Origin of the sequence: Pseudomonas sp. S30 (genome assembly GCF_016518545.1) — a bacterium.
Taxonomy (GTDB): Bacteria; Pseudomonadota; Gammaproteobacteria; order Pseudomonadales; family Pseudomonadaceae; genus Aquipseudomonas.
Map to the genome: position 1 here is coordinate 1 of NZ_JACVTO010000005.1, position 112744 is coordinate 112744.

A 112744-nucleotide genomic window follows, 5' to 3' on the forward strand; every position below is an offset into this window, starting at 1 on the left:
CCGCCGGATAGTGGCTTGAGCCGAGAGATTGAGCGCACTGGCAACCCACTCAACAGGGATGTTCTGGGTAAAAGTGCTGAGGTCGGAGAAGTTGAAGAGATCGCCGAGGTCGAGCAATTGCTGCTGAATAGGCATAAAAAATCCGATACCAGGGGGCTGGTATCGGATTTTCTAGAAACCCTGGCTCGGACTCAAATGCTTAAGTGAACAGCATTACGGCAACCTGCCGGGGTTTTTCTTTGCCAATCCCTGATGGACGAAGCACTTCCTGCTGCCTGGCCGACCCTGCCGGGCCGATGATGGACCTGCACTGATGAGTGCAATCCCATCTCTCGCTCCACAGGAAAATGCCATGAACATCGAACGTACGTTGGAGTTCCTCGACCAATTCGAGCCGCTGCTGCCACAACCCGCTGCACTGGTGGCCTCGGCCGGCCCGCCCGCCCCTGCCGACGATGCACCTCCAGCACCCAGTGGTAGCGACAAGCAAGAGGCCGGTGTGGTCAAATCCCAATTGATCGCCTTCACCTCTGGGCTCGATAGCCAGTACAAGGATGCGGTCAAGTACTCCACCCAGCTGGCACAGATGGCCGCCGACAAGAAGTTCGACCACATCAAGCAGCGCATGGAATGGTACGACGCCTACAGCGAGTCGCTGAAGATCCTGGGCTGGGTCGGTTCGACCATCAAGCTTACCGAATACAAGAACAGCAACCTGGAAATCACCATGGAGGAGGTGGCGATCGAGTTGCTGAAACTGGCAGCCGGTCCCAACGCAGCGCTTATCGCCGACCTGACCAGCGCGACCATCAACGCACTCAAGCAGGACGAGAACGTGCTTTCGAAGCTGCAGATGTCTTCGAGCTCGGGCTCGACAGGCGCGTTCGATATCCTTCCGGCACTCCAGCATGAAGATGACGTGGTGCTGTACACCCACGCGATGGTATTCGAGCAGCATAAATCCAGCGGAGGTTTCTGGTTCTGGAGCTGGAAACTGAGCGATATGAGCCTGTCCCACGCCGCCAACCAATGGACACTCAATTACGACTTCTACAAGTCAGTCGAGCCGCGCGCCAAGAAGATACTGGGGCAAAGCACCGACGCGTTCTTCGACTCGCTGAGCTTCTGAACCCTCTCGAGACACTCTTCATGGATGACTCAGCATATACCTTGTACCGAGTGGCAGGGGCGGTGGTGATCGCGCCAGTGCGCATCGCTTCACTGGCGCGTCAGGATGTACTCGACAGCCTCCTGCTGGCCCAGCTTTACGCCAACCAGCGACATGACCCCTTCATCGATGCCGAAGAATGGGCCAGAGCGTGCGTGACCAGCTTGCAGAAGATTCGCTGGTCGCTCACCTCGTCCGCAAGCAGTACGCAAACGCTGACCTCAACTTTCACCCTCGAATCTCGCTTCACAGCCGCAGCCTCAGGCAGGCCATCAGCATGGATGGATGCCCTGGACGCGCTGTCGGCCGGTGCCAGGAAGGCTCTTCTGCCATGGTGTACGCGGGTACACGACAGGCAGGTGATCGTGAAGTTGGCCGTGGTCAGAATCTGCAGCGAGGATCATTTCGAGATCAGGAGCTTGCTGGCGCATTGTCCGTCGCCACTACCGGCCCAATGGCTGGAGCATGTGCAGATGGCGTCGACGCGATCACCCGTGCCGACGCGCTCGAGTGACGTCAGCTTCAATCTGAGCAGTGATTACGCCGAAATGCGAAACAAGGTGATCCAGGCGCTGGGCACCCATCGAAGCTCGGAGATCGTCAGGCTGTAGCTAGGCTGTAAAGGCAGGTGCCTGCGCTGCACGAAAGGCGCGCAGGCCTTGCACACCCTAACCTACCGCGCTTCAGCCTTGGTCCGCAACGCCTTCAAGGTATTGAACGGCGCATCCACCACGAACTTGTTGGCCAGCCATGACGGCACGCTGCCGCCTGGCTCGGTGTGCACCTGGTAGGTCACTTCGGTGCTGTCGCCCTTGGGCACCAGCTTCCAGAAGCCTTCCACCTGGGCCACTCGCACGAAGCCTTTCTCCTCTGGCAAGTACTTGGGCTCGCCCTCGAGCTTACGCGTCAGGCTGCCGTCGGCGCCCTGCACGGTGGTCACGTGCAGGACCGAGTCGCGGGGCGTGACCGGCCAGGGCGTATTGAATTGGGTGTAGGTCCAGCTCTGATCGCCTTCATGCTTGAGCAGCTTCTGCGACTTGCACTCGTGCACCCAGGCACAGGCACCGGCCACGTCCTCCTGCAAGGCCCTGACCTTGGCCAGCGGCGCCTTGATGACCGTCACGCCACGGTAGGCCTTGTACTTGGAGCCGGCCACTTCGCTGAGCGACACCTGGATGCCCTCCTGGTCCTTGGCCACCTGCCAGTCCTCGGCCCAGGCTGCCGGCGCCAGCATAATCCCTACTCCACACACCAGCATCACGCGCTTGATCGATCTCATCATCTTGTTCCTTTTGTCGAAGATTCGAATGTCACGCCGCCGTCATGCGCTCCAGCCAGCCGATGATCCTGATGGCCTCGTCGCGATCGCCGCCGCAGACATCCGCCTCAGCCTTGAAGCCACCACAGACCTTCGGCCGTTCAGGGCTGCCGAACAGCTCGCAGAGATACTCCATGGACAGGTGCAGGCAGCGCTCGCCAGCCGGCTTGCCATTGGGCATGCCAGGAATGGGCGAGCTGATGGATGGCGCGATGCAGCATGCACCACAGCCCTCACGGCATTTCATGAACACGACACTCCTGGTGCTTGACGGGACGGACGCCCCTGAATACTAACGACCCAAACGCCTGTTTGAAATTACCGGAGCGATGAAATCGGCGATGACTCGGTAGTCAGTTGCGAAATTCGAAGTCGAGCGCGGCGCCTTCCACGTCGCGGCGGCTGTCGTTACGCAGTTGCAGTTGCATTTCGTTGCTGATGAGCCTGCCGTTAAGCTGAAACGGACTGTCGTCCACGGGCTTGTCGGGAAACATGGCCGGCAGCAGCGGTTTGCGGGCGGTGGGCGCCGCGTTCACCGAGGGCTTGAGGTTCTTCACCATGTCTGTAGGCAGGCTCAGGTCGAGCTTGGCATTCGGTGCGGCCTGAGCAGTCGGCTTGCTGGCAGACTTGCGGCCGGTGGTCTTGCGCTTGGCTTTGCTGGCGGGCTTCTTGGCAACTTTGCTGACCGCCTTCGTCGGCTTTTTCGCCGCCGACGTGCTGGCGCTTTTCGCCGGAGGCTGAGCCCCCTGGGGCTGAGCCGTCTCCGTGGCGGCCTGCGCCTGCGCAGCCTGCACCACTGTCCCGGTCCATCCAGACAGGACAATACACATCATCAGAGCGAAGCGACGAAAAGCAGTCATGGTGATCGCAAGCGTGGCATCAAAATGCCTATGCTCCCTGTAAAGCGCGGATCTGACAAGCTAGAAAAGCGTGTCTGGCGATTCGCGACACAATTGATGGGCCAGCAGACCCAGCGTCATGACGGCCCTTTGCGCCTCTTTGTTCCAGGGAATCCCGCAGTTGAGCCGAATGCAGTGGTTGAACTGCTCGGTGTTGCTGAAGATCAGGCCGGGCGCGATGCTGATGCCCTGCTCCAGTGCCCGCACGTGCAATTCCTGGGTATTGACGCGCCCGGGCAGGCTGACCCAGAGAATGAAGCCGCCCGTGGGCCGGGTCATCTGGGTACCGGTGGGGAAGTGTTGCTGCACAGCCAGTTGATAGGCGCTCAGGTTCTTGCGGTACTCCTGGCGAATGAACCGCAGGTGGCGATCGTAGCCGCCGTTTTCCAGATAGGCCGCCACGCCCATCTGGGTCACGCTGCACGCCGAGTGCGTGGTGAAGGTCTGCAAGCGCTTGATTTCGTCCTGGTAGCGCCCCGGGATCATCCAGCCGACTCGCACACCGGGCGACAGTGTCTTGGAAAAACTCGAGCAGTAGATCACCCGATCCAGTCGGTCGAACGCCTTGAGCGCCTTGGTGCGGCCCTGCTCGAACATGAGCTCGCCATAAATGTCGTCTTCGACGATCTGGATATCGAAATCCGAGGCCAGGCGCAGCAACTGTTTCTGCCGCTCTTCGGGCATGGTGCCGCCCAGGGGGTTGCTCAGGCGCGGCGTGAGCACCAGCGCCTTGATCGACCACTGGTTGGCCGCCAGTTGCAGCGCCTCCAGGCTGATACCCGTCGAGGGATCGCTGGGGATCTCGATGACCTTCAGGCCCAGCAGGTCGGCCAGTTGCAGCAGCCCATAGTAGGTCGGCGACTCCGCGGCGATCAGGTCGCCTGGCCGGGTGAGCACCCGCAGGGACATTTGCAGGGCGTCGACGCAGCCGTGGGTGACGATGACCTCGCGCGGATCGACCAGCACGCCAGCATCGCGCATGCGGATGGCGATCTGTCGACGCAGCGGTTCGAAGCCGGGGCTGAACATGTAGCTGAAGGCGCGCGGGCTGTGGAATCGGGTGACCTTGGCGATCTGCTGATGCAGGGCGCGCACCGGCAGGTAGTCGACATGCGGCACTGCCGCGCCAAAGGGGAACACCCCATCCCGACGCGCCTCGGTGAGCACCTGCTCGATGATGCTGGCGCGGGTGACCAGCCCCGGCCGCTCGACCCTGGCGATGTCCGGGGTGGGCGCAGTGAGTGCGGGCGTCTGGTGGACGTAATAGCCCGACTGCGGCCGGGCGCGGATCAGGCCCTGGTCTTCCAGGTTGGCATAAGCCTGCAGGACTGTGGCATGACTGACATTGAGCTGGGCGCTCATCTTGCGCACGGAGGGCACACGCTCGCCTGGCTGATAGACACCACGGCGGATGTCCTCGGCCAGCTGCTGGGCGATACGCTGGTACAACAGCAGGTTGGTCATGGCGATTCTCGGGGCGCGGACGAATTCATTGTTCTTGTGCCACTGCAGTGCCGCTAGCATACCGGAACAGTTGCAAAGTGTACGGGGACAGATGAGAAATTAGTCGCCGTTACAGTTGCGTGACATCAATGAAACTCCAGCGCCCGCGACGCTCAGCGCGCCGGTGACAAGCGACCCTTGTCATCGGAGAACACGATTTCGACGCGACGGTTCTGCGCCCTGCCCCGCTCCGAGGCGTTCACGTCGACCGGATACTGGTCGCCATAGCCCTGGACCTCGATGCGTTTTTCGTCCACGCCCAGGTCGACCAGCATGTCGGCCACCGACTGAGCACGGCTTTGCGACAGCGTGAGGTTGTCCTCGGGCGTGCCGGTACTGTCGGTATAGCCCTCGATGCGCACCACGCGACGCGGGTTGAGCTGCAGGAACTGCACCAGCTTGAGCACCGTGCGGCTGGCCGAGTTCTTCAACTGCGCCTCACCGGTGTCGAACAGCACATCCGACAAGGTCATCACCAGACCCCGCTCGCCCTGTTCGGATGCCAGGGCCGCGATCTGCGCCTCGACCCACTTGCCCTGCTGCTGCACGCTCGCCAGCTTGGCCTCGCGCAAGGCCAGTTGCAGACGCTGACGCTCCAGGTCGAGCTTGGTCAGGCGCTCCTGGTTCAAGGCCAGATCGGCATGCTCGCGGGCGATTTCACTGTAGCGCTGGCTGAGGTAGGCATAGTGGCGAACATCGCTGCCGGTGCCGATATACCCGGCCAGACGCTCGGCGCGAGCCAGGGACTCGCCGGCACGGATCACGTCACGTGGGGCGCTGCGCAGCACGTCGGAGTCGTCCTTGACCTTCTGCAGCGCCGCCGAGGCGTCGGACAAGGCCGATTCGCTGCGCTGGCTGGCGCAACCCTGCAGGCCCAGTGCAGCCAGCAGGGCAAGCGCGGCGAAGGCGTCGTAGGCACGCTTCATGGCTGCACCTCCAGCTGTTTGCGCAGGCGCTGAACCCGAGACTGAACCACCTTCAACTGTTCGTCGCTCTTGCGCGTCAGCACTTGGGCTTCGGCCAGACGGGCGTCCAGCTCGGCCTGCTCGGCGCGCATGCGCGCGTCACGAAAATCCTGGCTGGTCATGTCGACCCTGGCCCTGGACAGCTTGTCCTCGGCCAGCTTGAAGGTGTCCAGCTGATCGGTGGCACCGACTGCCCTGGCCTGTTCCAAGGCCTGTTCGGACAGGCGCATCTGCTCGTTCGGGGCGGGGTCGTTGGCGCATCCGGCCAGGCCGACGAGGGCCAGGAGCAGCATCAGGGGTTGGCTTTTCACGCAATCTTCCTACTGTTTGGGGGCGTCTGCGGTTGTCTGCATCTGCGCTTTCCAGCGCTCGACATTGCGTTGCAGCACCCCTTCCGAGGCGCCGGAGACCGGCAATTCTGTCAGTTTTTTTGCCAATTGCCCACGCAACCAGGTGTCGTTGCAGGCCGAATTGTGCGACACCGCCAGGTACAGGCCCGGCCGATCGACCACCAGATCACGGGCGACGAGGTCGGCGCCCAACCCCAGGCTCTGGATCATGGCCATGCCCGAGTAGCGCCCCGCCAGTACATAGTCGACCTGACCCAGCACCAGTTTCTGCAGCGCCTGGGTCAGGTTCTGCGACGGCACCAGCTTGAGCTGGGCCTTGGCGAACGCCTCGAACGCCGGGGTGAGCCGGGCCTTGGCCGACACCGTACCCCGGTGCCTGGCCAGATCGGCCGGCCCCTCCAGCGCCAGCGTGGCGTCGTGTCGCGTCCACACCAGGTACTCGTTGAGTTGCAGCGGCGGATGAATGTAGTCCAGCGCAGTCAGTTGCTCGACCTGCATCGGCGTATCCAGCAACAGGTCCATGCGTCCACTGCGCACTTCTTCCAGCGCTTGCTCACGGCGTCCGCTGTACAGCACCTCGATCTTGACGCCGAGCTCGTCCGCGACCTGGCGCAGCAGATCGACATTGGCGCCGATCAGGTGCCTGGGGTCACGCGGGTCCTGCCAGGAATAAGGGGGCGCATCGGGACTGCCGGTCACCACCAGCCGCTCGCACTTGCCAGCCGCCATCGCCTGCGTGGCCATCAACGCCAATCCGCAGAGCCACCAGCGACCCACTGCGCACGACACCATCGTCTACCCCCTCACCCTGCCGCCAAAAAAAAGCCCGACCCTCGAACGAGGACCGGGCTTCTTTATAAGTGAAGCGACTGGATCAGACCAGCTTTTCCAACTCCGGCACCGCCTCGAACAGGTCGGCGACCAGGCCGTAGTCGGCTACCTGGAAGATCGGCGCCTCTTCATCCTTGTTGATCGCCACGATCACCTTGGAGTCCTTCATACCCGCCAGGTGCTGGATCGCGCCGGAGATGCCGACGGCGATGTACAACTGCGGCGCGACGATCTTGCCGGTCTGACCGACCTGCATGTCGTTGGGCACGAAGCCTGCGTCCACCGCGGCACGCGAAGCGCCGACCGCTGCGCCGAGTTTGTCGGCCAGGGTGTACAGATGCTTGAAGTTGTCGCCATTGCCCATGCCGCGACCGCCGGAGACCACGATCTTGGCTGCGGTGAGTTCCGGACGGTCCGACTTGGCCAGCTCTTCGCCGACGAACGACGACTTGCCGGCGTCGTGGGCTGCGGCGACCGCTTCCACGGCAGCCGAGCCACCCTCGGCGGCGACGGCGTCGAAACCGGTGGTACGCACGGTGATGACCTTGACTGCGGCGCTCGATTGCACGGTCGCGATGGCGTTACCGGCGTAGATGGGTCGCTTGAAGGTGTCGGCGGACTCGACCGCGATGATCTCGGAGATCTGGTCGACGTCCAGCAGGGCGGCGACGCGTGGCAGGATGTTCTTGCCGTTGGTGGTGGCCGGGGCCAGCACGTGGGAGTAACCGCTGGCCAGTTCCTGGATCAGCGGTGCGACGTTTTCCGGCAAGGCGTGGGCATAGGCGGCATTGTCGGCCACCAGTACCTTGGCCACGCCAGCGATCTTGGCGGCTGCCTCGGCAATGCCGGCGACGTTCTGGCCAGCGACCAGGACGTGGATATCACCGCCGATCTTGGCAGCGGCGGCCACGGTATTAAGGGTGGCCGGAGCCAGGGCAGCGTTTTCGTGTTCAGCGACAACCAGGATAGTCATTTCAGATCACCTTCGCTTCGTTCTTCAGCTTCTCGACCAGTTCGGCCACCGACTTGACCTTGATGCCTGCGCTGCGCGCGGCCGGTGCCTCGACCTTGACGGTCTTGACCGAGGAGGCGGTGGACACGCCCAGCGCATCCGGCGTGACGGTCTCCAGAGGCTTCTTCTTGGCCTTCATGATGTTGGGCAGCGAGGCGTAGCGCGGCTCGTTCAGGCGCAGGTCGGTGGTGACGATCGCCGGCAGCGCCAGCGCGACGGTCTGCAGGCCGCCATCGATCTCGCGGGTGACGTTGAGCTTGTCGCCTGCCACTTCCACCTTGGAGGCGAAGGTGCCCTGGGCGTAGCCGGTGAGCGCAGCGAGCATCTGGCCGGTCTGGTTGTTGTCGCTGTCGATGGCCTGCTTGCCGAGGATGACCAGTTGCGGCTGCTCCTTGTCGACCAGGGCCTTGAGAGCCTTGGCCACGGCCAGGGAATTCAGCTCTTCAGCGGTCTCGACCAGAATGGCGCGATCGGCGCCCAGCGCCAGGGCGGTACGCAGTTGTTCCTGAGCGGCGGTCGGGCCGACGGCCACGGCCACGATCTCGGTCGCCACGCCCTTCTCTTTCAGGCGCACGGCTTCTTCCACGGCGATTTCGCAGAAGGGGTTCATGGACATCTTGACGTTTGCAAGGTCGACGCCGGAGTTGTCCGCCTTGACGCGAACCTTGACGTTGTAGTCGACCACTCGTTTGACAGCTACAAGAACCTTCATGGATTCCTCGTTACTCTCCGGTGAAAAGAATGTCGCCTGGGGCTTGCCCGGCGAGTGCGCGTGGGTACAAGGACACCTCTGAAAACGTTCGGGGAGCCGGGAAATTTGCCCCGACCTACGGGTGGGCTGTCGCCCCGCAAGGCAAAACCCTGGGGCCATTTCCTGTTGTGGCGTGTAGACTGCACTACACGACGCCCACTGGCCGCTAGACCCCACCGTACCGGGCCTTTAGAGGTGCACCTGCGTCCGACGATCAGCCTACGCCGAGCGCAAAACCGCTCGTATCTTGACCGTAACGCTTAATCGGGTCAATACGGCAGATCGGCCAGCTTCCGGCCCTGCTCCTTTGATTTTACTGGGCTGCGACGAATTCAAACAAACGTTTGTATTGGACCTGCCGAGTGGTGTAGATATAATGCGCGGCCAAGACAAAACGGTGTAGTCCGCCTGCGGCACGGCTACCACTGCCCCACCGTGAGGGGCACTCGATACCCATAAGACAAAGCACACGCGACGAGCCTTGAGTAGGAGATAACCTGTGGAACGCGAATACATGGAATTCGACGTGGTCATCGTCGGCGCCGGCCCGGCGGGCCTGTCCGCCGCCTGCCGCCTGAAGCAGAAGGCCGCCGAAGCCGGTAACGAGATCAGCGTCTGCGTGGTCGAGAAAGGCTCCGAAGTAGGCGCCCACATTCTCTCCGGTGCGGTGTTCGAGCCGCGTGCGCTGAACGAGCTGTTCCCCGACTGGAAAGCACTCGGCGCGCCGCTCGACACCGAGGTCAAGCGCGACGACATCTATGTACTCAAGGACCCGAGCAGTTCGGTCAAGGTACCAGACCTGTTCGTGCCCAAGACCATGCACAACCAGGGCAACTACATCATTTCGCTGGGCAACCTGTGCCGCTGGCTGGCGCAGCAGGCCGAGAACCTGGGCGTGGAAATCTATCCAGGTTTCGCCGCCCAGGAGGCGCTGTTCGATGACGACGGCGTGGTCCGCGGCATCGTCACGGGCGATCTGGGCGTGGACCGCGAGGGTAATCCCAAGGACGGCCTGTACACGCCGGGCATGGAGCTTCGCGCCAAGTACACCTTGTTCGCCGAAGGTTGCCGCGGTCACATCGGCAAGCAGCTGATCAAGCGCTTCGACCTGGACAGCGAGGCCGACGTGCAGCATTACGGCATCGGTATCAAGGAAATCTGGGAAATCGACCCGAGCAAGCACGAACAGGGCCTGGTCGTGCACACCGCTGGCTGGCCGCTGGACCTGGTCAGTGCCGAGAATACCGGCGGCTCGTTCCTCTACCACCTGGAGAACAACCAGGTGGTGGTCGGCCTGATCGTCGATCTGTCCTACGCCAACCCCTACCTGTCGCCCTTCGACGAGTTCCAGCGCCTGAAGCATCATCCGGTGATCAGCCAGTACCTCGAAGGTGGCAAGCGCATCAGCTACGGCGCGCGCGCCATCTGCAAAGGTGGCCTGAACTCGCTGCCGAAGATGGTCTTCAAGGGCGGCGCTCTGATCGGTTGCGACCTCGGCACGCTGAACTTCGCCAAGATCAAGGGCAGCCACACCGCGATGAAGTCCGGCATGCTGGCTGCAGAGGCAGTCGCCGAGGCGCTGCTCGCCGGTCGCGAAGGCGGCGATACCCTGGACCGCTACGTCGAGGCATTCAAGGCCAGTTGGTTGTATGAAGAGCTGTATGCCAGCCGCAACTTCGGCCCGGCCATGCACAAGTTCGGCCCGCTGTTCGGTGCAGCCTTCAACTATGTCGACCAGAACTGGTTCGGCGGCAAGCTGCCCTTCACCCTGCACGATACCAAGCCGGACTACGCCTGCATGAAGCTGGCGGCCGATTCCACCCGCATCGAGTATCCCAAGCCCGATGGCAAGCTCAGCTTCGACAAGCTCAGCTCGGTGTTTCTCTCCAGCACCAACCATGAAGAGGAACAGCCCTGCCACCTCAAGCTGACCGATCCCAGCGTGCCGATCGCCACCAACCTGCCACTCTACGATGAGCCGGCGCAACGTTACTGCCCGGCAGGCGTGTACGAGGTGGTCACACAGGAAGACGGCAGCAAGCGCTTCCAGATCAACGCGCAGAACTGCGTGCACTGCAAGACCTGCGACATCAAGGATCCGTCGCAGAACATCACTTGGGTGACGCCAGAAGGTGCAGGCGGCCCGAACTACCCCAACATGTGATCGACACGCGGGACGAAAAAGCCCCTCTGGCCGTTACGCCAGAGGGGCTTTTTCATGCCCGCGACAAAGTCGCCGGCAAGCTCAGGACAGCACCACGGCCGCTTGCTCGATCAGCGCCCAACCACCTTGGCCATCCACCTCCAGGCGATGACTGTGAAAGGCCGCCAGGGTGGCGCGATGACCGACACTGACCAGCAGCGTTTCGGGCATTTCCTGGCGCAACAGCGCATACAGCGCATGCTCCAGCCCCTCGTCCATCGCCGAGGTGGATTCGTCGAGGAATACCACATGGGGACGATTGAACAGCACCCGGGCGAACGCCAGGCGCTGCTGCTCGCCGATCGACAGGATGCGTGACCAATCGCGCTGTTCTTCCAGGCGCTCGGCCAGGTGCGGCAGGCTCACCTGACGCAGCACCTGCTGCAGCCGGGCATCCTGATCCAGACCCGGCTGCGCCGGGTAGGCAATCGCAGCGCGCAGGTCACCCAGCGGCAGATACGGCCGCTGCGACAGGAACAGTGCCTGCTCGCCCAGTGGCCGGCCCACCCTCCCGTCGGCATGGGGCCACAGGCCCGCCAGGGCGCGCAGCAAGGTGGTCTTGCCACTGCCGGACGGCCCCTTGATCAGCAGCGCCTGCCCGGCCTGCAGGTGCAGGTCGAGGTGGGCGATCAGGCTCTGGCCCTCGGGACGACGCACGCACAGGTCTTCGATGATCAGTGCCCGAGCCGCTGGGTAGGCCGTCACCTGCGCAAGTGCCGCCGCCTGCTGATTGGCGTCGACGAAGCCGGTGAGGCGATCCAGGGTCGCACGGTAGCTGGCGAAGGTGTCATAGGACTCGCGAAAGAACGACAGCGAGTCCTGCACCTGGCCAAAGGCCTGCGTCGTCTGCATCACATCGCCCAGCTTGATCGCCCCACTGAAGAAACGCGGCGCTTGCAGGATGAATGGAAACACCACCGCCACCTGCCCGACCCCCAGGTTGAAGCCGTTGAACTTCAGGGTTCGCCAGACCAGTGCCCAGACGTTGCCGATCAGCGCGAAGAAGCGTGTCAGCAGGGTGCCGCGCTCGACCTGTGCACCCTGGTAGAAGGCAATGTTTTCGGCATTCTCGCGCAGGCGCATCAGGGCGTAGCGGAAGTTCGCCGTGAGTTTCTCGTTGAGGAAATTCAGACGGATCAAGGGCCGGCCGAGCCGGAAAGCGATCCAGGTGGCCACCAGCACGTAGACGTAGACGGCGAACACCATGGCCCGCGGCACCTCCAGGCCGGCTACCGACAGCGGTGCCGAGAGCCCCCAGAGAATTCCTGTGAAGGCCACCAGGGAGACCAGTGCACTGATCGCGCCCAGGGCCAGCGACAGCGAGCCGGACACGAAGGCGCTGACGTCCAGCTCGATGCGCTGGTCCGGGTTGTCGACCGGTCGATCGAGGAACTGGCCACGGTAGTAGGCATCGCCCTGCATCCAGTCGGCCGTCAGCCGCTCGGTCAACCAGACCCGCCAGCGGATGTTGAAGGCCTGGGTCACGTAGTAGGCCAACAGCGCGCGCAGTACATGGATGCTCGCCAGCACCGCGAACACGCCCAGCATGTACCAGAACGCTGCCTGGTCGAGGTTCTGCAGGGCATCGTAGAAGCCGTTGTACCAGAATGAGAACAGCACGTTCATGCGCACGGCGAACAGGGTGAACAGCAACAGCACTGCAAACATCAGCAGCGGGCGCCAACTGCGGCGGATATCGAAGTAGGCGCCGGCCAGTTGCCAGAACTGCCGTCCCCAATGAGTGAAGCGCACCACCAGTGCAGCGGCGACGACGAAGGTCACGGCGGTGATCGAAAAGGCGATTGCCAGCCAGCTCAGGCTTTGTTGCAGGGCCTGGTGCCAGTTCATGTCCATGGTGCACGTCCGCGGCGAAAATTTCCCCGAGCCTAGCACCGGGCGCAGCGCCCCTGGATGACGGAGGTTTCATGTTGCAGACGGCGGGCCATGCCGTGGAAACGGGCGTCAGGGATCCTCGGCGCCTTACAGCGCTAGAACCCGTCGCCTGATGGCGCTTGCGCAGCAGGCGGCCGATGCAGGTCAGTCGAGCACTATGTGCGGCACGAAGCGCGCGCTGTCCTTGGTGATCAGCGAATCGTCCTCGCGGATGCCGATACCGCAGGCCTGGTCGCCGATGACCCAGGCGCCGACCAGCGTGTAGCTGTCGCCGAAGCGCGGCAAGGGTGCGAAGCGTTGGAGGATGTAGGGGGCGTCGTCATAAGGCCCGTCCTCGAACACCCGTTGACCGTCGTAGGTGAGGATATCGACATTGGCCCCTTCGCGGGAGAAATAGGGCTTGCGCACCCACCCCTTGGGTACTGCGGCCTCGGGATGCTCGTCGCGATGGGCCGGCAGCAGATTCGGATGGCCGGGGTGCCATTCCCAGAGCAGTGGCAACAGACCCTTGTTGGACACCAGCGCCTTCCATGCCGGCTCCACGAACTGCGTGCCGCTGGCCTGGATGGCGAGTCCGAAGGGCTCCTGGAAGATGTGTTCCCAGGCATGCAGCTTGAACAGCCGCACGATAGGTTCGCCGGCCAGGTCGACGAAGCGTCCCTGGCTGTCCAGCCCGATGTCCTGCAGGTCGATGTGGCCCGTGCGAAGGCCGGCATGCGCGGCCATGCGCCGCAGAAAATCCGTGGTGCCGCGGTCTTCCACGGAGCCGGCGATGGCCGAGAAGTGGAACCTGTCACGGCGATCGAACGCGCCGAAGGCCCGCACCAGCTCCTCGGCGATGCTGTTGAACTGAGTGGTGTGCGGCGCCAGGACGCCACGCTGGATCTGCTCTTCCAGCCAGATCAGCTGGAAGGCAGCCGCTTCGTACAGAGAGGTCGGCGTGTCGTAGTTGGCCTCGATCAGCTTGGCCGGACCTTCGCCGTCGTAGCTGAAGTCGAAGCGGCCATACAGGTGCGGCTCACGGGCGTGCCATGACTGGCGTATCAGGTCGAAGAACGTTGGCGGTATGGCCAGCCGGGTCATCAGCGCCTCGCTCTCGACGATCCGCGCGACCGCATCCAGACACAGGGCATGCAGCGCCTGGGCGGGCGCTTGCAGGTCGCGCAGCACCTGCGCTTCGCTGAACACATAGCAGCCGCGCTCGTCCCAGTAGCGCTCGCCCTCGAAGGTGTGGAAGGCAAAACCCTCGCGCTCGGCGGTAGCGCGCCAGTCCGGGCGTTCGGCCAGCTCGAGACGGCGCACGCTAGCCCCCGAAGAAGCTGGACGACTTGCCGCCCCAGCCGCCACGGGCCACGGCCGCACTGCCGAAGCCGCTGCGCATGATCGCCGAGGTGCCTACCTGGCGCCGCGGCGCTTCCCGATAGGCGCTGCTTGCGCTGGCACCGCCTCCACCTCCCGAGTATCCCGAGTAGCTGCTGGCAGGCTGCTGTTCGTCCTTGCGCCGGCCCAGCACATCGCGACGCAAATCGTTCGGTCCGGCGCCGTAGCGGTACAGCGGCTGGGCGCTATAGCGACGGCTGTCTGGAGCGATCACCCGGCTGAGCAGCATGCCGGCGACCACCCCGGTGGCGGCGCTGCCCAGGCCGCTACCATGGGCCTGAAGGTTGGCCTCGCGGTTGGCGGCGTCGAGCTGTGTCTGGGTGACTTCGCCGGTGGTCTGCAGGGCGAAGCCGTCCAGTTTGGGCTGGTAGTGAGTCGCGTCATACGCCTCGCATCCGCCCGGGCTGTACGCCGCCTCGCACGCCTGCTCGCTGTCGAAGCGCTGCGCGCTGTGCTGGTGGTCCAGGCGTGCCTGCTGGTAGGCCCGCTCGCAGTCGGCGCGCGGCACCTGGTCATTGACGCAGGCATCGACGTCGGCGTAGTCGACCCGTTGAGTGACTTCGTAGGTATCCTCGCTCGGCCCACAGGCGCCGAGCGCCAATGGTAGCGAACCGGCCAGCACCAGCTTCAGGGAACTGCGTTTCATGTCAGGCGCCTCCAGGCTCAGGTCGACGGCGTCATGCATGCCGAGTTGAGCAGACCGACGCTGATGGCCACCGCCGCCGCATAAATGGCTGCCGCCATCTCGCCCTTGGCGATGCGCGCGGCCAGGCCCTTGAGCACCAGGCTGGTCAAGGTGAACGCCAGCAGCTGTACCACCGCGCCGATCACCACCCAGATCACCACGTCGAGCAGGCCGATGCTGTAGGCGATGATGTTGCTGGCCGGCAGCGAAAAGCCGATCAGCGCGCCGCCCAGGGCGACTGCCGCCGCACTGTTGTTTTCACGGATCAGGGCGAACTCTCGGTGCGGCGTGAGGCGCGTGTAGACCAGCTGGAACAGCCAGAACAGCAGCAGGGCCAGACCGATGTACAAGGTGAAGGCGATGAACGCCTGGGCGTTGATCGAATGGCGCAGTGCGTCGAGCATGCAAGGTCCTTGTCAGGTGACGGTGAAGTCCGTGGGGTGGAGAGTGACGCCCAGTGAAGTGCTGAGGCAAGTGGTGCCCGCCTCGTCCTCCTCCACCGAGAACAGCAGAAATTCACGGCGATCGGCCAGGCCGATGTCGCGGGCGTAGAGCATCGACAGGTGGCGCACCGTGTAGCGCGCCTGGGTATTGACGACGCGCTCGATCAACGGCACCAGGCGGGCCTGGCCGGCCTGGACGCCCCACTGCCGAGAAAAGATCTCGCCGTCGTGCACCACCTGCGGCAGACCGAGGCTGGATCGGGCGCCCGCCAGGCGCTGGAAGTCGTCGTCCCCCTCGATAGGTTGCACGCGGTGGTAGCCGAACAGAACGATATCGCTGGCGGCGGCAGGGTGCGTGCCGGTCGTCAGGACCTGCAGCCAGTAGTCTTCGTCGTCGAAGTAGAAGCGGGCCAGGCGCACCGAGTCGCCGAGGTCCACCTCGCCGAGCGCCCAGACCGTCTGAGGCCCCTCAGGCAGCAGCAGCTGGGAATGACCAGACAGACGTTCGCCGAGGGCAGCCGCGAGCGCCGGCGAGCGCCCGCTGGCCAGGCCGAACGGCGGCGACTGCGGCTGCGCCTGGCTGGTGCTAGCGGGCGCCTGTGAACCCAGCAGACGTTTCAGCCAACCCATGGCAGGGTCAGGCAGGCAATGAATGGTGAACGCGGCATCGAGACTCCCTGGCGATGCGTGAGCCGCTGGCAGCGGCGATCGTGAGCGGGCGCCATCTGGCCGGGCGCACCTGGCCGAGCGCAGCTAGCCGGGCGCACCTAGCCGGCCGCCCCTAGCCGGGCGCCACGATACTGCGTTTCGACCGTGGCGCCAATGCTCCTGGCTCAGAAGGTGTAGGCCACCCCTGCCTGGACGGTACGCGGCGCGCCGGGGTACACGTAGTTGTTCCAGCCCGCCTCGTCGTAGCCCTTGTCGAACAGATTCTTCACATCCAGGTTCAGGCGCACGTGCTCGTTGACCTTGTAGTAGCTGAGCAGGTCGACGACGCTGTAGCGCTCCATGGTGTAGGTAGCGTTGTCGGTCTGGCCCTTGCGGTCATCCACGTACTTCAACCCCAGGCCCAGACCCAGGCCCTTGGCTAAGCCCTCCTGGAATTCGTAGGTATTGATCAGGCTGAAGCTGTTGCGGGGACTGTTCGCCAGGCGCGTGCCGGTGGCCAGACGATTGTCCTTGGTGACTTCGGCATCGACGTAGGCGTAGCCGCCAATGACCTTCCAGGCCGGTGTGATGTTGCCGGTCACGTTCAGGTCCAGACCCCGGCTGCGGACTTCACCGGCGGCCAGACTGTTGGCAGGGTTGGCCGGGTCGAGGGTCAACACGTTTTCCTTGACGATGTGGTACAGCGCCGCGTCCACGCTGAGCTGGCGATTCAGCGCTTCCCACTTCAGGCCCACCTCGTAAGACTTGCCTTTTTCCGGATCGAAGCCGCCGCCACCTGCCGGCGTTCCCGTGTTGGGTTTGAACGAGCGTGCGGTGTTGGCGTACACCGCCAGCGTGTCGGTAAGGTCGTACATCAGGCCCAGGCGTGGGGTGACGCTGTTTTCGGCCTTGGTGAAGTCGCCGGCGTTGCTGAGCTTGTTGACGTAGTCGTGCTCGAAGCGCTCGAAGCGCAGCGCCGCCACCGCCTTGAGGCGCTCTGTCAGAGTCACCTGGTCCTGGATGAACGCGGCCCAGGTCTGCAGGTTCTCCTTGTCCCAGGTGGTGACGCGGGTCAGCGCCGGACGAGGTTGGCCGAGCACGGGACGGTAGATGTCGATCGGGTAGGTGCCCGCTGCCGCGGAGGAGCGCTGGATGATCGAGTTGTAGTCGTAGTTCTCGTACTCCACGCCCGTGAGCAGGGTATGGCTCAGCCCGCCGGTGTCGAAGTGGCCGGTCAGATTGAGCTGCCAGTCGCGGTCGGTCCATTCCAGCTTGCGGTAGTTGAAGTTGCGTTGCAGGGTACGACCATCGACCGGCGCACCGTTGGCCTCCACGGCATTACCCTTGAGCGACCCGTCGAGGAACTGCAAGCCGCCGCCCAGGGTCCAGCTGTCGTTGAGCTGATGCTCGAAGCGCAACTGAGCCATGTCGTTGTCGTTGTGCAGCAGGTTGTCGCTGCCCTTCTCCCACAGGTAGGTGTCGCGCGACAGGCTGCCGACCTTGCCGGGATAGCGTGGCAGGCCACGGTCCAGTGGGCGGTTGTTGCGCATGAAATCACCCTCGAAGGTGATCCGGGTGGTGTCGTTGACCTGCCAGCTGAGCACCGGCGCCACGTCGTAGCGCTCGCCGCGGACATCGTCGCGGAAACTGTCGCCGCCCTCCCCGAGCAGGTTCAGGCGATAGGCCAGGGAGCCGTCCTGGTTCAACGGACCACTGGCGTCCAGGGTCGCGCGGTGCATGCCCTGGTCGTCGAACTGGCTGCCCACGGTCACCTTGCGCTCGGGCAATGGCTGCTTGCTGACCACATTGAAGGTGCCGCCAGGATCGCCACGGCCGTACAGTGCGGTGTTCGGGCCGCGGATCACTTCCAGGCGCTCGATGGTGTTGGCATCCGGGGCATTGGGATAGCCGCGGTTGACCGGGAAACCGTTGCGGTAGAACTCGCCCGTGGTGAATCCGCGCACGGTGAAGGTGGTCAGCCCCTGGCCGCCGAAGTTGTTGGCACGCCCCACGCCCCCGGCGTAGTCCAGCGCGTCCTGAAGGCGGGTGGCGCCGATGTCGTCCAGCACGTCTTTGGGCACTACGCTGATCGACTGCGGCGTTTCGTGGAGCGAGGTATCGGTGCGCGTGGCCGAAGCGGAGCGGCTGGCACGATAGCCCTGTACCGGACCGTCGGCGCGCTCGTAGTCAGCCGATTCGGCATTGATATTGACCGCGTCGAGTTCGAGATTGCCGGTGGCAGGGGTAGAAGCTTCAGCGGCCATCGCCAGTGGCGCTACGGTGTTGAGCAGGCACAGCGAAACGATCATGCGGCGCATCGACAGGGGGTTCCAGAGCAGACTTTGGGTGGGGGGAGTTGAAAGGCGCCGAGATGCTATATGTAAATAGTTCTTACTTGCAAATATTTGCCGCGCTACCCCTCCTGCTGATCGCTGGAGGCTGATACCGCTCAGAAACATGGTGAGAAGATTTGTACAGCGAACTTTTTCTGTACAGATTTCGTCGGAGCAATGATGCCGCTTGAATATCAAACAGCCATCATCTTCCCGCCCGTAGTCAGGCGTTCCGTCCGTGTTTCCGAGAGCCAACTCCGATGCTTGCCAATCTCAGTCTTCGCAAAAAACTGTATGCCGGTTTCGGCCTCATCCTGCTGATCATCCTGATTCTGGTCCTGGCTGCACTGCGCGGCTTCGATCAAGTGAGCAGCAGCGTCAAGCGCAACATCCACAGCTATGACGTGCTGAACCAGTCCGGCGTCGTGCTCAACAGCCTGGTCGATATCGAAACGGGCCTGCGCGGCTATGCCTTGACGGGCCAGGACAGCTTCCTGGCACCGATGCATCAGGGTGAAAAGACCTTCACCGACTATCACGGCCGTATCAAGGCAGCGACCGCCGACAATCCCGAACAGCAGGCGCGCCTGGCGCAATTGCAGGCGCTGTACCAGCAGTGGCTGCAAGACGATGTCCAGGGCGTTCTGAACCTGCGTGAGCAGGTCAACCGCGGCGCACAGCCGCTCTCGGCACTGGCCGCGCAGATCGGCGAAGGGCGTGGCCGGGTGAAGATGGACGGCATGCGCGGGCTCATCGGTGAATTGCAGGCGAGCGAGAAAGCCCTGCAGGAGCAGCGGACCGCCTCCATGAATGCGGCCAAGAGCGCCGCGGCGATCATCCTCATCGGCGGTGGCCTGGTCGCTGCGGTGCTGGCCTTGCTGATCGCCTGGTCGCTGTCGGCCAATCTCGGTCGCCGCTTGCGCCAGGCACTGGAGGTGGCCGAGCGCATCGCCCAGGGGCGTCTGGACAACAGCATCGACAGCCATGGCCGTGATGAGGTCGGCAGCTTGCTGCAGGCTTTCGCCGCGATGCAGGCGCGCCTGCGCGGGATGATCGGTGAGATCCGCCAGGGCGCCGAGCATCTGGTGAAAGCATCCGAAAGCATTTCCAGCGCCTCCGTGCAATTGTCCGCCTCGGCACACGAGCAATCGCAGTCGGCCTCCTCCATGGCCGCCACGGTCGAGCAATTGACGGTCAGCATCAATCACGTGGCGGACAACGCGGGCGATGCCCATGCCCTGTCCAGCGAGTCGGGACGCCAGTCCAGCGAAGGCGGTAGCGTGATCCAGGAGACGCTGCAGAGCATGCGCCTGATCGCCGATACGGTGCAGGCCTCGGCCAGCCAGATCGGCGAACTGGACCAGCATGCCGAGCAGATCTCCAGCATCGTCGGAGTGATCAAGGGCATCGCCGAACAGACCAACTTGCTGGCGCTCAATGCCGCGATCGAGGCCGCCCGCGCCGGTGAGCAAGGCCGTGGCTTCGCCGTGGTCGCCGACGAAGTGCGCCTGCTGGCGCAACGCACGGCCAACTCCACCCAGGAAATCACCGATATGGTGAAGAAGATCCAGGTGGGCACCCGTGAGGCGGTGAGCAGCATGGACGTGGGCGTGGACCAGGTCAAAGGTGGCGTGGCCCTCGCCCAGCAGGCGGGGGATGCCATCGTCACCATCCGCCAGTCCTCGGCCGATGTGGTCGGCGTGGTCGACCAGATCTCCCTGGCCTTGCGCGAGCAGACCGCTGCCAGCCAGGACGTGGCGCGCAACGTGGAGCGCATCGCGCAGATGTCGCAGCAGAACAGCCAGGCGGTGGAACAGACCAGCGCCACTGCAGGTGCTCTGCAGCGCCTGGCTCAGGACCTGGAACGGCAGGTGAACGTTTTCGTGCTGTAAGCACCGCGCGCAGCAACCGCCATGGACTGCGCGACCACCGCCTGGCGCGTTGTGAGCGACCGCCAGCCTGTTGTGCAGTGCGGCCAGCCTCATTGCCTTGGCTGTCTGGCTGGCATTCAATGCTGTCTATCGCACACCCGCGATCTATGCGCAGCCAGCCGAACGAGCGTACCAAGCACCATGAACTTCGAATTTCTCGGCAACGACAGCGAGCACAACCCTTCGTCAGCCACCTGCGACGCGTACTGGCTCGACGGATTGCAGCACATGGCCGATCTCACCGATGCGCAGCGCACCCTCGCTGCGCGTCATCCCGGCTGCTGCATCCTGTTCTCGCTGGACGACCTGCCCCAGGCGCTGTACACCAGCGGCCACGCGCGGATGCAATCGGGTATCGACGAGGTCCGTACAGAGGACCTGGCGACCCTGCCAGCGTCCCGTTTCGCCAACGGACATTTCCTGGGCTACACCGGCAAGGCTGAGTTCGCACCGTGCCTGCGCAATTACCTGGAGCAAGTCAGCGCGGTCCCGTTCGACGAGGTTTGCGCACACGGCCTGACGCTCGGCGACGATGGGCTGAGCGAATGGCTGACCTACCAGCAGGCGCCGTTCGATCTGATCGACCGGCTCGTTTTGGCACTGGTGGTGCCCGTGGAGCAGCCCTGGCAGGCCTTGGTGGCCTTCCCCAACGGCTATTTCGAAGGCGACCTGCAACCGACTCACAACGGCGCCCTGGCGCGCCATCTGCAACAGACCCACGGCTACGCATTGATGGGCGTAGGTGCCGCTTACCTGGGCTTCACTCGAACGCAGCCGCTGAACGCGAGCCAGGCCGCGGACGTGGCCGCCGACTTGTGCGCGCTGTACAACGTCGACCCCGATCAGCGGCCGGCGCTGCGACGCACCTTCAGTGCCGCTCTCGAAGACCGGTCGCACCTGTGGGTGCGCTATGTGGAGTGATGAACGTCGATGAATTCAAGCACCCAGCCCCTGATAGACGTGCTCGAGCGCCTGGCGCTGTTGCTCGAGAGCGACGGTGACCAGCACTGGAGCCAGTGGATGCGCCGAGCACGCAGCCGCCTGCTCGAGGGCGATCTATCTGGCGCGCGCTACCTGCTCTCGGCCTACGGCGGCATGGGCTCGTTCAATGACCTGATACTCGGCCAGCACTACGACAGCCAGGGCTTTTCCTGGAAGCCTGGTCATATCGCCCTGAACGACGAGCTCGACGCCTTGCGCGGTGAAGCCTACTGTCTGGCGCAGCAGCTGCGCCGCGGCGCGGACGGCGACACCTGAGCCCGCACCCGAGGCCGCACGCTCAAGGAGCGGCCGTGGACAACTGACGGATCATCGCCACGCTCAGGTAAAGCCTGGGGGCAATGCTCGACAGCTCGATGTATTCGTTCTCGGCATGCAACCCCGCCCCTACCACACCCAGGGTTTCCAGTACGGCTGGCCTGGCGCTGCCAGGCACGTAGGCATAACCGGCGTCGGTGCCGAAACGCATGGCGATGGCCTCGATACGTCGGTCGATCTGCCCGTAAAGCGCCTGGGCAGTGTCGGCCAGGGATTGTGATCCGGCGTTCTTCGCCAATGGCGGACGCCCCTTGTCCAGCCGCACCTGGGTTTCGGTGCCGTCGATGAGCGGCTGGCGTATCAGGCGCTGGGCGTCGGCCAGCACGCGTTCGCTTTCGCTAGGGTCCGAATAGCGCATGTCCGCCTCGGCCGTGGCGCTGTCCGGGATGATGTTGCGCTTGTCGCCTGCCCTGAGCATCGTCCAGTTGACCGTGGTGCCCTTGCCCGGGTCGCCGAGGTCCTTGAGCTGCAACAGCTGGTGCGCCAACTCCATCGCCGCATTGCGACCAGCCTCCGGCGCGGAACCGGCGTGGGAGGACTTGCCCTTGACCTGCAGCAGAAGGGCATTGATGCCGTTGGTAGCGACCGTCACGGCGTCAGTGTCCGGTGGCTCGTACGAAAACACGTAATCGTGCTCACGCGCCAGTTCCGCGATCAACGCCTTGGATCCACTGGAGCCGGTTTCTTCATCGGGATTGAACAGCACGGTGACTGTGCCGAAGCCGTCGAATCGTTCATCCTGCAGCAGCTTCAACGCGTGCAGGATCATCGCCACGCCGCCCTTGGCATCGGCCACGCCAGGCCCATAGGCGCGCTCGCCCTCGACCCTGAACGGCCGCTTGGCTGCGGTGCCCGGCAGGAACACCGTATCGTAGTGGACCATCAGCAGGAACGAGCGGCTTCCCGTGCCCTTGAAGGTACCGACGATGTTGTCCCCTGCCGAAGGGCTGGCCGACTGGGTTCGCACCTCGGCGCCGAGGGCCTCGAGCCGCTGCACCAGGAGTTGCGAGACGGTTTTCAGGCCAGGTGCCTGGCCAGTGCCGGTGTCGACATCGACCAGTTGCTTGAGGGTCTGCAGATAGGCCGCCTGCTCGGCGCGTGCGCTGTCGAGCCGCTGCGCGGGGGTGAGCTCGGCGGCGAACGAGATCAGTGGCAGACAGGCAAGGCCCATGACCGTGGCAAGTGTCGAGCAGCGAATCGGCATATTGGATCCTTTAATGCAGAAAGAATGAATAGGTAGTTTTGACCCTGTTTTGTTTTGACGCCAGTTTATTGGCTGAATATTTATTCCATACACAGACGGTTACAACATTCTGCGACGCTCGAAGTCTCTGCGCCCAGGGATAAACAATGTGTTAAGCACGCAAAAAAATTTGAAAAATCATGGAACGATCAATGAAGCGCTCCTATCGAAGCCTGCTGCCGACCGCCTCGGCAGCCCGGCATCAGCCCGGTGCTGCAGGTTCATCCGGTGATTCGAAGCACCCATGCTATGGTGTGCTGCCGCAACCAATGCCCGACCCATAAGATAACCACTGCCCACTCCGTTCAAGTATTGAGCCGACACTTAACTGCACGCGATCCGCCATGGATAAAGGTGGGACGCCCGTGCAACTTCGAAGCATGCGAAATGAATTATCCTCCCGTCGAACATCGCAGGTCGGATTTACTCACTGCCGAAATGGCCGAGATAGACAAGAACGAATCCATCACCGCGCTCCTGCAACTTGCTGCGCAATTGACGGGCGTGCGCTATGTGGCGCTGCGCAAGTCGAATCCTTCGCTCTGGCTCGGCTTCATGGAGAACCGTCAGGTCGAACTGAGTTTCCACGGACAGACCAACGCCGTTTCCCACCTCGAAGCTCTCGACAGACTGTTGTCCGGCAGCGATCTGTCTGCCGCGCTGGAAGACGGCCGACCGACGCCCTGCGCCTTTGGCGCCTGTGCCCTGGAAAGCGTGTTCGCGACCCCGATCCATACCATCGACGGCACCAAGCTGGGCCTGCTGGTGGCGGCCACCGATCAACCGCTGGGTCGCCTGGAAAGCGATACGATTCGACAGAACCTGAAGCTGGTCGCCCGGCTGACGGCCAGCATGCGCTCGGTGTTCTGATCGACCCACTGCTCGGTCGTCATGCCCGACGACCAGGCCCGATGCCTCGCCGTGCAGGTCGACCCTGATCGCTGGCGGAAACGGCCTCGGCTCCACTGGCGCCGTCGCCTGTACGGGTGTTTTTGCCCAAGCGGTGGCACTGCGCGATGGCGAGGCCGCCAGGCGCCTCGAACATGGGTGATGGTAACGCCTGCATGCGACTTGCTGCACCGATGCTGCCGAGCATGTATCGATTTACCTGAATAGCCGATTCGCACGATAATGGCCAATCGACATCTCTCGGCTTTCGGCGACGCTTCGCTTCGCATCGGTGCACTATGCTCTCCAGCAGCTACAACCCCGTCCTGGTCGCGTTTTCCTTCATCGTCGCCATACTCGCGTCCTACACCGCACTCAAGATGGCCGCCCGGGTCACCAGTTCAAGGGGCAAGGCGGCGGCGTTCTGGCTGGCAGGCGGCTCCTTCGCCATGGGCTTCGGGATCTGGGCGATGCACTTCATCGGCATGCTCGCGTTCGACCTGCCGATCCCCTTGGGCTACGACGTCCCGCTGACGCTGCTGTCACTGCTGATCGCGGTGTTCTCCTCGGCGTTCGCCCTGTGGCTGGTGTGCCAGCAGAACCTGCCACACGTACGCCTGGTGCTGGGCGGCTCGCTGATGGGCGCCGGTATCGCCGCCATGCACTACACCGGCATGGCTGCCCTGCGGATGCAGCCGAGCGTGATCTACCTGCCCTGGATGTTTGCGTTGTCCATCGTCATCGCAGTGCTGGCCAGCGTCAGCGCGCTATGGATCGTGTTCCGCCTGCGCAGAAACTCGCGCAGCGAGGCCTGGGCACGGGTGGGCGCGTCGCTGCTCATGGGCTGCGCCATCGTCGGCATGCACTACACCGGCATGGCCGCCGCCCAGTTTCCCCTGGGTAGCTACTGCGAAGCGTCCAACAGCGGCATCGACGTCAAATGGCTGGCAGTGGTGGTGATCACCGTCAGCCTGGCGGTGCTGGCCATCGCGCTGATCGTTTCGGTGCTCGATGTGCGCAGCAACCTGCTGTCGGTCTCGCTGGACCAGGCCAACAGCGAGCTGCTGCAACTGGCCCTGCACGACAACCTCACCCGCCTGCCCAATCGCCTGCTGCTCAGCGATCGCCTCAATCAGGCGATCCACAGGGGCACGCGCAACGAAGGGCGCTTTTCGGTGCTGCTCATGGACCTCGACGGTTTCAAGGCGGTCAACGACGCGTATGGGCATCACGTCGGCGACCTCCTGCTGATGGAGGTCTCCGAACGCATCCTGGCCAGCAAGCACCCGGCGGACACGGCTGCGCGACTGGGCGGCGACGAATTCGTGTTTCTCACCCAGTCCGCCACCCCCGTGCAGGCCGCGCAACTGGCACAGGCCCTGACCGAGGCGATCGGCCGCCCCTACAGCATCGAAGGCCACGCCCTGCACATTTCCGCCAGCATCGGCATCGCGCTGTTTCCCGATCACGGTCGCAGCGCACGGGAGTTGCTGGTCAATGCCGATGCAGCGATGTACCACGCCAAGGAAAGGGGTCGCGAGGGCTACTGTTTCTTCGAAAGCACCATGAACAAGAACGCCCACGAGCAGATGCAACTGCACCACGACCTGCGCCAGGCCGTGGAACACGGCGAGTTCGTCCTGCATTACCAACCCAAGTTCGTCGCCGCCGATGGCTCGATGATCGGCGTCGAGGCCCTGGTGCGCTGGCACAAGCCTGGTGTCGGCCTGGTTCCCCCGGACCGCTTCCTGCCCCACGCCGAGCGCACGGGCCTGATCGTACCGATCGGCAACTGGGTGATCGACGAAGCCTGCCGGCAGATACGCCATTGGCATGACCAGGGCCACGGCCACTGGAGCATGGCGGTCAATCTGTCGACCATCCAGCTGGCGCACGCGGACTTGCTCGACGTGATCCGCGGCGCACTGCAGAAATACGCGCTAGCGCCTCGCCACCTGGTATTGGAAATCACCGAGTCGACGGCCATGCGCAAGGCCGAAGTCAGCCTGGAAATCCTCGAACGCCTGGCCGAACTGGGCGTGAACATTTCCATCGACGACTTCGGCACGGGCTATTCCAGCCTGCTCTACCTCAAGCGCTTTCCGGCCAACGAACTGAAGATCGACCGCGGCTTCGTCAAGGAGCTGGTCGAGGGCAACGAGGATGAGGCGATCATCTCGGCGATCATCGCCCTGGGCCGCACCCTGGACATGAAGATCGTCGCCGAGGGTGTGGAAACACCGCAGCAGCAGGCCCTGCTCACCCGCCTGGGCTGCCACGCTCTGCAAGGTTATCTGCTGGGCAGACCGCTGGCCGCCGAACAGCTGCTCGAAAGCCTGGCCGCCACTGGCAGACTGCGCGGTAGTGATCCCTTCGCCACGAGCGACCCATTCACAGCTTCATGTTGAGCGAGACGAAGGCCGAGCGCCCCGGCGCGGGTGAGAACATGGCCTGATCGTCGCCGCCCCAGAAGAAGTTGTCGTACCACACGTACTCGTACTGGCGATCCAGCAGGTTCTTGACCTGCACATCGACACTGGTGGACGGGCTGATGCGATAGCTGACACTGGCGTCCACCACCACGAAGCCGCCGTACCGGCCCTGCTCGTTGAGCTCGTCGATGTAGTAGCTGCCCTGCGCCCGGCCTTGCATGCCGAACTTCCAGTCGTCGTCGTAACGGTAGTCCACACCGAGGTTGCTGATGTAGCGCGGCGTGGAAAAGACATCCTTCCCGGACAACGACTGGCCATTGGCGGCAAAGGCCTTGACCACCTTGGCCTCCTGTATGGCATGGGAGGCCCAGACCGTCCACTGCTCGTCCAACTGTGCGCTCACTTGCAGGTCGACGCCACGTCGGCGGGTTTCGCCCAGGCCGACCGTGGTGCCAGTACTGGGCATGTTGGCCACCTCATCGGTGGCATCCTGTTGCCACACCGCGACACGTGCCTGCGCCCCGGCGAACGGTTGGAACTTGATGCCCACCTCCTTGCCGGTGTTGATCGACGGATCATAGGACGCCTGCCCAGGTGTCATGTAGGCCGGCGCGGTAGAACCTGTGAGTATCTGGAAGGTGCGCCCCCAGTTGGCATACAGATCGATCTCTGGGGTAAGACTGTAGATGACGCTGAGCTTGGGCTGACGAATCCAGCCGTAATCCTGCAGGGAGGCCTTGGCGCCGCCGAGCAGCTCGGTGTTGCCGGAAAATTTGTCGACGCGCATGGCCGGGATGATCTTCAGCGCCTCGGTTGGCTGTATCACCGCCTGCACATAACCCCCGAGGTTGCGCAGGGTATAGCTGTCGTCGTTCTGCACGCGGGCGGGCGTGGCATGGAAATCGGTGGGCACACCGTAGCTGTAGCGCAGGCGGCGGTACGCGTTGTCCTGCTCCTCGAAATTGAGGCCGCCATCCAGCGTGAGCAGGTCGTTGGCGCGCCAGGTGAGATTGCCGAGCATGCCGCGCTGCTGCTCGTCCCACTGCCGACGCTGGCGCGGCGCATTGCCTGGCCGGTAGTCGGTGAAGGTCACGGTGCGATCGTCGTTGTAGCTGTTGTAGTAGAGCTTGCTGCTCAGGCTCAGGTCGTCGTCGATCTGCCAGTCGCTGTGCAGACTCAGCTGCTTCATGTCGCGATCATCGCCATCGTTGGCGTTCTTGTCCGGCGATTGGTTGCGGCTGGCGTGCAATTGATCGCGGGTGAGAAAGCCCGGCTCCTGCGCCTGGTGATGATAAAGCCGCGCGATCAGCCCGACCCGGAAGTTCTGATCGTCGTTGCTGACGAACCACTTGCCCCCGAGTGAATACTTGTTGGAGTTACCGTGATCCCGTTCGCCGTCGCTGTCCTGCTTGGCAAGCAGGTAGTTCTGGGCGAAGTTGCCTTCTTCGTGCCCGAGCGCCAGCTGCACCTCACGGGTATTGAAACTGCCGTAGGTGACGCGGCTGTCCGCATAGTTGCCGCCCTGGCGGGTGACGAAGTTGATGTTGCCGGCGATGTTGTGCAACCCGTAACGGGGGTCGTTGGTACCACGCACGACTTCGATGTACTCGATGTCCAGCGGAAAGACCATGTCGATGAACCGCTGGTTGCCGCTGTTGACGTTGCTCGGAACGCCATCGATCAGCGTCTTGATGCCGTTGATGTAGCCTTCGCCGTTGAACGCACGAAAGCTGACCTTGCCCGATTCCGCGCCCTGCCCGGTTTCGGTCAGCTGGATGCCGGGCATCTGCCCCAGCAGCTGCCAGCTGTTCATCACGTTCTTGTCCTGCACCTGGTCGGCGCCCAGCACGTCGACCGATGTCAGCACGTTCTCCGTGCTCAAGGCCGTGGCCGACGCGGTCGAGGCCTGAGTGATGTTCACATCGCCCAGGATGATGGTCGAATTGCCTGAGGCATCGGCGAACAGGTCGGGGGAGACCATGGCCGTGAAAATGGCAAGCGAGGCCGGGGTGAATCGCATGGAAGCTCCTGAAGCGCAGGGTAACGGGGGCGGGCTATACCCACGGAGGAAATGGGCAGGTCTGCGCCCGCCTCAACAAAAATACGTTATATCATAACTTCAAAGTATTGATACATTTTGCCTTATCCAGAAACATTTGCCTGAGACCCAGCAGAAGAGCATAAGCACACAACTAGTGCTCGCCCGACGATGCGTGTAGATTGCGCCATGTTTTAGCCATCTGCCTGTAAGCCTGGCAACACCGCGATGGCGACTATCGCCACCAGTTGACCGACCTATCTCATGCCGGACGTAACCTATGCCTCACTTGTCGCCTGACGAAATCGTACGTGCCGCGCTGCAGATTTCGCATACCCGGTTGCGCAGACAACATGAACTGGTCGTCGGCTTCGCCGTGGACTCGCTCGGCTTCACCCACCTCGATGAGCTGCTGACGCAAGCCTGCGCCATCGCCGCCGCAGGCATGCACACCCCCTACGCCAAGATTCTCCAGCCCAGTGACGACCCCGCGGTCTTGCGGCTGACCCACGGCGTGGGCTGGGCGCCCGCCGACATCGGTAGCGCCACGGTCGGAGGTGATGAGGCCAGCCCCGCAGGCTACGCCTTCACCACCAGCCGACCGGTGATTTCCAATCACCTGGGCCAGGAGCTGAGGTTCAGGACCCCTGCCCTGCTGCACCAGTACGGCATCGAGCGGGCCGTCAACGTACCGATACGCGGCACCGCTGGTACCTTCGGCGTACTGGAAGCGGACAGCCGCGACGGCGATGATTTCATCGAAAGCGACGTGGTGTTTCTCGAAGGCCTGGCGAACATCATCTCGCTGACCGTCGAGCGCCTGGCCGCCAAAGAAGAGGCCGACACGCCCCACACTTATTCCGAAAGTGTGCTCAACGCCAGCCCCGACTGCGTGAAGATCCTCTCGCGCAGCGGCGAGGTGGAGTTTTTCAACGAGGCCGGACTGTGCCGCATGCAGATCCCCAGCCTCACAGACATCGCTGGCAAGCACTGGGTCGAGCTGTGGCCCGAGAGCTCAAAGCCGGTGATCGAAGACGCCCTGGTGCGGGTCAACCGGGGTGAATCGGTGCGTTTCGAGTCCTTCTGCCCGACCGCCCAGAACGAGCCCAGGTGGTGGGACGTCACGGCAGCACCAGTGCTCGACCGGCAGGGCGAGATCGACAAGATCATCGCCGTCTCGCGGGACATCACCGATCGCCATGAGCAGGAAGTGCGCTTCGCCGAACTGATCGAAACTCAGAACACCAAACTCACCGAGAGCGGCCTGCACGTGGCCGAGACCCACCACCGGGTGAAGAACAGCCTGCACCTGGTCAACAGCCTGTTACTGCTGCAGGCCAACCTGGCCGTCGAGGAAGCCGTGCAGACCCAGTTGCAGATCGCCGCCAATCGGGTGATGACCATCGCCAACGTCCACGAGCATCTCTATCAGGACGCTCACTGCGAAGCCATGAGCGCGCCGGACTACCTGCGCTCGTTGCTCAGTGACATCAGGAAGGCATTCGGCGAGCCGGATATCGAATGGCTGGTCGACCCCTTCGTCCTGCCGCCGGAACGCATGGCACCATTGGGTCTGGTGGTCTCGGAGCTGGTCACCAACGCCCTGAAATACGGGCGCGGCAAGATCACCGTGAGGATCGAGCGCGACGGTGCCGATGCGCGGGTCACCGTCACCGATGAAGGCACCGGATTTCCCGAGTCCTACCCGAAGCCGAGCGGCACCGGCTTGGGCATGCGCCTGGTGAAAAGCTACTCGGGGTACGGAGACCAGGCGATCACCCTGGATCGCTCGCGCGGCCTGAGCAGCATCCAGGTACGTTTCAGGCTCTGACAGGTACGGGGTCGGCGCAGGCGCTCGAACGCTTCCCGCCAAGGTTCAAACGCTCGTGCCGAACCAGATCCCGTAGAACATCAGGACACTGCCCAGCGCTGCCAGGCAGCGGACGAACACCCACAGGCCGGCGCCATACCTGACGCCCAGGCCGCGAAGCCTGGCGGCGTTCTCGGGCGTGTTGTGTCGCTCATGAAAATTCATGATCGCGTCGAACACTACGCGCAGCGCCACTACGAACAACTTCGCCATCAATAACGCCATGAGCGAGGCCGGCACCAGCAGTGTCAACGCTCGCGCCGTCTGGCGGTCTATGAGGGACGACGACTTCGCCAGCAGCGCCACTCACAGCGCCAAGAGGAAGGCACCCGCCAGCACCGCCAGGCATTGCAGACCGAATCTTCGCCATTGGCGTTTTCCAAACCGGTCCGTACACGCAAAGAGATACATCAGTGTCGATACGACGCACAACATGAATCCCGCCCACTTCATTGACTTGAAGGTCCCAGGGAAGCAAATTTCATCAGCATCGCCCTTCTTCAGCCAATCGTATTCAAACAGTCGCGCTTTCATCAACTTACTTATTGACGAGGGTTCCGGACAATATCGACAGGCCGACGCCGCTCTCTGCGTGGACCGCGTTGAGTGCCAAACCATCGACACCCGATGGACATATGCCGCCAGTCATTTCGCCAAGCGCCGCACCTCGATCACGTTAAATAATACCCGCTCCAGCCACAACTAACCCACCCTATCTCCAACCCGCACGAGCCGCGCCTCGCCGCCATGGCGCAGATCAGCTCGACACCTGCAAAGCCCTGCCCATCAAGGCTTAAACTATTTTTCATGCCGACCTTAAGCATCCCTTAAGAAACCCCGCACTAAGATTCTCCCCGCACTCACACCCTACCTCGAATGGTAAACGTCCATGTTGAACGAACACTCAGAAATTCATTCGAACTCTGCGCTTGGAAAGCAACTGGTCATCGAACTTTACGACTGTAACGACGCGCGCTTCGACGATATCAAATGGATCGAAGACAGCATGTTGCAAGCCGCGCGTGAAGCCAGGGCTACCATCATAACTTCCACGTTCCACAAGTTCAGCCCGATCGGTATTTCCGGCGTGGTGGTGATCGCCGAGTCGCATCTGGCCATCCACACCTGGCCCGAGTTCAAATACGCCGCCATCGATGTGTTCACCTGCGGCGACGTCCTCGACGGTGCCCAGGCAGTACGCGTGCTGAGCGAGCGCCTGGGCAGCCAGCGGCACATCATCTCGAGCATGGACCGCGGCCTGGAAGGCCATCGGGTCGGCATGGTCAACCGCACCCTCAATGGCGCCGGCGCGATCAACGACGACAGCCCCACGCTGCGCTGGGCCATCGGCTCGGAGCTCGGGAGCGCACGATGAGCCAGTTCGCCGAACGCTCTGCGCCCCTCCAGGAGATCGACTCCACCCGCCAGGACGTCGACCTCAGGTACCTCGTGCCCGAACACGTGGCCTGCACCCTGCCCGCCCTGCCGCCAAATCACTTCTATTTCTATCCGCCCGATCCGGCCAAGGAAGGCGACAGCGCCATCACGGCGCTGGAAAACAGCGACCTGTTCGACAGCTACCTCTACGGCGTGCGCCGCGTGCTGCACCAGGGGCGCACGGCCTGGCAGAACGTGCTCATCGCCGACACCTACAACTATGGCCGCATTTTGATGATCGATGGTGCGATCCAGAGCGCGGCCAGCGACGAGTCGCTCTACCACGAATTGCTGGTGCAGCCGGCGATGCTCGCCCATGACGAACCGCGCGACGTGCTGATCATCGGCGGCGGCGAAGGCGCCACCCTGCGCGAAGTGCTGTCCCACGCCAGCGTGCGGCGCGCGGTGATGGTCGACCTGGACCAGGAACTGGTAGAGCTGTGTCGAACCCACCTGTTCCAGTGGCACCAGGGTGCCTTCGACGACCCTCGCTGCACATTGGTGGGCGCCGATGGCAGGGCCTATCTGGAGAACGACCCGTCGCTCTACGACGTGGTCATCATCGACGTGGTGGACATGCTCGACAACGGTCCGGCACAGGCCCTCTACACCCGTCAGTTCTACGAACTGCTGCACTCGCGCCTGCGTCCCGGTGGCGTGGTGGCCGTGCAAGGCCTGGAGTTCTCCCACAGCGACGACAAGCCTCATGCTGCACTGGCCCGTACGCTGCGCAGCGTGTTCAGCCAGGTCCACAGCTACCGCGCGGCAGTGCCTTCGTTCCTCGCCTCCTGGGGCTTCCTGCTCGCCTCGGACTGGGTCGATCCTGCCCAATGGCACGCGCACGAAGTGGACCGGCGCGTCGAGCGCAAGCTCGGCCCCCACTGGCTCGATCACCTCGATGGCGACTACCTCAAGGCCTGTTTCGTCATGGACAAGGAAACGCGTTTCCTGATGGCTCAGCCCGGTCCGCTGCTGGAAGATGGCGTGGCCTTCATCGCGCCGCCCGACATCGAGGAAATCGAGTTCGGCCCAACACAGTTGCCTGCATTGAAGGCCTACTGAAATGGTCGCTCCGCACGCCGAACAGGGGCGCGAGCCGACGCCCTCTGGCACCTGCATCCTGCATCGGGTGACCTTCACGCCCGGCGCAGCGCCGCGCGATCAGGCCGCACGTTGCCTGGTGCAGTTCGAGGACCCCCACCCGGCGTACGCAGTCCTGCTGGAGCGTTCCCCCCTGGCGCACATGCAGGCGCTCCCTGAAGACGTGGCCCGGGACGACCTGCTGATGGTATTCGCCAGCGCGGGGCTACAGACCAGCCACGCCTGGCGCCAGACCCTGGAAGCCTGGATCAGGGCCGACGACGATGTCGATCAGCCAACCCTGGAGACGATGTCGTTCGGCGAGCGCATACTGTGGCGACCAGGCCGGGCGCTGATCATCGGCAACCCCGAGCGCTGCGAGGAGCTGCTGGCCGGGATCGTCGCTTTCAGCTGGTACGAAGGCTGCCTGCGTGGCCTGGAAACGGACATCGCTGCATTCTGGTCCACGGCGGATGACGACATCGAGCTGACCCACATGCCCTGCAAGCGGCATCAGGCCCGGTCGAGCCACGTCGATGCCTGCGTGACGCGCACCACGCGCTGGCGCATGGCCTATACCCGTCTGGAAACCTGCCTGGAAAAAGCGCCCACGCGGCTCAGCAGTGCGGTGCGCAGGCTCTACAATGAACTGGCCATGCAGACCGACGTGCATGACCGGCTGGTCAGCCTCGACGACCGCATCGAAGTGCTGCAGGACCTGTACGAACTGGCCACGGACCGCCTCAGCGAGCACCGTCACGTCATCCAGGAGTTGCGGGTGGAATGGCTGATCGTGGCGCTGCTGCTGGTCGAAGCCGCCTTGAGTGTCTGGCAATGGTTAACGTAGCGAAGAAGGCTCGAGCATGCGCGTACTGCTAGTGGAAGATGACCTGCTGCTAGGTGATGGCATTCAATTGGGCCTGCGCCAGGAGGGTGACCAGGTCGAGTGGCTGACCGATGGGCTGCTGGCCAGGCAGGCGCTGGCCACCGATGAGTTCGACCTGGTGATTCTCGATATCGGCCTGCCGCGCTGCAGCGGCCTGGACGTGCTCCACGAGCTACGCAATCGCGGCTCCAAGGTGCCGGTCCTGTTGCTCACGGCCCGGGACGAAGTGGCCGATCGAGTGAGGGGCCTGGACTACGGTGCTGACGACTACCTGACCAAGCCATTCGACTTCGACGAGCTGCTGGCCAGAGTCCGTGCCCTGGCCCGCCGCTCACTGGGCCGCGCGATGCCACAGCTGGTGCATGGTGGCCTGCGCCTGGATCCGTCCACCCACACGGTGACCCTGGGCGACGACCTGATCAACCTCGCCCCACGCGAGTACGCCCTGCTGCGCCTGCTGCTGGAAAACAAGGGCAAGGTGCTGTCGCGCACCCAGCTGGAAAGCAGGCTCTATGGCTGGAGCGGCGATGTCGAAAGCAACGCCATCGAGGTTCATGTGCACCATGTCCGGCGCAAGATCGACAACAGGTTGATCCGCACCGTCAGGGGCCTGGGCTACACCATCGCGGACGAACCAGCAGGTCTCTAGGCATGCCCCTCACCCGACTTCGACACTCGCTCCTGGGCGAGCCCGCGCGCCCCTCGGTGCGCCGCCTGCTGCTGATGTGGCTGCTTGGCAGCTTCATCGTGACCTGGCTCATGGCCGTGGTGCTCACCTACTACCTGTCTCTCATGAAAGTCGAGAAATTCTTCGACGAAGACATGCTCGACTTCGGCGACGCCGCGCTCAACATCCTCAACATCGCCGTCGCCAGCCAGGACCTCGGCAGCCCTGGCGCGACCATGACGCAAAGCATCGAAAACAGCCGCGAGGCCATCAAGGGACTGCCTCTGGTGCACCGAGACGGCGTACTCGCCTACACCGTCTGGTTCCGGGGCGAGCCCGTCTTGTCGAGCGCCAAGACCCCATCGGGATTCACCGCCGCCGAAAATGGATTCAGCACCATCGAAAGCGCGGACGCCAACTGGCGAGTCCTGAAACTCGCCGAGGGCGACGTCCAGGTGTGGGTCGGGGAAAACATCAGCTATCGACGACGTGCCATCAACAGCCTGGTGAGTTACTCGCTGTTCCCGCTGCTGCCTGCCTTTCTCCTGCTCGCCACGATGATCTGGTTCAGCGTCTCGCGCGGGCTATCCCCGCTCCAGGCCTTGCAGGCCGAAGTACACAAGCGCTCGGGGCGCAATCTGGAGCCGATCGCGTTGACGAAGGTACCGTTGGAAGTGCACGGGCTGGTCAGCGAACTCAATTTCCTGCTCGAACGCCTGCGCAGTGCGCTGGAGGCAGAACGTCGGCTCACGGGCGACGCCGCCCACGAGATCCGCACCCCACTGGCCGCCCTGCGCACCCACGTACAGGTCATGCTGCGTTCTACCGACGCGCAATTCCAGGCCCACGGCATGCAGCAGGTCAACCGCAGCGTCACGCGCATCACCACGCTGATGGAACAGATTCTGCTGCTGGCACGGCTGGACAGCGATGCGCTGATCGAGGAGTGCTATCCAATCGACTTGTCGAGCGTGGCCGAGGCGGTGGTAGCGGAGTTGTCGCTGCCGGCCTTCGACAAAGGCATCAGCCTCTCGCTGGAGCAGGCGCCCACCAGAATCATCGGCATCGAGCTGTGGCTGAAAATACTGCTGAGGAATCTGATCGGCAATGCAATACGCTATACGCCCCAAGGCGGGCATATCAGGGTACGAATAGAGGATCACCCGCAGCACGCGGTGATCTCGGTGCAGGACGACGGACCGGGGATCACCGCGCAGGAAGAAGGCGTGATTTTCAAGCGCTTCTATCGCGGCAGCGCTGCCTCCAGCGATGGCCAGGGCAGCGGCCTGGGTCTACCCATCGTGAAGCGGATCGTCGAAGTGCACAGGGGCGCGATCAGGCTCGCGCAGGGTTTGCACGAACGCGGCCTCGGCGTGAGCGTTTCTCTACCGAAAAGACTTTGAAACCGCACAGGAATGCTTGCGCATGATTCACATCGACGAACACACCCAGGTGGCCTTGGCCGATACGCTTTTCGTCTTCGCCCTCGAGGCCGAGGCCGGCGATGGCTTCAGCCATGTCGACACGCTGTTCACCGGCATCGGCAAGATCAACGCCGCGATCGCCCTGGTCAGGGCGTTGCAGACGCGCAGACCCAAGCTCATCGTCAACCTGGGCTCGGCCGGCAGCCCTCGGCATGGCAGAGGCGCGCTGGTGTGCTGCACGCAGTTCCTGCAACGGGACATGGACGTGACGCCGCTGGGCTTCGCCCGCTACGAAACCCCCTTGGCCAATCGCCCGGTGCTGCTGGAGCATGGCCTTGCCCTGCCCGGCGTGCCGCTGGGCACCTGCGGAACCGGCGACAGTTTCGAAATCAGCCACCACGATGCACCTTACGACGTGATCGACATGGAAGCCTATGTACTGGCATTGATCGCCCAGGACGAGGGCATCCCGTTCCTCTGCCTGAAGTACATTTCCGACGATGCCGGCAGCGACGCTGCGCAGGACTGGTCGGTCCAGGTGCATCGCGCGTCCGAGGCGTTCGCCAAGGTACTGTTCAGGTAGCGACCGCTCATGCCCGCACCACCCACAGCTGATCGATGCGGGTCGTGTACGACTGGCTCAGCAGCTCCCGACGCATCGCCCAATCGGGGTTCAGCGGTACATTGCCCGACCTCATGGTGCCCCGCCCATACCGGCCATTGATCTGGTCCATGACCGTCATCAAGCGGTCGCTCTGAGGCGATTGCGAGGTGGCGAACAGGTCGTCCGAAGACTGTCCCGGCTGGCGCAGGTCGAGCAGCAGGACTTCGGCCTTGCTGTACCGGTAGCCCTCGCGGAACACGCGTTCCAGCGCACGGGTGGCGGCGCGGGTGATCAGCAGCGTGTCGTTGGTGGGATATGGCAGTTCCACCAGTGCGCCCTGGGCGTGGTGCCGTTCGGCAGGGTTGAACATGCCGGTGCGAATGCTCACCCGCAGCTGCTTGCACAGCGAGCCTTGCGTGCGCAGCTTTTCAGCCGCACGCCCGGCATAGGTGGCCACCGCCTGCCTGATCGGCGCCAGCTCGCTGAGCCGGTCGCCGAACATCCGACTGCAGCAGATTTCCTGCTTGGGCGCCTGCGCCTCCTCCAGCGCCAGGCAGGGCGTGCCGGCCAGTTCCCGTGCGGTCTTTTCGAGCACCACGCTGAACGTGTCGCGCAACATGCGCGGCTCGGCTCTGGCCAGGTCCATGGCGGTACGAATGCCCATGGCATTCAACGGCGCGAGCAGTCGCCGCCCTACCCCCCAGACTTCCTTGACCGGGGTGTTGCGCAGCACCCAGTCACGCTCGAAATCCTGGGTGATGTCGATCACCCCACCGGTGCGTTCCAACAGCTGCTTGGCCATGTGATTGGCCAGCTTGGCGAGGGTCTTGGTACGCGCGATGCCGACCCCGACCGGTATGCCAGTGCGCTGCGCCACCATCGCCTGCAACGCTCGACCGAAAGCGGTCAGGTCTTCGCGGATGCCGGAGAGGTCGGCAAAACACTCGTCGATCGAATAGACCTCGACCGCCGGCACCCTCGACTCGATGATCGACATCACCCGCTCGCTCATGTCGCCGTAGAGCGCGTAGTTGGAAGAAAACGCCATGATGCCGTGCCGGCGCAGCCTTTCCCTGGCCTGGAAATAGGGCTCGCCCATCTTCACGTACGGCTTGGCATCGTAGGACCTGGCGATCACGCAGCCGTCGTTGTTGCTCAACACCACGATGGGGGTCCTGGCAAGGTCCGGTCGAAACACGCGCTCGCAGCTGGCGTAGAACGAGTTGTTCCGGGGCTTGCTAAAGGTTAGGAATGAAATACGCTCATAAACAATGATTTAAGAAAGATCTAAAACAGCTTGAGAAGCAATGGGGATAGGTCAAAGACGGAGGGAGGTAGATGGAGCTTGTGTGGGCTACCGAGGACTTGGTGATTGCCGGTCGTCCTTATCCAGGCTTTCCGATCCTGCTTTGGGACACGATGGACAGTTGCATCCCGGCCAATGAATTCTTTCGCCACTACCTGTTGCGTGGCGCTATTGGTTCACGAAAGTCATGGCCAAGCACAGGGCGTGCGCTATATGACTTTTTTAGTTTCCTCCAAGTGCATGACCTTGACTGGCGCGACGTGGAACGTGGCGAGGCCAAGAGTGTCGTAGGGGCGTACCGGGACTACTCCCTGATGGAGTGCAAGTTGACCTCATCAACAACACGTCAACGGCTGCACTATGTATGCAAGTTCTACGAGTATGCACAGCAGCAGAGATGGGTGAGCAGACTGCCGTTTGGCCATGAAGAACGAACGGTCAAACGCGTCCTCGGCTTCCTTGCCCACGTCGATACCAAAGGCGGCAAGGCCATGGTGAACGACATCATGCCGCGCAAGCATCGGACGCTGCCCAAGTTTCTGAGCATGGATGAGATCAAGGCGTTACTGGCTACGCAGGAAAATCCGCATCACCGAATGATCATTCGGCTCGGACTTCAGACTGGACTGCGTCGGGAGGAAATCGCCTCTTTCCCGCTTGCCTACATCTTCGATCCGGATAGCGCCGGTAGGCGCGAGCGCAACATCCGGATTCGCCTCGATCCATACGATGGCCATGGCATGCGCACCAAGGGCAGCAAACCGCGCGACATCTACATCAGTCGCCGCTTCCTGGCGGATTTGCATCGTTACGTAGTGCAGATTCGCGGTGAGCGGGCCTCATTGAGCCGTATCAAACATGAGCCGCTGTTCCTTAACCAGTTTGGTGAGCCCTACTCTGATGATGGCAAGCGCATCGCGCGTATCGTCCGGGAAACCGGCAAGCGAGCCGGTATCAGGGTCCATACCCACATGCTACGCCACACCTACGCCACCCATACCCTGGTCGCACTCCAGCGAAACCGCGCTGGGGTGGATCCGCTGGTGTTCGTGCAGCGGCAGCTTGGCCATAGCTCCATTCAGACGACGATGGTGTACCTGCACCTGGTCAACGAACTGGCCGACGACGCGGTGCTGGCCTACGACGATGAGTTGAATGCAGAGCTGGGAGCGGTCTAATGGGCAAACGCAAGGTATTCAATAGGACCGACCTTAGCGTCCCACATGTCGAGCATAGCCGCGATACGGCGGGTCGTGTTGTCGTTCTCCCGGAGGCGATTCCACCGGCCACTACTACAGTCACCTTCGAGCGCAATGCCACGCGCTCCCGGGGCATCGACTTCGCGCCTTGGTACGGCACGGGCATTGATCCGATCACTTATGCCTGCCAGCGGCAGATCGAACGCTTCCTGGCCCGGCAGGACGGCGGGCTCGAGGCCAGTTCCGTGGCGAGTATCTGTAAAGGTGGTTTACGTCACTTTCTCAACTACATTGAGCTGCGCGCAACCGCGCTCGGGCGCGTTCTGACCCTGGACGATATTAATCGCGCTGTAATTGACGGTTTTCTTGGCCACCTCGCTGGACTGGGCATCACCACCCTTAGCCAGAGGGGCCATTACACCAGCGCGAAGTCCGTCCTTCATGCGTTGGGCCAGCGTGGGCTTATTTCGTTAGTCTCCACGGGGGACGATGCGACTTTCCCACGAAATCCGTTTCCAAACAGTGGCAAGCATAAGGGCGAAAGGCCGCTGCCGAAGCGTCAGCGGCGGGCGTTCACCACCGCGCTCAGGCAAGCGGTCATGCCGATCTGGCGCGACGATATCCCAGTAACTGGCGAATTGTTGGCTAATGCCCTTCTGACTGTAGCACTGCACACCGGGCGGAACTCCACGCCACTGCTAGAGATGGAGCGCAATTGCCTGCGCGCCCATCCCAAGGACAACAGCGTATTCCTGGTCCTTTGGAAGCGCCGCGGCCACACCAGCCACAAGGTGGCGCTGCGCGCCGAGAATACGACTGCACATCTGTTGGAGTCCACGCCAACCGTCAAGACCAATGTCGAGCGCCTGATACGACGCATCCTTGCCCACAGCGAGCCGCTGTGCGCGGAGGCCCCGGACGACCTCAAGGATCGCGTGTGGCTGTATCGCGTGCATCGCGGCCCAGGCCCCGGCCGGGTCATTGCACTGACTGACGGGACGTTGATGCTGGCGATCAAGAAACTCGTGGCCGACCACGGGCTTACCGATATCGACGGCCAACCGCTGCGCATCAACATTTCTCGTCTCCGCAAAACGTTCGCCAACCGAATTTTCGAGTTACTAGGGGGCGACCTGGTGACTACGGCCATCGCGCTTGGCAACACGCCACAGGTGGCCGGGCGAAATTATTTGGCACCTAGCGGGGACGCGAGGCGCAACTGGAAATTTATGGGCGAGATACTTGTTCAAGAATTACTGACCCGCACCATCGGCGCGACCTACCAGACCACCCCGATGGGGCGCTGTGGCGACCCGATGAATGGTCAGTACGCACCGAAACGTGAAGGGGCAGCGTGTTTTTCGTTCCTCAACTGTCTGCGCTGCAAGCATTACGCAGTGACAGAGGAAGATCTGCACCGCCTATTCAGCTTCTACTTCCGTGTATTCACGGAGCGCACACGCATAGACAAGCGGCGTTGGGCACAGGAATACGCGCACATTCCTCGATTGATTGACGACTACATTGTAGCCGAGGGGCTGCGGCGCGGGACTTTCAAGCCGGCGGCCGTCGAAGCCGCCCGCGAGCGTGCGCGCTGCGAGCCGCACCCGTTCTGGTCGTCCGATGTGGTGGAAAAGCTGGAGATCTTTGCATGAGTGGCAACAACCTAGTCACGCTATCTTGGGCGAACATCGAGTCCCAGCCGGGGGAAATATGCGAGTTACCCGAGAGCGATCGCGACGCACTCATCGTCAGCGCCATCCAGGTCGAGGGGCACTGGGTCATCCTCAGCCGCTACGGCGACGATATTTGGCAGTTGGACGGCTTTACCAACAACGTGCCAGACAACTTGCGGCGCCAGGACTTCAGCCGTGTGCCTTGTGCGTTTAAGGACGTGATGAAGGCCCTGCTGTACCGCTACCTGCGGCGCGGCCGCGCGGGGCAGAAGCGCCCCAAAGCGAGCACTTTGCGAAATTTTTTTGAGAATGCGCTGCCCTTCCTACGGTATCTAAACGCGCTCAAGCTCAATCACTTCGGCGCGGTGACACCCATTGTCTGCGCGAACTACGTTGCCGAGTGTCGGGCGTACAAGCAGACGAGCCGGAGCAAGGGTAAGCCGCTGTCTCAGAGCGCCCTTGAGCGCCGCTTCATGGCAGTTGAGGCGCTTCAAGAATTGAGCCAGTACACCCACGATCCGATCCCTCTGCATCCCTGGCCTGATACTTCCGCGAATGCGCTGGCCCGCAGCGGTACGGCCCGTAGACAGGGCGGCAAAACACCACTGATGTCGGATGAGGCGTTCTGCGCCCTGTTCGAGAGAGCCTATCAACAGGTTCAGCACGGCAAGGCGCTACTCGATTTACGCGATGCCCTCAGCGCCATCGCAGCACAACGGAGAAGACAGGTTACCAGAACAGTCATAGAGGCTAAAAACCGCCACCTCGCCACTTTGGGCTGGGATGGCGGCTTGGGGGCATTTAATCAGGCGATCCTTGATTTACGGACTGCCTGCTACATCGTGTTGGCCAGCACCTCCGGTTGCCGCAACCACGAACTGGCCAACGTCCAGTCGGGCGCGCACCACTGCACCGAGGACGACGAAGGAATGATCTATCACTGGATGCGTTCAAGGTCGGATAAGACCGACACTGGTGTACACGACTGGATGATCCCCGAAGTCGCCGTACGCGTGTTGCGCCTGATGGAGCGTTGGGCCGAGCCATATCAAGCTATGATCGCCACCGAGATTGCCGAGCGGAGAAGGGTCAATCTGCGCGACCCAGAAATCGCCACGGCGCGTAAGCATCACCATGCACTCTTTCTCGGGGTGTGCCCTGCAAAGGGCAATTTAGTTCGCACCCTGTCGGGCATTACATGGAACCATGCCCTCAAGGCGTTCACGCAGAGCTGTGGGCTGGACTGGAACCTCGCCAGCCATCAATTTCGCCGCAAATTCGCCAACTACGCAGCGCACAGCCAATTTGGCGACTTGCGCTATCTGCGCGAGCACTTCGCACACTGGTCCATGGACATGACGCTGGGCTACGCGATGGATGAGGACTGGGGTGAGCACCTCGACATCGAGTTGTACAGCGACATCCAGGCAGAACTCGAAGACATCAAGTTCGGCGTCGTTGACACTTGGATGGGGGACGAACCGCTGGCGGGAGGCTACGGTCGCTCAATCAAACGCTGGCAGCGCGATCCGGCGAGCCTCGCCATCTTTAAGAGTCATGCATCGATGGTGACCTCAATTTCCGAGAGCACCGCGATCCGCAGCAATGGCCATGCCTGGTGTACCGCGAGCGACGACCGTTGCATCGGCAACACATTAGAGCGGACTCGCTGCGGCGACTGCCATAACGCGGTGATTGGGCGCGGCCATATTGGCATATACCAACGTCTCTACGACAACCTGAAAGGGTTGCTGGATTGCAGCGACCTCGGTGACGGTGGCCGCCAGCGCATCTTGCGCGACCTAGAGCGCTGCCGTGACGTCCTCGTGCAACTTGGATACGACCCGGAGATAAACCTAACATGACGACCAAACGCAAGCCCTCGGACGCCCGCGAGCGGGATTTGCGACTCGCGCTCGCCCGCATCCAGCGTGGTCGAGCACATACCGGAGAATCCAAGGTCACTATCGCCTCTGTGGCGCGCGAGGCTGGCGTTTCGACGGCGCTGATTCACAACCACTACCCCATAATCGCTGAGGCGATCCGCGATGCTCAAGGGCGTTCCAGTCGCGCCCAACGCGATGTGAAACACCAGGATCTCTGTGCGGAGCGTGAGAAGAATCGCGCGCTTCGCCAGGAGATAGAGGGACTGCGCGCCAAGGTAGCCAGCCTTGCCTCCATCAACGAGGTTTTGCTAGCCGAGAACCGACTTCTAAAGGCAAAGCAGAGCGACTCCAAGGTGATCGACCTGCCCCCCGTGCATATTCTGACGTAATCTCGAGAGCAGTCGCCCACTGATAATGCTCCCATGGCACTGCCAGTTATGCGCTTTCCGCCGAATCAGATGGCGTTGAGGTTTTCTAAGTGAAGAAACGAGCGTACAAGGCAAGCGTTTGGCATGTAAAATCCCTCCAGCAGATCGATTAATTCGGTAATAGGATAAAAGGAAGCATCTTGGACATCGAGATTTGGGACGGCGGACTACAAGAGCAAGAGATTGAGGCAATCAACAAGATCAAGGCGGCGTTCGCGGATACTCTCCATGCAAGCAAGCTCCAAGGTGGAGGCAACTCCCTGAGGGACCAGCTCCAAAATAAGCTCGGACGCATCCAAAGTCATCCCTGGAAAGGGTATGCAGGGTTCAGGTTCGTTGATTCTAAAGGAAAAGAAGGTGAATTTGATTTAGTTATCGTCACTCATTGCAATGTCATCATTGTCGAGTTGAAGGACTGGAACCATGAACCCGTAACGGCCAATGGGGATATCTGGTTCAAGGGCGACAAGAACATGGGGCGTTCGCCCGTCAGCATCACGAGAAACAAAAAATTCTTGCTGGATAACAAGCTCAAACGGCTTTCATCACGATTCACCAACAAGAAATATCTGCCGCGAGTCAATTTTTTCGTTGTCATGACTGGAAGTTCTGATTTTGGCCAGCTACCAGAAGTCGATCGTCAACATACGATATCCCTAAGGGACTTTTTGCGTTTTGCGGACAAAGTCAAGTTCAACGATTACTTCCGTCCGCATCCCGATTCGCAGGTCTTAAATCAAGACATTCCGGTCTTTGACGAGCTATTTCTGAAGGGAAATACAGCGCCGAAGTCACTGAAAATCGGAGGGTACACAGCAGTCGAGGAAATTTTCGAGCATCCGAACTCGGTTTACAAGGAGTATCTGGCAAGGTCGGAAATCTCGAAGGGTAATGAGGCTCTGCTGCGGGTTTGGAACTTCAAGAAGCTCCATGGTAACAAGGCTGTAACCTCACAGGGAAGAGCTGAAATCGTATCCCGTGAGCGGGAGGTATTGCAGTTCATCAACCACCAGAATCGTGACCTGTATAACCACTGCCTGCGCTCGCTGACAAGCTTCGAAAAGGATGAGGTTACATCCCAATACAGCGAGCTTTATGAACTTCCTCCTGGGCATGTGAGGTTCAACGAGTTTGTGGGCAAATACGGTCAATCCTTTAACCAGGCTGACCGACTGATCCTCACGAAGCTGCTCCTCGCAAAATTCGGTGACTTACATGAGATCAAGATTGCCCACCGAGACATTGCAGACCATAGTCTGTGGTTGTCACCATCGAAGGAAATTGCTCTCTCTAATTTCATCTCCGCTTACCACCAACCAATTGGAACGGTTGGCGATTATCGGAGCAGCCTTTCGGTAGGGTCTGTAGAGGTAAAGGAGCTGCTGGATGGCTCCTCATCGACTCCATTCCAACAGGACGTTCATGCGCTTGGGCTCGTGTCGTGGCATCTGCTGACCGCTCAAAGAATGTCTCCGAAGAGCCTGGAGAACATTCAGAATGAGCTGCTTTCAAGCAGTGAATGGTATGCAGGAGCTCTTCTCGAAGCGGTGACAGGAAAATTTAAGGATGCATCGGTATTCTTCGATGCCTTGAAGCGTGCAGAACCGCAAGGCGAGTCGATACCGACTTTCGACGATTCCGAACTGGAAGCCTATCGTCACCCCATAAATCACACGCGGCAGTTTCCAGACCAAGGCGAGTTTCTGGTTTCGACCGATGATAAAGAGGTCTATGCCTCAGAGGGAAGGCTCGTTAAGGCTTGGTTTAATGTCGGCGGCAAAGGAGATGATCCGGTAAGCAATTTCCGCATACTTACTTTTTTGAAGCGCTTGGACAAACTGGCAGCAGTAAATCCAATTTACTTACCACGTATTCATGAATATGGACTCGCGGCAAGGGCCGGCAGCATGTATCTGGTGACCGATCTGGTTGATGGGACGACGTGGGCTGATGCTGCAATTGACGACTCAGATAAGTTAGGCGTCATCGAAAAGCTGATCGATGCAGTTGAGCATCTTCATAGCCTCGGGATTTCTCACGGCGACCTTCATCCCAGCAACGTGATGCTGGATAAGGAACACGGGAGTGTGTACCTGATAGATATTCCGGACTTTTCGCACAGCACTGTCGAAGCCAAGAACCATCGATATAGTCCAGAGAACATCGACGGAAGCTCCTCCGAACAGCGGGATATATTTGCCGTACTCCGAATGTCTTGCGAATTGCTCGGCTTGGAGTGGGGCGAGGTGTCCAACGCCTATCCGAGAGTCTCGGATGCGATTCAGTCGGAACTGAGCGACATAGAGTTCGGCTTCAAGGATTTTGGACGGTTCAGAAAGGCGCTAACGACCGCAGTCGACGTGCAGGAACAGCAACTTATCGAAATTACACTTAGCAATACTAATGAGCAGGTGACGATATTGCCCGACAACGGGCATCTGTACGTCAAGGTAGAGGCACCCAAGAAAGGAAAGAGCGATTACTCGGTGACGTTTTCCGGCATTGGCGGATCATTCGTCGCCTTCTACGACAAGGAACAGAGGTGCTTTGTCGGAGGGTTACCCCCTCGAATCAGATCTGATGTCCCCTTCAGGGCGGCAGAAGAAAGCCAATTCGAAATCAGCGCGTCAATTCGCATCAAGCCAGGCCGACCAGCTCAACTTTCCGGCTTGTCTGAACATCTTCGTGATCATGACGCATTTCGTCGTGCCATCGTGATGCTTCAGACGGTTCCGCCAGAAATTGATGAATCGGGGTTGAGCCAACAACTCAAAGATGTATTCGAAAGGGCGGCAGCTTCCGTTGAGGAAGACCGTTCGGATATTTCGTTCGATATTTCGACACAGGCACTTTGGCAGGCAATTCTCGCCACAGAGACTGAGTCAAGCCCCAATATCGAATTGAATGGTGCTTCGACGACACCATCAGACGCCGATTCTGAACTGATTCTTCCTTACGAGGCAGACATCGATCCGCTTGGCGCTTTCGCAAGCACGGATGAGGTCGAGGCACTTCTCATTGACCAGGATGGTGCGGAGAAAGTCATCGGCGAAGTCTCGCTCAAAAAGTCTGCTTTAAACGAGGTTCGACTAAATAAAGTCCGACTTTCTGCCTACGGTCTAAAAGATGGCGACTCTGTCTTCTTTAGGACGAAACAAGACAGGGCTTCCTACCGCAAACGGAAAGCCGCGCTTGAAAGACTGCTTGATAGGGAGGGGGTCTTGCCTGACCTGCTCGATTTGTTCGACCCCGCATGCAACAAGAATGCAACGCCATACAACATTTCGGTCACTGAGGAGGACTTCGCCAGATACGACCGCCAAGACCAGCATGGAAACAAGATTAGCCTAAACGAACAACAGCGAGAGGCATTCACCAAGCTGCTTAACTACGGACCTCTGTCGCTCTTGCAAGGACCGCCAGGGACAGGGAAGACGGAATTCATCGCTGCATTCGTCCACTTTCTCGTCGAGAGGCTGGATGTGCGAAGAATTCTGCTGGTCAGCCAATCTCACGAAGCGGTCAACACGGCTGCAGAGCGGATAAGGAAGCACTGCAGGAGGTTGGGGACTTCGCTCGAAGTCGTCAGGTTCAGCAACCGTGAAGGGGCAGTTTCGCATGGTCTGAAAGACGTTTACTCTCATGCCATCACCGCAGAAAAGCGCGAATTGTTCAACGCCGAGTATCGCTACCGTGTTGCTGCTCTATCAGATGCGCTGGGTCTCGACGCTGAATTCATCTCCAAGGTCGTCGAAGCGGAGTTGAAACTGTTCAAGCAGATTGACCATCTCGAGTCTCTCCTCAAGAACTTTGAGAACGTTGGCGATAAGGAGGATATCAAAGCCCTCAAACCGATCGTAATTGAACTGGATGAAACCATCCGAACCAAGCTTTACGCGGATTACGGCATTGCTCTTTCACAGGAACGCAAGGTTTCGGAAGCGAAGTCGATCCTGCTTTCCAATCTCTGTTCCGAGTATGGTGTTCGGCCAAATGAAGCTAAAAGGGTTCGGGCATTGGCTAGGATATCCCGAGACATCCAGGACGCCCTGTCGGCAGAGAGGGTCAATTGCGACGAGTTCTACGCCCGGTCTAGACAACTGGTTACCGGCACCTGCGTCGGTATTGGGCAAGGGCATATCGGGATTCACGACAACTTTTATGATTTCGTAATTATAGATGAGGCGGCTCGTTCAATATCCAGCGAACTGGCGATTGCTATGCAATCGGCGAAACGCATTCTTCTGGTCGGCGACCATTTGCAACTGCCCCCCCTATATTCAGACGCACACAAAGCCGCTCTTGCTCGTCGACTTGGAATCAACGACAAGCACACCGAGCTTGATGAAGTATTGCGAAGCGACTTTGCACGGGCTTTCAATTCGGAATATGGGAAGCAATCGAGCGCTACGCTGCTCACTCAGTATCGGATGGCCCCGCCCATCGGGAATCTGGTTTCCCAGACCTTCTACGACGGCAAGCTGAACAATGGAGATCGTGCTATTCCCGACATCTATAGGGGTGCTCCGAGCCAGCTTCGCTCCCCCGTGACTTGGCTCGACACTTCATCGCTTGGGGAACATGCCAATCACCAAAGCGACCGTGGCGTCAGTATTTACAACCGTTGCGAGGCAGAGCAGGTCATCGACCTTCTCAAACAGATTTCAGAGAGCGGTCAATTTCTGACCGACCTTTCCAACCTTAAGGACAAAGATGATGCGCTTATCGGTGTTATCTGCATGTATGCAGAACAAAAACGTCTGATTCGGCAGAAATTCAACCAAGGAATTTGGAACGACGGGTTCAAGGCACTGGTAAAAATCGACACTGTCGATAGCTACCAGGGCAAGGAAAACCGAATTATCATTTTGAGTCTGACGCGCTCCGACAAACGGAAGAGTCCAGGCTTCCTACGCACCCCCAATCGAATAAACGTCGCGATGTCCAGAGCAATGGATCGGCTGCTAATCATCGGTAACGCGGAGATGTGGAAGATCCACAACAAGGACAAACCTCTCGAACAGGTTGTTTCCTACATGAGCGATATGGGCGAGGATGCAGGCTACAAGTTCATATCCGCGAAGAAGATCCGCTAAGGTGACGACTTTGGAAAACACTACGATTTATCACGAGATTGACTTCCTGTTGCCAGCGCAACGCTTCAATATTAATTTCTCGTACATTACCCAAAAGGGGCTGCCGTTCGTTCGGGAATTTGTTCTTCGCCTGATCCACCTTGCGCCGATGTCAATGTCGCAGGTTGCGGATTTTTTCGGCTTTTCACGCAGGGAAGTTCAAGAGGCAATTAGTGACCTCGTCGAGCGCGGCGAACTGACGTTGTCCGAAAATGGTCGTCTGACCCTTACGGAGAAATCTAGCGGTTACTTTACGGAACTCGGTGAGGTTCCGCGTTTGTCGCTGCTTCGAGACAGCACGGCTTGCTTGTCTTTCGACCTCGCAACCTTTTCATGCCTTGGTAAAGACAACTCGTCAGAAAAATGGAAAGCGGGACTTTCAATCAAGGTCGACGACGAGAATGCATCTTGCAGCGAGACACAGGTGGAAAAGCATTTCCAGCGTCAGTTCCATGAAATCTTGCAGAAGAACTTTCTTTCCAGCTCGCTGACCCTGGATGAAAAGGACTCACCGAATGTCTACACAGTGAATTCGGTGCACAAGATTAAGCAGATGCCCGTCAGACTGCCGGTTCAGTTCAAGGTTGACGAGGATGGCAGAAGCGTCGAGCGGGAGGATTTCGAGAAGCTAAAAAGCTCAGACTACGTGCATGAGCGAATTTCGCTGGAACTTGACCGTTTGGCAAGACCCAGCAATTTTGGCGAGATTGCGAGAGCCTTGATCGAAATTGGGGACGGCGAGACATTGAAGCTCTTCGACTCGAAGGGTAGCTCCGTCAGCCTGCAATTTTTCGAAGACTTGGCGAAACTGGAATCCAACAGTCAGAAGAAGAGAACCACCTTTATCGGACCAATCTACGCGTCGGCAAATTGGGGGTTGCTCCAGAAACATCTGGCTCCCCTCATCAAGGCGAGGAGAGAAAGCAAGGCGGACGTGGGGAAAACTCCATTCCTTTGGCTTGCACCAAGCGACCCGTATTGGGGAAAAAGCAGCAATCTCCAGACAAGAGTCAGTGAGATTCTCAGCATGGCAAGTACGAAAGAGAAGAGGCTCTATTCGCCTACCTTCTATTTGCCTGTCTCCGGAGCAGATGACCAGAAGACTGCCCGCCAGTGGAAATGGGAGTTCGACCCTAACACCGACAAGGTTCATGGGGTGATTGAGGGCTTCCTTGGCGGGAATGTCGAGGTGATGCACTTCGAAGGTGAGTTTGTGGTTGTCGTTTATCACGTCTCATTGCCTGACTCTTACCCTGTCAGCTTCCCTATCGGATTCATCAGTGCCGATAAAGATGTCGTCTCGTCTGTTGGACGGCTGGTTACGACATACCTAGAGGGCAGTTCTGGCTTTGAACGTCCTAACGATTGTGGATTGCTATCCCGTTTCGGGCGTTATGAATGATCAAGATCAGAGTTGAGTTGTGAATTGTGTTAGCCCGTAGTGCTGTCCCACCTGGTTACGCAATAATTTCAAGCGTCTGTTTTGTGCTGAAATCCTGCCGCTAGGTGCGCGCCGACTGAATGACCGCTTCGGCCGACAAGCATGAATTGACCATCCGGCAGGTATCAGAATGAAGTAGCCCTTTGAATATCTCTCGCTCTGCTCAGGCGACAGTCCGGTTCTTGCCGATCTCTGCCCTTGGTGAACAGGCAGAAATCGGCAAGGAACGGTTATTTGCGACCACATTTTTTACCCGTCAAGAAAGCTGGTCATACTGGAACGCACATCCGGCAAGTACGTCAGTTGGTTGATAATCTCCGCTCCAGCCTCGACTGCGACCGCGCTCAGAGATCAGATGTAGGTTCTTTCTGGCCCGCGACGACACCACATACATGAGCTTATTCGCAGTCTCGGCTTGGTTCGGATCACTGAAGTGGGGAACCATCCCTTCTAGCAGGCCATAGGCGATCACTGCGTCATACTCGGCACCCTTGACCCCGTGGATCGTCGATACGGTAACACCTGTGCGGTTCGCAAAGACCTTCCTGAACATCGCCAATTCAGCAATCGCCTCAGCGCCTTCCTTTATGAGTTTATCGATGCGCCTCTGCGAGCATTCGAAGAAAGCGTCGTGATGCTCTTGGAGTGCTGCGCAGCTGCGGCGATCGATCTCGAAAGTGGAACATAGCTGGTCGAAGAACGCCCGAAGGTAGACCAGGCCATCGGTCTCGGTGATGGTGATGGCGTTGCAGGCGCGCAGCAGTGTCTTGCGGTCCAAACCTGGAACCTCGACGCCCGCATCGCTGAGGCCGGCGATTACCTCTCCCGCCCATCGCATTCGGCGTACATACAGCTGTGGGGACGCCTCCGTCAGAATGATCCGGGCGAGCTTGTACCAGAAATTGTCAACGTCGCGCGCGAAGGGCACCATGCCCGGGCCATCGAACGAATAGTTCGGAAGCGCTGCGACCAGCCGGCGTGTCATGCTTGCGAGATGGACCCACCAAGGCGCAACGATGCAGACCTCATGCTGAGAGATCCCGAGCGTTTCGACGTTGAATTTGATGAGCCTTACAAGCTCTTCCTCCAGCGCGTCGCGGTGTGTCTGGTGATCGAACGACACAACGCTCGCGTAATCCTTGTCTTTTCCCACCGCCTCGACCTTCGAAGGCAAGACGTTGTAGTTGCCGAAATAGCTCACAATGCGGGATGACGACCGGTAATTGTCTGATAGCTCCATTTCCTTGAAGGCGATGCCGCACTGCGTCCCAAAGTCCGCCGCCGTGATCGCATAGCCGCCAAGCGAGCCATAGATTGCCTGATTAGGGTCGCCTACAACAAAGGCGGAGGCACCGCCTTTAGACGCTTTCAGGATCGATGCGAGGATCGCATATTGAATTTCCCGCGTATCCTGAAACTCATCGAGAAGCACGCATTCGAAGATCGAGCCGAGCAGCACGCTGATCGAGAGATTCTTCTCAATGAGTTGATAGGCGTAGAAAAGGATCAGCTCAAAATCGAGCTGCCGCTCGGCATCAAGCGCCTTCCAATATGCCTGCAAAACTCCCTCAATTGCTTGATGCTTGTCGGTCTTGTTGCATGTCAGGACATAGCCGTTCGGCGTGAAATAATAGGCGCAGTCGAAGCTGCTGAGCTTAGTGCCCTGCACCGCGCTGCAGAACTCCTCCAGCATTAGTTCGGTGTCATGGGCATTGATCACCCGGAAACCGTGCTTGAGCGCCGAGTGATAGATTCCGTAGGGCTTTAAGATCCATTCGAGACAGAAGGAGTGGATCGTGCCAATCCAAAGTTGGCTCGTGTCGACGCCAAGCTGCTCGATACGCTCGTGAATCTCATCCGCAGCCCTGTGCGTGTAGGTGATCGCGACGACGCGTTTTTTGTCCGACTTAAGCTCCGACAACAGGCGGGCGATCTTGTAGGTGAGGGTTCTCGTTTTACCGCTCCCCGGGCAGGCAACGAGGAAAACGCTGCCTGGATGCTCGATGGCTGCGACTTGGGCGTCGTTCAGGTCCTTCCTGTCCCAGATAAACATTCTAGAAGCTCGCCAGGATCGTGTTGATGCCGTCTGCAGGAAACGCCTGTAGCATTTCGGCGCGTACCCCTGCGAAGTCGATCTCGCCGCGATGGTAGCGTCTGATTTGCGCGCGCATCGCGTCAATGTCCCCTGATGCGTGTAGTTGCGACGCGGCAATGACCGAGACCCGATAGTCCAACACACGCGCCCATGTCTGGATGGATACTGGGATATGCGCTTGGAAGATCGCGTCGAGGATGTAATCCGGAATGACGGTTTCAGGCGTGATCATTCGCCCCAAGATGATGGCGAACCACCCCTTTCCGGCGTAACGTGCCATCGTCAGAACGCGCGTCCCGAAACGTGCGATGTCGCCCGATTCCAGCTCCATCTTAGACGTCGCGATAGTGCGGCTATCTTTGTAGACTTCGCTCAGCACCGAAACGACAGTGCTGACATTGCCGGCGGAGACGAAGTCGACCTCGAAAGTGTGGTCGGCGAAGTGCGCTGTCAGCCAGGGGTTCCCGTCACACAACTCTTTGAGCGCCGCTTCGCGCCGTAGTCCAGCGATCTGTGCCCCCAGTGCCCTCTTCTTTGCGGCCGCCTCATCGCCACTGTCGAGTATGCTCTTGGTCGTATCGATAAACGCGCGGTCAAGGTCGGTAATGATCGCACAGCGCTTGCGGATGCGCTCCTTGTGGAAAAGCACCGCCACATTCTCGAAGCCGGTGCTGCGGATGTTGATCAAGCTGATCCCCAGCTCGTCCAGGCTGAGCCCGAACACCTTTTTAATGAGGATCGGGATGAGAATCTCCTCGGCGTCGCCCTCGACGAGCACCACGCTTTTGGCGAAGAGGAGATTGCTGCGGACTGCATCAAGGTAGCGCTGGATATTGCCAATCTGGATGGGGTCAAGTCCCGCAGATGGCTGGAACACCTCACATCGTCCGTCCTGCCGGCCGAGGATGTTGATGTTCACGACGTTGTTCACTTCGGATATGTGGGTCGAATGGGTCGAATAGATGATCTGGGTATCATCAAAGTTCAGCCGGTCGAACAGTGTTTTCTGGATATGCGTGTGGATGTGCGCCTCCGGCTCCTCGATAACGAGGAAGTTGGCGAAGGACTCTTTCTGCTTCTGATATTTGAACTCTAGCAGCTTCAGCGTCAGGTAGATCAGGTTTGCACCGCCCAGGCTCAACTCGTGAATTGCGCCCTCATATTCTTCCTCGCTCTCGCCCACAAATAGCTTGAGCGACTGGAACAGGCGGTCGGCCTCGTCGGACAGATCCGAGCGGATTGAAAGTGAACGCGGGGAGTAGGTCTCGCCTGCCGCATCGGTGATGGTGTCGCGAATATCGGTGCGGATGGTTCCGACATCTGGTAGGCCCTCGATTGCATCGTTAAGCCCCTTTACGAGCGCGGTGATCGGCTCGAAGCTCTGCGGATCGATCGCACCGCTCCGGCACTTGAGCAGAGTTAGGAGGGGGTTGGTGCGGTTGTTCTGAAAGTCAGCGACTACATCGCGCAGTGCCTGCACGAAGGTGAAGCACACTTCGCGCGAGATTGAGAGCATGCCCGGGATGATGCCGCCGATAGCAGGGCTCGTCAGTTCTTGGGGAAAGATTACCGCATCGAAGTCGCCAACCAGTTGCCTATAGATTTCGGGATCGAGGAAGTTTGTGGTGCTCTTGCCGGTGAAGATCGTTTCATAATCCGAAACGGTGATTTTCGAACGTGCCTCGGCGAGTCCTACGGTATCACCAGCGGCAAGGTCGGCCAGTGTCCGTCGAACTGCCGCCTTAGGGCGAAAAATAAGGTTGTAGGTCGCCTTGCCGATCGCGCCGTCGGCGATGTTACCGGTCCCATGGAGAAAGAGGGATTGAATCGCCTCGTCCTGGGATACCTCATCGAATTCGAGGCTAATGACTATCCAGTGACCGCGCCAGTCGCCAAGGCCCCGGTGGAAATCCTTCTCGTCGAGCCTATATGCCGCGCGCAGCAGCGTGTCGTCTAACAAGAGACGCAACGCCCGGAACAGGTTGGTCTTGCCTGATCCGTTCTCGCCGATGATCGTGTTTACACCCTTGTTGAATATGACATTCGCACACTTGAAATTTCGGTAGTTGACGAGTTGTAACTTTGAAATATGCACGAATAACGTACCCCCGCTTAGCCGTAGCTCACTATTTTAGCCTGCACAATCGAGCTGGAGCATTGTGCACTCCCGTGGCTTGGTGGTGAAGATGCGGCTCAATCGCTTAGCAAAGCGCCGATCGATTCCTGCATTGTTGGCGGACACAAGACCCGGCGGCCCTGCAAACGCTGCAGCCCCTGCGATGTTGACCGGGAGTAATCGGAGTAGACCACAATATTGATTGATGACGGGGTAGTCCAAAACGAATTTTGCTGCCAGTGAGTGGCTGCCCTTGGCCGCTTGTCACCCGTTACGACCGAACGATTTGGGGCGACTGCGGCCGATGAAGGAAGCGCCATTTCGAGTGGTGACATACATATCCTTGCCATTGGCTAGATTCAGTAGAATACGGGCCTCGAAAAATCTATAAATAGTTACAAACAGTAACGCGTTGAATTAAATTAAAAAAATCAATACTAACGGTTAGTAAGGGTCCGGAAGAGTTGCAGTCGATCAGCGCGAACACCGGCTCATTGCGCATGATCGCGTACGCTGTAGCGAACCACACCCCAGATGACCAGGTCATCCCCCTCCAGTACCTGCCGTGGCGGGTAGCTGGGATTTTCGGACTGAAGTATCAATTCCTCGCCGCGACGATGCAGCCGCTTGCAGACGGCCTCGGCGTTGATCGCGGCGATCACGATGTCGCCATGCACGGCCTCGTTGCCACGGTCCACGATCAGCAGGTCACCCGAATGGATGCCCGCGCCCTGCATGCTGTCGCCCTCCACCTTCACCAGATACACATGCGGCGCGCGCAGCTCGAACAGTTCATCGAGAGAGATATGCCGCTCGAGGTGATCGGTCGCAGGAGAGGGAAAGCCTGCGGGCACCCGGGACGTGTACAGAGGCACCGCAGCAGGGCCGCCGGTCGGGATGCCCAGAAAAGTGACGATCATGACGGTCATACTCAACCATAAACTGTATATTCGTACAGTAAACGGTCAGTCCTGCTCGGCGTCAACGCGCAGGCACGTAAAGCCGACGAACGAACGAACGAGGTGAATCATGTGCGGGCGCTACTCGATCTACGAAAGCATGGATCACTACCTCCGGCAGCTGAGCCTCGAACTGGTGGTGATCGACGGCTACGACGACACGCGGATAAACCGCTACAACGTCGCCCCCTCCTCCCGCGTGCAGGTGATACGCCCCGTGCCGGGCGGTGTGGGCGTGGATACGGTGAAATGGGGCTGGTCGCCTTCGTGGGCCCGCGGCAAGCGCGTCGACCCGATCAATGCCAGGGTCGAGACGCTGACATCGAACAGGTTCTTCACGTCCCTATGGCCCGCAGGCCGGGCACTGGCGCCGGCCAATGGCTGGTTCGAGTGGGTCAGCGATCCGGCGCAGCCCAAACGCAAGCAAGCGTGCTACATCAGCGCGCGGTCGGGTGAACCCTTGTACTTCGCCGCGTTGGCACAGGTGCATGATCGCCAGGCAGTGCACGCGCAAGACGGCTTCGTGATCCTCACCGCAGCCGCCGACGAGGGCCTCGTAGCGCTGCACGAGCGCAAACCGGTGGTGCTGACGCCCGACCTCGCCAGGGAGTGGGTCGATGCTGGCACCACGCCGATGCGCGCCGAAGAAATCACACGTGAGGGCGGCCGCCCTTGCGCGGATTTCATCTGGCATCCAGTAGGCGCTGCGGTGGGAAATGTGCGCAATGAGGGGGCGGGTTTGATAGAGCCGATGGGGCTGGTGAAGTGATGGGTCAGGCATGATTTCCTCCGAACGCCGTAACTTTCGCCAAACTCATCGTGTTCGACAGGCCGGCCCCGATACGCAGCGATCGCCCGACCCCGCTTGGTTCAAGCCAAACTACCGGGCAAGGTTCGACGCAGCACCGATCAAGCGCGTTTGCAAATACCTAGACGTCCAGCAAAGCCCCGAGGACTGTCTTGCGTTCAGCATCGAAATCGACCCAGATCGTGCAAGTCTCATCGCCCACGCACGCATCATAGGTGCAGCTCAGACGGTCCCCGTTCGGCTGATAATGCGTCATGTGCAACGAGAAGACGTGGTGGAAAAGCTCGCGTTCCTGCACCTGCTCGGTGAGTTCGTCCAGGCCCTCAACGCTGTCGAAGACTGCACAATCCATTGACTCGTTTGGTTTGCCGGAAACAACGGCCATTAGAAACTGGCGTAAGTGCTGCGTGAGCAAGGGCTCTTCACCAGGCGGGGCCAAGCTTTCGGCAAGGCGCAAACTGGGCGAATAGCGCTCAGCGACCCCATCGATGATCGTTTCAATCTGCGCGTCGCCCAGGTTGGCCAGCGCGACGACAGTCACGCCTCGCTGATCGTAACGGCGAAACCCTGCTACGAACCCTTGCCAGCTACCCAGGTGACCATGAACCGGACTGCCCTCGATGTCCGTTGCAAGGTCCCATCCGAATCCATACGGGTAACGCTGGCCGCAGCCCAGCAAACTGGCCTTGAACATCTCCTGCCATGAGGCCGCAGACAGTAGAGACCTGCGAGCCACCACCGAGTCCCAGGCTGCCCAATCCTGCAGGCTGAGATACAGCGATCCGGATCCCAGCCTGTTCGCCTCTTTGGATACGGGCTCCTGATTGCACACGACACCCTCGATGTGCTCATACCCCGCCGCTCGATGCCGCAAAATACGCGATTCATCGATCATGCACGCCGTCATCATTGCGCACGGTTCGAACACCCTGCTGCGCAGGAAGTCACCCAAATGAACCCCCGACACTCGACTGACCAGAATGCCCAGCAACGAGTAGCCCAGGTTGCTGTAACGCCAACGCCGTCCAGAAGCGAACTCCGGCGTCTGGTCATAGGCCTGAAGGACATAATCTTCGTCTGTGAAGGGTCGGCTGACATCAATGCAGTCCTCTCCCAACCCAGAGGTGTGGTTGAGTAGATGCCTGACGGTGATGGTCCGCCACGTTACCGGTGCCATCGGAAAATAGTCCGACAGCGCGCCATCCAGCGTGATGAGTTTGTCTTCCACCAGCAACATGATGGCGGCTGCGGTGAACATCTTCCCCACTGAGCCTGACTGGAAAAGTGTGTACGGGTACACCGGTACGCCGTGTTCGAGGTTGGCCTGGCCGTATCCTCGGTGATAAATCACCTCGCCATTTCGAAGAATACCCAGGCTCAGGCCCGGGATTTCCTGGCGATGCATTTCATCGTTTATGAATTTGTCGATTGTAGGTTTCACGATCATTGCTTTTCGAGAGGAAGCCGCAGAACAAGCAGATCGGTTCCGATCCCGTCTCCACGGGTGCTTCACAAAGATTGAAAATTTCAGGCCCAGCTGGAAGTTGCCAGGGTGAATTCAGTCACGGGCCGATCGACATAGTCTACGACACCCACAACTTGCTCGATGATTTCCATAGGCCTGACGGCTTGCTCAATCGGGCAATCGCGCGCATGATTCCCTCCTCATAGGATAGGGGGGTATGCTATGGCGCATACACAGGCGGGAAAGGACGAGTTGCTCAAGCGTGTGAAACGCATCGCCGGCCAAGTGCAGGCCATTGAACGTGCCTTGGAGGGTGAGGCCGATTGTGCAAAGACCTTGCATCTGGTGGCTGCAACCCGAGGGGCGATCAATGGGCTGCTCGACGAGATAATCGAAGATCATGCTCGCGAGCACGTCGCCAAACCGGGTCTGACCGATCAGGAACGGGCGCAGGGCTTGGAAGAACTGTTGCAAGCCATTCGCCGATATTCGAAGTGAGGCAGAAATGAGCACTGCTGATCACGTTCACAGCCACAACTTCCTGGGCGCAGGGCACGATGCCAATGCCAGACGAACCTTGTGGGTCGTGGCCCTGACAGTCGTGATGATGGTGGGTGAAATTTCTGCCGGCTACCTCACCGGCTCAATGGCCCTGCTGGCCGATGGTTTCCACATGGCAACCCACGCGGGCGCACTGGGCATTGCAGCGGCGGCGTATGCGTTTGCCCGCAAGCATTCGGAAAACTCCGCTTACAGCTTCGGCACAGGCAAGGTGGGCGACCTGGGTGGCTTCGCTTCTGCGTTGATTCTCGGCCTGATCTCGTTGTGCATCGGTGTGGAGTCGGTCATGCGCCTCTTCGAGCCGACGCAGGTGCAGTTTGCAATGGCGATTTTGATCGCAGTGATGGGGCTGATGGTCAACATCGTCAGTGCGCTGTTGCTCGCTGGCGGCGGGCACGGCCATTCCCACGATCATCACGGGCACTCGCACGACGAGGACAACAACCTGCGCTCGGCCTATGTGCATGTGCTCGCCGACGCGGTGACCTCCGTCTTGGCGATCGTGGCATTGTTGGCGGGCAAGTATCTGGGCTGGGTATGGCTGGATCCGGCGATGGGCGTCGTGGGCGCAGTGGTCATCGCGCGTTGGGCGTGGTCGCTGATGTGTGATACTGCATCGGTGCTGCTGGACAGGACAGATGGGCACGTCGCCGAGGAAATTCGCGAATTGCTGGACCAGTCCGGCAAGTTTCAGATCACAGACCTGCACGTATGGCGAGTCGGGCCGCAAGCGCGAGCGGCCATCGTGAGTCTCCAAGGCACATCCGAGTTTTCCGCTGATGACGTACGGGCCGCACTAAGGTCAGTACACGAGGTCACCCACCTGACCGTCGAGTACCGGGCAGCATGAATTTCCGTATGTAGTGAACGCGGGCCATCCGACGACACCTCTTCTCCATCGACTGGGTATCCATATGGCAAAGGACATCGAAAACCCTTGCGTATCGCAGTGCCGATTGAACGGCGAGATGTGCGTGAGCTGTGGTCGCACCAAGGAAGAAATTCGCACATGGCGAAAGATGAAGCGGCCTGAGAAGAAGGCGACGGTGCAGAAGGCAGCCGAGCGTATGAAAAGTGTCAAGAAGAAGAAGAAGAAGTCCAAGGCTTAGAGCCAATGCCCCTCGACCTTCAGGCGGGTGGCACCCGAGCCGATAGCAGATGAGGTGCAGGATCTGAATGGCTCTGCTTATCCTTGTAGGCGTTCGTCCTTGCACCCTCCGTAGCGCGCTGTGGCTACAAACTGTATTAGCCTTAGCGTGAATGGCTACGTAAGACCCATTGCTGCCCCTCGAAGAAGACCGTTCACTGCCAAATGCGAAAATCTTCTCGCACTCCCTCCCATAATTCGGCTTAGGCAGCAATCGACTTAACGGTTCTCCGGCGCGGGTAACTGCTTGGCACGTTTATAAATGACTTCGCTCGCATGATAGGTTGAGCGCTCACCCCCATGACTAGGCAAGCGTGAATGACAACAGACCCGTTTCGAATCCCTACAGAGGCCGAAATCGCAGAAGCAGAGCGTATCCTCCAATTCCGTTTCCCGGCCGAATATATCCAGTTTCTAAAAGGAGGCAGCAACGTTGAAAACGCGATTTTCGAGGCAGCGGTGATCTTGAGAGGTAGCAGCCACTTAGACATATTTGAAATTGCCGATCACGCTTGGAGTCACGAGGACGTATCGCGAGACTGGTTGCCTTTCATCGAAGACAACGGTGACTACTTTTTGACTTCGGAGTCAGGCGCCGTTCGATTCTGGTCGCATCAAGGGTCTACAGATGAGTGTTGGCCTTCCTTTTCTGCGTGGTTTCAACAAGTCTGCATAGAATGCAGGTAGTCGGCAGCAATGGGTCGTTGACAGGCACTCGCGCTTGACCGCTGACGAGCTATGGCAAAGCTTCAGGTAGGTAAATGCTTGCACCTCTTGAATGGCATCTCCAAAGACTTTGCGATCCGTTCCAGAATGGCCATGCACTTTTCAGAAACTACCAGCGGTGGTTCGTCAATCATGTAAAGCAGGTGCTCGAACGCTAAGCCAGCCTCGTGGTGATCGACATAGTCAAGAACGATTTCACCCCCATTTTGCAAACCTGCTTGAGCTAATGCATGGTCTTCCGGCACTGAGCCTAGCTGTTCGTATGCCATGGACATCAGCGTCGAGATCTCCTCAAGTGCCTCAACGAAATCGATCCTCAAGTCGTTACCAGGGTGGCTCATAACAAATTTCCTTCGCTCAAGCTGGGCTGGGGTCCGTTGCGGCGTGGTAGATGGGGTGCCCAACGTCTGATCTTTGCGTGCGCGGTTGGAAAGCTAAGGTGGACGTAACGATGCGCCCATTCCGGCCCCTATGCTTGATGTGATGAAGTACGCCGATGATCGAATGACAGTCGGCTATGCGGACCGTGCGATCAGGATCAAGAGTGCAAGCAGGCCCAGGCTGGCTTGCTACGTCACTGGCCAGAAGCGCATCAACCGTTTTTGCGTTTTTCTTCATCGCACTACCCGGGGTCGAATGTTTGGAGTTGGTCAGATTCTACCGGTCATAACGACCGCGATGGGTCGAGCGTGACCGCTTGAATACTGCGCTCCCGGCTCTGATACCAGTCCATGACGCGACCACTCTGAGCATGTGGATGGCGCTTGAACGCGGTTCGCACCCTCGATGGCACCCGGCTTTGCCAACTCGGTCTCGCGTCGCTTCGCTCAAGCCACAGCTACCTATCTGCGGGCGAACGCCTGGCTCTCTTGGTACACTGTAGTCTTGTCGCGGTTGAAGCAAATCTCGGGGTGTCGCTGATGGTGCCATCGGCTTTCTTGCGCCATCTGATCGCTGCCTTAGGGAATGGGTACACGCCCTCGGTCGATTGCTGCATTGCACCAAGTGTTTGGTAAAAACGCCCCAAAATCCCCGAAGATCGGTACGAAACACGTTGAACGAAATGACTGCAAAATCAGGCTCCAAGCCAGAAACCATACATCCTAAGCCCTCTCGCCGCTTCAGCGTTGCACCCATGATGGATTGGGCAGGCTTTCGTCGAAGACTTCGTGTTCATTGAGATACAGCAACATCTAGCTAACCGAGTACCAATTCTGTACCAACGACCGGTCTCGACCACCCCTGTCACGCGCCCCGCATCCAGTCTCGACTCCTCCAAAATCGCTTAACCAGTTTTGACCCAGGCCACTCCATCCCGAAACGCTAGAGTGATGCCGCAAGGCCAGCTTCGTGCTACTGTTAGATTTTGAAGGCAAACGAAGGAACGAGCCGGATGCTTAAGTCCATTTCTCTCAAGCGTTTTAAATCTATCTGTAATGAAAGCGCTCTACCTCTAGATTTATTTTCAATTCTCTGCGGCTCAAATAGTAGTGGCAAAAGTTCTTTAATCCAAGCCATATTATTCATGAGTCAAAGTCTGTCTTCTCGATATGACAGATCCTCGTTTATCCTTAATGGACCGCTAACTAAACTAGGTTCTATCTCCGACGTCAGAAGCCATTTTAGCAACGAGAAAAGCTTCGAAGTAAAATTCACGCTCTCTGGAGGTCGCTTCCCGTGGTACATCGACCCAGATGACACTGTTGAAGTCAGACTCCTGCTTGGGAAGCGAAACAGCTACGATGGAAGCTTGGACGATGAACTCCATCCCACCCCTATTGAATGTGATGTCACCTTCATCGGAAGAATTGACGGTTCCAGCTCCCTACAAACGATCCAAGTTTACGACGATACATATAATAAGCAACCTCACCCCCAAGCTGTTGACACAGCGCCCATCTTCAAAATCAAACATTTCGATATCGATTCAATCCCCGTTCTCGCCGAAGAATTTCCCGAACTAACCCCTATCGGATTTGAACGAGACGGAATAATCCCCAAAAATTTAGTCTTCAGCTACGACAAAACTAAGCGTACCGCAAACCGAATCATTCCTTTCCTATGCGGTTCAAGAACAGCTATGCTGGGCGGATTCTTTTTGGAGTTGAGCGAGGAGAAACTTCGACTACCTCCTTCATTCATTGATTGCATCCAACGACTTATCAAGCAAGAGCTTGAAACTCTTAGCGAAAACTTTGTTCTCCCCGAAGCCCTTAGCAAAGCGATGCGCTCAAACACAGCACTTCAAAGATCAGTTGATTTTTCAGAAGTAAAAAAACAATTAATTTCACAAAAATTCCCCCTCACAGCATCACTCTTCGATTCATTAAAGAACACACCTCACATCCAAGCCAAGGCTTTCAAGGCCTTTGTACAGCAACAACCTAAAGAAATATCATTTGCCATCCTCGATCTGCTAAAAAGACATCAAGAAATACTGAAAGATGCATGGTATGCAGGAACCGAGAAAGAAACTGCAATTGAGTCACAGACAATACAGATCTTCGATAAACTAGAAGACTTCATAGTCGCTTATTTCTCTCGGGCAGTGAGATATCTTGGACCTCTTCGCATTGAACCTCAAGCGAACTACCCAAGCACCGGTCTAGCAGACCCTAAAAATGTAGGTTTAAAAGGTGAGAACACCGCCGCAGTTCTTCATGTAAATAAGGGCCGAAACATCCGCTACTCCTCACCACTTCAAGATGATGACGGAAGACTAACGTTAAAGGAAAGCGCTACCCCTCTCGATGTCGCATGTAAAACTTGGTTGACCTATCTAGGTGTAGCGCGAGACTTTGTCACCGTGGACACCGGAAAAATGGGACATTTGCTTAGAGTAAAAACGCACTCTGCAGATCAGTGGCAGGATATGACCCACGTAGGCGTTGGAGTCAGCCAAGTTCTTCCGATCATCCTAATGGCTCTACTCTCTGACGCTGGAGATATGCTCATTTTTGAGCAGCCCGAGCTGCACCTACATCCACGGGTTCAATCACGTCTTTGTGACTTTTTTATAGCAGTCGCTCTAAGCGGCAGGCAATGCCTCATCGAGACCCATAGTGAGTACCTGATCACTCGATTACGGGCGCGAATTGCACAAAGCGAAGATGACAAAATCAAAAATATAAGCTCTATTTACTTCGTAAATAAGCACAATAGCGCATCACAGTTTGAAAAAGTAGACATAAGCCGTTATGGCGCAATAGAAAACTGGCCAAAAGATTTTTTTGACGACAACAATAAAGAAGTTGAGCAAATCATTAGAGAAGCCGCCCTCAAGAGAAAAAGAGATCGAATTCGAGCAGCCGAAGAACAAAAAAATCGCGAGGACCAGTAACAATGCAACCGGTAATAACCTGTGACTTCCTGCTCGCACCCGCGTACTGCGACCCAACTCTTATTGACGAATTTGTCACCGACTTAATGCAGATTCATGCCGACGTTACAAACTCGGGCCACCCACCTCTTCTGGAGGATGAAGCGTATCTGAAGCTGCAACTAGCTAACCGCTTCCCCACGGATAAGGTTTTCTCAAAAAACATTCAAGAAGATGGCGTTTCCATCTATTCCGCAAATGATATAACAACCATTGTCAATCAAATTCTTTCCACTGCCAAAAGCATGGAAGAGCGGGACTATTTTTGGGTAAGCGATTGGAATGATCTCACGCTTGCCCCCGAAATCCCTGAGCACGATATCCCCAATAGGCCATCTGAGCTTTCAGAGCTTTTCGTAAACCTCGCCCTTTACAGCCTAACTCAAGGTAAAAGTCCTTGCGCACTTCATCATTACCCACCCTTCACCCCATTGACCGAGGTTAATGGCACACTATTAAATGCTCATCCATCCCAACTATCATTCCCAATTCAAGTCAAACAACCAATCCCCGTCCACGCAACTTACAAGTCATACTTCTCACACATTAATGGCAGTCACTTCTTCTCTGCCGATATGAGCAAATACGATCTTAAATTAGGCATCTACTCCTATGCACTTCGCATCGCAAGAGAAGCTGGAGACGACCTCCGAACAGTAGAATGGTCATCTTTCTCAATCGGCGACGATTTCATGGAAAGCATGAGAGACAATCAGTCCCACTTTGAACAAAGATATTTCACCACTCTAATTGATTGTATGAGTCATATCGTAGCTGACCGCCCCAAAAATCAGCTTTCACCGTTTTTTACTCATGCAGGCTCTGGGATTCAGATACAACGAAATGAAAATCTAGCATTTCGCTCACACATAACAAAATCCGGTGCCGCGTTGCGACTTATGCACTGGCAGACTCCCAGCGGAAAAATAATATTCGCAAACGTTGGTGTAAAGAGCGAACTCAAGATACTGTAAGCGGCCAACACTGACTTCCTCCATAGCACTTTCGGTAATTTCGTGAGCCGCCCCACGTGATTTCTTACACCCCGATTGTGCTCAAGTGTTGACGAGAAAGACCGCCCAGGCCTTGTACATAAGGACCTGGGCACTTTTTTTCATCTACGGGAGCCCTCATGTGCGGCATTGAAAGGCATGGAATGGCGCTCGGTTTGCCCCATTTTTGCCTCTAGCAAGACGTGCTACAGATAGGCAGAACCGTGGCGGCATTCACCGTATTGAGGGATAGAGATTCGAACATGTAAAGCCTGCTCTCAAGACCGAGATAGAACCGCAATCTCAGCTATGATCTCTTGGGCAACAGGGCTGGTACAGCTGAAAATTTCTTGAATATGCCCTAAAAAATCTCAGCAATGGACACTGCCCATGGAAAAAAATGCGTCCCTCACCGCTGACGCTCTTGAGCTTTTACTCCTGAACCAGATCGCCATAAGGGCTGCTCTTGAGGAGCTATCGCTGTGGGTTAATGAGAGGGGATCTGTACACATCCACGAGAACGTTATGGGTGTCCTGCGAGCCTTGGACGTAAACGCTGACGCGATTTCGGCCAGCATAACGGAGTTGCGTGAGTAAGCCGGCAAAACTGATAGGGCCGACGATGGATCCGACCAATTCTTTTTAGAGGCCGCGGATTCAGCCGGCGGTGGATGTTGGCGCATCCGCCCGGCTCGCCTCCTTACTACTGTGTCACTTGCCGCACGTAGGCCTGACAGGCCTTCAAGGCGATGATTGCTCGGTCGCCTTCGTCGGTGATGGCGACAATTCGCTGAGCATGCGCTGGGTCAAGGTAGGCGTGTACGGGGCCATGTACCACGCTTCCGGTGCCGGGGGGCTCTGGCAGCCCACAGCCACGATCCGGGGTTGAAGTGGCGTCGAGTACGACTGACAGCCGCTGATCAGCAGTAGCGAGCCGGTCACGCAGGCGAGCCTGAGCGCTCTGTGCATCATTCATCTCCTTCCAGTGAGTTTGTGCCGAAGTGGCCAGGCGCGCTTCCAACGCTTCACGCTGGTCCTGATGAACCTGCAGCTGCGCGATCACCGCCGCCGCTGCCGCTTCACGTTCAGCCTTATAGCTGCCGGCCTGCTCGGCCAGTTGCTGGCCGTAGCGCCAGTCCTGCCAGGTCCAGCCTGCCCAAGCACCTACGCAGGCGCCCAGCAGCAGCGCAAGGATTGCCAGGCGAACACCCGGCGAAATCACTGCAGCACCTCAAGCGCTCGCGCATACAACGCTTTGCGGTCATCAAAGCCGCTGGTACCGCCGTTGATGCGTTTGGTGATGGTGAGCAGATCGCATAGGTCCGCCAGGGTGTTCAGGCCGGCTTTCTGCCAGAACCAGCCAGCCGACATCGCCGCATACACTGGATGCTCTAGCAGTTCCGGTGTGCTCAGCAGGCGGCTGTCACCGAATAGCGCCTCGCTGCAGGCGGCATAGTTGTCACGGCCGGTGACTTGAATCAGCCCCCGACCGCGATACCGCCAGCCATCACCCGTGACTTCGGGTCCGTTGCCCATTCGTCCGCTATACACCGCATTGGCCAAGCGCTCCGGGTTGCCGGCCAGTTCATTGGCGCGTGGTACCAGGGATCGCCACCGGCTGCCGGCAGGCGAGCTCTGCCCGATCTGGCGGATGCGGTCGGCGCGGTAGTTGAGGTTTTCACTCAGGGTCCGCAGTTGGCCCGACTCGTGACCGATCTGCGCTAGGAATGCGGCCATGCGCAGGCGGCTGACGATGCCGTACTTGCCCATGGTCGCATTGAGTCCAGGAACAAAAACGCCGGCTTGGCGGCCGGCGTTCGGGAGGATCTGCTGCAGTTGCTGTTCTGTGACTGCCATCGTGTGTATCTCCTTTATGAATCAGTTGGGTTTAACGTCCACCGTGCGCATGGGCTTGGTCGCTTTTTTCTTCTTGCCCTTGGCCTTCGATTTGCCCTTCTTGCCGCCATTGCACTCGACGACCGTCGTCCATCCGGAGCCGTTGAAGGTGTGCTCGACGCCGTCGACCAGGTACTCACCATCCAGCCCATTCTTGAAGCCCTGGGCGTTGATCGAGCGCTCGGCAAACAGGTCGGTACGCCCCATCATCTCCAGCCGCACACCGGCCGTGCTGCGGTTGAATGCAGCCAGCCGCGCCCGGGCGGCCTGCTCGGCAGCCTTCTGATCGGGATAGACGTGCCGGTCGGTGTGCACCGCTGGAACGCCGGCAGGCGCGTCGTCGTTGTTCAGTTCCACCGTCTTGAGCACGCCGGTCTTCTTGTTCTGGTGCTTGGTCTTCACCGCCTTCTGCGAGCTACGGTCACCTAGGTGGAACGAGTAGCGCGCCACGTCTTCACGCCGGATCACCACCGCACCGAATGACTTACCGCCTGGGGTGGTGCCCCCTTGGCGGGGCATCACCAGCAGTTGGCCGTTAGCGACCTTGGCCGTGCAGTCGTACTGCTTGGCCAGGCGGGTCAGGAAATTGAAGTCAGATTCGTTGCGCTGATCCACGCGCGGCACCTTCGTCTGCACGTTGCAGCCAGGCTTCCAGCCGTTGCGTGCCGCCACGTCGCTGACGATCTGCGAGAGCGGCACGTTCTCCCAGCTGCCGCTGCGCGTAGTCTTGCCGCTGCCGCGCATGTCGCTCGCCTTGCCGCGCAGAGTCAGGGTGTCGGGCGGGCCGGTCAGCTCGAGCTCGTCGACGGCATAGCTGCCCAAGCGCGCCAGAGTGCGACCTTCGTAGCCGAGGAAGATCTCGATCTTGGCGCCGCGCCGGGGCAGCGTGACCGCCTGTTCGCGATCATCGATGTGCAGCTCGAACTCGTCCGATTCCATGCCAGGTTTGTCTTTCGTGCGCAGCAACAGCAGTCGGTCGTTGATCAGCGCCGTAATGTCCCGGCCATCCGCGACGATGCGAAACATCGGTTTCATTGGCCCTCCAGTAACGAAAAGCCCCGCATCAGCGGGGCTCGGTGAATGGGTACAGGGTCAGTCCCACAGCCTGATTTCTTCGGCATCGGGCTCTGCCAGGTCAGGCAGGGTGATCAAAACCCCGGCGCGGTACGGCTGCGGCTCATCGCCCAGCCCTTGGTTGGCCTGCAGCACCGCTTCCACGGTGCCGCGCAAGTGGCCGTAGTGCGCCTGGCACAGGCTGTCGAGCAGATCCCCGTCAGACGTTCTGCATGTCAACGCCATACTTCACGAACTCCAGCGAGAAGGTTTGTTTGCGCGGGATGCCGCCAGCCAGCAGCGACGACTGCTCTTCGTCAACGCTGATCAGGCACCAACTGCCCAGCACCGAGCCGTAGCCGGTAGTGAGCATCATCGGCTTGAGCTCGCGCGCGATACCCCGCAACGCATCGAGCTGGCCGATCCCGCCTTTGAACGTCGGGAAGATCACCCCCTTGATCGTCAGCCGATCCTCACCCTGCCCGATTCCCTGTTGCGCAATATCGCGCGACAGCCGCTCCTGACCTTGCCAACGATAGGCCGTCTTGCGACTGAGCTCGTCAAATGCCGCCGTGTCGAGGTTGAAGTAAAACGTGCGGCCACCAGGCTTCAGGGGCTGCATCACCAGCAGGTGCGGAAACGGCTTCACCGCCGCAGCTGCAGACGAGCCTGCCGGTTTGATCGCGCCGGTCGGCAGGATGCCGGGTGTTCTGCCCAACTGCCCCGCGATGCGATTGGCGGCCGAGCTGGCCCGTCCCGTCTGCGATCCCAGCACCGTCAGCACTCCCTGCACCGCCGTCGTGCCTGGGGTAGACGGCCCGCCCTTGTTCGCCACCTGAGTCGCAACTCCTTGCGCGGCGCGGATCGCCCTCAAGCCGCGCTGCAGCTTCGCCCCTCTCTGCGGATCCAGTGACGCACGCCGCTCCAGCTCGTCAGCCGCGAGCGTCATGCCCATTACGGCCAAGTTCAGCGGGTCGAGCATCCCGCCCGGCCCATTGCGACCGGCCTCCCCGGCCGCGACGATCGAGGACAGCACCCGCGTCAGTTGCTCTTCATATGCCATCTCGCCTCCTATGCAACATCCGGTGAGTCATACAGTCGGCCCGAGGCCATTCGCGCACCCGCGTCCCGCTGCCAGCCATCCCACATGCTGCGCAGGGTGGCCTCGGCCGAACGCACGACTGTCGCGGGATCCTTCACATCACCTTGCACCACCAGGGACACGGAAGGGGCGAATGAAAACGCCTGATCGACCTTCGGCGTAGCCGGCTTGGCCGGCGCCGCTGCGCTGGCCAACTGCTCGGCACTCGGCGCAGGCGGCGCTGCTGCAGCCAGGTCGCGGGCAACTTCGCCCGGCGCCTTGGCCACCGCCTGCGGTTTGTCTTCACCGAACAGCTTCAGACCCAGCCAGCCACCGAGCGAGTCGCCGCCCATACTGCCCAGGGCAGCACCAATCGCCCCGCCGATGGCCGTGCCGATGATCGGTACAACCGAGCCGATCGCCGCACCGGCAGCCCCACCAGCCAGGGCACCGGCCAAGCCACCAGCGGCTGAGCCGTAGCCCTCGGCCTTCTCGTCCTTGGTTTCTGCCGTGAGCGCGGTGTCGAGCACCTTCATCCCCGAATCGATTACTGCACCGCCTGGGACCAGTCTTGACGCTTTGCCGGCCACGCTCAGCGCTTTGCCGAACCGGCCCAACTGGGCTGCCCCGGCAAGCGGTGCCGCCGTGGTCACAGCGGGTACGGCTGGCACGGGCGAACGCGCTATCGCACGCCCTGCCCCGCGCCGACCTGACCGGGCGAGCCGGCCATCACGGCCACGCCGCGCGGCACGACCACTGCGCCGGGACCGGCCTGGGCCATCACCGACTGGGCCACCCCCTATTCCACCCAGCGCGCCGGCATTGACCACAAACACCTTCAGGGGCTCACCGCCCAATGGCGAGCCGGGATCGTTGCCGGCCGGGGCACCGAGCACTTTGCCCAGTGCACCCAGCCCGGCGTCGATCACTGGGTTTCCAGTGCTGGGGGTTGCATCCGCACCGGCACCGGCGCGACCTGCCGTGCGCTCCATCACACGACCGCGAGCCAGGTTCATTACACCGCGCCCAATCTTCAGTGCGCTGCGCGCCGTAGCCAGAGCGGCGATGCTGGCCACGACTGCAGCGATGCCTTGCACCACCATCGGGAAGCTATCGCTCAGCCAGGTCAGGCCGTGGACCACGGCCTTGGCGCCCTTAGCAAACGCATCAGTCGCCGGCCGGATCGCATCCCCCACGCTACGCATGCCGTCATCAACCGCCTGCAGCGTTTCGGACCAAATCTGCGCGGAGGTCTCGCGCCGCTCGGCCAGGTTCTTGTCAAGAATGCCCGTGGCTTTCTGCGAGTCAGCCTTGAGCTCGTTGTATAGCCCACGATTCTGACCGTAGGCAGTGAGCGCCGCCTTGACCTGCATGTCAGCGAACAGATCACCCGTGCGCAGAGTCTTTTCCAGCGCCTCGAGCGCGGCTTTGGCTTTCTCCGGGTCGACTTCCTTGTCGATCTTGGCTTGAGCGTCCTTGAGCTTTTTCGCCTTGGCCGGATCAGTTGCCTGCACGTACTGCATGGCCAGGGCCATGGACGCCTCAATGACGTTCATGCCCTTCTGCAGGCCGGTGTTGAGCGATGCTTGATAGTCGATGCCGGCATCCTTGTAGGCCTTGACCACGTCACCGGCGCCGATCTTCTCCATCCAGTTCTTGAAGTTGTTCGCTGCCTCATCCGAGCTGCCCGCAGTCTTCATCTGCACCTGCAGCATCGATCCGAGCGACGTCACTGCCTCAAGACCAGTGATGCCGTTCTTCTCCATGCCGGCGAGCAGTTGCGGGAACCACTTGGCCATGTCGTTGGCCTCAAAGCTCCCCGCCTGGCCCTGGAACGCGATAGCCTCCAGCGCCTGCTGCATCATTTTCGGGTCGGTGATCTTGGCGTTCTGCTGCAGCGCCATGATCATGCTCGCCGTGTCGACGCCCGAGGCCCCCTGCCCCACAGCGAACTTGGACGCGACCTTGGCATACGACATGGCCTGATCCAGCTCCATGCCGGCACCGACCAATTGGTTGATCAGATCCGCCACATCGTTGCGCGACATGCCGGTATCGCTCGAGGTCTGGATCACAGCACGGCTGAGCTCCACCTCCTTGGGCGTGTTTGCCGCGTCCGACTTGATCGCGATGTCACGAATGATCGCCTGATAGTCCGCACTGATTTTGGTCGGTACCGCCGCCAGACCAACACCGACCGCCGTCGCACCCACGGCGGTTTTCAGCGACGACCGACCCGCTGCGATCTGCTGATGACCTTTCACCTGCAGATCTGCAGCTTTCGCCTCACGGCCCAGGCGCTGGTACTCACGCCCGAGCCGGCCAACTTCTACGCCTTGCTTGCGCAGCGCATCGAGGTTGGTGTTCAACTTGCGCAGCAGCTTGTCAGCCGAGGCAGCACCTGTATCGTGCGCCCGCTTCCACTCCGTCTGCAGCTTCATCGTTTCGCCGATGGTGCTCTTGAGTACCTTGGCCTTGTCGCCTTTCTTCGCCAGCTTGTCGATGCCGCCTTCCACTGTACGGAACGCATTACCGACAGAGGCCGCTACGGCGCCGCCAAGCACCAGCGACAACGAAACCTTGTTCGCCATCTGTTACCTCCCGTGCAGCTCAATCCGTGAGCCACCAGACCATGTCCGACCAGGACATGGTCTGTATGTCTGCAGGCGAAAACCCGAACTCACGGGCCAGCCGCTTGGCCAGCCCCTTCTGCAGGGCAGCGTTAAAGCTCGTCTTCCTGCACCAAGCGAAAGTAGCCAGCCTGCAGGCGCGTGTAGTCCTTCAGGGCCAAACCTTCCAGATCCTTGACGCCGACCTGGGCCAGCGAGGCGAACAGATTCAGTTCAGTCTGCTCTTCGTTGCCGCTGGCCGTGGCCTGGGCGGTGCGGATATCACGCACGGTCGGGGCGCGCAGTGTGATCTTGTCAGCGGTAATGCCGTTGAGCTCGGCAGGTTTGCTCAGCGTCACGATCACGCTGTCAGCGCCGAGATTGAGATAAGCGGGCAATGGCTTGGCCATGTGTCAGTTCCTTGAAATGGGTTGGGTTAGAGGCCGAGGGCCTGACGCTGGGCAGCGAGCTGATCGACGCCGTCGATTACGCGTTTCATGCCGAGCGCGTCGATCTCGTAGATCACGCGGCCGTCGACTTCGAGCTTGTAGTACGTCACACCGACCGAGTGCTTGATCTCGGCCTTGTCGCCCGGCTTCCAGTCGCCCAGGTCCACTTCCTTGAGCGAGCCGCGCAGAGTGACAACCACCGGCTTGATTACACCCTTGAGGCCCTTGAAGGCGCCCCGGAACGTGCCGTTGAACGCGGTACCGTCGGCCAGGCCGAAGAACTTCAGCGACTCTCGGCGGACTCCGGTGGTGGTGAAAGCCGCCTCTTGCTTCTCCATGCCTTGGTCGAGTTCGACCGGCATGTCCATGCCACCCGCGCGGTGCTCTTCGGTCTTGAGCGTCAGCTTGGGCAGGGTCAGGCTCGGCACGTCGCCTTGGAAGCTGACGCCGTCGACGAACAGGTTCAGGTTGGCCAGGGTTTCGGGAATCATTGCCATCTCAGTTGCTCCTTAAGCGCGGCCGTCGAGGACTTCGGTCAACCACTGGTTGGTGACCTCGACGCGGAAGTTGGGGTTTTCGGCAGGCGGTACGTCAGTGAACCGGATGTTCCAGTACACCTTGCCCTGCTCCAGCTGGCTGGCCGTGTTCAGCTCGGCGTCGGCGTACACCTCGAAGTTGATGATTGCGCCCTGGGCCTTCAGGTCGCGCATGAACGCCTGCAGGCCCTCGGTCACGTCCTTGACGTAGGTGGCCGTGATCGAGCGGTCCACCGCCCACTTGTGGCCGTAGAGGATGGCGTCCATCACGATGTCCATGGTGCGCACGCGGGTGACGAAGGCCCACTTCGGATCGCTCGACAGCGTGCGGTTGCCCCACAGGCGGAAGCCGTCATCGCGGATGATGGTGGTTACGTTGGCGTTGTTCAGCAGGTTCGCCCGGCAGCTTTCATCGCCGTCGAGAAACTCCACCGGCCGCCCGGTGCCGGTGATGCCGACGAATTCCTTGTTCGACGGCGACGCCCAAAAACCGTACTCACTGTCGGTCCAAGCGAACAGGCCGGCCACCCAGGCCGAGCTTGGCGCGTCGACCGTCGCACTGGCGTCTGTGTCCCACAGTTTCACGCCCGGATCGACCATGTACGCCCGCTTCGCGCCAAAGTTACCGGCATAGGCGATCGCCGCCTCATCGGTCGTGTTCGGCCCGTCGATGATGGCGATGCCGCGGACTTTATCGGCCAGTGCAACCAGCGCGGTACCGACCGCCTGGGTGGCACTGTGCTTGGGGGTGATCAGCAGCCGAGGCTGTGCGTTGAACCGGCTTTTGCCGTCGAGCAGCGCCTGAAGGCCGGTGCGCTTGCCGTCGGCTTGAACACCTCCGATGATCGCCGAGATCTGCTCGGCAGGTGCGTCGACCTTGGCCACACCACACGCGACGATCACTGCATTGGCGCGGGTGAACACCGCGCGGCACGCCTGGGTGATCGGCGCATTCGGTCCGAACGCAGCGACAGCTTCGCGCTCGCTGGTGATCAGCACCAGGTCGTTGGCCTTGGCCGACGCATCAGCGCCGGGTGTGAAAGTATCGACCAAGCCGATGATCGAGGACGACGGCAGCGCAATGGTGCGCGCTCCGGTGTCGACGTTGGTGACGGTAACGCCGTGAAAGAATCCAGCCATGTTTGCTCCAGAGAGTAAAAGGCCCCGCGAAATTGCGGGGCCCAAGTGCTGCAGAAAAGAAAACGCCCCGTCAGTGCGGGGCGTTTCAGGTGTGCTCAGCAAGCCAGGCCGGCGGCTTCGGCCGTTGCGTTGGGTCGGGGAAGTCAGTCGACTGTGGCCAGTCGCGCAGCGCCTGCATGTATGTCAGTAGCTCGGTGAACTGCTCACCCGTCAACGTTGTGTCGGCGCCTATTTCGGTCTGGTCGCGGTGTCGGTCCCGCAAGCTCAGCAACACAGCCAACACTCCATCACGCCAACCACGCTCCAGATTCGCAAGCGCGGCCGGGTCGGCGGGCGGCTCGAACAGTTCGCATGCACCCGCCTTGTTGACCCGCACCAACAACCCCTGCGACATGCCGGTGATGATGGCCCTGCGCCGGTCTTCGTCGACCTCCACCGCATCAGCGGGTATCTGATCTTTGCTGTGAAACCGTGTATCGAAAAAACCCTGTTCAGACGGACTATAAAATGCGGTCATGCCCTACCCTCATCGACCAAACGCGATCCAAGCAATATCGCCCGCAGACGACACGTAGTTGTTTTGCACGCGAACCATCGACCTCGACACGAATCCGGCGCCCGGCGCAAACGCCGACGTCGTGTTCATCGTGGTGAAAAACATGCTGCTGATAACCCACATCTCTTCATTCGGAAACGTGACGTACAGCGGAACGTCACGCGTCGGGCCGATTGAGCTTGCCGAGTTCGTTGCCTGGGGCACGCCCATGGCAATGCCCCACTGCATGATCCAGCCGCCCAGCCAGGTCGGAAGCGCGACATAGCCGTTCTTGCCAAACGCCCAGGACACGCCGGCGCGCAGCTTCCTTGCCGTCACGGCTTTGGAGTTATCGAAACCCTCGTTGACCTCAGCCTGCGTGGCCAGTTGGATGACCCCGGCCACACCTTCCTGCGCGCCTTGCCACCAGGCGCGCAGGCGTGCAGCGAGCGTCTTCGGCGTCACGATAGAGCTGTCATCTGCACCACTGTCGACAGCGTTCTGAGACGCGATGGCCGCGATGCCTGAACGACTGACGGTCGCAGGCAGAACCTTGGCAGCAATGGCTTGAAACACGCGAAGCGCCGTCATTGGCTTGTTTGTATCGGCCCCCGTCTCAGCATCGACCTGGCTGGCCGGGGCAATGCCGTACCCGGCCAAGGTGTTCGGCACTCCGGTCAGCGCAGCGAACGGCACTGCCGACAGACCGGCACCACTACCGGTCAGCGTGCCGGTTACTTCGACAGTCCCGTCGAGCTTCACGCGGATACCTGGCCCGAGATACCAAGGGTCAGTTCCCAGTCCGAGGAACGCGGTTCTGACTACGCCGTCTTCACCGCCCCAGAAACCGAGGCCGGCCTTCACATCCTTCGGGGTGCCAGCGAACAAGCCATAAGCCCAGTAGCCCACCGAACCTGGGGACAGGTAAAGACGGCAAGTGTCAGTCATCTGCACATTGCCGGTAAGCGTGCCTCCTTTAGTCGACAGTGCATCCGTGATGCCATAGCCGGCCAGAGTCGTGGGGTTCTCACCAGCCACAACAATGCCGCGCTGGTTGATCGTGACTTGAGTGTACGTGCCTGGCTTCTTGTCCTGCGGCAGGACTTCAAGAATCATCCTGTCCACGTATTCGCGTGTGGCAAGCACGACTGATGGATCAATTTTCAGTTCGACGCTCGATGAGCTGCTAACGAGCAGATTCATACGCACAACCTGGGTACGGCCCGAGCCTTGATTGAGCAGCGGCTTGAAAGTCGGCGGACAGTTCGCGATAGCGATCATGTCGCCGTCGGCGTCATACAGCGCGATCTCTCTGATCCACTTCCCACCTACCTCGGCGGGAATGACTTGCTCGGCAACGATGATGGCCGGATTCTTGTCGTCGACTTTCAACTGATTGAGCGGCGCACGGCGCCATTCGTTGATCAGCCGCGTCTGTGTTGCGTTGGGCGTAGGCTCAGCCCCATTGCCGTCACCAACGCCCATCTGAGTGATTTTCCACGGGATACCGAGCGCATCCGCGTTTGCCTGCTTCGCCGCTCCCACATTCGTGAGAATGGCGTAGAACTGCGAGTTTTGATCAGCCATGTGAGATTTCCAGAGTGTCTATTGTGTGATCGCGGCCCCCACGGCCCACTGCGCCTGTGACCTGAATGTCGCGCTGCGCGGGCGGATAAACGTCCAGCTCGTCGCCCTGATCAAGCAACAGCGCAACATGAAAACGGCCGCTGGCTTCAAGGCTAATTGCCAGCCCCGTCATGTGCCGACTGACTGGCCGCGCGTCGTCTATCAGCGCGGTCAACTCCAGATAGGTTTCTTCGCTGATGCCCTCATCAGCTATGCCAACCTTGAGCGCGAACGTGCCGGGCACGCCTTGGGGTACCGTCTGCCACCATTCCAGCACCTCGATCAAATACCCAAAGGGCTCGACGACACGCCGCAGCGCCCCGATCGTGCCCTTATGGGCATGCACGGAGAACGACGAGCGGATGACCGAGCGCTTGACCGGTTCCGGCCAACGATCGTCCCAGCGGTCCACCGACCAGGCCCAGGCCAGCAGGTACAGCAGCTCGGACGGGCAGGTGTCCGGGTCATAAAGACGGCGCAGCATGATCGCCGGCTCTTCAGCCCCAGCAGCCTCTACAGAGCGCTCGAGGCGTGTGCGGTTGAGTGGCAGCAGGCTCGTCATCTGTCACCCCCGCTCCACGACAAACGTCGTGCACCACGCCGCCTGCGAACGGGTCGGCCGTATGTCGGTCCAGCCCTTCAGCTCTACGCGGCTCACCCCAGGAATGTGCAACTGCGCATCAATCGCCGAACGGGCCACCTCCACGCCTAGGCGGCGCCTGGGGTTGATCCACGCCGCCAGGCGCGAACGGCACTGAGCAAGCACCCCTTCGCTTTCCGGTCCCGTCCCTGACATGAATAACTTGGCGTTGATCTGATACGGCAGAATCTGAGCGCTCTGGACAATCAACCGATCACCGACGGGACGGACATCGTCCGCACTCAGATAAGCCTCCACCGTGGACAGCAGCTCGGCCGGGGCAGTGCCGTCGTTCTCCAGGGCCAGTACGGTCACTTCGACTACCGCTGGCGATGGGCTCTCGGCTGTCGCATCTGCTACCCGGCCCGAAGCGTTGCGCGCATGCAGGATGTAGCTGTTTCGCGGACCCGCTGTAGTGAGCCCCTCGTACACCAGTTGCACGCGCTCGCGCAGCGCCTCGTCATCCTCGAAAATCGCCGGCACCGGGGGCACCGCTACCAGATCTTCGGCTTGAACCAACAGGCGCTGCAGGCTGACGTTGGCAGCGAGGTGATCCAGATCGCTGCCCTGAGCGTAAGCCAACAACAAGGACTTGGCCGCATCGTTGATCCGCGCTCGTGTCGTCAACTTGCGATACGCGCCGACTTCGAGCAGCTTGGTCACCGGATCGCTTTCAAGCTGTGCCGTCCAGTCTTCGCCCATATGCTCGCGGAACACGTTGACGTCAGCTTGGTACTGCTCTTCAAAATCCAGACTCTCAAGCACCTGCGGCGCGGGCAGCGCCGTCAAATCGATCATGCTCACGCGCTGACCTCCACAATCATGCTGTCGCCCAGGTACACCCCGGCGAGCTCCAAGGTGATCTGTCCGCCCACAACGGCCGTGACGCGTACCCGTTCAAGCTGCAGGCGTGGCTCCCAGCGCCCAAGCGAGCGCGCAACCTCGGCCTGCACGGCGCTCTTCCAGCCGTCGTTCACCGGCAGGTCGACATAGCGACGCAGGTCGCTGCCATACTCCGGGCGCATACGACGGCTGCCGACGGGGGTCGTCAGGATGTCTTCGATGGACTGCCGCAGGTGCGCCACACCCGACAGCGGCAGCCCAGTGCGGCGATCCAATCCGATCATGGTGCTACTCCAGCCGCTCGAAATCGGGGTGCCGCTCAAGGCACGCGATAGCGTCGGTATCGCTCGTTGACACTTCTATGCGTCCCACCGCCACCAGCAGCGGCCGCAGATCCGCCGTGAAGATCTGCCGCGAGGTGAAGCGGGTATCACGAAACGCCGCCACAGCCACGGGCTGATGTGGATCGTCTGATTGTTTGTTCGCCATGGGATCTCCGGGCAAAAAAAGGCCCGCACGAGGCGGGCTGTCAGTGTTTGTGATTCGGTGTGTTCCCGGCTGTGTCGATGATCCGGGCGCCACCGTGTATGTCGCCGGTCACCTGCAAGGTGCCGTTGATGGTCACGTCACCGGTGATCGTGACGGTACCGGCCTTGGCAGTAATGGCATCATCAGTCACCACCACCTCGCTAACGCCTACCTTTACCGTCGCGGTGCCGCTGGGTAGCGTGATGGTGTAGGACTTGGCCTGCCAGTCGTAGACCAGCGAGCCACCATCATCGAAGCGCCAAACCTCGACGTGGTCGCGGTTGTCAGGAGGACCGCCCGCATTGCCATACAGGCCTGGCACGAATGTGCCCTGCGCCGGTTCCCCGCTGGGACTCACCAGCACGCCCTGCTCGCCCAGGCTCGGCGCGCGCCAGTGGCGGGCCTTGCCGGCCGCGACGGCATGCCAGCGCACCCAAGCACTGGTCCAGTCATCGCCATCGGAAACGCGCACCATGGCTGCAGCCAGGTCCACCGCCACAACGCGGCAAGGGATCAGCAGGCCGGCCAGCATCCGGTCGTGTTGCGCTGACACATAGCTCATGTCAGCTCACCTGCAGGTGTGTAATCACCTTCATGGCCAGGGCCGACTTGCGGAGCAAAGCCCCACAGCAGCATGCTGGCCGGTTGATTCGGCCAGGGCCATTCTTCAACGCCCAGGTAAATCACCTGTGTCCACTCGACGACCCATACGGCATAGCCGTCGAGCTCCGGGCGAGTCCAGTCCTGCTCGGCCCTCACGAAGACAGCATTCTCGATGGCAAGGCCCCACGTCTGCATACGCAGCAGCACCGTCAGCTGCGCGCCGGCAAAGGCGGCAACCTTCAGCGCATCTTCGACTTCACTGCCGACGATCACACGCGCCTCGAAGCGGGCCTCAATGCCGGTTTCGCCAGTGCCAGGATCCGGGCCGGGCTCCCAGCCGGCCAGCTCGATGACAACCGCAGGCAAAGCCAGTCGCTGCATCGGATCGGGCATCGCCGCCACCAGGGCCAGCCCTGGGATGGCAGCGCTGATCTGAGCCTCCATCGCCGCGTACAGCTCAGTCAGGGGAATCGGTGAATCATCCATTGCCTGATTTCCTCAGATATTTCTGCAGTTCAAAGTTCAGCTCCTGCTCCAGCACTTCCAGCAGTCGCTCATGCGCCCGACTGGTCCAGGCCTCGAAGTGCGGCCGCACGCCTTCAAGCGAGATCTTGGCCTTGGCCAGCGGAAAGCGGCTGTCGTTCTCGGCGATCCAGCCGGAGCTCACGCCACCCCTGCCCGAGGCTTCGGTATCGGGGTAGTCGCTGGCCTTGAAATGCTTGCTCGCTGTGCGGATCCAGATGTCGGGCTTGTTGCCGTAGACCTTCTTGAGGAAGGCCCCCGCATACCGGCGCCCAGCGACTGACACGCCCGACTGGGTCTGCCGGGCTCTCCCTGCCCGACTGGCCTCGATCGCGTTGATGCCAAACCAGAGCTTGCCCTGCCCGTTGCTGTTGATCGGATAGGCCCGCAAGCGTTGCCGCACTGCAGCGATAGCGATCCGCTGTTCCCGGCCGACCGCGCGAGCAATGTGCGTCTGTAGCCAGCGCAGCGTCTTGTTAAGCGCCCGGCGCTGGGCAGCCGCTGCGGCCTTCGGCACCAGGGCGGCGAAGTCCTTGAAGGCTTCGATCTCACCCGGATCCACATGCAGCGTGATCAGGCCGGAACTCGCAGACTGCTTGGCGTAGCTACCCACGCTCACGGCGACTTTCTCAAGACCAGGGTCACCAGGCCGTCACCACCTGGCTCGATGTTGGTGATGATGTAGCTGCCACCACCGTCCTCAGGCGGCAGATCGATCACCACCGCCTGACGCGCCGCCACCCCTGCGTTATCGCCTACCCGGATCACCAAGTGAGGCTCACGCAGGCCAGTGTTGATGCGGCCAAGCTTGGGTTGTAGCCACGGCGCCGAGAACATGCCGAGCACTTCGCGCCCTTCGATCAGAGCGGGATCGCCCAGCACCTCGAACACCGTCTCATCCACGTCTTCGAGCAGATCCCGGAATCCCATGTCAGCGCTTCGCTTTCAGGCGAATGATGGCCTTCGGTCGGGTGACCAGGTGCAGCGGGTTGGACTGCGCCTCGCCTGCCACGCCCTTCTTGAAGGGCATCATCTCCAGCTGGCTGTAGTACGGCAGGCCCTCGGTGTTGACCGTGTCCATGTAGTCGGCCGGGGCGAAGCGGGTAATGCAAAGCCCTGGCACGCCTTCGGGTACCAGACGCGCGTCGTCGTCCCCCACGAACGCGGTGTTGCCCACCTTGCCCCGGTAGCGCTCCCAGGTAATGCCGCCGAAGTCGAACGCTTCACGGCCATCCGCCCGCAGCGCAGCGGCGTACTGAGTACCCTCGTAGGTTTTCTTGACACTCTGATGTGCGATCAGCATGCGCCAGAAGTTCTTGCCGCACAGCGCTCGCGACCCCGAACTGGCCGTTGCGCCCAGTGCCTCTTCCTGCGCGTCGAGTGCATCCACGCACTTGACCCGCACCTCGGTTTCGGCCTTGTCCAGATCCATCACGATCTCGATCGGCTTGATGCCGAAGCGCTCGTAGATGTTGAGCAGCACCGTCTTGCCATCGGCATCGAGCACGAAGCCGTTGAGGGCGCCCATGCGATGAAACTCATGGGTAGCGTCCAACTGACGCCGGGCCTTGGCCAGGCGCTTGTTCACAACGTCCTGCACCGCCTGCAGCTCGGTCTGCGATCCGAAGGCGCGAATGCCCTGGATCTCGTCGGCCTTGATCGCGAAACGCTCAGGCAGATGCACGGTGTTAAACGGCAGCAGGATCCGCTTGCTGCCGTTGACCACCAGACCCGAGGTACCGCGTTCGCCGGCAGGCACCAGCGCGAGCGTCTCACCGTCTTTCTCGACCTGCACGGTGATGGTGGTAACGCCCTCTTCCTCGAACAGGCCCAGCTCAGCGATACGACCTGGCACAAAGGGCTGCTCGTTGATCGCGGCGGTCAGTGCCGGAACAGTGAATGCGTTGTCTTCAAAAATCTCGATGTCAGCCATGAAGGCCCTCCAGAAACACAAAACCCCGCACAAGGCGGGGCTGGAATGAAAAGAGGTTCGCGGTCAGCGAACGATGATGAATTGCGCAGCGAGGGCCTTCTCGCCGTCCAGATCCAGGCCGGTCAGCAGCGCTTCGGATACCTCGGCCAGGCGCACCACCGCGCGGCCTCGACGGGCAACCTCCGACGACCCGACCGAGGCGAACAGGATGCACTTGGCAGTTTGGCTACCGTCTTCGGCCTTGGGGTCATACGGGGCGAACTGCCCGGAGGCGGTGACCAGGCCGAGAACCTGGCCGGCGATCAGCGCCTCACCAGGCGCGAGATCGATCGCCTCGCGGGAGATCTGCCCTGCCCCCTCGGACAGGAGGAATTCACCGGCATGGACCGGTTCGACGTAGGTGTTGCTCATGCTCAGGCTCCTTTGCCGGGACGTTGCGAGGCCTGCCGACGGGCAGACCAGATGCTGCTGGGATTGGGAAGTTTGGCCTTGACCTTCTCGGGCTCGTCTTCGGCCGGGGGCAGGCTGTTATCGATCTCGAAGCCCTTGCCCGAGCCGACCAGCTTGTCGAACAAGCGGGCACGTACCGCGCTGGGATCCAAGCCAGCCCCCACGTACTCGGCGGTCAGCTCCGGCAGGCGTGCTGCAGCGCACAGGTCGCGTACAGCCTTGGCGCGGGTCAGCGCGGCTTGCACCGTGGCGTTGTCCGCCAGCTTGGTGGAGGCGATCAAGGGCTCGATCAGGTTGCTGATGCCGGCTTTGGTACAGGCCTGCGTGATCTGCAACGCCAGTGCGGCCGCGTCGGGCGCAGATCCTGTGGGTGGATCGACGGGCGGATCCTGCGGCGGCGTGGCTGGCTGCTCGGTCTGGCTGGCTTCAAGCTGGTCGAGCAGCGCTTGCGGGGTCTGCCGGTATCGCGCGAGCGCGGTGCCCTGCCCTAAGCACGCCTGCACTTTCACGCCGTTGCCGACTTCATCGGCCAGACCCAGCGCCAGGGCATCCTGGGCGGTCAGCCAGGTTTCGGCGTCCACCATCCGGCGCAGCTCAGCGTCATCGATGTTCGGCGCCTTCGCCTTGTAAGCCGCGATGATCGCCTCGAAGGCCTGATCGAGCATGTCCGCAACCCGGCGCAGATCCTCGGCATCACCGCCCACCCAGGTGTAGGGGTTGTGAATCATGATCATCGCGTTGGACGCCATGATCACCCGATGCGCGCCGCACACCGCCACACTGCCGGCGCTGGCCGCGAGGGCATCGATTCGTCCAGTACAGCGCTCCCCCAGCCGCGCCAGGGCGTTGTGAATCGCCAGGCCCTCGAACAGATCCCCGCCGATGGTGTTGAAAGCCACCACCACAGCGGACGTGCCATCGTCCACGGCCTTCAGGTCTTGGATGAACTGATTGGCTGTGATGCCCCAGGCACCGATCTCGCCATAGACGTACACCTCGATCACCTTCTCGGCGCCTTCGATGTCGGCAGCGGCCTTGATCGTGTACCACTGCTGGTCCTTTACCGGCTGCGTGGTCTTGGCCTTGTTGAAGATGCGGAACGGCATCAGCGGTTTCAGCGGTTTCATTTGCTCTCCTTCTTGTCGGATTCGTCGGGGTCATCGTCGATGGCCGACAAGCTGCTGTACTTGAGGCCCAGGCCGTGAGCCCTGGCGATGTCGGCGGCGTTCTCTTCGTCCACCGCTTCTGCGTTGGTGCCGGAGCGCAGGCACATCTCACTGCGCGAAGCGAAGCCCGCGCCCACTTCGAGCATGCGCGACTGCACGTCCTGCACGGGGTGGATGTAGGCCCAGCCTTGCGGTACCCAACGGGTGCGCAGGTACTCGCGGCGGCGCTGGGTGTAGTCGGCCAGGTCGAGCGCGCCCGACAACACCGCCATGTCCATCCAGGCCGAGCGCACCGGGCGGCACAACTGGTGGACGTACACTTGGAACTGCAGCTGCTCCAGGCGGCGGCGAAACTCGGTGAGCACCACCCGGATCGCGCGGTCGTTCACGTCGCGCATGTCGCCGGTCATAAGCTCATAGGGAAGACCGGCACCGGCCGCAGCGGCGGTCAGTTGCTGCCGCATGAAGTCGGGATAGTTGTTGCCGCCGTCGGGCGGGTCGGAGAACTCGACCTGCTCGCCGGGCAGCAGCTCCTGCATGGTGCCCGGCTCCAGCGCGACCATCGGCGTGAAACTGTCGCGGTCATAACTGACCGGGGCGCCTGTGAGCATGTCCACCGGAGGCGGTCCCCCGGCATCAGGAGCCGGCTTTCGCACGAAGCCCGCGAACAGGTTGGCCACCTCCTGCCGGAACAGTACCGCGTCGTCGTAGTTGTCCAGACTGCGCAAGCGCTTGAGCACCGGGGCCAGGCGCGGCACGCCGCGCAGTTGCCCAGGCTCCAGCGGCTCGAACACATGCAGCATCTGCTCGGCCGGCACCCGAACCAGTGGGTTGTAACCAGCGTTCTGCGACGACTTGTCACTGGGATGAGTGCGATAGCACCAGTACGCCACGCGGCGCCCGATGCTGTTGAACTCGATCCCCGCGCGGATCACATTGCCGGAGCGGGTGATCTCGAACTTGTCGTGAGGCACGAACTCCGGCGCCAGACACTGGACTTGCAGCGGCACGGCCAAGCCATCTTCCAGCCGACGCGGCCGCAACCGCACGAAGCACTCGCCGGACTGCTCGACGGTGCGAGCGATCAGCGCTTGCTGGCCGTAGAAGTCGGTGAGCTCATCGGCATCCGACTCATCGACCCAGTCCTCCCACAGCACCTGCATGGACTCGCGCAGCACCTTGTCGGTCAAACGCGGCTGCGGGGTGATGCCGGTGCCGATGAGGTTACTCACCCGCTTGTCGATCACGTTGGCTGCATAAGGGTCGTTGCGCACCGCTGCGCGGGACCGTGAGCGCAGGTTGCGCAAGGCGGGCATGATCAAGCTGTTCGGCCCGGTGTCCGGCGCGTCCCAGTTCGATGAACGCCGGCCCTCGGCAGCGCCTTCGTAGCTGGCCTTGATCCGCTCAGGCACCAGAATGCCGGTGCGCGTGGAGACGAACCGACTCACAAGCCCTTCCCTCCATGGTAGAGCCTGACAACGCGTGAGCGCGGCCCAGCGGACCGGACCAGTTCCGAGCGGATCAGATCACGGGCGCGCATCAGCTCGTCCACGGAACGGTACTCCACTGTACGGTCGGTGTAGCGCACGGTCTTTTCGCCGCGCGCGATCGCACGCTCGACCGCGTCGAGGTGGGCTTTGGTGTAGGCCATGGTCAGCGTCTCTTCAGGTAGCCGCTGCTCGAGCTGCGGCGTTGTACAGGTGGAGTTCGTGCTGCAGGTTGCGCAGGTGCTGCAGCCACTGGCCTGCTGGCCACGGGCGACACCGGCGCTGACGGGCGAGTGACGGGCGCCTGATCTACTTCGGGGGCAGGCTCGCGGGCTTCAGGCCGGGCTGGCTGTGGCTCGCCCTGATCGAACAGGCTGGTCTGCGCAAGCTTCTGCCGGAGCTTGTCCCAATCGTGCTCAACGTAGCGGTGCAGGTTCAGGAAGTAGGCCATTGCCAGGTTGTACACCATGAGGTCCAGCGCCTCGTTGCGATCGGCCTTGCCCTTGACCCACTCGATCCGCTTGTAGCCCTTCACATAGCGCGCCACCTTGCGTTCGGCCACGCACTGCTGGAAGAACTCTTCGGGCAGGTCTTTGGCGAAGTGAAGCGCACCAGGCCCCGACTCGAAGCTGTAGCGGTTGTAGATCCAGTCTTTGGCCGTGTCGGTACCGACCATCCAAAGTTCGGCGCCGTGTCGCTCGGTCTGCCCCTTCCACGTAACGTCCACTGGCGAGGGCCGCTGCGCAATCACAGGCCGCCCTGGCTTGCTCGCCCCTTTCAGCGCGAAGATGTTTCGCCAGCGCCGAACACGGGTGAACTGGTAGACCTCATGGGTGTGGTGACCACCCGAGTCGATGCCCGTTGCCAGGATCGCCAGGCTGACGCCACAAGGGTGCAGATAGCGCACCTTGAGGCGTTCATCCAACACCGCCCAGGTGCGCTCATCGGCGGGATCGCCGGGAATCACTTGGTGGTCGACCACCCAGCGCTCCATGCCCACGCCCCAGCCGATGACCATCAGTTCCAGGCGGTTGGCCTGCACATCGACCGAGGCAGTCAGTGCCAGCACGCCCGAGGTGAGCGTGCCCAGCACGTAGTCTTCTTGAAGCGCCCGCGCTTGCAGCACCTCATGCTTGGTCTGCTCGACCGCGCTGTCCCACACCTCGGCCAAGCGGGTGTTGTAGAACACCTGCATCGGCTCAAGATCGCCCCGGTCCTGGGCTTTCCTGGCCTTCTCGTATTGCTTGGCAAGATCCGACCAGGATACCCAGCCCAACGGCGAATACAGCGCGTTGAGGTGGAAGCCCACCGTTTCGCCGTCGCCCTTGCCGTGAGCGCGCCATTCACCCCTGGCGAGCATGTCGCTCTTGTGATGCTCTTCGATCAGAACGTCGCACTCAGGGCCAGCGCACTGGTAGTGCACCGTGGCGAAGTCTGGCGAATAGAGCAGGCGCTCCCAGCGCAGCACCTGCATATGGCCGCAGGTCGGGCACGGCACGTAGTAGTGCCGCTGATCGCTTTGCTGGAACAGGTCGTCGATCCGCGAGGCGCCCTTGATGGTGGGCGAGCTGGAGAAGTAGAACTTGGCGTTACGTCCGAAGGTACTACCACGGGTTTCCGCCAACTCGATCGGGTCGCCCTCTTCGTCGACGTCCACGTCCCAGCGGTCGACCTCATCGCCGTAGACGAAACGCGCAGACAGCTCTGCCAGGTTGGAGGCCGAGCCTGCCGTGGTCGCGTAGAGCGTGCCGCCCTCGAACTCTTTGGTGTCCATTGTGTTCTGCGAGTCACGAGAGCGCTTGGCCGCAACCCTTTGGCTCAGCTCAGGCGTGACCGCGATAGTCTTGGCGATCCGCGCCGACACTCGCTTGGCCAGCGCCAGGCTGGGCAGCAGGGTCAGGATGTTGGACGGCGACATATGGATCAGCGCCCCGATCCAGTTCAGGGCGATCTGCGTTTTCATCAGCTGCGAGGCCACCTTGGTGATCACCCGCTTGCAGGGGTGGGCAGGTGACAGGCAGCGCATGGGTTCACGGGCATACGGCGTACGGTCGGTGCGGTACTTGCCAGGCTCGGCAGCGCCGGTATCACGCGGAATCCGCATGTACTCGTCCGCCCATTCGTCGACCCACAGCTCCGGGTCGGGCATCAGCCCTCGGCAATATTCATCCCGATACACCTTGGCTCCGTCAGCGTATCCGGTAGGCATAGGCTCAGCTCGGCTTCATGGCTCTTTCGAGATCGTCATCGTTCATCTTCGCGGCATCGGTGAAGACGCGGCGGAAGGTGTCAGTGAGGTGTTTTTCGACGTCCCACGGATCGGTCATGCCCGCCAGTTCGGCGGCAAGCTGGGGAGCGAGCCCGAACATCTGGTCGCGCAGGCCTCGCGCCGCTGTAAAAGCGGCATCCTCCACTCGTTGGCGCTCGACCAGTTGGCCTTGAACCTTGCGGAAATCAGCTTCAGCGAGCTGCGCCAGGTAGTACTCCCGGTGCGCGCGCGCAGCCTGAAAGTCGCGCCCTTTGCCAGGCGCCTGCACCACTGCCTGCACCGCAGGTGTATCGGCGGACGGTTGCAGATGGCTGCGAACATCCCGCTCGACCCGATTTTCGGAATGCCGGGCCGCGACGGCTGCCTTACTCGGATCGGCTGACTCGGCCAACAGGGCCTCGGTGGCTTCCACGTCGACCTTGCCGTCGTCCGAAAGGACCAGACGGTCCTGGGAGGCGAGCTTGGAGACATAGGATTTCGACCATCCACGCCGCGCGGCGAACTCCGATTTGGTCAGATAAGTCATGCCAGAACGTCCAGTTTACTTTGTGAATTCAAGGGGTTAACCAGTTAACCGCAGTTCACTAAGCTGGTGAACTTGCCGCTAACGAAGAACCGCGGGTTTCCCGTCCCGTATCCCGGCCATCCCGGCAGGGTCCCCGGCCCCTCGGCGGGGGCCGGCCGGGTCACTGGGCTGCCCCGCCGCTGCCGGGGGGTGCCGCCTCGACGCCCAACCGCTTCGCCGCCCATCGCTCGTACAGGCCGATGGCGACGTCAGCCCCCGCCGTGGCCGTGAGGCAGCCAAACGCTGCCGCAGCCCAAATCGAAGCGCCCATCGAGTACAACAGCATGATTGTTGCCATCCCGCACACTACACACGCGCCAGAGCGTAACGCGATGCGCCGCACCAACCCCCAGCCGCGTGCACCCGCCCGGTCTGCCCGCCACATCTCGCCCGATACACCACCGACCAGGGACAGTACGATCACCATCCAGATCGGCATCTCTACTAACGCTTGTTGTTCGTTCGTCATTCGGGGCTCCTTGACCAAAGCAGTTCGCCTGTCTTGACCCTCAGCTGAATATCCATCACGCCTCCAGACGCCGGAAATAGAAAACCCCGCCAATTGGCAGGGTTCTCGGGGTGCAGTTCGGTAATTGGGACGCGCCTAAGCGCAGCTGTCATATCGTGGGGACTTTTTACCGGTGAACTGCAAAACCGAAAAGAGGCAATTTTCGGTACGCAGTCTCGGCGCTACTTCGGCGCAGATTCGGAGCGTGCTCGGCGCATTCCAACCCGACGAACGGTATTAGCTCGGTTAGGCCCAACCCGGCTAACCAAGATTCTTGCCACCTGCAGATGCAAAGCGGCAACCCAGTTCCAGTAGGTTCTCTCAGCATGTTCCTCAAGTCCCACCTCCCTCATTTGCTCACGAATCGCGGCTTCATGAACGTAACGAAACAGGGCAAGCCTTGCTAACACGCGGCCCCGAGCATCACGCCGATCAAGCTCGGCCACTGCCGCCTCAATCTCTGCCGCCGCGTGATCCATCCCAGCTCCTGCGATCAGGATTCGCGAGCCCGATGCGCCGGTGCGAGGGGCAAGCCCTTTCCATTCCATGATGCTGCCCATCTGGCTACCCAAGCCGGACGGCCCCTGGCGCCGCTGCTCAGCCCAGTGCCGCATCAGAGAGTCAATGTCTTTCATCATCTCCAGCACGCTCCGATGGCAACCCAACACACAATCAGCCAACCCAACACAAACCCTACACAGATGGAGCCTGTTAAAATCAGTGCTTTAGAGCACCCTGTGTAAAGTGTGTAAGGTTGGTAAGGTTTTTTGGGCCTCGCGTGAGAAAAAAAAGCAGCCATAGCGGTGGGAGGGGTGTGAAAAATTTTCGTATGCGCACGCGCGTGCGCGCGAACCTTACACACCTTACACAGGTATCCCGCAGCCCTTGAAATTCGTGGCTTAGCGCTGTGTAAGGTTGGCCATTCGGCCCTACACAGCCCCAACACACCCGACACACTTCTGGTTGTAGTCATGCAGCAGCCCCCTTGACGTGGTCCCAGCCATCGACGTTCCACCCCGCAAGTTTTGCCTTGGCGCGCCAGGCCACGACATGCGCCCCCAGCTCGGCACTCTTCAAGGATGGTGGCAGGAAGGCCTGATCATCTTTCGGAAAGAACCAGGCGCTGAATCGCCTGTTGTTCCCCTCCGTCCAGGGAATAGCCCTCGTCTTCTCAACCCCGACCGTCTCGATGAACAAGCTGAACTTCGTCTGGCTCATCGAGTGCTCCTTGAATCGCTGGCACCACTCCAGAAACAATGAGTACAGATCGGACGAGAGGCAGGCCCCCCACAGGCCATTGCCGAGCTGAGATGTACGCCACAGATGCACAAAGGTCTGCCAACTCGCCCTGCTCAATGCAACGAGCCGTTCGCGGGCTGGCGTGCTCGGAGGTTTGGTCTGTGGATCGAAGTCGCCCAGGTCCTGGGCGAGCAACCATCCGTACAAGGCCTCTACGCCACCGTTGAGCAGCTCTTGCTTGATGGCTAGCTGTCTGTCAGGCGGGAGCTTTTCTTCGGGCCACATGACCAGAAAGCGCCGGTCAGCCTCGCCGATCGGCCAGGGCATGATCTCGTTCGACAAGAACACCGCATTCATATGGCTGGACTCCTCCCAGCCATTCACGAACTTACTTTCGATCCGGATCGTCTGGCCGGTGATCAGCTGCTTGATCTTGCCCACTTGGTTGTAACGCTGGTCACGGCTCACGACCTCTTCAAAAACCGCCCATAACTTGCCACTTTGCCAAGCGTTGAAATTCCCCTCCAACTGCGTCTGGCCTACCGTCGCCGAGTAAATGCCGTACAGCTTCCCCATCACGACGGAGAACAGCAGGCTCTTACCCGAACCTTCCATGGTGGAATGCATGAGCACTGCGGTATCCATTTTGGCCCCGGAGTGTTGGAGCGGATAGGCAAGCCAGCAGGTCAGCCAACGCGCCGCCACCTCGTCCCCATTGCATAGAAAATTGATGAGCCACCTCAGGTTTTCGCAGGCTCCGTCATTGCGGACCGGTTCCAGCGGCAGTCCTTCGAAGGTATTGATGTACACCTGAGGGTCGTGCTTCATGCAGGGATCGAAGACGATGTGATTCATGTCCACCACACGTCGGTCCGGGTTGTTCAGCCACAGGCTGTAGGCATCGCCCAAGGCCATCTTGACGGCACCCTCGGCGACACGTCGTTTCTTCGCGTAATCCCACACGTCCTTGGTCCCGTCGATGTATACATAGCGCGTCATCATCGGCATGGAGAAGTCCCCGAGCGCCTTGCCGGCCAGAGCCTGGGTACGCTCGTTGTCCTTCACCCACTCCTCGCTGACGCGCTTCTTACGAGTTGGATCCGTGACCGACTCCCAGTCCTTGAACGCTTCCTTGCCAATGTGGGCAACGAACCCGGCCTTCTTGATCTTCTTGGCAGCATCGATATCCCATACCTGAGTAGTGCCCTCAATCAAGGCATAGCGCCGTAGAAGCGCCTTTAGATTGAATCCACCCCCGCCCCCCTCGTCGTCGGAGGAGCCGGCCGGGCTGCCCGGTGGTCCCTCAGATGCCACGCCCGTCACCACCACCGCGACGGGTGCAAGGAGTGGATCTTGGGCGGCCTGCTCGCTGGCAGATGGGGCGTGGGGAAGCTCGCCAACTGGAGGTGGTGCTGGCGGGCGTGACCTCGGACTGAGGCCGAGGATCTCGGCGGCAGCTTTGGTTGCTGCCCGCTGATCACCACCATGGGCCAGGATGCAGAACACGTCGAACGCGTCGTTCTTGTGACCATTGGCCAGTGGATCAGAACTGTGGTGGGAATACAGTTTTCCTTCACTGATCGACACGCCCGCCATGCCGGTGCTGCTCTGCGGGCACAGCCATTTGTCACCGCGCCGCTCATAGCCATGGGCCTCGATCAGCGATGCGATGTCATGAGCCTGGTTGAACAGCGGGATCACTTCGGGCAGATCACGTCCGGCACGAGCCAGAGCAGGCCTCGACTTGGCTGGAGCAGGACGAGGCGCCGGCTTGGGTTTGGGTAGCCATGGGCAGATACTCTCGGCCTTAGGCTTGAAGTTGTCCCAGTCCTGCCAGATAGCCAGCAATTTCGCCGGCAGCTCCGGCAAGCCCTTCGGATCAGGAGCGGTACGCCATGTGTACGGACGACCAGTGCCAGGATGAATCGAAGGCGGCAGTACGTCTTGCACCAGGCCCGCCCGCAGTTCGAACACTGGGATTTTTTTGAAAGGCTCAGCAGCCAACTTCAGGGCATTGACTCGATCAACGTCTCCAGCATCACGCGCGGACTTGACCTGAACCATCAGCGCTTTGTGAATCGACCCGTCCGGGTCTGCCTGGCTTGGCCAAGTCAACGGATGCCAGGACAGATCAACACCGTCTGGCACCTTGAACATGATTCGGAAGCGCGCGGGATTACCCACCGACGTCGGATAAGCGTCAGCTAGGGAGTCGAGGTCCATACCCAGCAGCTCCTGCAGGATCTGCCGCGTGCATGGCACATCATCAACATCCAGCGAGCAGACACGGCTAGGCCCGAGCACTACTCCCAGGTTGTGGCTCGGATGCCTGCTCCAGAAGTCCGCTGCATCATCCGCAGCGATGAAGTAGCCACCCGGCTGATTCCAGCCATTACCTTTGGGCCCCTTTTCGCCTGGGTCGATCGGGACCAGCGCTAGATCGAAGGTTTCAATGTAACGCCGCGCCCAATCAGCTGTTGTAGAAGTTGGGCGTCCCCTCACCGGCGCCGCTCCCGTAGTTCCTGGCAACTCACACAGGTTTGGCAACCAGTCACCAGCTGTTGACGCGCAGGTGGGATCGCCTCTCCACAGTCTTCGCAGTGTTCAGCGCTCGGTTGTTCCGGGAGCCGAGCGAACCGTAGGAGCGACAGCTGCAGAAAATACTCGACGTGGTCATTGGCGAAGTCGACTGCATCAGCCATGGCATTGATCCTCCATGGCCTGGCGGGCACCTGCGATGATCGCGAGCACCTGCCTGATGACATCTATCCCGCGCGCCTCCAAAGTCTGGACCTCATGCGGCTCCCAAACATTGTCCGCTGCGCCCTCATGCATGCTGCGCACGAACTGCGCGGACTCCTCCAGCAGATGGGCGACCGCCTTGAGCTGCTGATTGGTGGCAGGTACGGGCTCCGGGCGATACCAGACAACCCCCGCTGCCCTGCCCAACGCATCGAGCACGCGCTTGTCGCAGGTCCACTGCAATACCTCCTCAAGCTCATCAGGGTTGAGCCAGCGCCGTTCTTCGTCGTGCTTGAGCTTCTTCTGCAGAGCATCCAAGTCCATCCCCATGTCGAACGCCAGGGACGTGATGCCACCTCTGTACTCGCGGCCAGCGCGCCAGAGCGCGTGGCGCAATGAAAGAGCCGGACCTGTGTCCGGCGAGTTGTCGATGCGACTCATAACCGTTAATTCCTCTTTAACGGTGTAGCCATCGGCTAGGGCAACCCCTATCCTACGACCACGACCGTACTGAGCTGTGCGCCGTCGTAGCTGGCCTGGGAAGGTGAGAGCTCCCAGGTCAGCACCCTATGCTGTTTTTTGTCGAAGGTAGGCCCAGTCGATGTCGGGCCGTTGTGATTCACAAGCGATAATTCCCCCTGTTTCTCGGTCGAGACTCACGGCCAAACCCGCGCTGGCTCTACGATTGCCGTAAGCCACCTGCCGCAGTTGACCTATCGATGTCCCGCAACGATTTGCGAAAGCTTCGAGCCGTTCCTTGTCCATCGTCTTCAGATACTCGCTAAGCGTCATAGATACCTCCATGAGCGGCGAGATTAGCAATTGCTAATTATCATGGCAATAGCGTTGTGCAATTTACTGTCTGCTAACTGGAAGCAATCATCGTCGAATGGATATCAACGAAAAGCGCATCGCCACCCTCCGCAAGCTCATGGGCAGCCTCAGTCAAAAAGACTTTGCCGACGCCTACGACCTGGATGCTTCCTACCTATCGCAGTTGCTGAATGGCCATCGCAAGCTCGGGGAAAAGGCTGCGCTGACGCTCGAGTCCAAGATCGGGCTCGCTGCAGGGACGCTGACTTCTCCTCAAACTGAGGAGCCATCCAACAAAGCCCCGGACAATGTCGTTCATCTGTCGAAGCGAGCGGTAAAGCACAAGGATTTTGTTCTTATCCCGCACCTCGACATCGCGGCATCGATGGGGCCAGGCAGGGCAGCCCCGGATATGTACATTGAAGTCATCCGCGACATGACGGTCCATTTGGACTGGTTGAGGATGCAGGGCCTCAACTTCTCGAACCTCGACAACCTGGCAATCATCACGGGTGATGGCGACAGCATGTCAGGCACTTTCGCTGATGGTGACGCCCTGCTGGTAGATCGGGGGATCACGGAGGTCAAGACTGACGCGATCTATGTGTTTACCCTTGATGGCGACCTTTACATCAAGCGGTTGCAGCGCATGACGGGCGGCCAGCTCAGAATGATCTCTGACAACCCCATCTATCCACCGATCACGATCGACGAATCGATGATAGACAGGATGCATATTCAGGCGCGTGTCCTGCTCGCCTGGACCGCTAAAAAGCTCTAGACCTCTCAGGGAATTTCGATTCACCGGCCGCGCCCGGTGAACTCGCACACCTGAGCGATTTAGCGTTTGCTATTGCACATTAAATTACTCTTTGCTAATTTCCCATGGCGTCAGCTCTCACATCAAGGATATGACCCATGACAAAGGCTCAGTACAGCAATACCGCAATCATCTACCCCCACTCTGCAATCTGCTGCGCTCCAGAGAAAGCGAAGGCGTTTGAAGTCCGCACCGGACTTCAGATAGCGGTAACGCTTTCGGGCCGCGCGCAGGTCTTCCCACGCAATGGTGGTGAAGCATGAGTGAATTCACCATACCCCTGCGTCGCGTCATGCTGCTGCAGCACACCCTTGAGTCGGGCGGCAAAACCGTTTGCCAAATGCTTCGACCGGAGCGCGCCTTCGATGCCCAGCTGGAAATCGAAAACGACCAGCGCAGGCATCACATCAAAGCGAGCTTTGGGCCTCTGACGGCGTCGCTGACGTTACTCAGAGGTGACTCCTCCAAGTACCAAGCCCTGAGAGACTTTTTGCAGGATCTAGCCAATGGCCGCACTGATTCCGGTCGGCAGTCCGCAGAAGCCATTGCGATGCGTGAAGCGCTGGAAGCGGTGAACGCGGTAGTCGGCCCCAGCCTCAGTGCATACATCAGCCCAACGAACGACCTTGAAAAGCCGTTCAGGGTGATCGTGCTCAACCATCTTGGCGAAATATGCGCCGCAACCAAAGGGCACTGCCAAGACGACTTGGCGGAAACAGTGCGCAACCAGATCAGGGGCTTCGACGATGCTATGGCGAAGTACGCATGACCGGCACGCTGGATCAGCTACGCGCCCAGTGGACGACTCCATGTCCCACGCTGACGGCTGTGCGGGAGCAGTATTTCCCGCACATCAAAACAGATCGCAGGTTCAAGGAGCTGGTTCGCAAGGGCGAGATCAAGCTGAAGCTGAAAAAGCTCCACAGCTCAAGCAGGGCGCAACATGTGATCTACCTGCACGATCTCGCTGAGTACCTCGATCAGCAGCGCACACAAACCGCATAACAAGGCAGCCCCGGCCATCTGGGGCATCTGCTCGTCGCTGCTCTCAATCACCAGCGACGAGCATACCGGAGCACAGCTCATGCAATCACATCAACTGATTCTCACACTGGGTATTCTGTGGCTGGCAACACTCGTCATCATGCCCTTCCTTTTCGCTAAGTCGCGCCATCTTGCCTACATGCGCGGCAGGACCGAGGGCAAAGAATGCGTGGATTCGAGCCTCAAGCTACGGATCAGAACGCTCGAAGAGCAACTGGCCGATACCAATATCGAGAATGAAGCTGATACGCGAAAACGCCTCAAGGCGATCGCCTCGCTTCAAAGCACCATCGCCGAGTTGGAGGCCCGGATCATGTCCTACACCGGGATGGCCGTGACCAGGGCGGATTACGACCTGCTGGCCGAGACGGCAAGAACGCTTGGGCTTACAGAGCGGACCCTCAACGCGCTGAAAGCCAACCAGCAAGCCCAAAGGGCGAATGAGCAGATCCAGCAGTTGACTCAACTCGCAATGCGTTTGCATGCCCACTTGCGAGCAACCCCCGCAACCGCAGGAGCAGCGGCATGACAAACTTGCCTTCATATCGCTCCACAGGCTATGCCGTGAATACGCTACACAATCAGCAGTTCAATGTAGTCAGCGTCTCGGGCGGTAAGGACAGCACCGCCACGCTCTTACTCGCTCTAGCGCTGGAAGTACCGAATATTCGCGCCGTCTTTGCCGACACAGGCAATGAGCATGGACTGACCCTGGAATACCTCGATTACCTAACCGACACCACAGGCGTTCAGATCGAGCGGCGCCGGGCGGACTTCTCCCGCCAGATCGCTCGCAAGCGACAGTTCATTGCGACCAAATGGCGCGAGCAGCGGGTGCCAGAAAAGATTGTTGAGACGGCCCTGCAGGTTCTGCAGCCTACCGGTGTCCCCTTCTTGGACCTGTGTCTTTGGAAAGGGCGATTCCCAAGCCGGAAAGCTCAATTCTGTACCGAAGAGTTGAAGCGCAACGTTCTTGTCGAACAGGTGATGCTCCCGCTACTCGACGGAAACAACATGGTGCTGTCTTGGCAAGGTGTGCGCCGCGAGGAGTCCGAGGCACGTCGCTACTTACCTCAAGTCGACGAGGTCGGAGGCGGCCTATTCAACTTCCGCCCAATCATCGACTGGCCAGTCCAGGCCGTGTTCGAGGCCCACCGCTTCGCAGGGGTAAAAGCTAACCCGCTATATAGCCTCGGCATGGGCAGGGTTGGCTGTATGCCTTGCATCAACTGCCGCAAAGGTGAGCTACGGGAAATTGCAGCCCGCTTCCCCGAGCACGTCGACAAGATTGCTCACTGGGAAGACTTAGTACGCCAAGCAAGCAAGCAAGGTGGCGCTACATTCTTCGCGGGTGCCAACGCCAAGCATCAGAAAGGCTCGATTGCCGATATGAGCCCGGCAGAGATCGTCGCGCTTGCCAACATACGGCAAGCCGTGGAGTGGTCACGCACAACACGCGGTGGCATCCAGTACGATCTGATCGCCAGCGACGGCGAGGCAGATGCATCGGCCTGCTCGAGCGCATATGGGCTTTGCGATGGGGCTTGGACTGATGCCGATACACCGGAGGCAGCATGAAACGAGTCTACATCTCCGGCCCGATGACCGGACTTCCCGACTTCAACTACCCAGCATTCAATGCTGCGGCCCAGTTGCTGCGCTCGGAGGGTATCGAGGTCGAGAATCCTGCCGAAAATCCGACACCCGAATGTAGATCGTGGGCAGGCTACATGCGTCTCGCGCTCGTGCAGATCTGTCGCTGTGACGCGGTTTTAATGCTACCTGGCTGGGAAAAATCAAAGGGCGCACGACTGGAGCTTCACGTCGCCCACCAGCTCGGCCTGCAGGTGCTGTATCACCCCAGCTCTCTGACGCGTGCGAGCAACATAACCTCAGTCACATACCTACCGGAGGTAAGAACGCTCAAGGGAATACAGCCACTTCTACGACCAGCGATGTCGGCGATCTGCGACGTGTGCGGCAAGTCTCGTACTCGCCCAGGCGGTCACGATAAATGTTCCAAGATCCGCCAGGCGGCGGGCTTCATCATCAAGCAGGAGACCAAGGGATGAGCGTGGACATTTTGAAACTGAAAGCGCTCGCCACCGCTGCGAAACGTGATCAGTACGACAACGTAGCACTCAACGACTACGGCATGGCAATGGCGCCTGCGGTGACGCTGGAACTGATCGCCGAGATCGAGCGCCACCGCCAAGTAAACGCAGTGGGCTGCAAGCCCGACCTCATAATCGTCTTGTCTGAAGTGGAGAACCGAAGCCGTGCGATTGCTCTTGAGGTGCTATCCGAACGTCTCCGCCAGATCACAGTTGAGGGACACACAGCGGAAGCTGACGACCTCTATACGAATGGCCAACTTGCCGACGCTGCCAGCGCACTCGCCGCATGGGCGCACACATGGAATATGCCACTCGTTGAATGCACGATCGTTCCAGCGCTATGGCCCTGGGGTCCTGAGGCGTGGAAGCCTGGAGCCCAGCGAGGGATGCTCATCAAAGCAGGAGCGCTTATCTTGGCCGAACTGGAGCGCCTAGATCGCTTGGAGGTGTGCGAATGAAAACGGCATTCATGCTGATGGCGCAGTACAACGGGCTCGCCATCATTCCACTTGATCAAGTGTGCACCGATTACTTTACCCACCTGACCCCTGACATGTTTCAGCGGAAGGTTCTTGCTGGACAGATCAAACTTCCTATCACCAGGCTCGAGACAAGCCAGAAGAGCGCGCGAGGCATTCATATTGCCGATCTAGCGCAGTACCTGGATCAGCAGCGGGAGACTGCCCATAAGGAGTGTGCGCAATTGAACAAAACGCTTCGGGACGGCTAGCCGGTAAGATAAATTTCGCGTGGCCAGGTGTGGGTGGCCGTCGACATCTTCGACGAGCAACCCGAACCGGCTTTCTGCGAGGGCAGCTAACGACCCAAAGCAGCCGTTGGTGAATGGTAGGATTCAGCCAGAAGCAGCCGTTCGGGAATTTCTACAAAACCAAGGACGATTCAGGCGCCCACTGAAGCCGAGAATGATTAACGCAGAGTCCTAGACTAGCTGATCAGAACCTATATTTTTTTGCCAACCAGAAACTGGAGAGCCTCAAGCAACTAAATTCACTTTCAGCCACTCATTACGAAGCTTCAGCGCTTTTGCTTTTCTTTATACTCTTTAATTTCTCAAACAAAACACCCACAGCCTCGACGGACTGTAGCATATGATTGAAGTCGTTCTTATTTAAATCTTTGAGCTCTGGCCACTCTTCTGACTTCTCTAGAATTGTAAGCAAATCATTTTTTGCTACCTCCCCCCCATCACCGAACTCAAACACAGCACAGTATGCCAAGAGGTGCCTTCCGTACATAGACCGAACCTTCATGTAAGCAAAAGCTGAATCCCCATAGTGGCGATATTGCTTTAAGAACCAGGCCCCCAAAAACTCTACTGTTATGAATAGAATTGTGCACGACGCCATGCCAACAATCATCCCTGGCGTTAGCTCCATGTGAGCCCCCCATAGATATAATTGCCAAGCTATAATTGTAATCAAATAAAATGAAATACCCATTTTTATGAACGATCTGCCGCTCTCAAGCAACCGGGAAGCTTTTTCCTCAGCGTAGCGAATTTGACTATCAAGATTTGAAATTATGTCTTGAATGTTTTCGACAAAATCATAGCTTGGATCTTTTACAGGGGCTGATTCACTTGTAGACTTTAGCTCAAGTCCAGCATATTCGTTAACGGCATCAATCTTAACGCGTGCAAGCTCTTCCGAAAACGCTCGCATTTGAGCCTGTGCTTGAGCCTTCGCCTTGATTAATTCTCTATGTTCGGCACGTTTATCTAGCTCAACGAAAGAGGTATCACTACCAGTCAAGTCTTTTCGCATCCAGATCTTGGCAATAGCAAAAAAGCTTATCGCGAGCAAAACAGGAATCGCAGTATAGGTCACATAGAAATAATAGTAGACCACCGACTCACGAAAAGTAAAAACAGTTCCCAAAATTGTAACAACAAGGATAATAACGGTTATTGTTGAAAAAATCTTCTGTTGCAATAATTCGCTGGCGAGTTGATTTTTCACTCTAGCCTGCCTTTCTTTTTCGAAGGCCGCTTGCTTTCGCTCTTCATCTTCATCACGCTTCTTCATAGCATCATATTCACGATGAAAAGCTTTGAGACCATCTAAGTTGAGAGGGTCACCATTTGGAATTTCTGCTTCAGACATCGAAAATCAACCCTCCCGGCACGGAATCGAGAACAACAATCACTATTAAGATCTGTCTTTACGCGCTTTTGGCCCACGCTCTGTGAATCGCGCGGCATGCAATTTGACTGGAGTGAGCCATAAAGGCAACCGGTCTTTGATCAATTGATGCCGAAACACACGAGATCTACCCACGACAGCAGCATGATTCTGATGGCCGTCATTTACGAATAGACGATATCAAACTTGACAGGCGAAAGGCTGTTTTTGGCCGTATGTAGCCCCTGACGAGGGTCCGCTTTGGATCGAAAGCAGCCGGACGCTACTGACCGCTGTCGCCCTTAAGCGGATGCCTACCACGAGAGGCGATCATAGAAGTAGCACGGGTGTCGATCCGCCTACTCAGCCCGAGCACCGAGTTTAACCGGTGCCTGAATGATCTGATCCAGCCACCTCCAGCTTTTATACGCATTCCCTCGCCCACGCAAATGGGTATATCGCCGCATCGAGTTCCAATCACGGTGACCGGATACGCTTGAGACCCTCGGTATGTCCCAATCCATTTCAAACAACCGACTCACTCCTTCATGACGCAAGTCGTGGAAGTGCAGATCCTCTATTCCTTTTATCTTGCAGGCCTTCGACCAAGCTGTGCCGATTGAATCCGTGTTGTACGGGAATATCTCGCGACACTCTCGGGGCATGCTCTGTATGATGAGCCACGCCTCATCCGGCAAGTAACACCAGACATCGTTGCCGATCTTCTGGCCAGGATTCTTCATATCCCGCACCTTCACCGCCTGGCGGTGCTCATCCAGGTCTTCCCACAGGATGCGGGTGATCTCATCCATCCTCCGCGTCGAGAAAATCGCAAACGCCATCACCTTAGGCATGTGAATGGCGGTGGGCCGACGCGTCAGCATCTCGAAAAAATGTTCGAGAACCTTGTCGAGCTCATCCATCGTCGGACGTCGATCCCGCTCGCGGCTGCGCATGTTGTAGCCGAACTGCTTAAGAACAAGACGAGCGTCAGGCATAGCTCGCGCGTCGATCTCGTAACCCCACGCTGCCCTGGCCAGCGACAGGACCGACCCAAGGTGTGCCAAGTCATTACCTGCCGTCTGCGGTTTGACTCCACCACCCTCGGGGCCCATTCGCCACAAGGCGAAGTCGACTAGGACCTGCTGGGTGATGTTGGAGTCGACTACTTCAGCGAGGTAGGTTTTCTGAATGGCCTTAAGTGTCTGTCGCTTGGTCACACCTAGCGGCCGGGCTTTCTCCGCTTCTAACAGGTACCGGTCAATCATCGCCTTGATCGGATGTCCCACGCGCTTCGCCCGCTCGATGGCGCCCGGCTCCGACAATTCGGTCTCTCGTCGCTTCGCCCAGGCCACAGCTGCCTGTTTGCGGGCGAACGTTTGGCTCTCTTGGTAGACTGTGACCTTATCGCGATTGATGCGAATCTGGACGGTGTAGCTGGTGGTGCCATCGGCTTTCTTGCGCAGTCGGATCGTTGCCATAGGAAATTGGTACACGTCTTCGGTCGATTGGTACATTGTACCAAGCGCTTGGTAAAAACGCCCCAAAACCCCCGAAAAACGGTACGAAACACGTTGAACGAAAACACTACAAACTCGGGCGCTGAGCCAGAAACGACGCGCCCTGAGCCGTCACGCCGCTTCTCCGTGGCCCCCATGATGGATTGGACCGACCGCCACTGCCGCTATTTCCTGCGCCTGCTCTCCCGCCACACCCTGCTCTACACCGAAATGGTCACCACCGGCGCCCTGCTGCACAACGACGCCGAGCGCTTCCTGCGCCATGACGTGTCCGAGCACCCACTGGCGCTGCAATTGGGCGGCAGCGATCCGGCCGCACTCGCGGCCTGCGCGAAGCTGGCCGAAGCGGCGGGCTATGACGAAGTTAACCTCAACGTCGGCTGCCCAAGTGACCGGGTGCAGAACAACATGATCGGGGCTTGCCTGATGGGGCACCCTGGGCTGGTGGCCGACTGCGTCAAGGCGATGATCGACGCCGTGCAGATTCCGGTCACGGTCAAGCACCGCATCGGCATCAACGGCCGCGACAGCTATGCCCAGCTGTGCGACTTCGTCGGGCAGGTGCGCGACGCCGGCTGCACGAGCTTCACCGTGCACGCCCGCATCGCCATTCTCGAAGGGCTGTCGCCCAAGGAGAACCGCGAAGTGCCACCGCTGCGCTACGACGTGGCCGCGCAGCTCAAGCAGGATTTTCCCGACCTGGAGCTGGTGCTCAACGGCGGGATCAAGACGCTCGAAGCCTGCCACCTGCATCTACAGACCTTCGACGGCGTGATGCTGGGGCGCGAGGCTTACCACAACCCCTACCTGCTGGCCGAAGTGGATCAGCAACTGTTCGACAGCCAAGCGCCCGTGATCAGTCGCAGCGAGGTGATGGCGCGCCTCATGCCCTATCTGGTCGCGCACGTGGAGGCTGGCGGGGCTATCCACCATATTACCCGGCATATCCTGGGGTTGGGTCAGGGTTTCCCTGGCGCTCGACGCTTCCGTCAGTTGCTGTCGGCGGACATCCACAAGGCTGCGGCGCCGCTGCAGGTGGTGGAGCAGGCCGCGCAGCTGTTGCAGGGGCGCTAAGGGGAACCCTGGCCGGAGGGCGAACTCGAACAGGGGTTCGCCCGCCCGCACCAGGCTGCGCCGGTGATCGGCCTTGAGTGGCCGCCGGGGCTCGGGTAATGTCGAGACACTCACAGGACAGAGCACGCCCATGACTTCCAAGCTGGAACAACTCAAGCAGTTCACCACCGTCGTCGCCGACACGGGCGACCTCGACGCCATCACACGGTTGAAGCCGGTGGATGCCACCACCAACCCTTCGCTGCTGCTCAAGGCTGCAGCCATCGAAGGCTACGCCGACCTGCTCAAGCAGGTGCGCAGCGATGCCCAGGGTGACGTACAGCTGGCGTGCGACAAGTTCTCGGTCGCGGTCGGCGCCGGCATTCTCAAGGTGATTCCAGGGCGCATCTCCACCGAAGTGGACGCGCGCCTGTCATTCGACGAACCGGCGCTGCTGAACAAGGCTCGCCAACTGATCGCCCTGTACGAAGCGGCCGGTATCGGGCGCGATCGCGTGCTGATCAAGCTGGCCTCCACGTGGGAAGGCATTCGCGCTGCCGAGAAACTGGAAAAGGAAGGCATCCAGACCAACCTCACGCTGCTCTTCTCCTTCGCCCAGGCCCAGGCCTGCGCCGATGCCGGCGTATTCCTGATCTCGCCGTTCGTGGGGCGCATCTACGACTGGTACAAGAAGAGCACCGGCAAGGAGTACACCGGGGTCGATGATCCGGGCGTCCAGTCGGTCACCCGCATCTACGACTACTACAAGACCCATGGCTACGACACCGTGGTCATGGGCGCGAGCTTCCGCAACGTCGGGCAGATCGAACAGCTGGCCGGCTGCGATCGCCTGACCATCAGCCCGGAGCTGCTGCAGCAGCTGAGCGACGATCAGGGCGAGCTGCCGCGCATCCTCAAGCCGGGCAACGCCGGCGAAGCCAAGCAGGTGCTGGACGAGGGCCAGTTCCGCTGGGCCATGAACGAAGATGCCATGGCCACCGAGAAGCTGGCCGAAGGCATTCGCCAGTTCGCTCGTGATCAAGAGAAGCTGGAAAAGGTCATGGCCGAAAACACCTGACACGGCAGGCGATGACACGACGGGCGGAGAATACTGGGTATTCTCCGCCCGTTTGCGTTGAGGTGTGTATTGGAAAAGAGGTACAGCTGAACGGCTACCGGTGGCTCAGGACCGCTCCAGCGCACTCACCAGGTCGCGAAACGCCTCGCGATTGGAATCGTTGAGTCCCATCAGGATTCTGTGCGCCTCCAGAACCTTGGAGCGCACAACTTCTTCGTTTTCGTCCTGCGACGGTAGATCGCTCAGGCAGTCCGGGCATGGCAGCGGGCGATCGACGATATTGAACACCTGGTCGAAACCCATGGACTGCAACAGCCGGGAAATGTCCGGGTTGGTAGTGACCACGGTGGGCAGCAGGCCGACCTTCTGGCGGGACAGGATGGAGAGCTTCGCCAGCAGACCGAGGGTGGTGCTGTCGATGCTTTCGGTTTCAGTGAGGTCTATGACGATGGCCGAGAAATTCAGCGCGGTGAAGATCTTCTCGATCGTCGCATCCAGCGCCGAGCACAAGGTCAGGCGCACTTCACCGACGAATTTCAGTACGAAGGTACCGTTCTGTTCGGCGAACTGGATTCTACCAGTACTCATGGAAGGTTCCTGCTCAACACCAATAGGGCGATATCATCCGGCATCTCCCCAAGCGTAGCCAATCCGAATCGTCGGCGCAGCCCATCCAGACTGCCCTGCGCGGCCTTGACGATTTCCGGCAAGGTCGCTTCCTTATCTTTGAGCGTGTCGCCCGGCAAAAGGTCCAGAATACCGTCGGACATGAGCGTGAGGCTGAACTGCGGAGGCAGTTCGCATACATGATCCTGGTAGGTCGCTTGGTCGAACAGGCCCACCGGCAAGCCTCGGCCCTCGAGATAGCGAGCCTGGCCGGGCGTATACAGCACCGGCAGCGGCAAATGCCCGCCCACGCTATAGGTCATCAGCCCAGTGTCCTCATCGATCACGCCGCCGACCATGGTCACATGCTTGCCGAGCTTGCAGTTGATCAGCCCGCGATTGATGTGCGAGAGCACCTCGGAGGGCTTGAAGTCGCGCATGTTGCCGCTGCGCTTGAATTCGAACAGCAGCCGAGTGGTCATGAACTTGAGCAGCACCGTGACGAAGGCCGAGGAGGCGCCATGGCCGGACACGTCCGCCAGGTAGAACGCCACGCGCCGCTCATCGACACGGAAATAGTCGGTGAAATCACCCGACAGGTACAGCGACGGAATGATCTGATGGTCGAACGTCAGATCGCCGGCCTTCCACGGCCTTCCCGGCAGCATGTTCATCTGCACCTGACGACCGGCGGTCTGGTCCTCCTGCAACAGGTGCAGGCTGGCTTCCAGCTCCCGATTGGCCGCCTCCAGCTTTTCCTGGTAGCGCTGGTTCTCGAGCTCCAGGCGGGCTCGATCCATGGCCCGGCGAACCGAGTGCTCGAGCACCGCAAGGTCTTCCAGGGGCTTGATCAGGTAGTCGGCCGCGCCCAGGCGCAAGGCCTCCACCGCATCGCTCATCACGCCTGCACCGGACACGACGATCACCGGCACCTGGGGTGCCTGCGCGGTAATGCGGCGAATGAGTTCGAGACCGCCCATCTGCGGCATGCGCAGATCGCAGATGACGAGATCGGGCTGGTGCTCTTCGAAGACCTGTAGCCCCTGCTGGCCATTGCTGGCCTGGAGGACGCTGAAGCCGCTGTCTTCCAGATACGCGGCGAGGCTTGCACGGACCACGTCGTCGTCATCGATGATCAGCAACGTTGCACTGGTTTTCTGCATGTGGGCGAACGGCGCCGATTGGTTGGCGTAGCGGACATCGGCAAGGACGACGGTCGACTACTTGGAATACGTGTGAACCCTGTACGTGGAAGCGGGACGGTGACCCAGTTCGGCGACGCACAGTGGTGCCTGTAAGGCGCAGACGGTACTCCCATCCGCGAGGGGTTTCAAGCGTGCAAAGATCGGGGGCAGGACGCTAATCACCGAAGGTTATTGGAAGCATCCGTTTGGCTTACGTTTAGGTATAGCGAGGGCAATGTAATGCTCTCCCCGGTCCTCGAATTCGTGGGTCCCTGACCAGCGAATGGTTCCAGCCCACAAAAAAGGCGATCCGCAGATCGCCTTCGTACTGGGTCGATACGTACTCAGAAGTCGTCTTCGACCTCGCCATCCCTGACCTTGAACTCGCGGTTCTGCAGGTAGGCGTTACGGATGAAGATGTATTTCTCGCCCTGGATGAGCTTTTCCGCCGGCAGCAGGCTGGCACGGGTGTCGATCACGTCGAGTGCGAAGATCGAATTACGTGTCGGCACGTGATCGATGTAGCGGTAGGGTTCGGTGAAGGAGTCCGGGTACTTGGAAATCGCGTCGCGGACCGTGCTTGGCCCCAGCAGTGGAATGACCACATAAGGTCCGCTCGGCACGCCCCAGTAGCCAAGGGTCTGGCCGAAATCCTCGTCGCTGCGCTGCAGCCCCATGCGCGTACCGACGTCGAAGAAGCCGCCCAGGCCGAACGTGGTATTGACGATCAACCGTGCGGTGTCAACGCCCGCATTATGCGGCTTGAGCTGGAAGATGTTGTTGACCAGGTTGCCGACATCGCCCAGGTTGCGGAACACGTTGTGGATGCCGTCCTGGAGGAACTGCGGCGTGACCGTGTCGTAACCCTTGGCCAGGGGCCTCAGGGCGTAGGTATCGAGGACGTCGTTGAACTTGAAGATCGGTCGGTTGACCGCTTCCCATGGGTCTTGCTCGGTGGCCGCCTGGGTGGCGGCCAGCGGGGCCAGCGAAAGGCTGGCACAGACACAGGCCTGGGTGATTCGCTTGATCACACCGGCACCGATCCTCTGCATAGATGTTTCTCCAAAGAGTGGATGCGTCGGACACCCAGGGCGTCGCGCAAATGAGAGTGCGCCAGTATAGGGGCAAACTGGCTGGTCGCGAGCATGCCATATCTCGCACCCTCGCTGTGTAAACAAGTGCTTCACCCTATGACGGTCATGTTTTCGTCATCTACAGGCCTTAGCCTGAAGCGCATTTGCAGAGACCCTGCCATGCCTGAAGCCCCCGCCCCCACCGCCGTGCTGTTCGGCCTGCGCGGCTGCCTGGTGCAGGCAACCAACGGACGCCCGCGGCCTGCCCCTGGCGCGCTGTCTACCCTCCAGACGCTGCGGGTTCGACAGGTGCCCTGCATCTGGCTCGACGACTCACGGCTGGAGCACAGCGCACGCCTGGCCGATGTGCTACCTGACTGGCTGCCGGGCCACACGGCCACGGGCGCACCCTGGCCGTCACCCGATGCCTGCTGGCAGGCCCTGATGTCCCTGAGCAGCGACCGTCTGGACGGCTGCGTACTGGTCAGCGGCGAACCGCGGCTGGTGCAGGCTGGCCTGAGCGCCGGACTGTGGACGATCGGACTGGCGGCGTGCAGCCCGGTGTGCGACCAGACCGCCAGCCGATGGCAGGAGCTGAGCGCGCAGGACCAGGCAAGGGCCCGCGGCGAGGCGACCCTGGAACTGTTCGGCCTGGGTGCCCACTCGGTGATCGACCATCTGGAAGCGCTCGACACCTGCCTGGCGGACATCGCCCAGCGCCGGCGCAAGGGTGAAAAACCCTGAAACCAGTTACTTGAGGCACGCCCTGCAGAGCGCTCGGATGTGGTTTAGGCTGGAACATGGGCCAGAACCTTTGCCGCTTCGCCGAGGTCCATGGCATGCCAAGTCATCGATGGAGTACAACCAATGCCCGCCCGCGAATTGCAAGAACGCCTGGACAGCCTGCGCGAGCAACTGGATCGCAATGTTCCCTTGTCCGATGAGGAGCTCGCTGGTCTGCGCGAGGAAGCGCGACAGATCGAAGCGCAGATCAAGCTCGAGGAAGTGTCACCGGACAACAACCTGGTCGATGGCGTGAACCTCGCCGTCGAGCGCTTCGAGGTCGATCACCCCGACCTGACCGCGACACTGCGCGACATCATCACCCGTCTGCACAGCATGGGTATCTGAACCCCGCGCCAGGGGCCGCCGTCAGGGGCCCCGCCACCCGCTACTGGCGAACCAGCCGGCCGTTGTGCACCGTCATCGGCGCAGTACTTCGGTAAGGGTTGATGTCCAGCCCGCCACGGCGCACGTAACGGGCATAGACCGTCAGGTGCTCGGGCTGCAGCAGGCGCAGCAGGTCGAGGAAGATCCGCTCCACGCATTGCTCGTGGAAATCGGCATGCTGGCGAAAGCTTACCAGGTAGGCCAGCAGGCTCGAAGGCTCTAGCACGCGTCCCTTGTACTCTACGACCACGCTGCCCCAATCGGGTTGCCCCGTCACCGGGCAATTGGATTTGAGTAGATGGCTGTGCAGCGTGCGCTCCACGACGCGCTCAGCGTCGCACTGCAAGAGTTCGGGCTGTGGCTCGGCATATTGGCTGATGCTCACGTCCAGTTCGTCGATGCATTGCCCTGGCAAGATCCTCACGCCCTCGGACTCGACCTCGGCCAGGCTGCGCACCCGCACCGCCACCGGTTTGCCTGCGGCCGCGGACAGGTCCTTCTCCAGGCAGGCGCACAGCTCGTCGGTACTCGCGAAGACGGTCTGGTTGAGCGAGTTCAGGTACAACTTGAACGACTTGGATTCGATGATATTGGGCGAGTCGGCCGGGATGGCGAACTCGCCGATGGCCACGACCGGCTTGCCCGACGGCAACAGCCAGGAGAGCTCGAAGCAGTTCCAGTAGTCCACACCCTGCCAGGGCAGGGTCTGTGCAGTGACGCCCAGCTCCGCCCACTTGGCCGTGCGCGGAATCGGGAACAGCAGCGACGGCGTGTAGATGGCGATGTATTCGCTGGACTTGCCCAGCGGGGAATGTTCGGCAGCGGGATGCATGAATCTGACCTGAATGCACGGAAATGAGCGCATTCTACCGGTTTTGCATCGCGACTTGTGGCCGATGTCAGTCGATGGTCAGTGGCCCGACCATGCCCGCCTGGTAGTGCCCCGGCACGTTGCAGGCGAACTCGATGGGCGCCGACTTGCGGAACGTCCAGGTCAGCTCGGCGCGCTGGCCGGGTTGCACCAGTACCGTGTTGCCCTGGTCGTGACCGTGGGCGCCGTGCCCCATCTGCTCATGGCCCATGGCGGCCATGGCCGCCATCTCTTTCTGGTGCTCGACGTGCATGGCCCGGTCACCGAGGTTGAACTCGTGGGCCAGCTTGCCTTCGTTGATCAGCACGAAGCGCACGGTCTCGCCCGCCTTGACCTGCAACGCGTCGGGTTCGAAGGCGATGTCCTTGAGCACGACCTGAACGGTGCGGGTCGCCTGACTGGCGGCAGCAGGCTCGCCGAAGCTGAACGAGTGCCCGCCATCGGCCAGCACGGGCAGGCTGACGGCGAAAAGCGCGGCGCTGAAGATCGAGGATTTCATGGCGGTTCCAGGCAATTGAAGGAGAGGCCCATTGTGTGAGCCCTGGGCTGCCGCCAGGCTGACCGGAAGATTACAACCCTGTCAGTTTCGCCAGCCCGACCCAAGGTCACGTATCATCGGCCGATCGATGTCTTTCGTGTGTGGACGCTGGATGAAACTGCTGATCGTCGAAGACCAGGCCCGTACCGGCCAGTACCTACGCCAGGGCCTGAGCGAGGCAGGCTTCGCTACGGAGCTGGCCGACGACGGCGAGACCGGCCAGTTCCTCGCCCTCAGCGGCGACCACGACCTGATCATTCTCGACGTGATGCTTCCCGGGCGCGATGGCTGGCAGATCCTCCAGGCGGTCCGCCAGGCCGGGCTGGACACGCCGGTACTGTTTCTCACCGCCCGCGATGCGGTGGCCGACCGGGTCCACGGGCTGGAGTTGGGCGCCGACGATTACCTGGTCAAGCCCTTCGCTTTCTCCGAACTGCTGGCCCGGGTGCGCAGCCTCCTGCGCCGTGGCGCCACACCTAGCCAGGACAGCCTGCTGACCCTGGCCGACCTGCGCCTGGACCTGCTGCGACGCCGCGTGGACCGCGGCGGCAGTCGCGTGGACCTGACCGCCAAGGAGTTCGCCCTGCTCGAACTGCTGCTACGCCGCCAGGGTGAAGTGCTGCCCAAATCGCTGATCGCCTCGCAGGTGTGGGACATGAATTTCGACAGCGACACTAATGTCATCGAGGTGGCGATCCGCCGCCTGCGCCTGAAAGTCGACGAAAATCATCCGAACAAGCTCATCCATACCGTGCGCGGCATGGGCTACGTGCTCGAAGAGCGTGCCGACTGATGCCGCGCCTGTCATTGAGCGCACGCCTGGCCCTGTTGTTCGCCGCCTGCACCGCCGCCGTGTCCCTGTCCGCCGGCCTGCTGTTCAGCCGGGCCAGCGAACGGCATTTCATCGAGCTCGACCAACAGGCGCTGAGCGCGCGCCTGTCGCAACTGCGCGCCCACCTGGAGGGGGTCGATTCGATCGACACGCTGGCCACCCGCCTGCCCGCGCTGCGCGGCGAGCTCAGCCATCAGGCTGACCTGGGCTTGCGCGTTCGCGGCGAGGACGGTGCACTGTGGTTCGACAGCCAGCCCGGCCTGCCCCAGGAGCCGGGTCGACCCGGCCTTGCCACCTTGCACAGCGATCGAACCGAGTACCGCAGCCTGTCCCAGGCCATGCCGGGTGCGAGGGTCACGTTGTTCCTGGATATCACCCATCACCAGCATTTCCTGCAGCGCATGCAGCAGTTGATCTGGCTGACCGTAGGGCTCTGCGCCCTGTTCACTGCCCTGCTCGGCGCCTGGGCCGTACGGCGCGGCCTGCGGCCTCTGCGACAAATGGGGGCGATCGCCGCGAGCGTCGACGCCCAGTCGCTGACCACCCGCCTGCCGGTGACGCAACTGCCCGAAGAGCTGGCCGAGCTGGGCCAGACGGTCAACGCCATGCTGCAACGTCTGGAAGATGCCTTCGAACGCCTGTCGGCGTTTTCAGCCGACATCGCCCATGAGCTGCGCACGCCGCTGTCGAACCTGCTCACCCACACCCAGGTCACCCTCACCCGCCCACGGAGCCTGGAGCAGTACCGCGAAACGCTGCACGACAACCTCGAAGAACTCCAGCACATGGCGCAGATGGTCAACGACATGCTGTACCTGGCCAAGGCCGATCATGGCCTGCTCGAGCCCAGCCGCCAGACCCTGGACCTGTCGTTGGAAGTGGATGCACTGCTCGATTACTACGCCGCCCTGGCCGAGGACGCCAGCATCACCCTTGGCCGTGAGGGCGAGGCGCGTGTGGAGGGCGATCGCCAGATGTTGCGCCGGGCGCTGTCGAACCTGCTGGAGAATGCCTTGCGCTTCACACCTGCCGGTGGCGCGATCCTGGTGACCCTGTCACCCGAGGGGCGTATCGAGGTGGCCAACACCGGACCCGAGATCGCCGAACAGGCGTTGCCGCGCCTGTTCGACCGGTTCTATCGGGAAGACCAGGCACGCCATGAAGGCAGTACCGAACACGCCGGGCTCGGGCTGGCGATCACCCGCTCGATCGTCCAGGCCCATGGCGGTCGGATCCACGCGCACTGTGGCGGCGGATGGACACGCCTGGTGATCGAACTGCCCGCTGAACGCTGAACCAGCCTGGGTGCCATAACGCCGGGCACCCAGGCCAGCGTTTCACTCGTAGCGCAAGGCCATGGCGGGCTCGATCTGCGAGGCCCGGTAGGCGGGGTACAAGGTGGCCAGGAAGCTCATGACCAGGCCCGCGGTGCAGATGATCGCCACGTCACCCCATTGCAACTGCGACGGCAGGCTGCTGATGAAGTACATGTCCGAGGTGAAGATGTGCTGCCCGCTGGTGCGCTCCAGCCAGCCGACGATGGCGCTGACGTTGAGCGCGCCGATCACGCCCAGCACGCCGCCGATCAAGGTGCCGACGATGCCGATCAGGCTGCCCTGGACCATGAAGGTACCCATGATCTGCGCAGGTGTCGCGCCGATGGTCCGCAGGATGGCGATGTCCGCGCCCTTGTCGTTCACCACCATCACCAGCGTGGCGATGATGTTGAACGCGGCCACGGCGATGATCATCAGCAGCAGCAGTCCGATCATGGTCTTTTCCATTTTCATCGCGCTGAACAGGCTGCCCTGGGTGTGGGACCAGTCGTCGGCACGATAGCCCTCGCCGAGTCCCTGGGCAATGGCCCTGGACACCTGAGGCGCGGCGTACAGATCCTTCAGCTTGAGCCGTATACCCTGCACCTGACCGGGCGCCCAGCGCTGCATTTCACCCGCATCGGCGATATGGATATAGGCCTGCGAGCCGTCCAGCTCGGCACCTACCTTGAACAGCCCCACGACCGTCAGGCGCTGCATGCGCGGCGTGATGCCGCCCGGTGCAGAGCTGATTTCCGGCACGATCAGGGTGACCTTGTCACCGGTGTTCAGGCGAAAGCGGCGGGCGGTCAGCTCGCCCAGCACCACACCGTACTCGCCTGGCTCGAGCGCCTGCAGCGCCCCCTGCACGATGTGCTGGCCGACGATGGAGACCTTGTCCTCCTGCGCGGGATCGATGCCGCTCACCTGGATCGGCTGCATGGCCCCCTTGTACGAGAGCATGCCTTCCATTTCGGTGACGGGCGCCGCAGCGATCACTGCCGGGTTCTTCGCCGCAGCGCTGGCCACCTGCTGCCAGTCGTCCAGCGGCTGCACACCAAGGATGCTGGCGTGCGGGACCAGCCCCAGGACCCGCGAACTCATTTCGCGCTGGAAGCCATTCATCACCGACAGCACCACGATCATCGCCAGCACGCCCAGCGAGAGGCCGATCATCGAGGTCATGGAAATGAACGAGATGAAGTGGTTGCGACGCTTGGCACGGGTGTAGCGAGCACCGATGAACAAGGGCAAGGGTCTGAACATGTTGGGCGAATACCGAGTTGAACAGAGAAGCGGGGCCGCGCGAGGCGCCCCGAGCGATCAGATCGACACCAGTCGACCGTCTTCCAGGCTCAGCACACGATCCATCTGCCGGGCCAGGTTGAGGTCGTGGGTCACCACCAGAAACGCCGTGCGCGAGGCCGTCGAGAGCTCGTGCATCAATTCCTGGATGCCCTGGGCGGTGTGATGGTCCAGGTTGCCGGTCGGCTCGTCGAGCATCACCAGCCCCGGCTGGTTGACCAGGGCGCGGGCGATGGCCACCCGCTGCCGCTCGCCACCGGACAGCTCGGCTGGCTTGTGACTCAGGCGGTGCCCCAGGCCTACACGCTCGAGCAGCGCCGTGGCCCGCTGGCGGGCTTCGGGGATGGGCGTACGACCGATCAGCAATGGCATGCACACGTTCTCCAGGGCGGTGAACTCGGCCAGCAGGTGGTGGAACTGGTAGACGAAGCCCAGGGCCCGGTTGCGCAGCAGGCCCCGGTCGCGCTCACCGAGCGCGGACAGTTCCTCGCCGGCCAGCCAGACGCTGCCCTGGGTCGGGGTATCCAGGCCACCGAGCAGGTTGAGCAGCGTGCTCTTGCCCGACCCCGAGCTGCCGACGATGGCGACACGCTCTCCGGGATGCAGCTCCAGGCTCAACCCGGACAACACCTGTACCGATTCCGGGCCCTCGTCATAGGACTTGCCCAGGTTGCGGCAACTCAGTACGGCTTTATCACTCATGCGCGAATCACTCATAACGTAGCGCCTCTGCAGGCTGGGTGCGTGCCGCACGCCAGGCCGGATACAGGGTGGCGAGGAAACTCAGGGCCAAGGCCGCGGCGCAGATCATCCACACGTCCTGGGCGAGGATCTGCGAAGGCAGGTAGTCGATGAAGTACACGTCGGCATTGAGGAACTTGTGGCCGATCAGGGTCTCGATCCCGGCGATCGCCGCACTTACGTTGAGGGCGGCGAGAATGCCGACCACCGCCCCGATCAGGGTACCGACCACGCCGATCACCGTGCCCTGGACCATGAAGATGGCCATGATCTGCCGGGGCGTGGCGCCCAGGGTGCGCAGGATGGCGATGTCGCCGCGCTTGTCGTTGACCACCATCACCAGGGTGGAAATGATGTTGAAGGCCGCGACCGCGACGATCAGCAGCAGCAACAGGCCGATGATCGATTTTTCCATGCGGATGGCCTGGTACAGGTTGCCCTGGGTGCGGGTCCAGTCGCGGGCGAAGTACTGGTGTTCACCCAACCGCTGGACGATGTTCCAGGCTTCGCGCGGGGCCTGGAACAGGTCATCGAATTTCAGCCGCAGCCCCTGCACCTGATCGGGTTTCCAGCGGTGCAGGCGTGAAAGGTCGGTGAGGTTGGTCAGGCCCAGGTAGCCATCGATCTCACCCGCGCCGACATGGAAGGTGCCGACCACGGTGAAGCGCTTCATGCGCGGGAACATGCCAGCCGGGGTGATGCTCACCTCGGGCGCAACGAAGGTGACCTTGTCACCGACGTTCACGCCCAGCTTGTCGGCCGCCTTGTCGCCGATCAGGATGCCCCACTCACCTGGCGCCAGCCGGTCGAGGCTGCCCTGGCGAATGAAATTGTCGATGATCGACACCTCGCGCTCACGCTCGGGCAGCACGCCGTTGAGCAGCATTTTCTGCACCTTGCCGTCGTGGGTCAGCAAGCCCTGCATCTGGGTGAAGGGCGCGACCGCCTGGACATGCGGATTCTGCTTTACTTGTTGGGCAAGGGCCTGCCAATCGGCGATGGGTTGATCACCCTCGATCGTGGCATGGGGCACCATGCCCAGCACCCGGGTGCGCATCTCGTGATCGAAGCCGTTCATCACCGACAGCACCACGATCATCACCACCACGCCCAGGGCGAGGCCGATCATCGAGGTCAAGGAAATGAACGAGACGAAGTGGTTGCGACGCTTGGCACGGGTGTAGCGCGTGCCGATGAATACGAAGAGAGGTCTGAACATGTCGGGGCTTGTTCGGAGGAAAGGGAACGTCCTGGTGGCGAGGCGCCTGTGGCGGCTTTACACTCGGACCACTGCCGCAACCATGGGTTCGCCATGACGACACTAGACGAAGAAGATCGCCGGGAATACTACCGCATCGAAGATCGGATCGCACTGCAAATCAGCCCGTTGAGCGCAGCGCAAGCCCTTGATTCAGAAGTATTGCAGGATGATTCCCCGCTGTTCAATCTGCTCAGCGAGCTGCACCTGTCCGATTTCGAGGCGCAGCATTTGCTGCGTCAGCTCAGCGACAAGGACCGCACCCTGGCAGCCTTTCTGCGCGCGCAGAACAAGCGCCTCGACCTGCTCAGCGCGGTACTGGCGCAGACGCTACTGGGCGAGATCGGCGAGCCGCAGCGGGTCGGGCTCTCCGAAGGCGGCCTCGAATTCGTCCAGGCTGGACAGATCGCCCCTGGCAGCCGGGTGAAGGTCAAGATGGTGCTCATGCCGCGCGCCCATGGCCTGCTGCTGCGTGGACGCATCACCCACTGCAACCCCCGACCGGACGGCACCTTCGAGATTGGCGCCGAGTTCGTCGACATGACCGATGCCGAACGCCAGCTCCTGGCCCGGTACATCCTGCAGCGCCAGCAGCAGCAACGGCGCGAGCAGTTGGAACGGCAAGACCCGGCGTCCTGAACGCTACCCCTTTTCCCTTCTGAAGGAACGAACGTGACCCTGATCTACGGCCATCGCGGCGCCAAGGGCGAAGCGCCCGAGAACACCCTCACCAGCTTCCGTCAGTGCCTGTCGCACGGTGTGCACCGCTGCGAGCTGGACCTGCACCTGTCGGCCGACAACCAGCTGATGGTGATCCACGACCCCACCCTCAAGCGCACCACGGGCCGGCGCGGCAAGGTGGTCGAGCACAGTGCCGATGCCCTGACCAGCTATGACGCGCGCCAGGGCGGGCCGGGGCACGTGCAGCCCTGCCCTATCCCGCGCCTGGAAGAGCTGTTCGAACAGTGCGCGTTCGAGCACTGGCAGCTGGAGGTCAAGAGCGCATCACGCACCCGGGCCGCCACCACGGTGCTGGCGATTCGCGAACTGGCCCAGCAGTACGGGCTGCTGGACAAGGTGACCATCACCTCGAGTTCACGGGAAGTGCTGGGTGCGGCCCAGGAGCTGGTGCCGGACGTGGCCCGGGGGCTGGTGGCCGAATATGCCTGGCTGGATCCACTGAAGGTGGCGCAGAACTACGGCTGCCAGATGCTCGCGCTGAACTGGACGCTGTGCACCCCGGAGCGGCTGATCAAGGCGCAGCGCCAGGGGTTGCACGTGTCGGTATGGACGGTCAACGAACCGGCGCTGATGCGCCGACTCGCC

113 protein-coding genes and 2 pseudogenes (1 of these 115 cut by a window edge) are annotated in these 112744 nt (G+C 60.5%); 48 read left to right on the plus strand and 67 right to left on the minus strand.

Annotation, left to right across the window (positions count from 1 at the left end; translation table 11 throughout):
* From IAE34_RS24565 to IAE34_RS07190, 3 genes are all read left to right on the plus strand, one after another.
* Positions 1 to 207 (plus strand): hypothetical protein (locus IAE34_RS24565; protein WP_325100978.1); only part of this gene is annotated, 207 nt, incomplete at its 5' end.
* Between the two features lie 145 nt (positions 208 to 352).
* Positions 353 to 1129 carry a hypothetical protein gene (locus tag IAE34_RS07185; RefSeq protein ID WP_200138182.1) on the plus strand — a complete coding sequence of 259 codons (777 nt, stop codon included), beginning with the start codon at positions 353 to 355 and terminating at the stop codon, positions 1127 to 1129.
* A gap of 65 nt (positions 1130 to 1194) precedes the next feature.
* Positions 1195 to 1779, plus strand: coding sequence for a hypothetical protein (locus IAE34_RS07190; RefSeq protein ID WP_200138183.1), 585 nt, complete (start codon positions 1195 to 1197; stop codon positions 1777 to 1779).
* Positions 1780 to 1841: 62 nt separating this feature from the next.
* Here the strand turns inward: IAE34_RS07190 and IAE34_RS07195 are convergent, their stop codons facing one another.
* The 9 genes from IAE34_RS07195 to IAE34_RS07235 form a co-directional block, all read right to left on the minus strand.
* Positions 1842 to 2450: an START domain-containing protein gene (locus IAE34_RS07195; protein ID WP_442793190.1), complete on the minus strand. Its 609-nt coding sequence runs from the start codon at positions 2448 to 2450 to the stop codon at positions 1842 to 1844.
* Positions 2451 to 2478: 28 nt separating this feature from the next.
* On the minus strand, positions 2479 to 2733 hold the full coding sequence (locus IAE34_RS07200; RefSeq protein WP_200138185.1) for a YkgJ family cysteine cluster protein: 255 nt from the start codon (positions 2731 to 2733) through the stop codon (positions 2479 to 2481).
* A gap of 106 nt (positions 2734 to 2839) precedes the next feature.
* A complete protein-coding gene (locus tag IAE34_RS07205; RefSeq protein WP_200138186.1) occupies positions 2840 to 3346 on the minus strand; it encodes a hypothetical protein in 507 nt (168 codons plus the stop codon).
* A 60-nt stretch (positions 3347 to 3406) separates the two neighbouring features.
* Positions 3407 to 4849 (minus strand): aminotransferase-like domain-containing protein, encoded by a 1443-nt coding sequence (locus IAE34_RS07210; RefSeq protein ID WP_200138187.1) that lies wholly within the window; start codon positions 4847 to 4849, stop codon positions 3407 to 3409.
* Positions 4850 to 5001: 152 nt separating this feature from the next.
* Positions 5002 to 5814: an OmpA family protein gene (locus IAE34_RS07215; protein ID WP_200138188.1), complete on the minus strand. Its 813-nt coding sequence runs from the start codon at positions 5812 to 5814 to the stop codon at positions 5002 to 5004.
* The gene (locus IAE34_RS07220) at positions 5811 to 6164 is read right to left on the minus strand and encodes a DUF4398 domain-containing protein (protein WP_200138189.1); all 354 of its coding nucleotides are present in this window, start codon (positions 6162 to 6164) and stop codon (positions 5811 to 5813) included. The genes IAE34_RS07215 and IAE34_RS07220 overlap by 4 nt, the downstream gene beginning before the upstream one ends.
* A gap of 9 nt (positions 6165 to 6173) precedes the next feature.
* Positions 6174 to 6995, minus strand: a complete 822-nt coding sequence (locus IAE34_RS07225; RefSeq protein WP_200138190.1) for a transporter substrate-binding domain-containing protein — start codon at positions 6993 to 6995, stop codon at positions 6174 to 6176.
* A gap of 82 nt (positions 6996 to 7077) precedes the next feature.
* Positions 7078 to 8007: an electron transfer flavoprotein subunit alpha/FixB family protein gene (locus IAE34_RS07230; protein ID WP_200138191.1), complete on the minus strand. Its 930-nt coding sequence runs from the start codon at positions 8005 to 8007 to the stop codon at positions 7078 to 7080.
* 1 nt (position 8008) lies between these two features.
* Complete coding sequence (locus IAE34_RS07235; protein ID WP_200138192.1) at positions 8009 to 8758, minus strand: electron transfer flavoprotein subunit beta/FixA family protein; 750 nt, start codon at positions 8756 to 8758, stop codon at positions 8009 to 8011.
* Positions 8759 to 9296: 538 nt separating this feature from the next.
* Here IAE34_RS07235 and IAE34_RS07240 point away from each other — a divergent pair.
* Positions 9297 to 10961, plus strand: coding sequence for an electron transfer flavoprotein-ubiquinone oxidoreductase (locus tag IAE34_RS07240; RefSeq protein ID WP_200138193.1), 1665 nt, complete (start codon positions 9297 to 9299; stop codon positions 10959 to 10961).
* 81 nt (positions 10962 to 11042) lie between these two features.
* Here IAE34_RS07240 and IAE34_RS07245 read toward each other — a convergent pair whose 3' ends face one another.
* The 6 genes from IAE34_RS07245 to IAE34_RS07270 form a co-directional block, all read right to left on the minus strand.
* The gene (locus IAE34_RS07245; RefSeq protein ID WP_200138194.1) at positions 11043 to 12854 is read right to left on the minus strand and encodes an ABC transporter ATP-binding protein/permease; all 1812 of its coding nucleotides are present in this window, start codon (positions 12852 to 12854) and stop codon (positions 11043 to 11045) included.
* Between the two features lie 183 nt (positions 12855 to 13037).
* A complete protein-coding gene (locus IAE34_RS07250; RefSeq protein WP_200138195.1) occupies positions 13038 to 14195 on the minus strand; it encodes a glutathionylspermidine synthase family protein in 1158 nt (385 codons plus the stop codon).
* Position 14196: 1 nt separating this feature from the next.
* Positions 14197 to 14919 (minus strand): DUF1190 domain-containing protein, encoded by a 723-nt coding sequence (locus tag IAE34_RS07255; protein WP_200138196.1) that lies wholly within the window; start codon positions 14917 to 14919, stop codon positions 14197 to 14199.
* Positions 14920 to 14936: 17 nt separating this feature from the next.
* Positions 14937 to 15362 (minus strand): DUF350 domain-containing protein, encoded by a 426-nt coding sequence (locus IAE34_RS07260; RefSeq protein WP_200138197.1) that lies wholly within the window; start codon positions 15360 to 15362, stop codon positions 14937 to 14939.
* 12 nt (positions 15363 to 15374) lie between these two features.
* Positions 15375 to 16031, minus strand: a complete 657-nt coding sequence (locus IAE34_RS07265; RefSeq protein WP_200138198.1) for a DUF2491 family protein — start codon at positions 16029 to 16031, stop codon at positions 15375 to 15377.
* Positions 16032 to 16234: 203 nt separating this feature from the next.
* Entirely contained in the window at positions 16235 to 18367 is a 2133-nt protein-coding gene (locus IAE34_RS07270) for a TonB-dependent siderophore receptor (protein ID WP_200138199.1), read from the minus strand.
* 275 nt (positions 18368 to 18642) lie between these two features.
* Here IAE34_RS07270 and IAE34_RS24720 point away from each other — a divergent pair.
* The 4 genes and pseudogenes from IAE34_RS24720 to IAE34_RS07285 form a co-directional block, all read left to right on the plus strand.
* A pseudogene (locus tag IAE34_RS24720) lies at positions 18643 to 19416 on the plus strand (CHASE3 domain-containing protein); the annotation flags it as partial.
* Between the two features lie 267 nt (positions 19417 to 19683).
* A pseudogene (locus tag IAE34_RS24725) lies at positions 19684 to 20274 on the plus strand (methyl-accepting chemotaxis protein); the annotation flags it as partial.
* Between the two features lie 180 nt (positions 20275 to 20454).
* Positions 20455 to 21234, plus strand: a complete 780-nt coding sequence (locus IAE34_RS07280; RefSeq protein WP_200138201.1) for a hypothetical protein — start codon at positions 20455 to 20457, stop codon at positions 21232 to 21234.
* A 9-nt stretch (positions 21235 to 21243) separates the two neighbouring features.
* Complete coding sequence (locus IAE34_RS07285) at positions 21244 to 21570, plus strand: DUF6966 domain-containing protein (protein WP_200138202.1); 327 nt, start codon at positions 21244 to 21246, stop codon at positions 21568 to 21570.
* Between the two features lie 22 nt (positions 21571 to 21592).
* Here IAE34_RS07285 and IAE34_RS07290 read toward each other — a convergent pair whose 3' ends face one another.
* Entirely contained in the window at positions 21593 to 22834 is a 1242-nt protein-coding gene (locus IAE34_RS07290; RefSeq protein ID WP_200138203.1) for a M20/M25/M40 family metallo-hydrolase, read from the minus strand.
* A gap of 393 nt (positions 22835 to 23227) precedes the next feature.
* On the opposite strand from IAE34_RS07290, the gene IAE34_RS07295 reads away from it, so the two are divergent.
* Together IAE34_RS07295 and IAE34_RS07300 are read left to right on the plus strand one after the other, a co-directional pair.
* Entirely contained in the window at positions 23228 to 23743 is a 516-nt protein-coding gene (locus IAE34_RS07295; protein WP_200138204.1) for a hypothetical protein, read from the plus strand.
* A 317-nt stretch (positions 23744 to 24060) separates the two neighbouring features.
* Positions 24061 to 26169 (plus strand): putative bifunctional diguanylate cyclase/phosphodiesterase, encoded by a 2109-nt coding sequence (locus tag IAE34_RS07300; RefSeq protein WP_200138205.1) that lies wholly within the window; start codon positions 24061 to 24063, stop codon positions 26167 to 26169.
* On the opposite strand, the gene IAE34_RS07305 is transcribed toward IAE34_RS07300, so the two are convergent.
* The gene (locus tag IAE34_RS07305; RefSeq protein ID WP_200138206.1) at positions 26153 to 28213 is read right to left on the minus strand and encodes a TonB-dependent receptor; all 2061 of its coding nucleotides are present in this window, start codon (positions 28211 to 28213) and stop codon (positions 26153 to 26155) included. The genes IAE34_RS07300 and IAE34_RS07305 overlap by 17 nt on opposite strands.
* A 298-nt stretch (positions 28214 to 28511) precedes the next feature.
* Here IAE34_RS07305 and IAE34_RS07310 point away from each other — a divergent pair, with 298 nt between their 5' ends.
* Entirely contained in the window at positions 28512 to 30062 is a 1551-nt protein-coding gene (locus tag IAE34_RS07310; RefSeq protein ID WP_200138207.1) for a sensor histidine kinase, read from the plus strand.
* A 45-nt stretch (positions 30063 to 30107) separates the two neighbouring features.
* On the opposite strand, the gene IAE34_RS07315 is transcribed toward IAE34_RS07310, so the two are convergent.
* Both IAE34_RS07315 and IAE34_RS07320 read right to left on the minus strand, forming a co-directional pair.
* On the minus strand, positions 30108 to 30407 hold the full coding sequence (locus tag IAE34_RS07315; RefSeq protein ID WP_200138208.1) for a hypothetical protein: 300 nt from the start codon (positions 30405 to 30407) through the stop codon (positions 30108 to 30110).
* Positions 30408 to 30635 (minus strand): hypothetical protein, encoded by a 228-nt coding sequence (locus tag IAE34_RS07320; protein WP_200138209.1) that lies wholly within the window; start codon positions 30633 to 30635, stop codon positions 30408 to 30410.
* 355 nt (positions 30636 to 30990) lie between these two features.
* Between IAE34_RS07320 and speD the strand changes: the two genes are divergently transcribed.
* Genes speD through IAE34_RS07350 form a run of 6 tightly spaced genes read left to right on the plus strand, consistent with a single transcriptional unit; the run spans position 30991 to position 36178 of the window.
* Positions 30991 to 31476 carry an adenosylmethionine decarboxylase gene (gene speD, locus IAE34_RS07325; protein ID WP_200138210.1) on the plus strand — a complete coding sequence of 162 codons (486 nt, stop codon included), beginning with the start codon at positions 30991 to 30993 and terminating at the stop codon, positions 31474 to 31476.
* The gene (locus IAE34_RS07330; RefSeq protein WP_200138211.1) at positions 31473 to 32600 is read left to right on the plus strand and encodes a fused MFS/spermidine synthase; all 1128 of its coding nucleotides are present in this window, start codon (positions 31473 to 31475) and stop codon (positions 32598 to 32600) included. The genes speD and IAE34_RS07330 overlap by 4 nt, the downstream gene beginning before the upstream one ends.
* A 1-nt stretch (position 32601) precedes the next feature.
* Positions 32602 to 33465 carry a hypothetical protein gene (locus IAE34_RS07335; protein WP_200138212.1) on the plus strand — a complete coding sequence of 288 codons (864 nt, stop codon included), beginning with the start codon at positions 32602 to 32604 and terminating at the stop codon, positions 33463 to 33465.
* A gap of 16 nt (positions 33466 to 33481) precedes the next feature.
* Complete coding sequence (locus tag IAE34_RS07340; RefSeq protein ID WP_200138213.1) at positions 33482 to 34153, plus strand: response regulator transcription factor; 672 nt, start codon at positions 33482 to 33484, stop codon at positions 34151 to 34153.
* 2 nt (positions 34154 to 34155) lie between these two features.
* Complete coding sequence (locus IAE34_RS07345) at positions 34156 to 35574, plus strand: ATP-binding protein (RefSeq protein WP_233631005.1); 1419 nt, start codon at positions 34156 to 34158, stop codon at positions 35572 to 35574.
* A 22-nt stretch (positions 35575 to 35596) separates the two neighbouring features.
* Positions 35597 to 36178 carry a 5'-methylthioadenosine/S-adenosylhomocysteine nucleosidase family protein gene (locus IAE34_RS07350; RefSeq protein ID WP_200138214.1) on the plus strand — a complete coding sequence of 194 codons (582 nt, stop codon included), beginning with the start codon at positions 35597 to 35599 and terminating at the stop codon, positions 36176 to 36178.
* Positions 36179 to 36185: 7 nt separating this feature from the next.
* Here IAE34_RS07350 and umuC read toward each other — a convergent pair whose 3' ends face one another.
* A complete protein-coding gene (gene umuC, locus IAE34_RS07355) occupies positions 36186 to 37457 on the minus strand; it encodes a translesion error-prone DNA polymerase V subunit UmuC (protein ID WP_200138425.1) in 1272 nt (423 codons plus the stop codon).
* An 80-nt stretch (positions 37458 to 37537) separates the two neighbouring features.
* Here umuC and IAE34_RS07360 point away from each other — a divergent pair, with 80 nt between their 5' ends.
* The 6 genes from IAE34_RS07360 to IAE34_RS07385 all read left to right on the plus strand — a co-directional run bounded on the left by IAE34_RS07360 (position 37538) and on the right by IAE34_RS07385 (position 49231).
* On the plus strand, positions 37538 to 38683 hold the full coding sequence (locus IAE34_RS07360) for a tyrosine-type recombinase/integrase (RefSeq protein ID WP_200138215.1): 1146 nt from the start codon (positions 37538 to 37540) through the stop codon (positions 38681 to 38683).
* Positions 38683 to 40359, plus strand: coding sequence for a hypothetical protein (locus IAE34_RS07365; RefSeq protein ID WP_200138216.1), 1677 nt, complete (start codon positions 38683 to 38685; stop codon positions 40357 to 40359). The genes IAE34_RS07360 and IAE34_RS07365 overlap by 1 nt, the downstream gene beginning before the upstream one ends.
* Entirely contained in the window at positions 40356 to 42245 is a 1890-nt protein-coding gene (locus IAE34_RS07370) for an integrase (RefSeq protein ID WP_200138217.1), read from the plus strand. The genes IAE34_RS07365 and IAE34_RS07370 overlap by 4 nt, the downstream gene beginning before the upstream one ends.
* Positions 42242 to 42655: a TetR family transcriptional regulator gene (locus IAE34_RS07375; protein ID WP_200138218.1), complete on the plus strand. Its 414-nt coding sequence runs from the start codon at positions 42242 to 42244 to the stop codon at positions 42653 to 42655. Before IAE34_RS07370 ends, IAE34_RS07375 begins: the two co-directional genes overlap by 4 nt.
* Positions 42656 to 42834: 179 nt before the next feature.
* A complete protein-coding gene (locus tag IAE34_RS07380) occupies positions 42835 to 47790 on the plus strand; it encodes an AAA domain-containing protein (RefSeq protein ID WP_200138219.1) in 4956 nt (1651 codons plus the stop codon).
* Between the two features lie 10 nt (positions 47791 to 47800).
* Complete coding sequence (locus IAE34_RS07385) at positions 47801 to 49231, plus strand: hypothetical protein (RefSeq protein ID WP_200138220.1); 1431 nt, start codon at positions 47801 to 47803, stop codon at positions 49229 to 49231.
* Positions 49232 to 49526: 295 nt separating this feature from the next.
* Here IAE34_RS07385 and IAE34_RS07390 read toward each other — a convergent pair whose 3' ends face one another.
* The 3 genes from IAE34_RS07390 to IAE34_RS07400 all read right to left on the minus strand — a co-directional run bounded on the left by IAE34_RS07390 (position 49527) and on the right by IAE34_RS07400 (position 54401).
* Positions 49527 to 51323, minus strand: coding sequence for a UvrD-helicase domain-containing protein (locus IAE34_RS07390; RefSeq protein WP_200138221.1), 1797 nt, complete (start codon positions 51321 to 51323; stop codon positions 49527 to 49529).
* 1 nt (position 51324) lies between these two features.
* Entirely contained in the window at positions 51325 to 53460 is a 2136-nt protein-coding gene (locus tag IAE34_RS07395) for an ATP-dependent nuclease (RefSeq protein ID WP_200138222.1), read from the minus strand.
* Between the two features lie 512 nt (positions 53461 to 53972).
* On the minus strand, positions 53973 to 54401 hold the full coding sequence (locus tag IAE34_RS07400; RefSeq protein WP_200138426.1) for a LexA family protein: 429 nt from the start codon (positions 54399 to 54401) through the stop codon (positions 53973 to 53975).
* A gap of 109 nt (positions 54402 to 54510) precedes the next feature.
* Between IAE34_RS07400 and IAE34_RS07405 the strand changes: the two genes are divergently transcribed.
* On the plus strand, positions 54511 to 55209 hold the full coding sequence (locus IAE34_RS07405; protein ID WP_200138223.1) for an SOS response-associated peptidase family protein: 699 nt from the start codon (positions 54511 to 54513) through the stop codon (positions 55207 to 55209).
* Between the two features lie 160 nt (positions 55210 to 55369).
* Here IAE34_RS07405 and IAE34_RS07410 read toward each other — a convergent pair whose 3' ends face one another.
* Positions 55370 to 56695 (minus strand): serine hydrolase domain-containing protein, encoded by a 1326-nt coding sequence (locus tag IAE34_RS07410; RefSeq protein ID WP_200138224.1) that lies wholly within the window; start codon positions 56693 to 56695, stop codon positions 55370 to 55372.
* Positions 56696 to 56935: 240 nt separating this feature from the next.
* Here IAE34_RS07410 and IAE34_RS07415 point away from each other — a divergent pair, with 240 nt between their 5' ends.
* The 4 genes from IAE34_RS07415 (at position 56936) to IAE34_RS07430 (ending at position 59108) form a co-directional block, all read left to right on the plus strand.
* A complete protein-coding gene (locus IAE34_RS07415) occupies positions 56936 to 57211 on the plus strand; it encodes a metal/formaldehyde-sensitive transcriptional repressor (protein ID WP_200138225.1) in 276 nt (91 codons plus the stop codon).
* Positions 57212 to 57218: 7 nt separating this feature from the next.
* Entirely contained in the window at positions 57219 to 58124 is a 906-nt protein-coding gene (gene dmeF, locus IAE34_RS07420; protein ID WP_200138226.1) for a CDF family Co(II)/Ni(II) efflux transporter DmeF, read from the plus strand.
* A gap of 64 nt (positions 58125 to 58188) precedes the next feature.
* Complete coding sequence (locus IAE34_RS07425) at positions 58189 to 58383, plus strand: DUF1289 domain-containing protein (RefSeq protein WP_200138227.1); 195 nt, start codon at positions 58189 to 58191, stop codon at positions 58381 to 58383.
* Between the two features lie 356 nt (positions 58384 to 58739).
* The gene (locus tag IAE34_RS07430) at positions 58740 to 59108 is read left to right on the plus strand and encodes an SMI1/KNR4 family protein (protein ID WP_200138228.1); all 369 of its coding nucleotides are present in this window, start codon (positions 58740 to 58742) and stop codon (positions 59106 to 59108) included.
* Positions 59109 to 59170: 62 nt separating this feature from the next.
* On the opposite strand, the gene IAE34_RS07435 is transcribed toward IAE34_RS07430, so the two are convergent.
* On the minus strand, positions 59171 to 59488 hold the full coding sequence (locus tag IAE34_RS07435) for a hypothetical protein (RefSeq protein WP_200138229.1): 318 nt from the start codon (positions 59486 to 59488) through the stop codon (positions 59171 to 59173).
* Positions 59489 to 60540: 1052 nt separating this feature from the next.
* On the opposite strand from IAE34_RS07435, the gene IAE34_RS07440 reads away from it, so the two are divergent.
* The 3 genes from IAE34_RS07440 to IAE34_RS07450 all read left to right on the plus strand — a co-directional run bounded on the left by IAE34_RS07440 (position 60541) and on the right by IAE34_RS07450 (position 64115).
* Positions 60541 to 62487 (plus strand): DUF3696 domain-containing protein, encoded by a 1947-nt coding sequence (locus IAE34_RS07440; RefSeq protein ID WP_200138230.1) that lies wholly within the window; start codon positions 60541 to 60543, stop codon positions 62485 to 62487.
* Between the two features lie 2 nt (positions 62488 to 62489).
* Positions 62490 to 63500, plus strand: coding sequence for a hypothetical protein (locus tag IAE34_RS07445; protein ID WP_200138231.1), 1011 nt, complete (start codon positions 62490 to 62492; stop codon positions 63498 to 63500).
* Positions 63501 to 63908: 408 nt separating this feature from the next.
* A complete protein-coding gene (locus tag IAE34_RS07450; RefSeq protein WP_200138232.1) occupies positions 63909 to 64115 on the plus strand; it encodes a hypothetical protein in 207 nt (68 codons plus the stop codon).
* A 106-nt stretch (positions 64116 to 64221) separates the two neighbouring features.
* Here IAE34_RS07450 and IAE34_RS07455 read toward each other — a convergent pair whose 3' ends face one another.
* The 32 genes from IAE34_RS07455 to IAE34_RS07610 all read right to left on the minus strand — a co-directional run bounded on the left by IAE34_RS07455 (position 64222) and on the right by IAE34_RS07610 (position 90730).
* On the minus strand, positions 64222 to 64740 hold the full coding sequence (locus IAE34_RS07455; RefSeq protein WP_442793189.1) for a lysis protein: 519 nt from the start codon (positions 64738 to 64740) through the stop codon (positions 64222 to 64224).
* Complete coding sequence (locus IAE34_RS07460; protein ID WP_200138233.1) at positions 64737 to 65375, minus strand: glycoside hydrolase family 19 protein; 639 nt, start codon at positions 65373 to 65375, stop codon at positions 64737 to 64739. The genes IAE34_RS07455 and IAE34_RS07460 overlap by 4 nt, the downstream gene beginning before the upstream one ends.
* 21 nt (positions 65376 to 65396) lie before the next feature.
* Positions 65397 to 66449 carry a phage late control D family protein gene (locus IAE34_RS07465; RefSeq protein WP_200138234.1) on the minus strand — a complete coding sequence of 351 codons (1053 nt, stop codon included), beginning with the start codon at positions 66447 to 66449 and terminating at the stop codon, positions 65397 to 65399.
* A 57-nt stretch (positions 66450 to 66506) separates the two neighbouring features.
* Entirely contained in the window at positions 66507 to 66713 is a 207-nt protein-coding gene (locus tag IAE34_RS07470) for a tail protein X (protein ID WP_200138235.1), read from the minus strand.
* Positions 66688 to 67530, minus strand: coding sequence for a phage tail protein (locus tag IAE34_RS07475; RefSeq protein WP_200138236.1), 843 nt, complete (start codon positions 67528 to 67530; stop codon positions 66688 to 66690). The genes IAE34_RS07470 and IAE34_RS07475 overlap by 26 nt, the downstream gene beginning before the upstream one ends.
* Positions 67531 to 67538: 8 nt before the next feature.
* Positions 67539 to 70139 carry a phage tail tape measure protein gene (locus IAE34_RS07480; RefSeq protein ID WP_200138237.1) on the minus strand — a complete coding sequence of 867 codons (2601 nt, stop codon included), beginning with the start codon at positions 70137 to 70139 and terminating at the stop codon, positions 67539 to 67541.
* A 131-nt stretch (positions 70140 to 70270) separates the two neighbouring features.
* Positions 70271 to 70567: a phage tail assembly protein gene (locus IAE34_RS07485; protein ID WP_200138238.1), complete on the minus strand. Its 297-nt coding sequence runs from the start codon at positions 70565 to 70567 to the stop codon at positions 70271 to 70273.
* A gap of 26 nt (positions 70568 to 70593) precedes the next feature.
* Positions 70594 to 71103, minus strand: coding sequence for a phage major tail tube protein (locus IAE34_RS07490; protein ID WP_116888582.1), 510 nt, complete (start codon positions 71101 to 71103; stop codon positions 70594 to 70596).
* A gap of 12 nt (positions 71104 to 71115) precedes the next feature.
* A complete protein-coding gene (locus tag IAE34_RS07495; protein ID WP_200138239.1) occupies positions 71116 to 72282 on the minus strand; it encodes a phage tail sheath subtilisin-like domain-containing protein in 1167 nt (388 codons plus the stop codon).
* 85 nt (positions 72283 to 72367) lie between these two features.
* Positions 72368 to 72799 (minus strand): phage tail assembly chaperone, encoded by a 432-nt coding sequence (locus IAE34_RS07500; RefSeq protein ID WP_233631006.1) that lies wholly within the window; start codon positions 72797 to 72799, stop codon positions 72368 to 72370.
* A gap of 9 nt (positions 72800 to 72808) precedes the next feature.
* Positions 72809 to 74404 (minus strand): phage tail protein, encoded by a 1596-nt coding sequence (locus tag IAE34_RS24320; RefSeq protein ID WP_233631007.1) that lies wholly within the window; start codon positions 74402 to 74404, stop codon positions 72809 to 72811.
* Entirely contained in the window at positions 74397 to 75005 is a 609-nt protein-coding gene (locus tag IAE34_RS07510) for a phage tail protein I (RefSeq protein WP_200138240.1), read from the minus strand. The genes IAE34_RS24320 and IAE34_RS07510 overlap by 8 nt, the downstream gene beginning before the upstream one ends.
* Positions 75006 to 75008: 3 nt before the next feature.
* The gene (locus tag IAE34_RS07515) at positions 75009 to 75887 is read right to left on the minus strand and encodes a baseplate assembly protein (protein WP_200138241.1); all 879 of its coding nucleotides are present in this window, start codon (positions 75885 to 75887) and stop codon (positions 75009 to 75011) included.
* Complete coding sequence (locus tag IAE34_RS07520; RefSeq protein WP_200138242.1) at positions 75884 to 76210, minus strand: GPW/gp25 family protein; 327 nt, start codon at positions 76208 to 76210, stop codon at positions 75884 to 75886. Before IAE34_RS07520 ends, IAE34_RS07515 begins: the two co-directional genes overlap by 4 nt.
* Positions 76211 to 76214: 4 nt before the next feature.
* Positions 76215 to 76415 carry a hypothetical protein gene (locus IAE34_RS07525; protein ID WP_200138243.1) on the minus strand — a complete coding sequence of 67 codons (201 nt, stop codon included), beginning with the start codon at positions 76413 to 76415 and terminating at the stop codon, positions 76215 to 76217.
* Between the two features lie 40 nt (positions 76416 to 76455).
* Entirely contained in the window at positions 76456 to 77016 is a 561-nt protein-coding gene (locus tag IAE34_RS07530) for a phage baseplate assembly protein V (RefSeq protein ID WP_200138244.1), read from the minus strand.
* Positions 77013 to 77543: a hypothetical protein gene (locus IAE34_RS07535; RefSeq protein WP_200138245.1), complete on the minus strand. Its 531-nt coding sequence runs from the start codon at positions 77541 to 77543 to the stop codon at positions 77013 to 77015. Before IAE34_RS07535 ends, IAE34_RS07530 begins: the two co-directional genes overlap by 4 nt.
* The gene (locus tag IAE34_RS07540; RefSeq protein ID WP_200138246.1) at positions 77536 to 78198 is read right to left on the minus strand and encodes a hypothetical protein; all 663 of its coding nucleotides are present in this window, start codon (positions 78196 to 78198) and stop codon (positions 77536 to 77538) included. The genes IAE34_RS07535 and IAE34_RS07540 overlap by 8 nt, the downstream gene beginning before the upstream one ends.
* A complete protein-coding gene (locus tag IAE34_RS07545; protein ID WP_200138247.1) occupies positions 78195 to 78509 on the minus strand; it encodes a head-tail joining protein in 315 nt (104 codons plus the stop codon). Before IAE34_RS07545 ends, IAE34_RS07540 begins: the two co-directional genes overlap by 4 nt.
* Position 78510: 1 nt before the next feature.
* Positions 78511 to 79512 carry a major capsid protein gene (locus IAE34_RS07550; RefSeq protein ID WP_116888594.1) on the minus strand — a complete coding sequence of 334 codons (1002 nt, stop codon included), beginning with the start codon at positions 79510 to 79512 and terminating at the stop codon, positions 78511 to 78513.
* Between the two features lie 63 nt (positions 79513 to 79575).
* Positions 79576 to 79923 (minus strand): head decoration protein, encoded by a 348-nt coding sequence (locus IAE34_RS07555; RefSeq protein WP_200138248.1) that lies wholly within the window; start codon positions 79921 to 79923, stop codon positions 79576 to 79578.
* A 2-nt stretch (positions 79924 to 79925) separates the two neighbouring features.
* Positions 79926 to 81080 (minus strand): head maturation protease, ClpP-related, encoded by a 1155-nt coding sequence (locus tag IAE34_RS07560; RefSeq protein WP_200138429.1) that lies wholly within the window; start codon positions 81078 to 81080, stop codon positions 79926 to 79928.
* Between the two features lie 5 nt (positions 81081 to 81085).
* Positions 81086 to 82576, minus strand: coding sequence for a phage portal protein (locus tag IAE34_RS07565; RefSeq protein ID WP_200138249.1), 1491 nt, complete (start codon positions 82574 to 82576; stop codon positions 81086 to 81088).
* Entirely contained in the window at positions 82573 to 82779 is a 207-nt protein-coding gene (locus IAE34_RS07570) for a phage head-tail joining protein (RefSeq protein WP_200138250.1), read from the minus strand. The genes IAE34_RS07565 and IAE34_RS07570 overlap by 4 nt, the downstream gene beginning before the upstream one ends.
* A gap of 2 nt (positions 82780 to 82781) precedes the next feature.
* Complete coding sequence (locus IAE34_RS07575) at positions 82782 to 84824, minus strand: phage terminase large subunit family protein (protein ID WP_200138251.1); 2043 nt, start codon at positions 84822 to 84824, stop codon at positions 82782 to 82784.
* A 4-nt stretch (positions 84825 to 84828) separates the two neighbouring features.
* A complete protein-coding gene (locus IAE34_RS07580; RefSeq protein ID WP_200138252.1) occupies positions 84829 to 85410 on the minus strand; it encodes a terminase small subunit in 582 nt (193 codons plus the stop codon).
* A gap of 160 nt (positions 85411 to 85570) precedes the next feature.
* A complete protein-coding gene (locus tag IAE34_RS07585) occupies positions 85571 to 85918 on the minus strand; it encodes a phage holin family protein (RefSeq protein WP_116888600.1) in 348 nt (115 codons plus the stop codon).
* Positions 85919 to 86139: 221 nt separating this feature from the next.
* Positions 86140 to 86595 carry a hypothetical protein gene (locus IAE34_RS07590; protein ID WP_233631008.1) on the minus strand — a complete coding sequence of 152 codons (456 nt, stop codon included), beginning with the start codon at positions 86593 to 86595 and terminating at the stop codon, positions 86140 to 86142.
* Positions 86596 to 86926: 331 nt separating this feature from the next.
* Positions 86927 to 89698: a DUF5906 domain-containing protein gene (locus IAE34_RS07595; protein ID WP_200138253.1), complete on the minus strand. Its 2772-nt coding sequence runs from the start codon at positions 89696 to 89698 to the stop codon at positions 86927 to 86929.
* Positions 89695 to 89961, minus strand: coding sequence for a TraR/DksA C4-type zinc finger protein (locus IAE34_RS24500; protein ID WP_325100977.1), 267 nt, complete (start codon positions 89959 to 89961; stop codon positions 89695 to 89697). The genes IAE34_RS07595 and IAE34_RS24500 overlap by 4 nt, the downstream gene beginning before the upstream one ends.
* Positions 89891 to 90379, minus strand: coding sequence for a phage regulatory CII family protein (locus tag IAE34_RS07605; RefSeq protein WP_200138255.1), 489 nt, complete (start codon positions 90377 to 90379; stop codon positions 89891 to 89893). Before IAE34_RS07605 ends, IAE34_RS24500 begins: the two co-directional genes overlap by 71 nt.
* Positions 90380 to 90505: 126 nt before the next feature.
* A complete protein-coding gene (locus IAE34_RS07610) occupies positions 90506 to 90730 on the minus strand; it encodes a transcriptional regulator (protein WP_200138256.1) in 225 nt (74 codons plus the stop codon).
* A gap of 97 nt (positions 90731 to 90827) precedes the next feature.
* Between IAE34_RS07610 and IAE34_RS07615 the strand changes: the two genes are divergently transcribed.
* The 9 genes from IAE34_RS07615 to IAE34_RS07655 all read left to right on the plus strand — a co-directional run bounded on the left by IAE34_RS07615 (position 90828) and on the right by IAE34_RS07655 (position 95462).
* Positions 90828 to 91532 (plus strand): XRE family transcriptional regulator, encoded by a 705-nt coding sequence (locus IAE34_RS07615; protein WP_200138257.1) that lies wholly within the window; start codon positions 90828 to 90830, stop codon positions 91530 to 91532.
* Positions 91533 to 91669: 137 nt separating this feature from the next.
* On the plus strand, positions 91670 to 91834 hold the full coding sequence (locus IAE34_RS07620; protein ID WP_200138258.1) for a hypothetical protein: 165 nt from the start codon (positions 91670 to 91672) through the stop codon (positions 91832 to 91834).
* The gene (locus IAE34_RS07625) at positions 91831 to 92340 is read left to right on the plus strand and encodes a hypothetical protein (protein ID WP_200138259.1); all 510 of its coding nucleotides are present in this window, start codon (positions 91831 to 91833) and stop codon (positions 92338 to 92340) included. The genes IAE34_RS07620 and IAE34_RS07625 overlap by 4 nt, the downstream gene beginning before the upstream one ends.
* The gene (locus tag IAE34_RS07630; RefSeq protein ID WP_200138260.1) at positions 92337 to 92576 is read left to right on the plus strand and encodes a pyocin activator PrtN family protein; all 240 of its coding nucleotides are present in this window, start codon (positions 92337 to 92339) and stop codon (positions 92574 to 92576) included. Before IAE34_RS07625 ends, IAE34_RS07630 begins: the two co-directional genes overlap by 4 nt.
* Before the next feature lie 79 nt (positions 92577 to 92655).
* Positions 92656 to 93144 carry a hypothetical protein gene (locus IAE34_RS07635; protein WP_200138261.1) on the plus strand — a complete coding sequence of 163 codons (489 nt, stop codon included), beginning with the start codon at positions 92656 to 92658 and terminating at the stop codon, positions 93142 to 93144.
* Positions 93141 to 94193, plus strand: coding sequence for a phosphoadenosine phosphosulfate reductase domain-containing protein (locus IAE34_RS07640; RefSeq protein ID WP_200138262.1), 1053 nt, complete (start codon positions 93141 to 93143; stop codon positions 94191 to 94193). The genes IAE34_RS07635 and IAE34_RS07640 overlap by 4 nt, the downstream gene beginning before the upstream one ends.
* Positions 94190 to 94687 carry a DUF4406 domain-containing protein gene (locus IAE34_RS07645; protein ID WP_200138263.1) on the plus strand — a complete coding sequence of 166 codons (498 nt, stop codon included), beginning with the start codon at positions 94190 to 94192 and terminating at the stop codon, positions 94685 to 94687. The genes IAE34_RS07640 and IAE34_RS07645 overlap by 4 nt, the downstream gene beginning before the upstream one ends.
* Complete coding sequence (locus tag IAE34_RS07650) at positions 94684 to 95190, plus strand: hypothetical protein (RefSeq protein WP_200138264.1); 507 nt, start codon at positions 94684 to 94686, stop codon at positions 95188 to 95190. Before IAE34_RS07645 ends, IAE34_RS07650 begins: the two co-directional genes overlap by 4 nt.
* On the plus strand, positions 95187 to 95462 hold the full coding sequence (locus IAE34_RS07655) for a pyocin activator PrtN family protein (protein WP_200138265.1): 276 nt from the start codon (positions 95187 to 95189) through the stop codon (positions 95460 to 95462). The genes IAE34_RS07650 and IAE34_RS07655 overlap by 4 nt, the downstream gene beginning before the upstream one ends.
* A gap of 295 nt (positions 95463 to 95757) precedes the next feature.
* Here IAE34_RS07655 and IAE34_RS07660 read toward each other — a convergent pair whose 3' ends face one another.
* Together IAE34_RS07660 and IAE34_RS07665 are read right to left on the minus strand one after the other, a co-directional pair.
* A complete protein-coding gene (locus IAE34_RS07660) occupies positions 95758 to 96855 on the minus strand; it encodes a hypothetical protein (RefSeq protein WP_200138266.1) in 1098 nt (365 codons plus the stop codon).
* A 377-nt stretch (positions 96856 to 97232) separates the two neighbouring features.
* On the minus strand, positions 97233 to 98354 hold the full coding sequence (locus IAE34_RS07665; RefSeq protein ID WP_200138430.1) for a tyrosine-type recombinase/integrase: 1122 nt from the start codon (positions 98352 to 98354) through the stop codon (positions 97233 to 97235).
* Between the two features lie 93 nt (positions 98355 to 98447).
* Between IAE34_RS07665 and dusA the strand changes: the two genes are divergently transcribed.
* Together dusA and tal are read left to right on the plus strand one after the other, a co-directional pair.
* On the plus strand, positions 98448 to 99467 hold the full coding sequence (dusA, locus tag IAE34_RS07670; RefSeq protein WP_200138267.1) for a tRNA dihydrouridine(20/20a) synthase DusA: 1020 nt from the start codon (positions 98448 to 98450) through the stop codon (positions 99465 to 99467).
* A gap of 130 nt (positions 99468 to 99597) precedes the next feature.
* Complete coding sequence (gene tal / locus IAE34_RS07675) at positions 99598 to 100524, plus strand: transaldolase (protein ID WP_200138268.1); 927 nt, start codon at positions 99598 to 99600, stop codon at positions 100522 to 100524.
* 105 nt (positions 100525 to 100629) lie between these two features.
* Here tal and rssC read toward each other — a convergent pair whose 3' ends face one another.
* The 3 genes from rssC to IAE34_RS07690 form a co-directional block, all read right to left on the minus strand.
* A complete protein-coding gene (rssC, locus tag IAE34_RS07680; protein ID WP_200138269.1) occupies positions 100630 to 101112 on the minus strand; it encodes an anti-sigma factor antagonist RssC in 483 nt (160 codons plus the stop codon).
* Positions 101109 to 102293, minus strand: coding sequence for a two-component system response regulator RssB (gene rssB / locus IAE34_RS07685; RefSeq protein ID WP_200138270.1), 1185 nt, complete (start codon positions 102291 to 102293; stop codon positions 101109 to 101111). The genes rssC and rssB overlap by 4 nt, the downstream gene beginning before the upstream one ends.
* Before the next feature lie 365 nt (positions 102294 to 102658).
* Positions 102659 to 103366: an MlaA family lipoprotein gene (locus tag IAE34_RS07690; protein WP_200138271.1), complete on the minus strand. Its 708-nt coding sequence runs from the start codon at positions 103364 to 103366 to the stop codon at positions 102659 to 102661.
* Between the two features lie 201 nt (positions 103367 to 103567).
* Here IAE34_RS07690 and IAE34_RS07695 point away from each other — a divergent pair, with 201 nt between their 5' ends.
* The gene (locus IAE34_RS07695) at positions 103568 to 104131 is read left to right on the plus strand and encodes a phosphonoacetaldehyde phosphonohydrolase-related protein (protein ID WP_200138272.1); all 564 of its coding nucleotides are present in this window, start codon (positions 103568 to 103570) and stop codon (positions 104129 to 104131) included.
* A 123-nt stretch (positions 104132 to 104254) separates the two neighbouring features.
* Positions 104255 to 104518, plus strand: a complete 264-nt coding sequence (locus tag IAE34_RS07700; RefSeq protein WP_200138273.1) for a DUF4404 family protein — start codon at positions 104255 to 104257, stop codon at positions 104516 to 104518.
* Positions 104519 to 104558: 40 nt separating this feature from the next.
* Here the strand turns inward: IAE34_RS07700 and queF are convergent, their stop codons facing one another.
* Positions 104559 to 105389, minus strand: coding sequence for an NADPH-dependent 7-cyano-7-deazaguanine reductase QueF (queF, locus tag IAE34_RS07705; protein ID WP_200138274.1), 831 nt, complete (start codon positions 105387 to 105389; stop codon positions 104559 to 104561).
* Between the two features lie 67 nt (positions 105390 to 105456).
* Positions 105457 to 105927, minus strand: coding sequence for a cupredoxin domain-containing protein (locus IAE34_RS07710; protein WP_200138275.1), 471 nt, complete (start codon positions 105925 to 105927; stop codon positions 105457 to 105459).
* 151 nt (positions 105928 to 106078) lie between these two features.
* On the opposite strand from IAE34_RS07710, the gene IAE34_RS07715 reads away from it, so the two are divergent.
* On the plus strand, positions 106079 to 106759 hold the full coding sequence (locus tag IAE34_RS07715; protein ID WP_200138276.1) for a heavy metal response regulator transcription factor: 681 nt from the start codon (positions 106079 to 106081) through the stop codon (positions 106757 to 106759).
* Complete coding sequence (locus IAE34_RS07720; protein WP_442793188.1) at positions 106759 to 108093, plus strand: heavy metal sensor histidine kinase; 1335 nt, start codon at positions 106759 to 106761, stop codon at positions 108091 to 108093. The genes IAE34_RS07715 and IAE34_RS07720 overlap by 1 nt, the downstream gene beginning before the upstream one ends.
* Positions 108094 to 108135: 42 nt before the next feature.
* On the opposite strand, the gene IAE34_RS07725 is transcribed toward IAE34_RS07720, so the two are convergent.
* Genes IAE34_RS07725 through IAE34_RS07735 form a run of 3 tightly spaced genes read right to left on the minus strand, consistent with a single transcriptional unit; the run spans position 108136 to position 111379 of the window.
* Complete coding sequence (locus IAE34_RS07725) at positions 108136 to 109380, minus strand: lipoprotein-releasing ABC transporter permease subunit (protein ID WP_200138277.1); 1245 nt, start codon at positions 109378 to 109380, stop codon at positions 108136 to 108138.
* 57 nt (positions 109381 to 109437) lie between these two features.
* Positions 109438 to 110121: a lipoprotein-releasing ABC transporter ATP-binding protein LolD gene (gene lolD, locus IAE34_RS07730; protein ID WP_200138278.1), complete on the minus strand. Its 684-nt coding sequence runs from the start codon at positions 110119 to 110121 to the stop codon at positions 109438 to 109440.
* A 7-nt stretch (positions 110122 to 110128) separates the two neighbouring features.
* Positions 110129 to 111379 (minus strand): lipoprotein-releasing ABC transporter permease subunit, encoded by a 1251-nt coding sequence (locus tag IAE34_RS07735; protein ID WP_200138279.1) that lies wholly within the window; start codon positions 111377 to 111379, stop codon positions 110129 to 110131.
* A gap of 93 nt (positions 111380 to 111472) precedes the next feature.
* Between IAE34_RS07735 and IAE34_RS07740 the strand changes: the two genes are divergently transcribed.
* Both IAE34_RS07740 and IAE34_RS07745 read left to right on the plus strand, forming a co-directional pair.
* Positions 111473 to 112057 carry a PilZ domain-containing protein gene (locus IAE34_RS07740; RefSeq protein WP_200138280.1) on the plus strand — a complete coding sequence of 195 codons (585 nt, stop codon included), beginning with the start codon at positions 111473 to 111475 and terminating at the stop codon, positions 112055 to 112057.
* Between the two features lie 33 nt (positions 112058 to 112090).
* Positions 112091 to 112744, plus strand: partial view of a glycerophosphodiester phosphodiesterase gene (locus tag IAE34_RS07745; protein WP_200138281.1) — the 5' portion only. Its footprint extends 63 nt past the window's final position; the window shows 654 of its 717 coding nt (coding positions 1-654); the start codon lies at positions 112091 to 112093; its stop codon lies off the right edge, out of view.

Bases quoted from the DNA above. Each gene is read 5' to 3' on its own strand.
- IAE34_RS07445 (WP_200138231.1), top strand. From the start codon at position 62,490: ATGCAACCGGTAATAACCTGTGACTTCCTGCTCGCACCCGCGTACTGC.
- IAE34_RS07430 (WP_200138228.1), top strand. From the start codon at position 58,740: ATGACAACAGACCCGTTTCGAATCCCTACAGAGGCCGAAATCGCAGAA.
- IAE34_RS07335 (WP_200138212.1), top strand. From the start codon at position 32,602: ATGGTCGCTCCGCACGCCGAACAGGGGCGCGAGCCGACGCCCTCTGGC.
- IAE34_RS07400 (WP_200138426.1), bottom strand. From the start codon at position 54,401: ATGATCGTCACTTTTCTGGGCATCCCGACCGGCGGCCCTGCTGCGGTG.
- IAE34_RS07740 (WP_200138280.1), top strand. From the start codon at position 111,473: ATGACGACACTAGACGAAGAAGATCGCCGGGAATACTACCGCATCGAA.
- IAE34_RS07350 (WP_200138214.1), top strand. From the start codon at position 35,597: ATGATTCACATCGACGAACACACCCAGGTGGCCTTGGCCGATACGCTT.
- IAE34_RS07650 (WP_200138264.1), top strand. From the start codon at position 94,684: ATGAGCGTGGACATTTTGAAACTGAAAGCGCTCGCCACCGCTGCGAAA.
- IAE34_RS07590 (WP_233631008.1), bottom strand. From the start codon at position 86,595: ATGATGAAAGACATTGACTCTCTGATGCGGCACTGGGCTGAGCAGCGG.
- IAE34_RS07270 (WP_200138199.1), bottom strand. From the start codon at position 18,367: ATGCGCCGCATGATCGTTTCGCTGTGCCTGCTCAACACCGTAGCGCCA.
- IAE34_RS07550 (WP_116888594.1), bottom strand. From the start codon at position 79,512: ATGGCTGACATCGAGATTTTTGAAGACAACGCATTCACTGTTCCGGCA.
- IAE34_RS07425 (WP_200138227.1), top strand. From the start codon at position 58,189: ATGGCAAAGGACATCGAAAACCCTTGCGTATCGCAGTGCCGATTGAAC.
- lolD (WP_200138278.1), bottom strand. From the start codon at position 110,121: ATGAGTGATAAAGCCGTACTGAGTTGCCGCAACCTGGGCAAGTCCTAT.
- IAE34_RS07625 (WP_200138259.1), top strand. From the start codon at position 91,831: ATGAGTGAATTCACCATACCCCTGCGTCGCGTCATGCTGCTGCAGCAC.
- IAE34_RS07570 (WP_200138250.1), bottom strand. From the start codon at position 82,779: ATGGCCTACACCAAAGCCCACCTCGACGCGGTCGAGCGTGCGATCGCG.
- IAE34_RS07345 (WP_233631005.1), top strand. From the start codon at position 34,156: ATGCCCCTCACCCGACTTCGACACTCGCTCCTGGGCGAGCCCGCGCGC.
- IAE34_RS07575 (WP_200138251.1), bottom strand. From the start codon at position 84,824: ATGCCTACCGGATACGCTGACGGAGCCAAGGTGTATCGGGATGAATAT.
- IAE34_RS07440 (WP_200138230.1), top strand. From the start codon at position 60,541: ATGCTTAAGTCCATTTCTCTCAAGCGTTTTAAATCTATCTGTAATGAA.
- IAE34_RS07415 (WP_200138225.1), top strand. From the start codon at position 56,936: ATGGCGCATACACAGGCGGGAAAGGACGAGTTGCTCAAGCGTGTGAAA.
- IAE34_RS07605 (WP_200138255.1), bottom strand. From the start codon at position 90,379: ATGAGTCGCATCGACAACTCGCCGGACACAGGTCCGGCTCTTTCATTG.
- IAE34_RS07375 (WP_200138218.1), top strand. From the start codon at position 42,242: ATGACGACCAAACGCAAGCCCTCGGACGCCCGCGAGCGGGATTTGCGA.
- IAE34_RS07405 (WP_200138223.1), top strand. From the start codon at position 54,511: ATGTGCGGGCGCTACTCGATCTACGAAAGCATGGATCACTACCTCCGG.
- speD (WP_200138210.1), top strand. From the start codon at position 30,991: ATGTTGAACGAACACTCAGAAATTCATTCGAACTCTGCGCTTGGAAAG.
- IAE34_RS07185 (WP_200138182.1), top strand. From the start codon at position 353: ATGAACATCGAACGTACGTTGGAGTTCCTCGACCAATTCGAGCCGCTG.
- IAE34_RS07630 (WP_200138260.1), top strand. From the start codon at position 92,337: ATGACCGGCACGCTGGATCAGCTACGCGCCCAGTGGACGACTCCATGT.
- IAE34_RS07230 (WP_200138191.1), bottom strand. From the start codon at position 8,007: ATGACTATCCTGGTTGTCGCTGAACACGAAAACGCTGCCCTGGCTCCG.
- IAE34_RS07265 (WP_200138198.1), bottom strand. From the start codon at position 16,031: ATGGGTTGGCTGAAACGTCTGCTGGGTTCACAGGCGCCCGCTAGCACC.
- IAE34_RS07715 (WP_200138276.1), top strand. From the start codon at position 106,079: ATGAAACTGCTGATCGTCGAAGACCAGGCCCGTACCGGCCAGTACCTA.
- IAE34_RS07245 (WP_200138194.1), bottom strand. From the start codon at position 12,854: ATGGACATGAACTGGCACCAGGCCCTGCAACAAAGCCTGAGCTGGCTG.
- dmeF (WP_200138226.1), top strand. From the start codon at position 57,219: ATGAGCACTGCTGATCACGTTCACAGCCACAACTTCCTGGGCGCAGGG.
- IAE34_RS07535 (WP_200138245.1), bottom strand. From the start codon at position 77,543: ATGGATGATTCACCGATTCCCCTGACTGAGCTGTACGCGGCGATGGAG.
- IAE34_RS07545 (WP_200138247.1), bottom strand. From the start codon at position 78,509: ATGGGATTCCGGGATCTGCTCGAAGACGTGGATGAGACGGTGTTCGAG.
- IAE34_RS07585 (WP_116888600.1), bottom strand. From the start codon at position 85,918: ATGACGAACGAACAACAAGCGTTAGTAGAGATGCCGATCTGGATGGTG.
- IAE34_RS07690 (WP_200138271.1), bottom strand. From the start codon at position 103,366: ATGCAGAGGATCGGTGCCGGTGTGATCAAGCGAATCACCCAGGCCTGT.
- IAE34_RS07465 (WP_200138234.1), bottom strand. From the start codon at position 66,449: ATGAAACCGATGTTTCGCATCGTCGCGGATGGCCGGGACATTACGGCG.
- IAE34_RS24500 (WP_325100977.1), bottom strand. From the start codon at position 89,961: ATGTCATCAGGCAGGTGCTCGCGATCATCGCAGGTGCCCGCCAGGCCA.
- IAE34_RS07660 (WP_200138266.1), bottom strand. From the start codon at position 96,855: ATGTCTGAAGCAGAAATTCCAAATGGTGACCCTCTCAACTTAGATGGT.
- IAE34_RS07635 (WP_200138261.1), top strand. From the start codon at position 92,656: ATGCAATCACATCAACTGATTCTCACACTGGGTATTCTGTGGCTGGCA.
- IAE34_RS24320 (WP_233631007.1), bottom strand. From the start codon at position 74,404: ATGGCTGATCAAAACTCGCAGTTCTACGCCATTCTCACGAATGTGGGA.
- IAE34_RS07235 (WP_200138192.1), bottom strand. From the start codon at position 8,758: ATGAAGGTTCTTGTAGCTGTCAAACGAGTGGTCGACTACAACGTCAAG.
- IAE34_RS07260 (WP_200138197.1), bottom strand. From the start codon at position 15,362: ATGCTCGACGCACTGCGCCATTCGATCAACGCCCAGGCGTTCATCGCC.
- IAE34_RS07410 (WP_200138224.1), bottom strand. From the start codon at position 56,695: ATGATCGTGAAACCTACAATCGACAAATTCATAAACGATGAAATGCAT.
- IAE34_RS07475 (WP_200138236.1), bottom strand. From the start codon at position 67,530: ATGGCATATGAAGAGCAACTGACGCGGGTGCTGTCCTCGATCGTCGCG.
- IAE34_RS07695 (WP_200138272.1), top strand. From the start codon at position 103,568: ATGCCTGAAGCCCCCGCCCCCACCGCCGTGCTGTTCGGCCTGCGCGGC.
- rssB (WP_200138270.1), bottom strand. From the start codon at position 102,293: ATGCAGAAAACCAGTGCAACGTTGCTGATCATCGATGACGACGACGTG.
- IAE34_RS07500 (WP_233631006.1), bottom strand. From the start codon at position 72,799: ATGACCGCATTTTATAGTCCGTCTGAACAGGGTTTTTTCGATACACGG.
- IAE34_RS07510 (WP_200138240.1), bottom strand. From the start codon at position 75,005: ATGACGAGCCTGCTGCCACTCAACCGCACACGCCTCGAGCGCTCTGTA.
- IAE34_RS07320 (WP_200138209.1), bottom strand. From the start codon at position 30,635: ATGAAAGCGCGACTGTTTGAATACGATTGGCTGAAGAAGGGCGATGCT.
- IAE34_RS07290 (WP_200138203.1), bottom strand. From the start codon at position 22,834: ATGCCGATTCGCTGCTCGACACTTGCCACGGTCATGGGCCTTGCCTGT.
- IAE34_RS07450 (WP_200138232.1), top strand. From the start codon at position 63,909: ATGGAAAAAAATGCGTCCCTCACCGCTGACGCTCTTGAGCTTTTACTC.
- IAE34_RS07490 (WP_116888582.1), bottom strand. From the start codon at position 71,103: ATGGCAATGATTCCCGAAACCCTGGCCAACCTGAACCTGTTCGTCGAC.
- IAE34_RS07340 (WP_200138213.1), top strand. From the start codon at position 33,482: ATGCGCGTACTGCTAGTGGAAGATGACCTGCTGCTAGGTGATGGCATT.
- IAE34_RS07285 (WP_200138202.1), top strand. From the start codon at position 21,244: ATGAATTCAAGCACCCAGCCCCTGATAGACGTGCTCGAGCGCCTGGCG.
- IAE34_RS07460 (WP_200138233.1), bottom strand. From the start codon at position 65,375: ATGGCAGTCACAGAACAGCAACTGCAGCAGATCCTCCCGAACGCCGGC.
- IAE34_RS07195 (WP_442793190.1), bottom strand. From the start codon at position 2,450: ATGATGAGATCGATCAAGCGCGTGATGCTGGTGTGTGGAGTAGGGATT.
- IAE34_RS07200 (WP_200138185.1), bottom strand. From the start codon at position 2,733: ATGAAATGCCGTGAGGGCTGTGGTGCATGCTGCATCGCGCCATCCATC.
- IAE34_RS07210 (WP_200138187.1), bottom strand. From the start codon at position 4,849: ATGACCAACCTGCTGTTGTACCAGCGTATCGCCCAGCAGCTGGCCGAG.
- IAE34_RS07735 (WP_200138279.1), bottom strand. From the start codon at position 111,379: ATGTTCAGACCTCTCTTCGTATTCATCGGCACGCGCTACACCCGTGCC.
- IAE34_RS07640 (WP_200138262.1), top strand. From the start codon at position 93,141: ATGACAAACTTGCCTTCATATCGCTCCACAGGCTATGCCGTGAATACG.
- IAE34_RS07610 (WP_200138256.1), bottom strand. From the start codon at position 90,730: ATGACGCTTAGCGAGTATCTGAAGACGATGGACAAGGAACGGCTCGAA.
- IAE34_RS07495 (WP_200138239.1), bottom strand. From the start codon at position 72,282: ATGGCTGGATTCTTTCACGGCGTTACCGTCACCAACGTCGACACCGGA.
- IAE34_RS07360 (WP_200138215.1), top strand. From the start codon at position 37,538: ATGGAGCTTGTGTGGGCTACCGAGGACTTGGTGATTGCCGGTCGTCCT.
- IAE34_RS07470 (WP_200138235.1), bottom strand. From the start codon at position 66,713: ATGGCGTTGACATGCAGAACGTCTGACGGGGATCTGCTCGACAGCCTG.
- IAE34_RS07525 (WP_200138243.1), bottom strand. From the start codon at position 76,415: ATGGCGAACAAACAATCAGACGATCCACATCAGCCCGTGGCTGTGGCG.
- IAE34_RS07580 (WP_200138252.1), bottom strand. From the start codon at position 85,410: ATGACTTATCTGACCAAATCGGAGTTCGCCGCGCGGCGTGGATGGTCG.
- IAE34_RS07700 (WP_200138273.1), top strand. From the start codon at position 104,255: ATGCCCGCCCGCGAATTGCAAGAACGCCTGGACAGCCTGCGCGAGCAA.
- IAE34_RS07645 (WP_200138263.1), top strand. From the start codon at position 94,190: ATGAAACGAGTCTACATCTCCGGCCCGATGACCGGACTTCCCGACTTC.
- IAE34_RS07520 (WP_200138242.1), bottom strand. From the start codon at position 76,210: ATGATCGGATTGGATCGCCGCACTGGGCTGCCGCTGTCGGGTGTGGCG.
- IAE34_RS07435 (WP_200138229.1), bottom strand. From the start codon at position 59,488: ATGAGCCACCCTGGTAACGACTTGAGGATCGATTTCGTTGAGGCACTT.
- IAE34_RS07225 (WP_200138190.1), bottom strand. From the start codon at position 6,995: ATGGTGTCGTGCGCAGTGGGTCGCTGGTGGCTCTGCGGATTGGCGTTG.
- queF (WP_200138274.1), bottom strand. From the start codon at position 105,389: ATGCATCCCGCTGCCGAACATTCCCCGCTGGGCAAGTCCAGCGAATAC.
- IAE34_RS07655 (WP_200138265.1), top strand. From the start codon at position 95,187: ATGAAAACGGCATTCATGCTGATGGCGCAGTACAACGGGCTCGCCATC.
- IAE34_RS07615 (WP_200138257.1), top strand. From the start codon at position 90,828: ATGGATATCAACGAAAAGCGCATCGCCACCCTCCGCAAGCTCATGGGC.
- IAE34_RS07390 (WP_200138221.1), bottom strand. From the start codon at position 51,323: ATGTTTATCTGGGACAGGAAGGACCTGAACGACGCCCAAGTCGCAGCC.
- IAE34_RS07305 (WP_200138206.1), bottom strand. From the start codon at position 28,213: ATGCGATTCACCCCGGCCTCGCTTGCCATTTTCACGGCCATGGTCTCC.
- tal (WP_200138268.1), top strand. From the start codon at position 99,598: ATGACTTCCAAGCTGGAACAACTCAAGCAGTTCACCACCGTCGTCGCC.
- rssC (WP_200138269.1), bottom strand. From the start codon at position 101,112: ATGAGTACTGGTAGAATCCAGTTCGCCGAACAGAACGGTACCTTCGTA.
- IAE34_RS07720 (WP_442793188.1), top strand. From the start codon at position 106,759: ATGCCGCGCCTGTCATTGAGCGCACGCCTGGCCCTGTTGTTCGCCGCC.
- IAE34_RS07530 (WP_200138244.1), bottom strand. From the start codon at position 77,016: ATGAGCTATGTGTCAGCGCAACACGACCGGATGCTGGCCGGCCTGCTG.
- IAE34_RS07300 (WP_200138205.1), top strand. From the start codon at position 24,061: ATGCTCTCCAGCAGCTACAACCCCGTCCTGGTCGCGTTTTCCTTCATC.
- IAE34_RS07485 (WP_200138238.1), bottom strand. From the start codon at position 70,567: ATGGCCAAGCCATTGCCCGCTTATCTCAATCTCGGCGCTGACAGCGTG.
- IAE34_RS07710 (WP_200138275.1), bottom strand. From the start codon at position 105,927: ATGAAATCCTCGATCTTCAGCGCCGCGCTTTTCGCCGTCAGCCTGCCC.
- IAE34_RS07370 (WP_200138217.1), top strand. From the start codon at position 40,356: ATGAGTGGCAACAACCTAGTCACGCTATCTTGGGCGAACATCGAGTCC.
- IAE34_RS07330 (WP_200138211.1), top strand. From the start codon at position 31,473: ATGAGCCAGTTCGCCGAACGCTCTGCGCCCCTCCAGGAGATCGACTCC.
- IAE34_RS07725 (WP_200138277.1), bottom strand. From the start codon at position 109,380: ATGTTCAGACCCTTGCCCTTGTTCATCGGTGCTCGCTACACCCGTGCC.
- IAE34_RS07665 (WP_200138430.1), bottom strand. From the start codon at position 98,354: ATGGCAACGATCCGACTGCGCAAGAAAGCCGATGGCACCACCAGCTAC.
- IAE34_RS07280 (WP_200138201.1), top strand. From the start codon at position 20,455: ATGAACTTCGAATTTCTCGGCAACGACAGCGAGCACAACCCTTCGTCA.
- IAE34_RS07215 (WP_200138188.1), bottom strand. From the start codon at position 5,814: ATGAAGCGTGCCTACGACGCCTTCGCCGCGCTTGCCCTGCTGGCTGCA.
- IAE34_RS07255 (WP_200138196.1), bottom strand. From the start codon at position 14,919: ATGAAACGCAGTTCCCTGAAGCTGGTGCTGGCCGGTTCGCTACCATTG.
- IAE34_RS07620 (WP_200138258.1), top strand. From the start codon at position 91,670: ATGACAAAGGCTCAGTACAGCAATACCGCAATCATCTACCCCCACTCT.
- IAE34_RS07205 (WP_200138186.1), bottom strand. From the start codon at position 3,346: ATGACTGCTTTTCGTCGCTTCGCTCTGATGATGTGTATTGTCCTGTCT.
- IAE34_RS07310 (WP_200138207.1), top strand. From the start codon at position 28,512: ATGCCTCACTTGTCGCCTGACGAAATCGTACGTGCCGCGCTGCAGATT.
- IAE34_RS07555 (WP_200138248.1), bottom strand. From the start codon at position 79,923: ATGAGCAACACCTACGTCGAACCGGTCCATGCCGGTGAATTCCTCCTG.
- IAE34_RS07365 (WP_200138216.1), top strand. From the start codon at position 38,683: ATGGGCAAACGCAAGGTATTCAATAGGACCGACCTTAGCGTCCCACAT.
- IAE34_RS07480 (WP_200138237.1), bottom strand. From the start codon at position 70,139: ATGGCGAACAAGGTTTCGTTGTCGCTGGTGCTTGGCGGCGCCGTAGCG.